This is a genomic window from Trebonia kvetii, assembly GCF_007827045.1.
Taxonomy (GTDB): domain Bacteria; phylum Actinomycetota; class Actinomycetes; order Streptosporangiales; family Streptosporangiaceae; genus Trebonia; species Trebonia kvetii.
In genome coordinates this window covers 22261-137603 of the sequence record NZ_RPFW01000010.1, presented here as the reverse complement: position 1 = coordinate 137603, position 115343 = coordinate 22261, and the positions used below count along the sequence as shown (strand labels likewise).

General features: G+C 67.3%; 86 protein-coding genes, 2 tRNA genes and 2 pseudogenes (1 of these 90 running past the window's edge). 44 read left to right on the top strand and 46 right to left on the bottom strand.

The features are described 5' to 3' along the window. Window positions 1-745, bottom strand: partial view of an AIM24 family protein gene (locus EAS64_RS39050; protein ID WP_187366501.1) — the 5' portion only. 86 nt of this gene lie to the left of the window's left edge; only the first 745 of its 831 coding nucleotides appear in the window; it begins with the start codon at window positions 743-745; the stop codon falls past the left edge of the window. A 57-nt stretch (window positions 746-802) separates the two neighbouring features. After that, on the bottom strand, window positions 803-1543 hold the full coding sequence (locus tag EAS64_RS39045) for an AIM24 family protein (protein ID WP_145861621.1): 741 nt from the start codon (window positions 1541-1543) through the stop codon (window positions 803-805). 127 nt (window positions 1544-1670) lie between these two features. Between EAS64_RS39045 and EAS64_RS39040 the strand changes: the two genes are divergently transcribed. Together EAS64_RS39040 and EAS64_RS39035 are read left to right on the top strand one after the other, a co-directional pair. Next, entirely contained in the window at window positions 1671-2753 is a 1083-nt protein-coding gene (locus tag EAS64_RS39040) for an SPFH domain-containing protein (RefSeq protein WP_145861620.1), read from the top strand. A 143-nt stretch (window positions 2754-2896) separates the two neighbouring features. Next, window positions 2897-3724: a hypothetical protein gene (locus EAS64_RS39035; RefSeq protein ID WP_145861618.1), complete on the top strand. Its 828-nt coding sequence runs from the start codon at window positions 2897-2899 to the stop codon at window positions 3722-3724. Between the two features lie 10 nt (window positions 3725-3734). Here EAS64_RS39035 and EAS64_RS39030 read toward each other — a convergent pair whose 3' ends face one another. Next, the gene (locus tag EAS64_RS39030; RefSeq protein ID WP_145861616.1) at window positions 3735-5804 is read right to left on the bottom strand and encodes a hypothetical protein; all 2070 of its coding nucleotides are present in this window, start codon (window positions 5802-5804) and stop codon (window positions 3735-3737) included. Between the two features lie 328 nt (window positions 5805-6132). Continuing rightward, a complete protein-coding gene (locus EAS64_RS39025) occupies window positions 6133-6573 on the bottom strand; it encodes a DUF6918 family protein (protein ID WP_145861614.1) in 441 nt (146 codons plus the stop codon). 199 nt (window positions 6574-6772) lie between these two features. On the opposite strand from EAS64_RS39025, the gene EAS64_RS39020 reads away from it, so the two are divergent. From EAS64_RS39020 to EAS64_RS39005, 4 genes are all read left to right on the top strand, one after another. Further along, on the top strand, window positions 6773-7528 hold the full coding sequence (locus EAS64_RS39020; RefSeq protein WP_145861613.1) for a metal-dependent hydrolase: 756 nt from the start codon (window positions 6773-6775) through the stop codon (window positions 7526-7528). Window positions 7529-7748: 220 nt separating this feature from the next. After that, entirely contained in the window at window positions 7749-8921 is a 1173-nt protein-coding gene (mftD, locus tag EAS64_RS39015; RefSeq protein WP_145861611.1) for a pre-mycofactocin synthase MftD, read from the top strand. Between the two features lie 35 nt (window positions 8922-8956). Next, the gene (locus EAS64_RS39010; RefSeq protein WP_145861609.1) at window positions 8957-9646 is read left to right on the top strand and encodes a hypothetical protein; all 690 of its coding nucleotides are present in this window, start codon (window positions 8957-8959) and stop codon (window positions 9644-9646) included. Between the two features lie 419 nt (window positions 9647-10065). Next, on the top strand, window positions 10066-10974 hold the full coding sequence (locus EAS64_RS39005) for a glycoside hydrolase family 16 protein (protein ID WP_145861607.1): 909 nt from the start codon (window positions 10066-10068) through the stop codon (window positions 10972-10974). Between the two features lie 98 nt (window positions 10975-11072). On the opposite strand, the gene EAS64_RS39000 is transcribed toward EAS64_RS39005, so the two are convergent. The 3 genes from EAS64_RS39000 to EAS64_RS38990 all read right to left on the bottom strand — a co-directional run bounded on the left by EAS64_RS39000 (window position 11073) and on the right by EAS64_RS38990 (window position 16370). Next, entirely contained in the window at window positions 11073-12380 is a 1308-nt protein-coding gene (locus EAS64_RS39000) for a ricin-type beta-trefoil lectin domain protein (RefSeq protein ID WP_145861605.1), read from the bottom strand. Between the two features lie 65 nt (window positions 12381-12445). Then, window positions 12446-14977 (bottom strand): putative glycosyltransferase family protein, encoded by a 2532-nt coding sequence (locus tag EAS64_RS38995; protein WP_145861603.1) that lies wholly within the window; start codon window positions 14975-14977, stop codon window positions 12446-12448. 235 nt (window positions 14978-15212) lie between these two features. Beyond that, entirely contained in the window at window positions 15213-16370 is a 1158-nt protein-coding gene (locus EAS64_RS38990) for a hypothetical protein (RefSeq protein ID WP_145861601.1), read from the bottom strand. A 363-nt stretch (window positions 16371-16733) separates the two neighbouring features. On the opposite strand from EAS64_RS38990, the gene EAS64_RS38985 reads away from it, so the two are divergent. From EAS64_RS38985 to EAS64_RS38970, 4 genes are all read left to right on the top strand, one after another. Further along, window positions 16734-18401, top strand: a complete 1668-nt coding sequence (locus EAS64_RS38985) for a lipopolysaccharide biosynthesis protein (RefSeq protein WP_187366499.1) — start codon at window positions 16734-16736, stop codon at window positions 18399-18401. Between the two features lie 265 nt (window positions 18402-18666). Further along, a complete protein-coding gene (locus EAS64_RS38980; protein WP_187366498.1) occupies window positions 18667-19317 on the top strand; it encodes a serine O-acetyltransferase in 651 nt (216 codons plus the stop codon). A 27-nt stretch (window positions 19318-19344) separates the two neighbouring features. Continuing rightward, window positions 19345-20616, top strand: coding sequence for a glycosyltransferase family 4 protein (locus EAS64_RS38975; RefSeq protein WP_145861596.1), 1272 nt, complete (start codon window positions 19345-19347; stop codon window positions 20614-20616). Next, the gene (locus EAS64_RS38970; RefSeq protein ID WP_145861594.1) at window positions 20606-21721 is read left to right on the top strand and encodes a glycosyltransferase family 4 protein; all 1116 of its coding nucleotides are present in this window, start codon (window positions 20606-20608) and stop codon (window positions 21719-21721) included. Before EAS64_RS38975 ends, EAS64_RS38970 begins: the two co-directional genes overlap by 11 nt. A 79-nt stretch (window positions 21722-21800) precedes the next feature. Here the strand turns inward: EAS64_RS38970 and EAS64_RS38965 are convergent, their stop codons facing one another. Both EAS64_RS38965 and EAS64_RS38960 read right to left on the bottom strand, forming a co-directional pair. Then, on the bottom strand, window positions 21801-22655 hold the full coding sequence (locus tag EAS64_RS38965; RefSeq protein WP_145861592.1) for a glycosyltransferase family 2 protein: 855 nt from the start codon (window positions 22653-22655) through the stop codon (window positions 21801-21803). Window positions 22656-23284: 629 nt separating this feature from the next. Further along, window positions 23285-24211, bottom strand: a complete 927-nt coding sequence (locus EAS64_RS38960) for a hypothetical protein (protein WP_145861590.1) — start codon at window positions 24209-24211, stop codon at window positions 23285-23287. Window positions 24212-24338: 127 nt separating this feature from the next. On the opposite strand from EAS64_RS38960, the gene EAS64_RS38955 reads away from it, so the two are divergent. From EAS64_RS38955 to EAS64_RS38930, 6 genes are all read left to right on the top strand, one after another. Further along, on the top strand, window positions 24339-25352 hold the full coding sequence (locus EAS64_RS38955; protein ID WP_145861588.1) for an AraC family transcriptional regulator: 1014 nt from the start codon (window positions 24339-24341) through the stop codon (window positions 25350-25352). Between the two features lie 61 nt (window positions 25353-25413). Beyond that, window positions 25414-27222, top strand: a complete 1809-nt coding sequence (locus EAS64_RS38950) for an FAD-dependent oxidoreductase (RefSeq protein ID WP_145861586.1) — start codon at window positions 25414-25416, stop codon at window positions 27220-27222. A 25-nt stretch (window positions 27223-27247) separates the two neighbouring features. Beyond that, complete coding sequence (locus EAS64_RS38945) at window positions 27248-28315, top strand: maleylacetate reductase (RefSeq protein ID WP_145861584.1); 1068 nt, start codon at window positions 27248-27250, stop codon at window positions 28313-28315. 201 nt (window positions 28316-28516) lie between these two features. After that, a complete protein-coding gene (locus EAS64_RS38940) occupies window positions 28517-30469 on the top strand; it encodes a hypothetical protein (RefSeq protein ID WP_145861582.1) in 1953 nt (650 codons plus the stop codon). A gap of 172 nt (window positions 30470-30641) precedes the next feature. Further along, window positions 30642-31388, top strand: a complete 747-nt coding sequence (locus EAS64_RS38935; RefSeq protein WP_145861580.1) for a hypothetical protein — start codon at window positions 30642-30644, stop codon at window positions 31386-31388. A 125-nt stretch (window positions 31389-31513) separates the two neighbouring features. Next, complete coding sequence (locus EAS64_RS38930) at window positions 31514-31819, top strand: GNAT family protein (RefSeq protein WP_145861578.1); 306 nt, start codon at window positions 31514-31516, stop codon at window positions 31817-31819. Window positions 31820-31876: 57 nt separating this feature from the next. On the opposite strand, the gene EAS64_RS38925 is transcribed toward EAS64_RS38930, so the two are convergent. From EAS64_RS38925 to EAS64_RS38895, 7 genes are all read right to left on the bottom strand, one after another. Beyond that, window positions 31877-32185, bottom strand: a complete 309-nt coding sequence (locus EAS64_RS38925) for a hypothetical protein (protein WP_222849940.1) — start codon at window positions 32183-32185, stop codon at window positions 31877-31879. Window positions 32186-32215: 30 nt separating this feature from the next. Continuing rightward, on the bottom strand, window positions 32216-32941 hold the full coding sequence (locus tag EAS64_RS38920) for an alpha/beta fold hydrolase (protein ID WP_222849939.1): 726 nt from the start codon (window positions 32939-32941) through the stop codon (window positions 32216-32218). A gap of 367 nt (window positions 32942-33308) precedes the next feature. Further along, window positions 33309-33686 carry a VOC family protein gene (locus EAS64_RS38915; protein ID WP_145861576.1) on the bottom strand — a complete coding sequence of 126 codons (378 nt, stop codon included), beginning with the start codon at window positions 33684-33686 and terminating at the stop codon, window positions 33309-33311. Window positions 33687-33734: 48 nt separating this feature from the next. Next, the gene (locus EAS64_RS38910; protein ID WP_145861574.1) at window positions 33735-34865 is read right to left on the bottom strand and encodes a hypothetical protein; all 1131 of its coding nucleotides are present in this window, start codon (window positions 34863-34865) and stop codon (window positions 33735-33737) included. Between the two features lie 9 nt (window positions 34866-34874). Beyond that, on the bottom strand, window positions 34875-35591 hold the full coding sequence (locus tag EAS64_RS38905; protein ID WP_145861573.1) for a cytochrome b N-terminal domain-containing protein: 717 nt from the start codon (window positions 35589-35591) through the stop codon (window positions 34875-34877). After that, the gene (locus EAS64_RS38900; protein ID WP_145861571.1) at window positions 35588-35779 is read right to left on the bottom strand and encodes a hypothetical protein; all 192 of its coding nucleotides are present in this window, start codon (window positions 35777-35779) and stop codon (window positions 35588-35590) included. The genes EAS64_RS38905 and EAS64_RS38900 overlap by 4 nt, the downstream gene beginning before the upstream one ends. A gap of 304 nt (window positions 35780-36083) precedes the next feature. Further along, window positions 36084-36157 (bottom strand) — tRNA-Thr (locus EAS64_RS38895). Window positions 36158-36249: 92 nt separating this feature from the next. On the opposite strand from EAS64_RS38895, the gene EAS64_RS38890 reads away from it, so the two are divergent. Next, on the top strand, window positions 36250-36666 hold the full coding sequence (locus EAS64_RS38890; protein WP_187366497.1) for a TIGR03668 family PPOX class F420-dependent oxidoreductase: 417 nt from the start codon (window positions 36250-36252) through the stop codon (window positions 36664-36666). Between the two features lie 10 nt (window positions 36667-36676). On the opposite strand, the gene EAS64_RS38885 is transcribed toward EAS64_RS38890, so the two are convergent. The 7 genes from EAS64_RS38885 to EAS64_RS38855 all read right to left on the bottom strand — a co-directional run bounded on the left by EAS64_RS38885 (window position 36677) and on the right by EAS64_RS38855 (window position 43603). Then, the gene (locus tag EAS64_RS38885; protein WP_145861569.1) at window positions 36677-36958 is read right to left on the bottom strand and encodes an anti-sigma factor family protein; all 282 of its coding nucleotides are present in this window, start codon (window positions 36956-36958) and stop codon (window positions 36677-36679) included. After that, entirely contained in the window at window positions 36955-37551 is a 597-nt protein-coding gene (locus EAS64_RS38880; protein WP_145861567.1) for an RNA polymerase sigma factor, read from the bottom strand. The genes EAS64_RS38885 and EAS64_RS38880 overlap by 4 nt, the downstream gene beginning before the upstream one ends. A 110-nt stretch (window positions 37552-37661) precedes the next feature. Continuing rightward, window positions 37662-38831, bottom strand: coding sequence for a lactonase family protein (locus EAS64_RS38875; RefSeq protein ID WP_222849938.1), 1170 nt, complete (start codon window positions 38829-38831; stop codon window positions 37662-37664). 77 nt (window positions 38832-38908) lie between these two features. Next, window positions 38909-39739, bottom strand: coding sequence for a PSP1 domain-containing protein (locus tag EAS64_RS38870; RefSeq protein ID WP_145861565.1), 831 nt, complete (start codon window positions 39737-39739; stop codon window positions 38909-38911). Between the two features lie 49 nt (window positions 39740-39788). After that, window positions 39789-40928 carry a DNA polymerase III subunit delta' gene (locus EAS64_RS38865; protein ID WP_145861563.1) on the bottom strand — a complete coding sequence of 380 codons (1140 nt, stop codon included), beginning with the start codon at window positions 40926-40928 and terminating at the stop codon, window positions 39789-39791. After that, window positions 40925-43111, bottom strand: coding sequence for a dTMP kinase (gene tmk, locus EAS64_RS38860; protein WP_246116084.1), 2187 nt, complete (start codon window positions 43109-43111; stop codon window positions 40925-40927). Before tmk ends, EAS64_RS38865 begins: the two co-directional genes overlap by 4 nt. 156 nt (window positions 43112-43267) lie before the next feature. Continuing rightward, the gene (locus tag EAS64_RS38855; protein ID WP_145861561.1) at window positions 43268-43603 is read right to left on the bottom strand and encodes a hypothetical protein; all 336 of its coding nucleotides are present in this window, start codon (window positions 43601-43603) and stop codon (window positions 43268-43270) included. On the opposite strand from EAS64_RS38855, the gene EAS64_RS38850 reads away from it, so the two are divergent. Next, window positions 43593-43787, top strand: coding sequence for a hypothetical protein (locus tag EAS64_RS38850; protein WP_145861559.1), 195 nt, complete (start codon window positions 43593-43595; stop codon window positions 43785-43787). The two genes, EAS64_RS38855 and EAS64_RS38850, sit on opposite strands and share 11 nt — an antisense overlap. Window positions 43788-43994: 207 nt before the next feature. Here EAS64_RS38850 and topA read toward each other — a convergent pair whose 3' ends face one another. Beyond that, window positions 43995-46736: a type I DNA topoisomerase gene (gene topA / locus EAS64_RS38845; RefSeq protein WP_246116100.1), complete on the bottom strand. Its 2742-nt coding sequence runs from the start codon at window positions 46734-46736 to the stop codon at window positions 43995-43997. A 377-nt stretch (window positions 46737-47113) separates the two neighbouring features. Here topA and EAS64_RS38840 point away from each other — a divergent pair, with 377 nt between their 5' ends. Further along, on the top strand, window positions 47114-47299 hold the full coding sequence (locus EAS64_RS38840; protein WP_145861554.1) for a DUF5703 family protein: 186 nt from the start codon (window positions 47114-47116) through the stop codon (window positions 47297-47299). A gap of 8 nt (window positions 47300-47307) precedes the next feature. Here EAS64_RS38840 and EAS64_RS38835 read toward each other — a convergent pair whose 3' ends face one another. Further along, window positions 47308-48630 (bottom strand): M20/M25/M40 family metallo-hydrolase, encoded by a 1323-nt coding sequence (locus tag EAS64_RS38835; RefSeq protein WP_145861552.1) that lies wholly within the window; start codon window positions 48628-48630, stop codon window positions 47308-47310. Between the two features lie 212 nt (window positions 48631-48842). Here EAS64_RS38835 and EAS64_RS38830 point away from each other — a divergent pair. The 7 genes from EAS64_RS38830 to EAS64_RS38800 all read left to right on the top strand — a co-directional run bounded on the left by EAS64_RS38830 (window position 48843) and on the right by EAS64_RS38800 (window position 56181). Next, window positions 48843-48928 (top strand) — tRNA-Leu (locus EAS64_RS38830). A 206-nt stretch (window positions 48929-49134) separates the two neighbouring features. Continuing rightward, a complete protein-coding gene (locus EAS64_RS38825) occupies window positions 49135-49608 on the top strand; it encodes a hypothetical protein (protein ID WP_145861551.1) in 474 nt (157 codons plus the stop codon). Then, window positions 49605-50663: a tyrosine-type recombinase/integrase gene (locus EAS64_RS38820; protein WP_145861549.1), complete on the top strand. Its 1059-nt coding sequence runs from the start codon at window positions 49605-49607 to the stop codon at window positions 50661-50663. The genes EAS64_RS38825 and EAS64_RS38820 overlap by 4 nt, the downstream gene beginning before the upstream one ends. After that, the gene (locus EAS64_RS38815) at window positions 50660-51439 is read left to right on the top strand and encodes a hypothetical protein (RefSeq protein WP_145861547.1); all 780 of its coding nucleotides are present in this window, start codon (window positions 50660-50662) and stop codon (window positions 51437-51439) included. The genes EAS64_RS38820 and EAS64_RS38815 overlap by 4 nt, the downstream gene beginning before the upstream one ends. 63 nt (window positions 51440-51502) lie before the next feature. Then, window positions 51503-52665 (top strand): IS3 family transposase gene (locus EAS64_RS38810; protein WP_439333592.1). Its coding sequence is split into 2 segments (ribosomal slippage): window positions 51503-51791 and window positions 51791-52665, totalling 1164 coding nucleotides; the frame shifts between segments, so codons are not numbered across the junction. Window positions 52666-53566: 901 nt separating this feature from the next. Continuing rightward, window positions 53567-55023, top strand: a protein-coding gene (locus EAS64_RS38805; RefSeq protein WP_439333595.1) for an IS3 family transposase whose coding sequence is annotated in 2 segments (ribosomal slippage) — window positions 53567-53933 and window positions 53933-55023 — 1458 coding nt in all. Because the reading frame shifts where the segments join, the coding sequence is not laid out codon by codon here. 36 nt (window positions 55024-55059) lie between these two features. Next, a complete protein-coding gene (locus EAS64_RS38800) occupies window positions 55060-56181 on the top strand; it encodes an IS110 family RNA-guided transposase (RefSeq protein WP_145861544.1) in 1122 nt (373 codons plus the stop codon). 102 nt (window positions 56182-56283) lie between these two features. Here the strand turns inward: EAS64_RS38800 and EAS64_RS48020 are convergent. The 3 genes from EAS64_RS48020 to EAS64_RS38780 all read right to left on the bottom strand — a co-directional run bounded on the left by EAS64_RS48020 (window position 56284) and on the right by EAS64_RS38780 (window position 59734). Beyond that, window positions 56284-57353 (bottom strand): IS630 family transposase gene (locus EAS64_RS48020; protein ID WP_439333581.1). Its coding sequence is split into 2 segments (ribosomal slippage): window positions 56284-56876 and window positions 56876-57353, totalling 1071 coding nucleotides; the frame shifts between segments, so codons are not numbered across the junction. A 232-nt stretch (window positions 57354-57585) separates the two neighbouring features. Further along, complete coding sequence (locus EAS64_RS38785) at window positions 57586-58539, bottom strand: hypothetical protein (RefSeq protein ID WP_145861542.1); 954 nt, start codon at window positions 58537-58539, stop codon at window positions 57586-57588. Window positions 58540-58789: 250 nt separating this feature from the next. After that, window positions 58790-59734, bottom strand: coding sequence for an SEC-C domain-containing protein (locus EAS64_RS38780; protein WP_246116099.1), 945 nt, complete (start codon window positions 59732-59734; stop codon window positions 58790-58792). A gap of 347 nt (window positions 59735-60081) precedes the next feature. Between EAS64_RS38780 and EAS64_RS38775 the strand changes: the two genes are divergently transcribed. Continuing rightward, on the top strand, window positions 60082-60819 hold the full coding sequence (locus EAS64_RS38775; RefSeq protein ID WP_145861538.1) for a helix-turn-helix domain-containing protein: 738 nt from the start codon (window positions 60082-60084) through the stop codon (window positions 60817-60819). A gap of 509 nt (window positions 60820-61328) precedes the next feature. Here the strand turns inward: EAS64_RS38775 and EAS64_RS38770 are convergent. From EAS64_RS38770 to EAS64_RS38760, 3 genes are all read right to left on the bottom strand, one after another. Beyond that, window positions 61329-61802 (bottom strand): hypothetical protein, encoded by a 474-nt coding sequence (locus EAS64_RS38770; protein WP_145861537.1) that lies wholly within the window; start codon window positions 61800-61802, stop codon window positions 61329-61331. An 857-nt stretch (window positions 61803-62659) separates the two neighbouring features. After that, a complete protein-coding gene (locus EAS64_RS38765) occupies window positions 62660-64093 on the bottom strand; it encodes an IS1380 family transposase (protein WP_145861536.1) in 1434 nt (477 codons plus the stop codon). 236 nt (window positions 64094-64329) lie between these two features. Then, window positions 64330-64785 (bottom strand): hypothetical protein, encoded by a 456-nt coding sequence (locus EAS64_RS38760; protein WP_145861533.1) that lies wholly within the window; start codon window positions 64783-64785, stop codon window positions 64330-64332. A gap of 596 nt (window positions 64786-65381) precedes the next feature. Here EAS64_RS38760 and EAS64_RS38755 point away from each other — a divergent pair. Further along, entirely contained in the window at window positions 65382-66419 is a 1038-nt protein-coding gene (locus tag EAS64_RS38755) for an IS110 family RNA-guided transposase (RefSeq protein ID WP_145861531.1), read from the top strand. 316 nt (window positions 66420-66735) lie between these two features. On the opposite strand, the gene EAS64_RS45295 is transcribed toward EAS64_RS38755, so the two are convergent. The 5 genes and pseudogenes from EAS64_RS45295 to EAS64_RS38725 form a co-directional block, all read right to left on the bottom strand. Further along, complete coding sequence (locus tag EAS64_RS45295; RefSeq protein ID WP_222849937.1) at window positions 66736-66873, bottom strand: hypothetical protein; 138 nt, start codon at window positions 66871-66873, stop codon at window positions 66736-66738. A 227-nt stretch (window positions 66874-67100) separates the two neighbouring features. Continuing rightward, on the bottom strand, window positions 67101-68939 hold the full coding sequence (locus EAS64_RS47005) for an ATP-binding protein (RefSeq protein ID WP_222849936.1): 1839 nt from the start codon (window positions 68937-68939) through the stop codon (window positions 67101-67103). Between the two features lie 149 nt (window positions 68940-69088). Next, window positions 69089-69649: pseudogene (locus EAS64_RS38735) on the bottom strand (helix-turn-helix domain-containing protein); the annotation flags it as partial. A gap of 99 nt (window positions 69650-69748) precedes the next feature. Continuing rightward, window positions 69749-70911 (bottom strand): IS3 family transposase gene (locus tag EAS64_RS38730; RefSeq protein WP_439333592.1). Its coding sequence is split into 2 segments (ribosomal slippage): window positions 69749-70623 and window positions 70623-70911, totalling 1164 coding nucleotides; the frame shifts between segments, so codons are not numbered across the junction. A 587-nt stretch (window positions 70912-71498) separates the two neighbouring features. After that, complete coding sequence (locus EAS64_RS38725) at window positions 71499-71804, bottom strand: IPT/TIG domain-containing protein (RefSeq protein WP_222849935.1); 306 nt, start codon at window positions 71802-71804, stop codon at window positions 71499-71501. 177 nt (window positions 71805-71981) lie between these two features. On the opposite strand from EAS64_RS38725, the gene EAS64_RS38720 reads away from it, so the two are divergent. Continuing rightward, window positions 71982-73088, top strand: a complete 1107-nt coding sequence (locus EAS64_RS38720; protein ID WP_222849934.1) for an ISAs1 family transposase — start codon at window positions 71982-71984, stop codon at window positions 73086-73088. Window positions 73089-74142: 1054 nt separating this feature from the next. Here EAS64_RS38720 and EAS64_RS38715 read toward each other — a convergent pair. From EAS64_RS38715 to EAS64_RS38705, 3 genes are all read right to left on the bottom strand, one after another. Further along, window positions 74143-74784 carry a TIR domain-containing protein gene (locus tag EAS64_RS38715; protein WP_145861525.1) on the bottom strand — a complete coding sequence of 214 codons (642 nt, stop codon included), beginning with the start codon at window positions 74782-74784 and terminating at the stop codon, window positions 74143-74145. Window positions 74785-75698: 914 nt separating this feature from the next. Next, window positions 75699-76805 (bottom strand): ISAs1 family transposase, encoded by a 1107-nt coding sequence (locus EAS64_RS38710; RefSeq protein WP_222849933.1) that lies wholly within the window; start codon window positions 76803-76805, stop codon window positions 75699-75701. A 131-nt stretch (window positions 76806-76936) separates the two neighbouring features. Further along, a complete protein-coding gene (locus EAS64_RS38705) occupies window positions 76937-79042 on the bottom strand; it encodes a serine/threonine-protein kinase (RefSeq protein ID WP_145861523.1) in 2106 nt (701 codons plus the stop codon). A gap of 266 nt (window positions 79043-79308) precedes the next feature. Here EAS64_RS38705 and EAS64_RS44225 point away from each other — a divergent pair, with 266 nt between their 5' ends. The 10 genes from EAS64_RS44225 to EAS64_RS38655 all read left to right on the top strand — a co-directional run bounded on the left by EAS64_RS44225 (window position 79309) and on the right by EAS64_RS38655 (window position 101060). Next, window positions 79309-79473: a hypothetical protein gene (locus EAS64_RS44225; protein WP_187366495.1), complete on the top strand. Its 165-nt coding sequence runs from the start codon at window positions 79309-79311 to the stop codon at window positions 79471-79473. A 230-nt stretch (window positions 79474-79703) separates the two neighbouring features. Continuing rightward, a complete protein-coding gene (drmD, locus tag EAS64_RS38700) occupies window positions 79704-82931 on the top strand; it encodes a DISARM system SNF2-like helicase DrmD (protein WP_145861521.1) in 3228 nt (1075 codons plus the stop codon). Further along, window positions 82928-86983 (top strand): Eco57I restriction-modification methylase domain-containing protein, encoded by a 4056-nt coding sequence (locus tag EAS64_RS38695; RefSeq protein ID WP_145861519.1) that lies wholly within the window; start codon window positions 82928-82930, stop codon window positions 86981-86983. Before drmD ends, EAS64_RS38695 begins: the two co-directional genes overlap by 4 nt. Beyond that, window positions 86980-90537, top strand: coding sequence for a DISARM system helicase DrmA (drmA, locus tag EAS64_RS38685; RefSeq protein WP_187366494.1), 3558 nt, complete (start codon window positions 86980-86982; stop codon window positions 90535-90537). Before EAS64_RS38695 ends, drmA begins: the two co-directional genes overlap by 4 nt. Beyond that, on the top strand, window positions 90534-92420 hold the full coding sequence (drmB, locus tag EAS64_RS38680) for a DUF1998 domain-containing protein (RefSeq protein WP_145861515.1): 1887 nt from the start codon (window positions 90534-90536) through the stop codon (window positions 92418-92420). The genes drmA and drmB overlap by 4 nt, the downstream gene beginning before the upstream one ends. Continuing rightward, complete coding sequence (gene drmC / locus EAS64_RS38675; protein ID WP_187366493.1) at window positions 92417-93187, top strand: DISARM system phospholipase D-like protein DrmC; 771 nt, start codon at window positions 92417-92419, stop codon at window positions 93185-93187. The genes drmB and drmC overlap by 4 nt, the downstream gene beginning before the upstream one ends. 129 nt (window positions 93188-93316) lie before the next feature. Further along, window positions 93317-93673, top strand: a complete 357-nt coding sequence (locus tag EAS64_RS38670) for a hypothetical protein (protein WP_145861512.1) — start codon at window positions 93317-93319, stop codon at window positions 93671-93673. A gap of 268 nt (window positions 93674-93941) precedes the next feature. Further along, window positions 93942-98000, top strand: coding sequence for a PDDEXK-like endonuclease domain-containing protein (locus EAS64_RS38665; RefSeq protein ID WP_187366492.1), 4059 nt, complete (start codon window positions 93942-93944; stop codon window positions 97998-98000). A gap of 1488 nt (window positions 98001-99488) precedes the next feature. After that, the gene (locus tag EAS64_RS38660) at window positions 99489-99821 is read left to right on the top strand and encodes a GIY-YIG nuclease family protein (RefSeq protein WP_145861508.1); all 333 of its coding nucleotides are present in this window, start codon (window positions 99489-99491) and stop codon (window positions 99819-99821) included. Window positions 99822-100265: 444 nt separating this feature from the next. Further along, window positions 100266-101060 (top strand): hypothetical protein, encoded by a 795-nt coding sequence (locus tag EAS64_RS38655; RefSeq protein ID WP_145861506.1) that lies wholly within the window; start codon window positions 100266-100268, stop codon window positions 101058-101060. A gap of 114 nt (window positions 101061-101174) precedes the next feature. Here the strand turns inward: EAS64_RS38655 and EAS64_RS38650 are convergent, their stop codons facing one another. Then, a complete protein-coding gene (locus tag EAS64_RS38650) occupies window positions 101175-101450 on the bottom strand; it encodes a hypothetical protein (RefSeq protein ID WP_145861504.1) in 276 nt (91 codons plus the stop codon). A gap of 513 nt (window positions 101451-101963) precedes the next feature. Between EAS64_RS38650 and mobF the strand changes: the two genes are divergently transcribed. Beyond that, a complete protein-coding gene (mobF, locus tag EAS64_RS38645; protein ID WP_246116098.1) occupies window positions 101964-106187 on the top strand; it encodes a MobF family relaxase in 4224 nt (1407 codons plus the stop codon). 30 nt (window positions 106188-106217) lie between these two features. Here mobF and EAS64_RS48095 read toward each other — a convergent pair. The 3 genes and pseudogenes from EAS64_RS48095 to EAS64_RS38635 all read right to left on the bottom strand — a co-directional run. Continuing rightward, window positions 106218-106496 (bottom strand): annotated as a pseudogene (locus EAS64_RS48095) (hypothetical protein); the annotation flags it as partial. A 48-nt stretch (window positions 106497-106544) separates the two neighbouring features. After that, window positions 106545-107426, bottom strand: a complete 882-nt coding sequence (locus tag EAS64_RS38640) for an IS5 family transposase (RefSeq protein ID WP_222849932.1) — start codon at window positions 107424-107426, stop codon at window positions 106545-106547. A 140-nt stretch (window positions 107427-107566) separates the two neighbouring features. Continuing rightward, complete coding sequence (locus EAS64_RS38635) at window positions 107567-108151, bottom strand: AAA family ATPase (RefSeq protein WP_222849931.1); 585 nt, start codon at window positions 108149-108151, stop codon at window positions 107567-107569. A gap of 411 nt (window positions 108152-108562) precedes the next feature. Here EAS64_RS38635 and EAS64_RS38630 point away from each other — a divergent pair, with 411 nt between their 5' ends. After that, window positions 108563-108988: a hypothetical protein gene (locus EAS64_RS38630; protein WP_145861498.1), complete on the top strand. Its 426-nt coding sequence runs from the start codon at window positions 108563-108565 to the stop codon at window positions 108986-108988. A gap of 95 nt (window positions 108989-109083) precedes the next feature. On the opposite strand, the gene EAS64_RS38625 is transcribed toward EAS64_RS38630, so the two are convergent. From EAS64_RS38625 to EAS64_RS38615, 3 genes are all read right to left on the bottom strand, one after another. Beyond that, on the bottom strand, window positions 109084-109524 hold the full coding sequence (locus EAS64_RS38625; RefSeq protein WP_145861496.1) for a hypothetical protein: 441 nt from the start codon (window positions 109522-109524) through the stop codon (window positions 109084-109086). 17 nt (window positions 109525-109541) lie between these two features. Further along, window positions 109542-110003, bottom strand: coding sequence for a MerR family transcriptional regulator (locus EAS64_RS38620; protein ID WP_145861494.1), 462 nt, complete (start codon window positions 110001-110003; stop codon window positions 109542-109544). A 216-nt stretch (window positions 110004-110219) separates the two neighbouring features. Further along, window positions 110220-112883 carry a pentapeptide repeat-containing protein gene (locus EAS64_RS38615; protein WP_222849930.1) on the bottom strand — a complete coding sequence of 888 codons (2664 nt, stop codon included), beginning with the start codon at window positions 112881-112883 and terminating at the stop codon, window positions 110220-110222. 518 nt (window positions 112884-113401) lie between these two features. Between EAS64_RS38615 and EAS64_RS38610 the strand changes: the two genes are divergently transcribed. From EAS64_RS38610 to EAS64_RS38600, 3 genes are all read left to right on the top strand, one after another. Next, window positions 113402-113614 carry a hypothetical protein gene (locus tag EAS64_RS38610; protein ID WP_145861490.1) on the top strand — a complete coding sequence of 71 codons (213 nt, stop codon included), beginning with the start codon at window positions 113402-113404 and terminating at the stop codon, window positions 113612-113614. Between the two features lie 182 nt (window positions 113615-113796). Next, window positions 113797-114915 (top strand): hypothetical protein, encoded by a 1119-nt coding sequence (locus EAS64_RS38605; protein WP_145861488.1) that lies wholly within the window; start codon window positions 113797-113799, stop codon window positions 114913-114915. Beyond that, the gene (locus tag EAS64_RS38600; RefSeq protein ID WP_145861486.1) at window positions 114915-115277 is read left to right on the top strand and encodes a hypothetical protein; all 363 of its coding nucleotides are present in this window, start codon (window positions 114915-114917) and stop codon (window positions 115275-115277) included. The genes EAS64_RS38605 and EAS64_RS38600 overlap by 1 nt, the downstream gene beginning before the upstream one ends. Window positions 115278-115343 lie beyond the last annotated feature (66 nt).

Below are 115343 nucleotides of genomic sequence, written 5' to 3'. Positions count from 1 at the left end.
GGCCAGGACCGGTCAGCCGGACCATGATGTTGCGGTAGTCCCAGTTGTTCCGCCAGAAGGAGAAACCCATGTTCCTCGGGTACTCCAGGTGCAGGTGAACCCGGACTGATGTGTCCCGGTACACCAGCGAACTCGGCTGGATGGTCAGCGACTCGCCCTGCCCGAGGTCACGGATGAAGACGTTGCCCTTCGCGTGCAGCAGCAGCAGGCCCGGCCGGTCGGCGGCGGTGAAGATGTCGCCGTACTGACCCATGGGGTAGTGCCACTCCTGCTCGTCTGAGTCGCCCGTGATGTACCAGACGTCGTTGTCGCCCCAGTCGTAGCGGACGTTGCCCGTCGCGGTGAGGAACCGGTGCTCCTTGACCCAGATCTGCTGACCGTGCTGCAGCGGCAGCCCGATGACCTCGCCCGCGTGATTGTCCGACAGCGCGATGTGCCCAGGGCCGTGCGCCTCGAGCATGATCAGCGGCAGCCCCGCCATCATGCGCTTCCAGCCGCCGCGCAGCGACATGTTCTGCATCCGGGTGGCCGGGTCCGCCCACAGCAGCACATGATGCGAGAAATAGATCATCTCGTTCTGCGTGAGGTTGAACTCGGCGACCGGGACCGTCGTGCCCGCGATCTGGCAGTGCGACTGCCCGAACTGGAGCTTGGCCATGTCCCTGATCGGCGGCTGCTTCACCCAGCCCGAGTCGGTGACCATCTCCCTGATGTCGACAGGGGCGCCGCACAGCGGGCAGGTCATCGCACTTGGATCGCTCGGCTGCCTGCAGTATCGGCACACGTAGGTGTTCATCGCCGGCTACTCGCCAGAGCCGTGGTGATGGTACATCGACTGGATGCCGACACGTCCAGGGCCGACCATCTCGGCGAGGTACAGGCTGTGCCGTCCGAACATCCCGGTCTTCAGCGGCATCTGCACCGTGTTCATGGTGACCGAGGAGTCCTTGTAGAGGAAGCCGCCTGGCTCGACCATAATCTTCTCGCCGGGGCGGAGCGTCCGCTCGAGGACGTTGCCGTTGCCGTGCAGCAGCAGCAGTCCGGGGTACTGGGCCGTGACGAACCGGTCCATGAACATGCCGTTGCCGCCGTGCAGCATGTTGGCCAGGCCCTTGATCCGGATAAAGGAGTACTGGATGGAGTGCGAGGCAAGCAGGAATGCGTGCTCGCGGACGTCGATTTCCATGGTGGGGTGCAGCGGCAGGACCACGAGCTCGCCCGGCGCGTCCCTGGAGAACGCGATCCGGCCGGGGCCGTTGGCGACCGTCACGATGTGCGGCATGCCCCCGAGGGTGCGCCGCGGGCCATTCGTTTGCATGGACGAGAGCGGGACCGACTCGTCCTTCCACAACAGGATGTGGTGCTCGAAGTACACGCCGTCCTGGGGAGCAAGAGCGATCTCGGCGACAGGAACCAGTTCGCCTTCCACCTGGCACGTGCTCGCCGAGAAACGGAACTCGGTCATGTCGCGCAGCCGGGGCGCCTCGCGCCAGCCGGAGTCGCTTACTTTGTCTCGAACGTCAAGCGGCGCACCGCATGTCATACATGTGGTGGTTCCTGGCTGATTCTGTGCCTGACACCACCCGCACTGGATTGCTTCCACGGCACGAAAACATAGCAGTTCGGCGCCGGTAAGGCTTTACTTTGTCCTTAGCTGTATCGTTTCGTCTATGGCACTGTTCTCGCGGGAATTCATCGCGGTACCTGATGACAAGAAGGGCCAGATCGTCTTCAAGTGGCCCGATGTCACGATCCGTCGCTTCACGCATGCGATCGTCAACGCCGACGAAGTGGCGATGTTCGTCAATACCGGCCAGGTCGTGCAGACCATGGGGCCTGGGCGCCACCCGATCGACGCCGACGAGCTGCCGGGCCTCGGCGCGATCGTCGACTTCGCCACCGGCGGTAATGCCTACCGCGCCGAGTTGTACTTCGTCGGCACCCGCGAGTACACCGGCTATCGCTTCGGCGGGCGCGTCGACGATGTCCAGGACCCCCGCACTGGGCTTGTGGTGACGCTGCGCGTGTTCGGCGAGTACGCGCTGCGCGTCATCGACCCGGCGCGGCTGATCACCAACTTGACCGCCACGGTCGACGTGACCGACAACGACCGGATCGCCGGCTGGGTAAGCGAGCAGCTGCTCAAGGTGCTGCGCACCAATGTCACGACGCAGGTTGTCGCCAACGGCTGGCCGATCCTCGGCCTGTCGGTGCACTCACCCGAGATCGAGCAGGCCGCGATCACGTCGGCGAACGGGCAGCTCGAGGCGTACGGGATCGCGCTGACCCGGATGGGCAACTTTGACATCAACCTGGCAGAAGAGGACGCCAAGCAGCTCAAGCAGCTCGCCAAGGACACCTCGTACTCGCAGCTGGCCGGCGGCTTCCAGCAGTACGCGGCCGGCGAGATGGCGCTCGGCGCCGGCCAGGGCATGGCCCAGGGCGGCGGGGCGACCGACGGTGCGTTCCTCGCGGCCGGCTTCGCGCTGCCGGGAATGATGGCCGGGGCCATGCAGCAGCAACAGCAGCAGCGTCCGGCGCCGCAGGCGCCGCCTCCCGCACCGACTCCGGCTCCGGCGGCCGCCGGCGGTGCCGCGTGCGCCTCGTGCTCGACGCCGAACCCGGCGGGCGCCAAATTCTGCATGAGCTGCGGCACCGCGATGGCCCCCGCGGTCAAGCATTGCACGGAATGCGGAACGGAACTGCCCGGCGCGGCGCGGTTCTGCGCCAATTGCGGCCACGCGGCCAGCTGACATTCGGTTCACCCGGCGCGGGCCGCGGGCCGCCTATCGGCGGGCGGCGGCCCGCGCCGTTTCATTAGCCGCATTCGTCACGCTTTACCCCGTGATGATCAAAGTGGCGCGCCGCATCCCGCCGGAAGGGTTACCTTCTTGGGGTGGCTGGGATAACTATGTTCGACACCGCGCAGAACGACCAGTTTCCTGCCGGTGCCGCCGCCTATGCGGCATATGTCGATGGCGGCCTGGGCGATCAGCCCAATTACGCCTACATCGTGAGCACGTTCCCCAAGGCGCAGCACCTGTCGATCGCGCTGTTCGCAGCAAACAACGCCGATTGTCTCGACGTCGAGCCGGGGGCTGCAGTCCCGTCCGACATACCCGGCTGGCATGCGCGGCAGGTCGCCGGGGGCATCAAGCGGCCGGTGATCTACGCCAGCGCGTCCACCATGAACGACGAGATCCTGCCTGTTCTCAGCCAGGCAGGCATCGCCCGCGCGAAGACGCGGCTGTGGAGCGCGCACTACGGTCTCGGCGAGCACATCTGCGGCCCGCGCAGCTGCGGTCAGCTCAGCATCGACGCGGACGGCACGCAATGGACCTCAACCGCCATGGGCCTCAACCTTGATCAGTCGCTGCTGCTCGACACCTTCTTCACGACCACCGCCAAGGACCCGACCGTCACGGAGGCTGAATTGCAGTCAGGCCAGCTCAACACCGGTCATGGGGTTTTCACCGTGATCGCCGTGCCGCCGGGAACGGCTCATCAGGTCGCGTTCGCGATCGACAATCACGCCCAGAACGTGCCGGTCGCCCGGCTCCGCGTGGCCTTCTATGACACGCAGTGGCATGTCCACCCGGATGTGATACTCGACGGCTCGAAGGGACTCGCGGTCCTCGCCTTCCCCAACCCGGCCAAGACCGGTGTCGTCTCGGTGCGCCGCAATGACGCCGGCAAGGCCGCGGTCGGGTACGTCGTCTACTAAGAGGTGCCTGCTATGCCTTCACGGCCGCGGCCGCGCTCCCCGCGGTGTACCAGGTGTCACCCGCGAAGGTCACCGTGAAGGTGGTGTTCGCCTTGACGGTGAAGACGACAGAGAGCTGTCCCTTGGCGTTGACCGTCGCGCGCTTGATGACCTTCTTAGCGCCGCCCTTGACCTGCGCGTAGATGACAAGCGTCTTGTTGACGTGCGGGGCACCCAGACTCGCGGTCACCGTCACCTTCGTGCCCGGCTTCACCGACTTGGCCGACGCTGCCAGCTTCAGCGCCGGCTTGGCGGCGGTCACCGTCACGGCGTGGTTCGCCGTGGCGGGCAGGTAGGTGTTGCTCACGTAACTGGCGGCGTAGGTATAGCTGCCGGTGGCCGGTGGGATGTCGGTCACCGTGAAGCCGCCGCCGGCCGCCGTCTTCACGGTCAGCGTCGCCTGGGTCCGGCCGCCGACCTGGCGGTTGACCTTCACAGAAACCCCAGCCGGCGCGGCTGCGCCGTTCAGGGTGAGGTTGCCAGTGAGCGTCACCTTGGTCCCGGCCTTCACCGTGGCACTGGTCGCGGTCAGCGACATGCCGCTCGGCTTGGGGGTGCGCTGGGTCAGCACGACAATCGACTCGGCCGGGAGCGTGATCCCGCTGGCAATCGCAGCGGCCGTGGTCGCGGTCGTCGCGATCTTGGTGTTCGTCGAGTTCTGGTTGCCTGCGCTGTAGGTCTGCACCGTCAGATACGGGCTCAACGACGAGCCGGCCGTGGCCGTCTTGGCACTCCCTGTGTTGGTGTTGATGAGGGCCACGGCGACCTTGCCGCCGGGCAGCACCGACTGGAACCTGAGCACGTCGCCCTGCTGTGAAAGCTCCGAGAGCTGCGCACCGGGCTTGGCCAGTGCGGAGGCGAGGAGGTAACCGACGTACGGCGTGAGCGGCCGCGGGCTGGCGGTGGCCGGATTGCGCGGGTTGGTGAACATAGCCTCGTCTTGCTGGCAGTTGCTCGTCCCCGTGTAGTCCAGGTTGGTGTTCGTGTCCAGCGGCCACCAGTTGACGCTCTGGGCGCCCGCCGCCAGCCAGGACAGCACGTCGCCCGCCGCGAACAGCGCGCCCGCGGGAAGGCAGGGTACGCCCGTCTCCAGGAAGCTGACGCCTGTCTCGCCAATGATGACCTGCGCGCCCGGGTCGTAGGTGTTGAGCGTGCCCCGGATCTTGGCGTACTCGGATGGAATCTGCATCACCGACTGGATCACCTGCTGGTCCGACGGGTTCTTCTTCCCCGCGGGATCAGTGTTGCCGCCGAAGCTGAACGGGTACCAGTGCGCGTCCACGAAACTGATGTCCGCCCCGTCCGCCTGAAGAATGGTGTCGTTCCATGTGGTGTTGTTTGCCACGGCCGCTCCCCCGACCCCGTTGTCGAACGCCCAGGGCACCCCGATCTGCGCGTTCGGGTCTGCGGCCTTCATGGCGGTCATGTAGTCGCCGGCGTGCACTGCGTAGGAGTTCGCCATCACCGCAGTTGTCGGGCAGGGCCCGTTCGGCACGTAGTCAGCGATATTCGCCGGAGGATCGGCAAGCCACTCGTCTTCCATCCAGCACCCGTAGCTCTCGTTGCCGATCTCCCAGTCGGAGACCTGCTGGCCAGGGGTTGCCGCCGCCTGCGCCACCCACGCCGCGGCCAGATCGGGCGTTCCCGTGCCGTAGTTGACGGTCGCGAACGTCTGCGCACCGAGGTCACGCGCATGCTGGGAGAGCAGGGAGAAGTCGAGCGCGTCACTGGTCACGCAGGCCGCGCTGAAGTCGGCAAACGTTTGGCCGGCGGGGCAATTGCTGAGGTCGGTGTCGGTCTGCCAGTCGTACTGGTCTGCGGTCACCCCGCCGCTGTAGTGGATCTCGTTGAAGCCGGCCGCCTTGAGCAGCGGCTGGACCGCGTTAAAGTTGGCGGTAGTGGAATAGACGGGATCCCAGGGCGCGATATCCACGCCAAGCGGCGACGCCGAGAGAGTGACCGGCGTGCTGTCGCTCGGTGCGCTCGTGGCCGCACCGGCCGCGCCAGGCAACGCCGCTGCCGCCAAGACTGCGAGCGTCACGCCGGCTCCCGCGCATAGTGCCTGCTTGCGCCCACGCTGGGACAATCTTCGAATGCTCATAGTCCCCCACCCCATAGTCCCCGAAATCACTACACCCTAGATCGGTTTCATACTTATGCACTTAGATGACGCGCCATTGTGACCGAGAGTTTACGGCGAGCGGGAAATGCGGCTCGGAAAATTCGCCGCAAGGTAGCCGGCCGCTGGCTGCCGACGGTGCCCTGATCACATCTTCAGAAAATCGATTTGACTGCTGGCGTCCCCGGCAAGCACGACGCCCGCGAAAACCGTCATGTTACGGCTTTCCGCGGGCGCGGCTTGCAGAACGTCAGGCGTACTTCTGCACCATGGCACCCAGGGCGGGAAGCGCGGCGTCGATGTTCTTGCCCGCGCCACCGCGCACCATCTGGTACGCCTTGACGACCGCCGCGCGCCCGGAGAGTTGCGCCATGTTGTCGGTCACGGATAGCAGCGATTCAGACACCTCTTCGCCGCGCTTGGCCAGGTAGTCGCCAAAGTCCGCGCTGCCGGACGCGCCGAAGTCCGCCCAGTAGGGCTGGAGCTGCGCGATCATCTCGGGGAGCATGCTGCTAAGCGTCTCCTGGTAGTAGCCGGGCGCGAAGGCGGTAACCGCCTTGTACGCGGCCTTGACCGCGGTCCCTGAGATGCCGCCCTTGCTGGCGAGCTCGCTGTCGACGAGCGCCTGGGCGTCGGCGACAAGGCGCGGGAAGTTCTCGTCGTTAAGGAACAGCTCCTGCAGCGTGGGCATGAGGGAACTCCTGTTAGTAAGTGGAGAAATAGGGCTTTCCGGACGCTACGGTACTGGCCGGGCGGGCCCGGGAGTCGCAATTTCACAAGACGGTAACCGAACTGGAAGGCTGCCGCGCGCCTCCACCATCACCGTGACGCCCCCGTGAGAGGCTTATCCGGACAATCATCCGCATCCGTCAGCTGGGAGTCCGTCGCCGATGCTGGGCAGGGATCACGCGCTGAGCGGCGCGGTCGTCTTCGCGGCCCTCGCGCCATCGCTGCACGTCACGGAGGCGCACCTGGCAGCCGGGGTAGTCCTCGCCGCGGGCGCGGGCGTACTGCCGGATATCGATCACCCCGACTCGACGATCTCCCGGTCGTTCGGGTTCCTGACGGAATGGTTCGCCTGGCTGGTTGACCGGCTCTCCGGCGGGCACCGGCACGGCACGCACAGCCTGCTTGGCATTGCCGCGTTCACCGCCGGAGCATTCGGCGCGGGGCTCTACCAGCTTTCCGAGCCGAAGTCGGCACTCAACGGCCACCTAGTGTTCTCCTGGCATCTCGTGCCCGCCGCCCTGATACTCGCACTGCTGTACTCGTCGGCGCTGCGCGCACTGCACATCGGCGGTCATCACGGCGACCTGCTCGGCATCGCCGCCGCGGTGATCACCTGCTACACGGGCGCCGACCTGGCTCAGCTGTCCGTGGGGTCCTGGCATGTGCCGCTGCTCGCCACAGTCACCGCACTCGGCTGCGCGGCGCACATCGCTGGTGACGAACTGACCCACGGCGGGTGCCCGCTCTTCTGGCCGGCCAGCATGCACGAGTTCCACCTGCTGCCGCGTCCGCTCCAGATCACGACGGCGAAGCTCTGCGAGACCTGGATCGTCTTCCCGGTGCTCGCCGCCGGACTGGCAGTCGCCGTCTGGCACGCGACCGGGCACCCAGTGGCCATTCCCCAGCCGTCCAAGTAGCCAGCCACCTGCGGATCTTCGCCGTTGCACTGAACTGTGACGATGGGTAGCATCGACTATTAAGTCACCGAGTGCCATAATCCCTAGATGAGCCGGCGCCCCCGGATTCCGGCTCGTGACTGGCGGGTAGTGCTGCTGTCGGGCGCGAGGTCCCTTACTCCGCACCCGGCCCGGCGGGCGGCCGAGGGCGCGCTCTGATAAGGAAGGCAGTGAGACCACCATGGCCAACAAGTGGTTCGAGACCGTCGCGGTGGCACAGCGGCGAGCCAAGAGGCGCCTGCCCGCGCCCGTATACGGCGCGCTGATCGCCGGCGCCGAGGCGGGGACGACCATCCGGGACAATGTCGACGCGTTCGCGGAGCTTGGGTTCGCTCCGCACGTGGCGGGCCTGCCCGCGACCCGGGAGATGTCCACCACGGTCATGGGCCAGCAGATCTCGCTTCCCGTGCTGATCTCGCCGACCGGGGTGCAGGCCGTGCACCCGGATGGCGAGGTCGCGGTGGCCCGCGCCGCCGCCGCGCGCGGCACGGCCATGGGGCTGTCCTCGTTCGCGTCCAAGCCGATCGAGGAAGTGACCGCCGCCAACCCGAAGACGTTCTTCCAGATGTACTGGGTGGGCTCACGCGACGACATGGCCGCCCGCATGGAGCGGGCGCGTGCCGCGGGGGCCGTCGGCGTCATCGTGACGCTTGACTGGTCCTTCTCGTTCGGCCGGGACTGGGGCTCGCCGCGGATCCCGGAGAAGATGACGCTACAAGAAATGGTCCGGCAGGTGCCGGCGGCGCTGTCCCGTCCCGCCTGGCTGTACGGCTGGCTGCGGTCCGGCGCGATCCCCGCGCTGACCGTGCCGAACCTGCCGGTTGGCGGGGCGCCCGCGCCGACGTTCTTCGGCGCCTACGGACAGTGGATGCAGACGCCGCCGCCCTCCTGGGACGACGTCGCATGGCTGCGCGCGCAGTGGGACGGCCCCTTCATGCTCAAGGGCGTCACCAGGATCGACGACGCCAAGCGGGCCGTGGATGCCGGAGTATCCGCGATCTCGGTCTCCAACCACGGCGGGAACAACCTCGACGGAACACCGGCAACCATCCGGATTCTGCCCGACATCGCGCGCGCCGTTGGCGACCAGGTGGAGGTGCTGCTCGACGGCGGCGTCCGCCGCGGCGGTGACGTGGTGAAGGCCCTCGCCCTTGGCGCCAAGGCCGTGATGATCGGACGGGCATACCTGTGGGGCCTGGCCGCGAACGGCCAGGCAGGGGTGGAGAACGTGCTCGACGTGATGCGCTCAGGCATCGACGCGTGCCTGCTCGGGCTCGGGCATTCCTCGATCGGCGAGCTTTCGCCAGAGGACCTGGTGATCCCGCCGGGCTTCACACGGCGGCTGGGGGGATAGCATGCCCCACGCGCCCCTGCGGCTATGCTCGGCGCGTGGCGGCGGGTACAGGGATTAATGCGGGCGCGGCATCAAGAGTCCTGAATCGCGCGTACCGGCAGATTGGCGGACTTGCCGGGAAGCGCCTGGCCGGCGTCGTCCTTGCCTGCTACGCTTTCGCGACCGACCTGGTGAGCGGGTGGCATGGCATGAACTTCGCCATGCGCGGCCTGCTCGACGAGCCGGCTCATGTGGCTACCGCACTCGTCATCCTGGGCGCCCTCATCAGGTGGCGCGGCACGCTGCCCGACCCGCGGTTCGGCCTGATGATGCTGACCTGCTCATGGGCCGTCGACGTGGATCACCTGCCGGCCGAGTTCGGCAGCTACGTCCTGACGGACGGCACGCCAAGGCCGTATACCCATGCGCTGTGGGTGGTAATCGTGCTCACCGTTGCCTGGGCGGCCGCCCGGTTCCGCGCGGTCCGCTCGGGACGTCTCCGGCCCGCGACCGCAGAACTCATCCTGAGCGGCACCGCATGGGGTGTCGCGGCGCACTTCGTGCGGGATATCGCGACAGCACCCATGGCCTTCTGGTGGCCGGTGACCGGCATGTCCGCTGAGGTGCCGTACTGGTGCTACGTGGCAGCCTTGTCGTGCTGCATCGCTATACCCCCGCACAGGCTCCGGCTATTGCGTCCTCACAAGCCCGTTCAGGTGCCAGAGATCGCCGCCGCGCAGCAGTAGCCGAGGCGGTCGCCGGCGGGCGCACCGTCACGGTTGGGTGCACATTTGCCGCCATAAGCCGGCTACATCTGTGCTTGTTGGTCTAAGCTGGCGACCTGTTACCGGGGGCGCAAAGTGGGGCTACAAGGAGAAGACGATGCTGTCACGGCGTTACGCCCGGTTGGGCGCGAGCGTCGGCTGTGCATCCGTGGTCGTTGCCGCAGGGCCGGAACGGCGGCCGCCGCGTGCACCATCCCGTCGGCTTAGTCCACCACCATTCCGCGATCAAACCGGACAGATTTGCCTATCGCCGCAGGTCAGGACGGGGAACGTAACCGATCAAGCTGGCCAGGCCGGATATGCTAGCATCCTGCCTCACATAGGCGACATACTTCCCCGCTGGCGTCTAGTGCTTGGAAGACCTCTTGCAGCTCGATGACATGACAAGTCGGCATAGCTTCACCCAGAGGCGTCAGCGCAGTCGGACACGGACCGTGCTGATAGCGCTGACTGCCGCCCTTGCCGCTGCGGTCCTCGTCGTTACTGGCCTCGTCGCTAAGGGATTCGCATCGAGCGACGGCAGACCGCAGGCGGCCTCCCTGGCTCCATCGCCTCAGTTCACGATGCCTAAGAACTGGAAACTGACGTTTTCCTCAAATTTCACCGGCAGTGTGGTCAACACCAAGGTGTGGGCGACCTGCTACTGGTGGGTGAAGCCCGGACAGGGCTGTACTAACTACGGCACCGGCTCCGAACTGGAGTGGTACCAGCCCTCGCAGATCGAGGTCAAGGACGGCATCCTGCACTTGCTTGCGGAGCGGACAAAGACCGCGGGACTGGACTCCAAGGGCAACCCGAAGACCTACGCGTGCCGTTCGGGCATGGTTACCACCGCGCCGAGCTTCAACTTCAAGTACGGCCTTGTGCAGATCACGGCGCGAATTCCCTATAACAAGGAACTTTGGCCCGCGCTCTGGCTCGTGGCGTCCAATCACAAGTGGCCGCCGGAGGTAGACATCCTTGAGCACTGGAACACGGACCTGAACGCGAAGATCTACCTGCACCCGAAGACGGGGGCTCGTCAGGGCGGCCCCATCTACACGCCGGGCAACCTTTCCAAGGGCTGGCACACGTTCCGGCTTTACTGGACCAAAACCCAGCTCACCTGGTTCATCGACGGGGTCCAGGTCTTCACCACCAAGACCGGCATTCCGCAGCAGGACATGTACCTCATCATGAACATCGCGGACACCGCGGCGGGAACGTCCGCTGGCCTGGGCACGGGCCCGGGCATCTGCACCGGCAACATGGCGATCAAGTCGGTGAAGGTCTGGCAGCCGCCGGCCTGACGCGTTCCGCCGGGTAGGGTTCCACACAGTCAGGCGCCCGGGTGCCGCTCGCAGAGCGGCACCCGGGCGCCTTGGTTTTGCCTGGCTAGCTACTTAATCTAGATGGCCCAGCGTTGGGTCGCGTCGTCGTTGCAGGTCTCGATGACGATCCGGGCAGACGTGTTGCCAAGCGGATCGGCGAGGCACAGCCCGGTCCTCGGGTTAACGAACTCGCCGTTGGACTTGTGGGTCCAAACCTGATCGCCGGTGCCATTACAGGGATACCAGTCCAGCCAGGCGCCGCTCGACGTGGTGCCCTTGACGTCGTCGAGGCAACCACCCTGGACACGTAGGGTCCCGTCGGAGTAGAAGGACCACTGCTCGCCGGCGAGACTGGCGCAGGAACGCAGGGCGATCGGGTTGCCCGCGACGTTCAGCGAATTCTGGTTGGCGAGACACATGCCCTCGTAGCCAGTCATGTGGCCGGCAGCGGTCGCCTTGGCGGTGGGGGTGGAGTTCCCGCCCTTCTCGTAGACGGCGACATACCCGAGGCTCATCGAACCGCCCGAGGTGGTAGCGCTTGTCGGGGTGGTGCAGTTGCACTCCCCATCGGGGTACGACCCGCCGAGCGTCAGGTCGAGTACGAAGTAGAACCCGTGGTCGATGGCCTTCTGCCAGGCAGCCACCCCCACCTTTGCCTCGGTGATCGTCTGGATCACCTTGCCGTCGATGAGGAACTGCAGGTACTCGGCACTCGTCTTGGTCCTGTTCACGATCGCCGAGAAGGTGTGATAGCCCGACCGGCAGTCGCCCGCGCAGGAGACCAGGTAGTGCCCAGTGCTGCCCGCGGCGTCGTGCAGCGCCTGCGAGGCGCCAGGCCAGCCGTTGATGGCTTCCATCATGTCGATCTCGCCCGTGGACGGCCAGCTGCCGCCGGTCCGGTTCGGCGCGCCAAGTGCCGCGAACGCCGGCCAGTACCCGAGGGCGTTCGCAGCGGAGGGCAGCCTGATCGAGGCCGTCATCTTGAGTTCGCCGCCTGCTGGCGCCTTGAAATCGTCGCGCGTGCTCTCCAGCCGGGCCGACTGCCACGTTCCGTTGCTGGTACGGAACGCCTTCAGGACAAGATGCCCGCTTCCGTCCAGGTAGGCGTTCTTAGTCGAATTCGTGGCTTGCTGTACCGCGCCGTCGCCGAACCCGGTGCCAAGGTCATGAAACCAGTTGGCCGAGGACGGCGCTTTGCCCGCAGTGCCCGGGAAGTCATCGGCGAAAACCCTCGTCCAGCCAGCCGGCGCCGCGGGTGCCGTTCCCGCCGGGGCTTTCACCTCGGTCAGCGCCATCGGCTGGATCGCGGCCGCGGCACGGCTGGCACAGCCGGCGAGAAACAGCACAGCAAGGAGGGATAGCAGTGATTTCTTGGGTCTAGCCATGAGAGCAAACCTAAAGGGCAGCCCACTCCCGCGACCGCCGATTGTGGGATCTTGATTGCTCTTAGCTAGCCGGAAACGTTCTTGAGCAACTCATTCACTTGCGTGATGTCCATATTCCAGGCCACGTTCACGGCCAGCAGGATCCCGCCGAGCGCGAGCACCACCCCGATCAGGCTCATCGGCTCGATTTGCCTGAAGCTGAAAAACCTTGGCAGCCGAACCGGGGATGCGGTGAACCGGCTGATCACGACGCCGGCAGCCACGGCGCAGACGGCGCCCACGGTGAAGGCCGGCCCCGGCATGAGGCCGAGCTCGAAGAGCCCCGAAGACAGCAGGATCGTTACCGCCATCAAGGTCACGGAAACTCCGACACCACCCGCGTCCCTGGCGGCGGCGCCGATCCAGCGGAGCCGCGAGCGCAGTGCGAAGATGAGCCCGGCAAGGATCAGGCCAAGGACGAAGTCGCCGATGGTGCCGAAACCGATCGAACGATTGCCCGTGTAGCCGTCGCGGATCGCGGGCACGCCAAGCCCCGCTGTGCTGTAGATCGAGATCGGACCCTGGTGATAAGCGGCCTTGAGACCGGGCACGTGAGCGAACTTGCTCAGGTCTAGGCCGTTAAGGCGCTGCTCTGGCGAGATCTCGCCTGCATAGAAATACATTCCCTGCACGGGAAGGCCATCCGCGAGCCGCGCGTCAACGTAGATGTAGCGGATGTCGTAATTCTTCACGACCTCGGCCTGGTAAGTGTCCCAGGTTTCCGAGAAGTACAGGTACGCGGGCGCAAGTCCGCCGGAGGGCGAAATGATCGGCCACAGCCGGGCCTGGCTCGACAGCAGGTTCGCGGCGTTGAGGTCGGCCACGACACGGCTTCCCGGCGGAATGTGCTCGGAGGCCCACTTCACCGCCGTGAGCGTCTGCGCGTCCTGACTGCGCGCGCCCGCCTCGATACCATACGGACCAGGCAGGATCAGAGCCGCGAGCCCTGATCCCAGGATGATGCCGCCAAAATAGGCCAGCGACACGATCGTGGTCAGCGTGATGACGAACCGCCGCGATAGCGTACCCGACCGCGACTGCCGCGACGACCTGCCGTTCCTTATCGCGTAGGCAACGCACAATGCGAGCCAGAAGAACAGGAAGGTCGAGGCACGGTCACCGATGTCCGAGGCCGCGGGCACGAAATGCGCGGCCAGCGTCCCCGGATAGGCCATGGCCATGACGCCGAGCACAGCAAGCGGCAGGCGCCGTTCGCGGATTCCGCGCAGCAGCACCCGCCCGCCATACCAGAGTGCCGCGATCGTACACACGATCGCGTAGAGGAATAGCAGCATCTTCTGCCACTCCGGCGTCACGTAGCCGCCTGAACTGCTGAACACCCTGCCCTGGCTGGTTCCGCCCAGGGTCCCGGCCACTTCGTGCAGCGCAGCGCTGAACACCGGCCCCAGGTAGCCGGAGAGCTTGCTGGAGATGGCCGCCGTCCAGATGGCGATGGCGAGGCCGGTCACCGCGGCAACCTGGGCGACGACCTTGCGCCGTCCTCGCGGTGACACCACCGCCCAGATGACAAGGAAGCCGAAGAAGAGCCAGCTGGTCAGGTGGTGCGAAATGACGGTGGCAAGGAAAACGATGGTCGCAAGCGCCATGAGCCTGGGTGCCGCCGGCGCCCGCTTGAACTGTGCCCGGCGCAGGAGCACCACCCCGCCCATGCCAAGGGTGAGCGCGATCGTCTGATACGAGAACTTAGAATTGAAGTTGAAGAACTGCGGGGACGTCGCGTAGAAGACGACGACAAGCGATGCAGCTCGGTCCGAGCGCAAAAAGGTAATGGCAAGGAAGTAGACCGAGAGGACAAGCAGCAGCCGGCACAGGATCGGCACCAGGTTCATGGCGACGATGGGCGGCATTCCCGTCAGACGCACCAGCGCGCCGGTGAAGAGTTCAAGGCCCGGGTAGTACGGTCCGACAGGAAGCATCGGATTAGGAGCGAAGAGGCCGCTGCCGTGCAGCAGGTCGGATAGCGCGCGCTCGTGAAGGTGCTCGTCGTAATTGCCAAGGACAAGTGGGCTGGTGAGCCGGTAGAGCAGGGCCGGATAGACCCCGACGAGACAGACGATGACCTGCCTGAGCCGCGGGGACGGATGGGCTGCGAGCAGCAGGGCCGCCTGCACGACAAACGGGACGATAATAGAGACCCAAAAGAGGCCCTCGCCTAGCGCTGCGTTACCTCGTGATGACTCGGCGATGGCGGCGGCGTTGAGGCAGAAACCTATACCGGTGAGAAGCCAGACCACACTGGCAAGACCGAAGGAAACACGGGAGCCGGTGTCACTCCAGCCCTCGCCCGCGGGCGTGCGGCCATGACCCGGTGCCCCACGCTCAGGCGCTTCAGGGTGACGCACCGCGCGGTCCCGCGTCCAGTCCCGTTCCGCCGACGGGCCACGCTCCTGCGGCCGGACGTGCTCCTGCGGCCGGCCGCCAATGCCAGGATCCGGGCGGGGCCCGTACCGACGGTCGTCTTCTTGAGGTCGCCATGGAGGTGCCGGGGCATTTTGCCCATATGCGGGCTCAGCCTCCCTGTGCCAGCCATCCTTCACCAGGTCACCTCAAGTGCACTCAAAGTCCTCAGCCTCAAGACCTTACCAAGCCTGAACACCCAAGGTTGTCTGTCTCGCGGAGGTCAACGCGCCGCCAAGCGTGAGCCGAAGGCCAAGACAGCCGCGCGGCCCTGCGTTCCCTGCTAAAAAATCCCCGTGCAGAGAACTTTCTGCGAACCCGCAGCTAGATCCCTGCGCGGAGGGGCGCTTCAGCCGCAGGCAGCCTGAGTTCGCATCAGCCGGGAATTGACTCCTGAGCACGTCTCTTCCAGCGCTGCTCTGCCTTGAGAGCAGTTTTATAAGCTAGTTCGCTGGCCGCCAAGAACGGGGCATCCAAGGGGGCGTGGCGCAAACCCATCAGCCGTCGCCACATGCTCATTTCTGACGATTCGAGCGTGTACTTCGGGAATACGCGGTGGGTGATGTCAGGAATAGAGCGGGTTGGCGGACCGACGTCACTGCCGCGTATCAATCGGTCAATGCCCCCGTAGAGATCCACCTTTGCTGAGCTTAGGGCGCCAGCCGCGCCCCATAGGCGGGGGTTAAAGTCAACAAACCGAAATTTGTGGTCCTTGTCAAGCACGAAGTCGAACGACGCCAGTCCAGTCCATTCCAGGTTCTTGCAGACGGTTTCTGCGTCCTGCTTCAAGATGGACAGATATGGCTCTGCGGCGGACTGAATCTGATAGGAGTACCCAATCAGCGGCGGCCATACTCCCGTCTTCTCGCCTGCATAGAAATGAGCCGCCTCGCCATGCACGAACAATGCGCCGGCCAGGTACGTCGGACCAAAGTAATAACGTTGCGCAGTGACAGAAATGGCTCGGCAGGAGAACTTGTCGAATGCCCGGATGACCTCGTCGGCGGTACCGCACAAGGCTACGCCTTCGGAGGCGACGGACTGCCCCGACTTGACAATAAGCGGCAGCCCTGTCGCTATTGCCGTGAGGCAGTCATCATGACTATTGAGGGGAATCGCGTCGGGAGTCGCCACCCCCCAGCCGGCCGCCTTCTCTAGTAGCAGTGCGCGGTCGAGGAGTAGGGGCCTATGCTCAGGCGACACATTGGGAAGGCATCGTTCTTGGATCTGTGCTGGCTGGTTCCACAGCCAGTACAGAGCTGCTTCAGTTACCGGGATGATGCATGCAGGGTTGACCCTTTCTACCAGGGCCGCCAATTCCTCTGATGGCTGGTTCCCGAGTGGCCCTCTCAGCAGCGACTTATAAGGATAAGCAGGCTGCAGAACGGGCGGCGGCCACCGGCGGCTTGGCGTAAACAAATGCACACGTACGCCCCGACTCGCCAATTGACGGGCCAGGTAATCGGTCGTCAGGCACATCCTGTCGACCAGGATGACATCGGGGCCGTCTCTCCCCGTATTCCTGAAACTCATCTGCTTGCTCTAACCTTCCCAGGGTTCAGGTGGCTCGAGAGGAGAAGGCACCTCTTTGTCAGCGGGCGGCCGGCTTACCACAGCAGGCTCTGGGACCGCTCTGACGACCTGCGGCAGCGTATCAGCATCTGCCTGATGCGCAGGGCATAACGGACATATGAGCGCGCCTCTAGCTCTGACTTTTCACGGGGACCGATGTCTGCCGTCGACTGTCACCTAGTGGTCCTTGGCGCGGCTTTCGTTGGGTGGGGACGGCCCAGTTGGTGTGCCGGAGGCACAGCGGGTCTCACCGTGCGCAGTACCAGCGCCCCCGCCGTTCGTCGTCCGGATCCGCGGTCAGCGGCGAGCGGATACTCTGGTCGTATGCCAGTTTCCCCCCGTACCGGCCTATTGGGGGCCGTACGGGGCGCGTTGCAGAGAAATCAGGACCTGTTGCGCAACGCGAGCGGCCTGGCGGCAACCACAGGCCTCAACTCTCTTTTCGGCTTCGTCTACTGGTTCGTCGCCGCGAGGGTGTACACCAAGGAGGAGGTCGGGTACGGGGCTGCGGCAGTATCGGCAATGCTGCTGCTCGGCACGGTAGGCGAGTTCGGCCTGGGCACGATGCTGATCGGCGAGCTGCCGAAGCGCCGCAGCAGAGGTGGCCTGACCATCGCCTGCATCATCGTTTCCGGGCTCGGCTCGCTGGTCCTCGGCCTTGGCTTCCCCGTGGTCGCCGACGCGTTCGGCGCCAGCTTCCCGCAGATTGGCGGTACGCCAGGCCGGGTCGCGCTGTTCGCCGTAGGCGTCGCGCTCGTCGGGATGACGGTGGTATTCGACGACGCCACCCTCGGCCTGCTGCGCAGCGGCGTGCAATTGACACGCAACCTAGCGATGTCAGCGGTCAAGCTTGCGCTGCTGCCGGTCGCGGTGGTCATCCTGCATGACGCGTTCGGCGTGGGGCTCATCTTCGCCTGGGTAGCAGGGATGCTGCTGTCGCTGGTGCCGGCCCTCGTGCTGCTAAGGCGCGGCGGCTCCAGAATCCTGCACCGACCCGACTGGGCACTGCTGCGCAGGCTCGGCGGGCTCGCGATGACGCACAACTGGCTGAACCTCGCGATCATGACAACGCCCAAGCTCATGCCCGTCCTGGTGACCATCGTAGTGTCGCCGTCGGCGAATGCGTCGTTCTACGTCGCCTGGATGCTCGTCAACTTCCTGTTCATGGTGCCAGCAAGCCTTTCTGTCATCCTGTTCGCGATAGCTTCCGCCTCTCCCGACGTCGTCGCGCAGAAGCTCCGCTTCACACTGCGGCTGTCCCTCATGATCGGGCTACCGGCGATGGCCGTGCTCGCCGTCTGCAGCCGGCTGCTGCTTGAAATCTTCGGCCAGAGCTACGTGCAGCAGGCATCGATCCCCCTACTGCTGCTGATCCTCACCTATCTGCCTACGCTTCCAAAGATCCAGTACATCGCGGTTTGCCGGGCGTCGCACCGGGTGAGACAGGCCGCCATTGTCTTGTCCATAGCCGCCCTCTGCGATGCCGCGGCGGCCGTGGTTGGCGGCAAGCTGGACGGCCTGAATGGCGTCGCCGCCGGCTACCTCATCATGCAGGTAATCGAGGGAGTCGCAACCGCGCCCACGGTGCTGCGCGCCGCAGCCGTCAAGACGCGCGCAGCGACCGGTGAGTTCCCCGCGCTCGCGTCCACCACCGCCCAGCCGATTCTGGAGCACAACTACATCGACCGCCAGCGCATTTCACTTTCCGCACTCATCGCCCTCGCCTCACTGGCCATCTCGGAGAGTGGGAGCACACTTGACGTGGCCACCGAGGTGTGGCGGACCGGCTCCTTCCCTGCCGTCACGGGTTCCATCCGCATCGCGACCGGCTCCTTCCCCAAGTTGCCCGGTGAGGACGAGGAGGGCTACGGTATCCGCCAGCGCGCGGGCGTAGACGCGCTCCTCTCCATAGCCACGCCGCTGGAGGAGAACGGCACGGACGGTGACCGCCCCACTGCAAGCGCCAAGCAACGTAACCATAGGCGGCAATGAAGATGCTTCATCGCCGCGCGCCCGCGTTGGCCGACAGTTCCTGACTTACCTGTTTGCCCGGTTGCTCCCAGTGCAGGCTGATCAGGCGGGTACTATGTGGCCAGTTCCCGCTTCAAGGCTCGGATTGAAATTGGAGGCGGCTGAGCGACAAGTCGGTCGGGTACAAATGGACGACGGCTCGCCTCGCGGCCCGGCAGGAAGGACAAGCGTGACGACGAGTCCGGTCATGGCAAAGTGTTCATGTCAGGGGAGCCTCCGCACCGCCATGCGGCGCGACACGACCCGCTATTTCTTTGCCTTGTACGGTGACGCGCGCACCAGCGTCGCGATGCGACTGCGCACCATTCTCCTGTTCCCGGGCCTGCTCGCCATCTTGATTTACCGGGTATGTCATCATCTTCTGTACGGCGCCGAGCCGAACATCGCGACAAAGTTGAGCTATGGCGCACTCTGGCTGGCATCCCGCTGGTATGCGATCGCCGTCGGCATAGAAATTGACTCGCACGCGCATATCGGCCCGGGCCTGTTCATCAATCACTTCGGCGCGATAATCGTGGGACCCGCCTATATCGGCGAGAACTGCAACATCGCGCAGAGCGTGACCATCGGGAAGTCCAGCATGGTCACGGACTGGGAGCTTGAGACGGTGGATGTCTTGGACGTCCCCACCATTGGCGACCGTGTTTGGATAGGGCCAGGAGCCGTGATAGCCGGCCCGGTTAGCGTTGGCAATGACGCGTCGGTCTCGGCAAATACCCTGGTAATACGAGACGTCCAGCCACGCGGGGTCGCGATGGGTGTGCCGGCGCAGATAGTGTCGGTGAAGGGGAGCTTCCGGCAGGTTCGCTACCGCGGCATGGAGGACGACGCGGAGCGCACGGCCGCGATCCTTGAGACACGCAGGGCTAGCCTGTGACGCTCCCGAGGACATGAGGAACTTACGATGCGGATCTTGTTGGTTGCCCAGTTCTTCCCGCCGGACATCGGCGGCGAGGAGCGGCACGTCTTCAATCTCGGAAACATCCTTGCCGCCAGGGGGCACGCGGTCACCGTCGCCACGCAGCGCATCCCGGGGAGCCCGGACCACGAGGTGCTCCCCTCGAGTGTCCACGTGCGCAGGTTCCCGACCATGGCGATGAGCCTGCCTGGCGTCTACTCAACAAGCCGCCCGCATCACCCGCCCGTTCCGGACCCGCTTGGTGTTCGCGCATTGCGGCAGATTGTCAGGGAAGTCCGGCCGGATGTAGTGCATGCCCACAACTGGGCCGTCAACAGCATGCTGCCGGTGCGTGGATGGCCGGCGAAGCACAAGTCGTTCGGATTTGTTCTGACGCTCCATGACTACAGCCAGGTGTGCGCAACCAAGCGCCTTATGCGCGACGGTGCGCTCTGCGAGGGCCCATCAGCGCGCTGCTTGCCTTGCGCCGCCGGGCACTACGGGCGCATCGTCGGACCGCCCACCGTCCTCGCGACCGCGGCGATCCGCCCGTGGAAGACCCACTCGATTGACCACATCGTCAGCGTGAGCAGGGCTGTCGCGTCGGCTAACCACATCGCCGACGGCCCTCGGGGCTCGGTTGTTCCCAACTTCATTCCGGACGCACTGGTGCAGGCACCTGATGCGTCCGCGGCGGCTAGCACTGCTAGTCACGCGCATCTCGACCTTCCCGACGAGAAGTTCTTGCTCTTCGTAGGAGACATCTCCAAGGACAAGGGAACCCATACGCTGCTGCGCGCTTATGAACGGCTCGGTGCGGACCGTCCGCCGCTCGTCCTCATCGGACGCCGCACGCCTGACACGCCCGAGAATCTTCCCGCTGGTGCCTCGGTGCGCGAGGAATGGCCGCATCCTCACGTGCTGGAGGCTTTCCGGCGCTCCGCAGCGGCAGTACTGCCCTCCGTCTGGCCGGATCCGTGTCCGACCACGGTTCTCGAGAGCATGGCGAGCGGCGCCCCGGTGATCACCACCTCTATCGGCGGCATGGTGGACATGGTGGTCAACGAGGAGAGCGGACTGCTCGTTTCTCCAGGGAACGAAATCGAGCTTGCGACTGCCATGGAAAGTGTCCTCAAGGACGAGGACCTGCGGTCTCGCATCACCAGGGGCGCGCGGGACAAGGTGCGTAATTTCACCGCGTCCGCCGTCGTCGAGCGGCTGGAAGCGATTTACGCGCAGGTGGCGCCCAGCACCGGAGGCGATAGCGATGTCAGCTAGCCCGCTGCGCGTCCTCATGGCGACGGCACGCTACCTGCCCGACATGGGCGGCATTGAGATGCACGTCGACGAGGTGAGCAGGCACCTCGCGAAGTCCGGCGAATTCGAGATCACGGTGCTCGCCACCGACCGGAGCCGCAGCCGTCCCCGCCGTGAGGTCATCGACGGCGTGACCGTGCTGCGCGTCCCGGCCTGGCCGCGCCACCGCGACTACTACCTCGCGCCAGGCATCGCCAGGGTCGCCGGCCAGCGCGACCGCTGGGACCTTGTGCACTGCCAGGGGATTCACACCCCGGTGCCCGTCCTGGCAATGCTTGCCGCACGGCGCGCGCGTACGCCGTACATGGTGACATTCCACACCGGAGGTCACTCGCTGCGTCATCGCAACGCCCTGCGCACCGTCCAGTGGCGAGCTGTAGGGCCGCTGCTGCGCGGGGCGGCAGCGCTTGTGGCCGTCAGCCATTTCGAGGCGGACACCCTTGCTGCCCGGGCGTACCTGGGCAGCAAGCCGATCACGGTCATCCGAAACGGCGGGACGCTCCCGCCCCCTCCCACGGGAACCAATGTCATACCCGGACGCATCGTCTCCGTCGGCCGGCTTGAGCACTACAAGGGGCATCACCGGGTCATTGAGGCGCTGCCCGACGTCATCACCGGCAACCCCGAGGCTCACCTCGTGATCATCGGACGCGGGCCGTACGAGGACGAACTGCGCGTCTCCGCGCGGCGCCACGGCGTGGCCGACCGGGTCACGATCACGCAGCTGCCGCCCGCCGACCGTCAGGCGATGGCCGAGGCAATGGCAGAGGCGAGCGTGATCGCGGCGATGTCGGACTACGAGGCCCACCCGGTCGCGGTCATGGAAGCGCTCAGCGTCGGCCGGCCGGTCGTTGGGTACGACGTGGCGGGAATCGGCGAGCTGGTGGCTGAGGGCCTAGTTGAGGGAGTGACTCCGGGCACGCCCGCCTCTGTTGTGGCGAAGCAGCTTCTCGAGGCCATGGCAAGACCCGCGCCCGCGACCCTTCCGGAGTTGCCCACCTGGAACACCTCGGCAGAAGAGCTTGGCCAGGTATACCTAGAAACAGCGCGGAACCGGCGGAACTAGAGCAACCGGCGAAGCAGAGAAGCCTGAGGGCCGCAGACGTAAGTCTGCGGCCCTCAGGCTTTCACGTTAAAGTGTGAACTCAGGGGACTTCCACATCGGCAGTCTTGGCAGCGACCAAAGATGCCTCCAGCCGGGCCTGGTGTTCCTGGCGCCGCGCCGTCGCGCTGCTTCCCGAGTTCCAGTGGGCTTGCCCGCTGCCGGAAAGCCACTCGTGGACGATGAACTTGCCGATGCGAATGCCGTCCCGCAGGACGTTGAGGTTACTCATTCCGTGCAGGCGGTTGTACTCGTGGCTGGGGATCTCCTGGATCGACAGGCCCACCTTCGCGGCCCGGACATTCATCACGGTCTCGATCTCGAACCCGGTAAACTCCGCGAGGTCCATCTTGGCCAGGTGCTTCGCCCAGAACGCGTTGTAGCCGTAGCAAAGGTCGGTGTAGCGGGTCCCGAACAGGATGTTCACCATGGTGCTGAGAATGCGGTTGCCCAGATGACGGTTAAAGGTGATGTCGTCACTGCCGCCGCCGCTTGCGAACCGTGAACCCTTGGCGAAGTCAGCCCCTGTGGTAAGGGCGGCGACGAAGCGCGGGATCTCGGCGCCATCGGTCGATCCGTCGGCGTCCATCATCACGATGATGTCGCCCTTGGCCGCCTCGAACCCGGCAATGAGGGCGTCACCCTTGCCCTTGCCCTGCTGGTGGACGATCTTTACTGAGGGGAGCAGTCGCTGGGCCTCCGCAACCGTGTCATCGGTCGAATGCCCGTCAACGAGTACGACCTCGTCAACCCATTCCGGAATAGTGCTGAAAACGTGCGCAAGATTACGGGATTCATTCTTAGCAGGCACGACGACACTTACACTTGGCACGATTGCGACGCCACCGCCTATAGCACGATATGCAGCGAGCGCGTTCTGCCCGGAAACTTCACCCATTCAACCTCCCCAATGTCCGATCAGTCACGTTACAAACAAACTCATAACAGGCCCGTGACTGTTTCGACGGTCCCCAGTCGGCCGTCCCGGGAAACGGCAACACAGCGCATCGTTACCATCGACAACGCGTTACAAGTCAATGCCCCCAGTAGTTACCAGATGCCCCGTTGTCCTCACCATCGAACGGACAACCCAAGCGTGAGTGTAGCAGTCACCATCATCCTTCGTAGGCTTCTCAACCATAGATATGGGTGACATATTGTATTCTCTTGCACACGGAGAGTGAGAGTGGGCAATAACTTCCCTCACCCGAGGGATCTCCGCATTACAAGCCCATTGCTGACGCCATCACACCTACACCCGGCATCGCCACCTAGCGGTGGCCAGCAGCCGATCACGCCGCCGCAGTCGACACCGGCGCCCCCGGCCGCCCTGCACCCCGGCAGCGGCCTAGCTCCGGGAGGCCGGAGCTCCATTGGTATTCCGCGCAATATCGGTATGGTTCCTAAGAGGAAAGAAGCGCCAGGAGATAGGGGTTACCAACATACCCGACAAGAATATGCCGACCCAAGAAACATCGCCTTCCAGGTCCTCCTGACATGAAAAGGCGCAGCAACGCGACCGGCGATTCAGGCCGGCGGAACCAGTTGCCTGTCAATAATGACGTACGGTCCCACGTTGTGCCTCAATGCCCATTCGCAGACCCGCCGCAGCGTGATCGTGCGGAGCTCCACCAGCCGGTGAAAGGCGGCCAGGTGGTTGGCCAGGGTCCGGCCCGGACCGCCGAGTCTCGGGTACCAGTCCGCGTCCGTGAACAGGCCATCCCTCCCCGCCAGCACGTCGAACCGGTTCCGCGCCCAGCGCTCCGGTGTGGGCTCCTTCGGCAGCCGCGCCTGGTAGGCGATCTGCTCAACCTCCGCCTGCTGGCGGACGTGCGGTGCGGGCAGCGGCGGCCAGGAGAGGTGATCGCCGAAGTACGCGATTAGCGCCTCCTGCTTGGCGTCCGACAGGTACCGGCGCGGCGCGGTGATCAGCCTGGTCTGCCCGGGGGCTTCCGGCCGCTCCGTCCCGGAGAGTATGAGCAGCCGGAAGCTCTCGCTGTTGGCCTGCCTGGCCGCATGCGGCACCACGGGAATCCAGACGGCCACGTCCCGGCCCGCCATGGGCATCACGGCCTGCGGACGGAGCGGCACGGCGGACAGGCCGTACTGCTGAACCCGCAGCGTGTTCGTGCGGCCGCTGTTCTGGATCATCCAGAAGCCGGTGCCCTTGTCCATGTAGACCGTCACCGGGTCGGCGGACATCCCTTCGGCGCGCGGTACCCGGAGATACTTCCTCGTCGTGGTGCTCTGCCCGCCCTCGACCGAGACGTAGACGGCTCCAGCCGCATCCACGGTCGCCATCGGCCGCCCGGAGGTCGGCCACAGCGGTTGGCTGGTCCCGTCCGGCATGACCTCGTACAGCCAGGCGTTCAACTCGCCCCTGCTGAAATCGCCACCGGACCGGCCGACCTGCGCACCAGACCCGTCCGGGGGTGTTACGGACGCGGCGGCCATGCTGTCTCCTCGCGAACGGCGGCGGTACCAGGCGCCATTATTTACCGCCAGGCGATGAACCGTCATTAATCCCGCTTTAGCGGCGAGCCGTTGACGTGCCACGCGGGCCGGCCACAGTATCGGACACATGCCGGTTACCGCCGCCGGGGCGACGGCACAAGCCGATCTGGTGCCCCGGGTCTTCTCGACCGCGGGCCTTCCCGCCGCGCGCCGGGTCGAGCTGTGGGAAACGCACAACGCGAGCGCCCTGATCGGCCTTGACGTACGCGCGGCGAGCCCGCTCGAGGCGGTCGAGGTCAACGTGCAGCTTCCGCACGCCAGGCTGGCACGGGTGCGCGGCTCCGCCCATGAAGTGGCGCGGACCCACGCGGTGATCAGCCGCTCCCCGGCCGGCTCCGTCGCGGTGTACCTGACCCTGCGCGGCGAGGCCTGGTTCACCAGCGCGGATGGGACACGCCAGTTGCGCCCGGGCGACGCCCTCGTCTGCGCCACCGACCGGCCATTCGCCCGCGGGTTCGCCCACGGGCTCGACGAGCTGGTCGTGACGGTGCCATGGGACGCCGTAAGCACCCGCGCGGACGTGTCGCTTCCCGAGGGCCAGGTCGTCACCTCCTTCGCGACGGAAGCCGACCAGCACGCGCGCGCACTGGCGCGGCTGACCGGCCGCGCGACGCGCGCGGACCAGCCGGTGCCGCCCGACGACCGGACGGTGCTCGACCTGGTGGCCGTCCTGGCGGCGGGCCGGGACGCGGCGCGCGCGACCGCCCACCGCGCCGCCGCGCACCTCTATATAGAGGAGCACCTGACGGACCCCGGCCTCGGCGCGGACCGGATCGCAGCCGCGATCGGGATCAGCGAGCGCCAGCTGTCGCGTGTGTTCGCCGCCGACTGCACATCCGTCCCCCGGCACATCCTGGAGCGCCGCCTGCTGCTTGCCCGCTCGGTCCTGTCCGCGACCGGGGCCGCCGCCAGGGCCGCCACCGGCGCGACCGGGGCCGCAGCCGGGCAACCCATGACCGTGGCCGAGGCCGCCGCCAGGTGCGGCTTCACCTCGGCCGCCTACTTCTCGCACGCGTTCCGCCAGCACTTCGGCCTCAGTGCGAGCGACGTCCGCCGGTCCGCGGCGGGCGGCAGCTTCTGATTTCCGCCATTCCGGTCCGCCGGCCTTGGCAGAGGAAGCACCGGCAGCAACAATCGCGCACATGCCTGCCTTCGATGACGGACTCGCCGAGACCGAGCTGCCGACGTCGGCGACCGCGGAGACCGACGTGCTCATCGTCGGCTCCGGTCCCGCCGGCGGCGCCGCCGCGCTGTCCCTGTCCACGCTCGGTGTCCGCAACATCATGATCACCAAGTACCGGTGGACGGCCAACACGCCCCGGGCGCACATCACCAACCAGCGCGCGATGGAGATCTTCCGCGACCTCGGCATCGAGGACCAGGTCCTCGCCGACGCCACCCCGCATCCGCTGGTCGGCGACACGGTCTTCTGCACCAGCATCGCGGGCGAGGAGATTGGCCGCATCCGCACCTGGGGCACGCACCCGGCACGCGAGGCCGACTACCAGCTCGCGTCGCCGTGCCTAATCTGCGACATACCGCAGACCTACCTGGAGCCGATCCTGGTGAAGAACGCCACGGCCCGTGGCACGCAGTCGCGGTTCTCCACCGAGTACGTCAGCCACACCCAGGACGAGGGCGGCGTCACCACGACCGTCCTGGACCGGCTCACCGGCACCAGCTACCAGATCCGGTCGAAGTACCTCATCGGCGCGGACGGCGCGCGATCGCAGGTAGCCGAGGACATCGGCCTGCCCTACGAGGGACAGATGGACATCGCAGGCTCGATGAACATCACCTTCAAGGCCGACATCTCCGCGCACGTCGCGCCTAGGCCGAGCGTGCTGTACTGGGTCATCCAGCCCGGGTCCAACGTCGGCGGCATCGGCGCCGGCCTGGTGCGGATGGTCCGGCCGTGGAACGAGTGGCTGATCGTCTGGGGCTACGACATCAGCCAGCCCGCACCGGTCGTCGACGAGGAAAAGGCCACGCAGATCGTCAGGAACCTGCTCGGCATGCCGGACCTCGAGGTGGAGATCACCGGCACCAGCCTGTGGGGCAACAACGAGATGTACGCCACGCACCTGCAGAAGCAGCGGGTGTTCGCGGCGGGCGACGCGGTACACAGGCACCCGCCGTCGAACGGCCTCGGCTCCAACACGAGCATCCAGGACTCATACAACCTCGGATGGAAGCTCGCGGCAGTACTGAAAGGCCAGGCGGGCCAGGAACTGCTCGAGACCTACTCGCGGGAACGCGCACCGGTCGCGAAGCAGATCGTCACCAGGGCCAACAAGTCCAGCCGCGAGTTCGTCCAGTTCTTCGAGGTGCTCGGCCTCATGGACGCCGAGACGGAAGAGGAGATGCGGGCCCAGATCGAGGAGCGCAAGGCCAACACCCCGCGCGGCAAAGAAAAGCGCCACGCCCTGGTCGAGGCGATGGAGCTGAAGGACTACGAGTTCAACGCGCACGGCGTCGACCTCGGCCAGTTCTACGAGTCCACCGCGATCCAGAACTCCGACGGCGCCACGCGGCCCGCGCCGGCCAGGGACCCCGAGCTGTACTACCAGGCCTCCACCGTCCCCGGCTCGCACCTGCCGCACGCCTGGGTCGGTGACGCCATCCACAAGGTATCCACGCTCGATCTCGCGCCCTATGACACGTTCACGCTGATCACCGGCATCGCGGGCGAGGCGTGGCAGGCGGCGGCGGCGAAGGTCGGCGCCGATCTCGGTGTCCCGCTCAAGACAGTCATCATCGGTCCCGGCCGCGAGGTCACCGACATCTACTACGACTGGGCGCGGCTGCGCGAGGTCGACGAGGACGGCGTGCTGCTCGTCCGCCCGGACAAGTTCATCGGCTGGCGCGCCATGACGCTGCCCGCGGACCCGGAGGCGGCGCTGCGCTCCGCCCTAGAGAACCTGCTCAGCCGGCCGCAGGCCGGCAGCTAGTTCAAGAGGGCGCAAGATGGTAGGCATGCGCTTCGTCCACGACACCCTCCCACAGCGCGTCTGCTTCGGCTCAGGCGAGGCGGCAGTGCACCTGGCCGCCCAGGCCGCCGAACTCGGCGCCACCCGGATCATGCTGATCGCGGCCAAGCCCGAGACGCAGCTCGCCGACACGATCGCCGGGGTCCTGCCGGTGGCGCTGCGCCACGACGACGTGGTGATGCACGTCCCCGTCGAGGTGGCCGAGCGCGCCCGCGAGGCGGCGGTGGCCAACCGCATCGACGCCCTGGTGAGCGTCGGCGGCGGCTCGACCACCGGCCTGGCCAAGGCGGTCGCGATGACCACGGGCCTGCCGATCATCGCCGTGCCCACCACGTACGCGGGCTCCGAGGCGACACCTGTCTGGGGCCTGACCGAGGGCGCGAAGAAGACGACCGGCGTCGACGTGATGGTGCTGCCCAGGGTCATCGTCTACGACGCCACGCTGACCATGTCGCTCCCCGTCGACATGTCAGTCGCGTCCGGCCTGAACGCGCTCGCGCACTGCGTCGACTCGCTGTGGGGACCGAACGCCGACCCCATCAACGCCGCGTTCGCCGCCGAGGGCATCCGCTCGCTGAGCGAGGGCCTGCCCCGGGTGGTCGCCGACCCGATGGACCTCGGCGGCCGCGAGCACGCGCTTTACGCCGCGTACCTGTCGGCGGCCGCCTTCGCCTCGGCGGGCTCCGGCCTGCACCACAAGATCTGCCACGTACTCGGCGGCAAGTACAATCTGCCGCACGCGCAGACGCACGCCACCGTGCTGCCCTACGTGCTGGCATTCAACGCCCCCGCCGCCCCCGACGCCGAGCGCAGGATCGCCGCCGCGTTCGGCTCGGCCAGCGCCATCGACGGCCTGGTGGAGCTGAAGCAAGAGCTGAACGCCCCGCACGCGCTTGCCGATTACGGCTTCACCGAGGACTCGATCGCCGAGGCCGCCGCGGCGATCCTCCCGTCCGTCCCCGCCTCCAACCCGCGCCCTGTCACGGCCGCCGACCTGGAGAGGCTGCTCCGCGCCGCCCAGGCAGGCACCGACCCGCGCACCGCGTTCAAGTAAAGCCACCACGATCAAAACAGGAATGATCCCGAACGGGTTCGGCCGACTCCGTTCCGCACCATTACTCCGGTAGCCCGGCGGGCCGGCGGTATCAGTAGCTCCTGAATCCGGTAAATTTTTGGATTCAGTGGTTTTCTGTCGACTTTAATGTCAACCGATATGCCATAGTTCTCCATGGTCCCGCACTGCCACAGGAGAACCATGCGCCGCACAGCAATCCTGGCCGCGTTCGCCCTCGCCGCGGCCGCCCTCTCTGCCGTCGTGCCGGTGAGCGCCGCCCGGTCCGACACCACGGTCCTTATCCCGCTGATCAGCCACTACTACAAGATGGTGGTGGACAGCACGCATGACCACGTGTTCATCAGCGCAACCAACGCCGGCATCCTGGTGACCGACTTCTCCGGCCAGACGGTCACGGTGATCGGCGCCGACGGGCGGGGAATGACGCTGTCGCCCGACGGGTCCACCCTGTACGCCACGAATGGCTGGGATGTGGACGCCTTCAGCACGGCGACGCTTGAGCAGACCGCCACCGCCGAGGCGGTCGCGGTGCAGAGCGGCACGCTCTGGGTCAGCTACGAGGGCAATGCGGCCAGCCAGGCGATCGGCGACTTCGACCTGTCCGCGGCGGATCCGGCGTTCGAGACCCAGCCTTCGATGGGGAGCTGGACCGGTGCGCCGCTGATCGCCGCGGACCCTTCGGACACCGGCAACGTGCTCGTCGTCGTGGCGAATGACGCCGATCCCACCTCAGTCGTGAGCTTCGACACATCGCAGGATCCGCCAACCGTCCGGGTCAAGACCGCGAAGCTGCTCACCGGCGCCGGCGCCGACTGCGCCGTTGTGCAGGATCTCGCCGTCCTTCCCGGCGGCGCGCGGTTCATCCCGGTGTGCGGCGACACCGCCCCGCCGGTGCCGACACCGACCGCCGAATGGGCCTACAGCACGGCCGACCTGAGCGTGCAGGGGACATACGGGCCCGTCCCGTATCCCGATTCCGTCGCGATCGCCTCGGGCACCGGCCTCGTCGCCGCCGGCGGCGAGGGCAGGCCCCAGGGTCCGTACATCTTCACGCCGGGCACCGCCACCGCGGTAAACCTTCTCGGCGACGACGGGATGCCCGGCGGCCTCGCCCTTTCCGCCGGCGGCTCGAAGCTCTTCTCCGTCACGACCGGCAGCTACGCCACCCCCGAACTGCTCATCTACGACAACCCAGCGGTCTCCAGGTCCGCGCTCACCCTGACGTCTACCTCGGTGAGCGCGGCCTACGGCAGTCCGGTCAAGCTCGGCGGGTCCCTGATGTTCGGCGATACCGCCCCCGCCGCGGGCACCGTGATCTCCGTGTCGCGAAGCGGGCCTGATGGCACCAAGACGCTGACGGCGGCTACCAATGGCGACGGGTCGTTCACGCTGACCGACACGCCACCAGCCACGGGCAGTTACTCGTATGCCTTCTCCTATGCGGGGAACTCGAGCGCGACCACGGCGCAGGCAGGCGCGGACGTGACCGTGACGAAGGCGGCGCCGGTGCTCACGTTGTCCGTCTCGCCAAAGACCGCAACCTATCGGCCGGTACTGCACATCTCCGTTCACCTCGGCACCGCGAACGGCGACCGGACCGTATCGGTCTACGCCAAGCCCTCGGGCGCTGCGCGGACACTGGTGGCGAGGGGCGCGGTGAACAGCGCGGGAAACCTGATCCTCAGCTACCCCGCGGCTCACACCACGACTTTCTCCGCCGCCTTCGCCGGCGACGCGGAGTACCCGGCGAAAACGGTCACCGTTACGGCCTGGGTCAACGCGCGCGTCACGGAGAAGGTCAGCGGGTACTACGCGAGCAAGCGAATCGGGTCGGTCGTCTACCGCCTCTACCATCACACCGCGCGCGTGAATGTGGCGGTCTCCGTGGCGCCGAACAAGCAAGGCGAGTGCGTCAAGCTCGAGGTGCAAGAGTTCTCGAAGGGCCAGTGGCGCGCCAGCCATGTCACCGGATGCGCGAAGCTCGGCACGAAGAGCACGGCTGGTGTCAGCGTCGCGCTGAGCCATGACGCCCTCGGCGTTCACTACCGGATCCGCGGCGACTACCTGCACGGCAGCGACATCACCAACCTCAGCGCCGAGAGCGGATGGCAGTACTTCGTTGTGGCGAAGTAGCGGGTTCAAGCGGCCGGAATGCGTGGCCATCGCCGTCCGGCGTTTCGGCTAAGCCCGGTAGCGGCGCCGGAAAAGCTTCAGTGCGTCACGGCGCGGCTACCAGAGTTGCCGGTACTCGTTCGGAATACTCGATTTGGATCTATTCCGAAAGGAACCTCATCGGGGAGGCGCCGTGCGATCGAGGTTTATCGCAGTTGGCTGCGCGCTGATCGGGGCGGCCGGGCTGCTGGGAATTCCGCAGGGCATCGCGCGGGCGGCGAGCCCCGCCGCGGCCAGGACACAGCTGAGTGTCTCAACGGTCAGGGGCAGTTACGGCTACGGGGACAAGGTTGTTGTCACCGTCACCCTCGACCGGGGCATCCCCGGCGGCAAGGTGACGCTCTACGCCCAGCCGGCCGGGCTGGCGACCAGGCGGATCGCGGTCGGCAAGGTCAACGCCAAGCACAAGCTGTTCGCTGGCTACAGCGTCACAAGGTCAACCAAGTTCACCGCCGTGTTCGCCGGCAGCACGGGTCACGCCGCGGCGAAGGCGGCCCGCACCGTGGGCACGCGGGCCCGGGTCGAGTCCCGGGTGACCAATTACTTCAAGACGGTTAAGTACAACGGCCACGTCTATTTCTACTTCCACGCGAGCAAGCCGCTCACCCTGCACTCGACGGTGACGCCGAACAAGCATGGCGAGTGCCTCGAACCCGAGACACAGCAGTGGGACAAGGGCGCCAAGGGGCCCGTCTGGGACGCCGACACCAAGTACGGCTGCGACACCCTGGACAAGCAGAGCCACGACAGCTCCGTTTTCGACCTGAGCGGCGCGGCCGGCGACAAGTACCGGATCCGCGGCAACTACATCCGCGGCAAGACCGACACGGTGAACCTCAGCGCGAACAGCCCCTGGGTGTACTTCGTCGTCGTCAAGTAGGCGTCGTCCTCCCGGCCCGCCACGGTCCTGCCGGATAATTGGGGCATGAACTGGCCTGTTCCCCTCCCGGCGGAGATGCGAGCGGACACGGTCTCGGTGCGCCGCTACGAGGCGGCGGATGCCACATGACCTCGGTCATCTTCGACCCGGCAGAGCCGGGGGGCGTGGAGGTCGGCGGCACGCAGTTCGACCCGGCCGTGTGGGGAACTGGCGTCAACGCCGCGGTCAAGCGCCTGCTGTTCGACGCGATCTTCGACTATGGCGCCGAATGGATCGGGTTGCGCACCGACGAGCGGAACGGCCGGTCGGCCGCCGCCATCCGCAAGCTCGGCGCGACCGACCTCGGCATCCAGCCGGACCATCGCATCCGCAGGGACGGCACCCGCAGGCAGAGCCTGATGTTCCGCCTCGACCGCGCCTCGTGGCAGTAGCCGGCTAAGCAGCCTCGGGCGCGATGGCCAGGGACAACGCGCTGCTCCCGCCGGGTGTCAGCGGCGCGGTGAGGAAGAGGGCGTCTGGGCCATGAACCTCGGCTCGCCGCCCCGGTGTTCGTCGGCGGCGTGCACGGTCCGCGGCCGCGTCGCGCTGCGAGCCGACCCTGATGCGGGTCGGCGGGTCATCAGGCCCGACATCCGATAGCAGGGTGAGCAGTCCTTCCACCCCGCCGGATCCTGCGGCGAGAGTCCGGCCTGCTGCCATAGCAGCGCCCTGGCGGCGTCCGCGACCGCACGCGGGACAACTCCCGGCAGCTTGACGAATCCGTCTGACACAAAGCGCGCTACGTCGACGGTGCCCATGTTCGAACCATAACTTCGGTGTCCACCGAATTACCCGGTGCGCGGCGGCGCGCTCCGCGTCCCGCTAAGGAAGCCCGAGACGACTTCGGTGAACTGGGCCGGCCTGGCGACGTGCACCAGGTGCCCGGCCTGGATGGTGACCAAGTCGCAGTCCGGGATCAGCGTGGCCATGTCCGCGAGCCGGCTCTGGTCGAGGTGGCTGTCCGGTCCCCCCGCGACGATGAGCGCGGGGGCCCGGATCTGCCGGAGCGAGTCGCGCCAGGCACTGGCCCGCGGATCGGTGAACTCGTTGCTCAGCTCCGTCACGTCCCAGTCGAACGGCAGCGGTTCATCCGGCCGGGTGAGGACTCGCCGTGCCCGCGGCCACGGCGGCGCCGGTTCCTCAAGGACGAGGCAGGCGACGCGCCCCGGGTGGCCTGCCGCGTACAGATACGCGGGCGCCGCGCCTATCGAATGCCCGCAGAGGGCGACCCGGTCCAGGCCAAGCGCGTCAATGAACGCCGCCAGGTCAGCGGTGAGCCACTCGATCGTGTAGGAGCCCGGCCAGTCACTCGCCCCGTGCCCGCGCAGGTCCGGCGCGTACACGCGCCACGCGGGCGCCAGCGCCGCCGCGACGAGCGCCCAGTCCAACGATGCCTCACCGAGAGCGTGCACCAGCACAAGCGGTGGGGCCTGCGCGGGTCCCCACGTCCGGTACGCGAGCCGCACCCTGCCGGCCAGCACCCGTCGCACGCTTCCAGGCTCGGTCTCGGTCACGTGTCTGACCGTACGTTCGCGGCTCCGCCAGAAGCCAGCGGATCTGCTCTGGGCAGCTAGCCGGGCTGGCACAGCGCCGGAGTCGCGCCGCCACAGGCGCCGAGGGCGCCCTCGGAAAGGTACCAGCGATCTCCACTCGCCCCTTCGGGCGCATGTACCTCACCCGTCGGCGAAGATCTTGGAAACTTTTCTCCTGATGGAAACAAAAACCCCGATCCGGGGGAAAAGTCTCCAGCAAAAGAAAAGTTTCCAAGATCATGTTCGATTGAATCCTTGATTCCGCCGCCTGCGCCTCTCCTATCCCCCACAGCCCAGATTTGACCGTGGCTGGATGGTCAGCCGCCAGCACGGCCGCCGTTGGGGACGATCATTCGCCTGCGGGGATGGGCGGGGCCCAGTGCGGGCGCGGGATGAGGCAGAAGGGGTGGCCGGCCGGGTCGGCGTAGACGTTCTCGCCGTCGAGCTTGGTTGCTCCGAGCGCCAGCGCGCGCGGCCCGTCGGCTGCCACGTCTTCGACCATGACGTCCAGGTGGATCTGCTGCGGCACGGCGGGATCTGGCCAGGTCGGCGGGCGGTGGTCCCGGGCGAGCTGGAACGCCAGGCCCGACGACCGGTCGCTGGCGGCGACGACGACGAAATCGTCGCTCCGGTAGGTGACCGGCAGCCCGAGCAGCCCGGAGTAGAACGCCGCGAGTGCGGCCGGGTCGCGGCAGTCGATTACCACGTGATGGAGTCGTCCGAGCATTACGCAAGCATGACAGACCGGCCCGAACCCCCGAGCGAGTCGTCTACATCATCCGCGCGGCGATGCCCCGTCCAATGGGCCCGGCGACGGGACGGGCTCGCCCGGTCCCCTCGCGGGCGGCTGTCCGCCCGTCGTGGTCGCGTAGTACCGGCGGTAGATGATCTTGTATAGCGGGATCCACCGCGGAATGCGGTTGATGACCGGGATCCACGGCGCGAACATCGGCAGCAGGAACCCGAACACGATCATGAGCAGGCCGACGTCTAGGTCCAAGTTGTCGTTGTTCGAGGCCAGCGCGGGGATCTGGTACATCCCTGCGTACAGCCACAGCCAGACCTGGCCGGGGAAGTTCCACAGCTCGTTCATCACGCCCCACTGGTCGCCGCCCACGCCCTGGGCTTCGGCGATGTTGCCCCACAGCGTGCTGTCGCTGAAGAACATCGTCCCCATGGTGGTGTTCGTGCTCAGCTGCTGCTCACTGCCCTGGAGGTACCCGTCCAGGCTCCCGTTGTTCGCGATGGCCAGCTCGGCCGCGATGATGACCGGGACCGGCCCGTAGTTGCCTGCCTTGACCGCGATCAAGGTGGGCGTGACCTTCGCGCTGCTGCCCGACAGCGCCGTGGCGTAGTTGTCCAGCCACGTCAGCTGGCGGGGCGAGGCGACCTGATCGCCCGGGGTGCCAGGCGCGAGGTCGCCGCCAGCCGCCTTGTACGCGCGGATCGCGATCGCGACCGCCGGGTTGAACGGCGCGACCAGCTGGGCGACTGGGGCCAGCACGAAGTCGTTGGCGGTGTTGACTGGCAAGGTCAAGCCGAAGATCCACTTGGCGATCTCGGCCGGCTTGATCCCGATGATCTGCTGCGCCGCGCCGGCGGTCGTGTTGAACGGCGGGCCGTACCCGGCGGTCGTGCTTCCGCCGGCCAGCTCCTGCACCGCCGTCGCGGCCAGGTCTGCCGGGTCGTTGACATCCCAGTACTTGGCGCTGAACGCCTGCCCGGCCGGTGATTTCGGCGCGCCAGGGTACGTCAGGCCACCGTTGGGGGACGCCCACAGGCTCGCGGCCAGGATCACCAGCAGGGCCACAATGATGACCGCGATCGTGCCCTCGGCCACCAGGTCATACTGGCGCTCGGGACCCCGCCAAGTGCGCAGCGGATGGCGCTTGGTTTGCGATGTCATCGTCGCCTCCTACCGCGATTCCGGCTTGGGGACTGGCTGATCGGCTACGACCTCGAGGTCCTCCGCGCCAGGCGGCGGAGTTACGCCACGGCGCCGGATCAGTGCGATGTGCACGGACACGACGAACAGCAGCAACGCCGTGGTGGAGACCACGTGCATGGTGAACTGCTGGCCCGCGTTCATCACGTTCCAGATCGCGCCGATACCCAGCGCGTTGAACGCATCCTTGGCCTGCTGGCCGACCCACTGGCTGTCCCAGTTGGTCATCATCAGGAAACCGGTGAACGAGGTCAGGATGGACAGGATGAACGCGAGCACCCCGGTGATCCAGGTCCAGCCGCGCCCGCCGCGCCAGCCCATGGTGAAGAAGTTGGTGATGAAATGGACGGCCATGAACAAGAACATGAACTGCACGCTCCAGAAATGGATGCTGTTCATGAAGGCGCCGAAGCTGTTCGTGTGCCAGAACGAGACCCCGCCCAGCGCGATTATCACGCCGCTGATGACCGCGCAGATCAGTGCCGCGAGCGTCAGCACGCCCATTGTGTACAGCACCGAGGAGACGTACGCGGGCTCGCGATCGGGGAGCAGCTTGCGCAGCGGGTAGTTGCGGACCAGATAGCCGCGCAGCCAGGGGCTGGGCTTGGTCCACGAGAACGGCTCGGCCCCTGTGGCGTTAGTCACCGGATCCGGTTCCGGCGCCCGGGCCTCGTCCCCCGCACTCATCGCCTGTGCTCCCTCGTGTCCACTTTCCCGCCTGGCAGGTTCACGAACATCCCGACCACGAAGATCAGCACGACCAAGATGATCTCGATGACATTGCTGATCTTGAGGAAAAACCAGCTGAAGGTAATGGCGTGATAACCGCCGTTACCGACCAAGTCCCATACCGGGCCCCACAACTGAATGAGCATTCCGACCGCCCTTCCGGGTGAGCGACCCCCGAGCCGCCCCGCACCGCTCGGCGTGCGGTGACGGCTCTGATGCTCCGTCCAGATGACGCTCGCCCCATCACCCCTTCAGGGTGATTCCGCTGAAACGAAACCCACCTGTCTCAGATAGGACGCAGGGCCCGGTTGCGCGCCCTCACTCGACCTGACCCGAGATTCTGTACGGAATGCGGCGGTTGCGGGGTTGCGGGGTAGTGGGGAGCGGATAGCTCATGCAAAAGCCCCGTTCGCGATCGAACAGTCGTTCGGAAAGGGGCTTTAGCGTGGGAGCCGCCTTGGGGAATCGAACCCCAGACCTACGCATTACGAGTGCGTCGCTCTGTCCGACTGAGCTAAGGCGGCGGGCTGTCCTTGCGGACCGCGCCCCGCTAGTCTACAGGTTCTCTGGGCTGGCTTGGATCACGCAGCAAGCAACACAGTGGACAATTGGACAGGTGAGGTTGACCGAGGAAGAGGCACGTACACGACTCGCCGGGGCCCGAGTGGCCCGGCTCGCAACCGCTGGGGGTGATGGGCAGCCGCACCTGGTCCCCGTGACCTTCGCGATGGACGGGGACCTGATCTACACAGCGGTGGACTACAAGCCGAAGAAGTCGGCCAACCTGCGGCGGCTGCGCAACATCAGGGAGAACCCCCGGGTGGCGCTGCTCGCCGACCACTACGACGAAGACTGGGACCTGCTCTGGTGGGTTCGCATCGACGGCTGGGCGAGCGTGGTCGACGATGAGCAGGCACTCCAGGACCCGCTCGACGTGCTCGCCGAGCGTTACGAGCAGTACCGTGACAACCGGCCGCACGGCCCGGTGATCGTCATCCAGGTCGACCACTGGAAGGCCTGGTCGAGCACCTGACGACGGGCTACTACTGCTCGGCGCGCCAGCGGCGGTACAGGTCGGTGAAGTCCGCGCGCATCCCGGACGTCAGGTCATCGGGGGTGAGCCGGCCGGTCAGCCGGATCGTCTCGCGCATCTGGGCCAGGTACTCGGTGCAGTGCGGGCAGCCTGCCAGGTGGCGCTCGAACCCGCGACGCTCAGCGGCGGACAGCGCGCCCTCCAGGTAGTCGGTCACCAGCTCGACGACTTCCTGGCAGGCCAGGTCGCGCGGACGGGGGCGAAGGCGCAGCACGCCGGAGAGGAAGCTCATCGCCGTCCACCTCCAAGCTCCGATTCGAGCACCTGCCTGAGCCTGCTACGACCGCGATGCAGCAAGACCCGCTGGTTGACCTCGCTGATCGCGAGCACCTGGCACACTTCCGCACCGCTCAGCCCTTCCACATCCCGTAGCAGGACCACCTCGCGCTGCCGCACGGGCAGCACGTCAAGACCGGCCCGCAGCAGTTCGGTCAGCTTAGCGGCATCGATCCGGTCTTCCGCCTCTTCGATCCAGTGCTCGGGCGGCTCGGCCCAGGCGCCTGACGGGCCGAACCTGGCGGCGTCGACGGCGGGTCCGGCGTCCGCGACCGGCACCGAGCGGCTCTCTCGCTCGCCGGTGGTGCGCGCCCGGTTCACCAGGATGGTGAACAGCCAGGTGCGCAGCGACGACCGCTCCTCGAATCTGGCAAGTCCGCGCAGCACCGCCAGCCAGGTGTCCTGCACGACCTCCTCGGCGACCGCCGGGCTCGGCACGTACGCCAGGGCGACCCTGAGCATGGTCGAGTGGTAACGCTCAACGAGCGCCACGAACGCGTGTTCGTCGCCGTCCCGCAGGCGCCGCAGCAACAACGCGTCCGCATCCATCGCTGGCAGCGTACCGCCGCCGCCGGCTGGAGGAGGGGAAAGTCCGAGGGCCGGCCGTGCCGTCACCGAGACAACCCGGCCGGCCCTGCGGATGGGAAGCAGTGGCAACCTCAGCTCGCCGCGATCCCTTCGCCGCCGGCCCCGCCAGGCACGGTGACCGACCCGACCTGCGCCAGCGAACCGCCGGAGCCCACCGCGAACTCGTCGACGATGCCCGCCTTGCCCGTCTGCACGTACAGGAACCGTCCGTGCGCCGCAGCGGCCGCGTCAACGGTCCCGGCGTCGGTCGCGGTGTTCCCAAGCGCGGTCAGGCCGCCAGAGTGCGCGACATCGTAGCCGGATACCGATCCGCTCCCCGCGTTCGACGCGTAGAAGTGCTGGCCCGCCCGGACGATCCAGCAGGTGGCCGCCTGCCCAGTGCTGGCGATGCCGAGCTGAGTGAGCTGGCCGCCGTGCGACAGCGTGAAGGTCGCGACCGCGTTCGGCCCCGCCTCGGCGATCACCACGTGCCCGTCCCTGCCGAAGGCCGCGGCGAACGGCACGGCACCGGTCAGGGTGTTGACCACCGGGCTCGCCGACAGCCGCCCGTCAGGGCCGACGGCGAACACGTCCACGTCGTTGCCCGTCGCTTTCGTCGTCACGAGCAACTGCGTGCCGTCTGGCGTCAACGCCACCTGCCCGGGCGTCGCCGTGAACGCCGACGCGGCCGTGGTCCCCAGCCCGAGCGCGCGCAAAGAACCGGAAATCGCCGTCAGGTGCCGTCCGTCGAGCCGGTATCCGTAGAGCGACCCGCCGCCGAGGGCATTCAGAACGTATGCGTGGTTCCCGCGCACGGTCACGCTGACAGGGAAGTCGCCGCCTGACGACAGGACCTGGCTGAGCGTCAGATGGTCGCCGTCGACCAGGAACACGGAGATGGTGTCGCTGCCCGGGTTGACCGCGATGAGCAGCCCGCGGTGCCTGTCGAGGGCGAGCGCGCCCTGCGACGCCGTGTGGTCCACCACGGAGCCGCTGAGAATGCCGCCCAGACCCCCGGTGGCGTAGGTGCCCGCGGCGGTGAGCGTGCCGTCCCCCGCACGGTGGTAGGCGGCCACGGCGTTGCCCGCGGTGTTATCGGTCAGCGCGAAAACGGCGCCGCCGGCGCCATCGAAGGTGTGCTGCCGGGGCGCCGACGGTTTGACCGCGGCCGACGCGGCGGGCGCGGCGAACGCCGCGACGGCGATGGCCGCCACACTGCCGGCCAGCACGCGCGCCGGGACGAAACGGATGAGTGCCTTCACAAGGTTTCCCCTTCCCTGGGGATCGGACCTGACTGGAACGCAGCTGCGACCATTCAGTCCCGGGGAAGGGAGAAGCGTTACGCGCTGTTGCCGTGCGTGGACTCGTAGGCGAGGCGTGAGCCGCACACGCTCGCCACCGAGCAGGCGCAGGTGCGGCCGTCCGCGGTCAGCTTCACCACGACGCTGTCCGAGGGGACGTTGTGCCCGACGACGGTGCCTGGACCCTCTTCGGTCTCCACGCGGGAGCCGGCGCGCGGCGCCGACTTCTTGAAGTCCTGGTACAGCGGGTGCTCGTACTTCAGGCAGCACATCAGCCGCCCGCACGCCCCGGCGATGCGCATCGGGTTGACCGGCAGGTCCTGGTCCTTGGCCATCCGCACCGAGACAGGCTCGAAGTCCTTGAGGAAGGTCGCGCAGCACAGGTCCCTGCCGCACGGCCCGATACCGCCCTGCAGCCGCGCCTCGTCGCGCGGTCCGATCTGCTGCAGTTCAACCCGGGACCGCAGCCGGGCCGCGAGGTCGCGGACGAGCGCGCGGAAGTCCACCCGGTGCGGCGCGCTGAAGTACACGACGAACACGTTGGTCGCCGATACGAAGTCCACCGCGATCAGCTTCATCGGCAGGCCGTGCTCGCGGATGAGCCGCCGCGCGGCCAGCTTGCCCTCCGCCCGCCTGCGCCGGTTGTGCTCGTCGCGGATCAGGTCGTCCGGGCCGGCCAGGCCGGCGCACACCGGCAGGCCGCCGACGTCTTCCGTCATCCACTGCGGCGCCCACACGCATTCCGCGACCTCGGGGCCGCTGTTGGTGGGCACGAGCACCTTGTCGCCGATCCTCGGTTCGTGGCCGCCTGGGTCGAGGTAGTAGAGCCGCCCGTACCGCTCGAAGCTGACTGCCATCATCATGCCCATCGGGCTAGCCTAAGGCGCGCGGCACCTTAAGCAACAGACCGGTAACGGCTCAACCCCGGACAAGCGAGATCGTCAGCTCCTCGACGGCGAGCAGCGGCGCGACGTTGAGCGTCACCCGTTCCCTGCACAGCATGACCGCCTCGATGCGGCGCAGCGTCGCCTCCGGCGTCGAGCCGGCGGCGATCCGCCGCAGGTCATCGAGCCGGTCGGCGTTGGCGAGCTCGACCTCGGCGCCGACCTGGAGCATGAGCACGTCGCGGTAGAAGGCGGCGAGCTCGAGCAGGGCGCTGTCCAGGGTGTCGCGCTTGACCCGGGTCGCCCGGGACTTCTGCCTGTCCTCCAGGTCCTTCATGGCCCCGGCCATGCCGCGCATCGCCTTGGCCACGCCCTTGCCAGTCGATCCCTCGCCGAACGCCTGGCGCAGCGCCTCCCGCTCCGGCTCGTCGAGCTGCTCGGTGACCGCCTTGGCCTCGTCCTCCGCGGTCTTGACCAAAGCCGCGGCCGCGGCCAGCGCCGGGCCGAGGGACACCGACTGCACCGGGACCTTGAGCACCGTCTCCCGGCGGGCGGCGGCAGCCGGGTCGAGCGCGAGCCGCCTGGCGCGGCCGATGTGCCCCTGCGCGGCGCGCGCCGCGGCGAGCGCGCGGTCGTAGTCAATCCCGTCCCGCTCGGCGAGCACCGTCGCTACCGCCGCCGACGGCGGCACCCGCAGCGTCATCACCCGGCAGCGCGACCTGATCGTCGTCACCAGGTCCTCAGCCGACGGTGAGCACAGCAGCCACACGGTCCGCGGCGCGGGCTCCTCGATCGCCTTGAGCAGCGCGTTGGCGGCGGCCTCGGTGCACCGGTCGGCGTCCTCGAAGAGCACGACGCGCCAGCGGCCTCCTGACGGCGCGCCCGCGGCGCGCAGCACCAGGTCGCGGGTCTGCTTCACGCCGTAGGAGAGACCGTCCGGGCGGACGAGGAGCAGGTCTGCGTGCGTGCCTGCGCGCACCTGATGGCACGAGGCGCACTCGCCGCAGCCGCCGTAGGGGCAGAGCAGCGCCGCCGCGAAGGCGCGGGCCGCCACCGACCGGCCGGAACCAGGCGGCCCGGTGAACAGCCAGGCGTGCGTCATCGCGCCCGCGACGGCATTGCGCAGCTGGGCGACGACCGCCTCCTGCCCGGCGAGCTCGTCCCACACGCTCACCAGGGGTCCGCCACCTCATCAGGGACATGGTCGGGGATGGCGGGGAACGAGCCGGTCGCGGCCTCGGAGACGTGCGGCACCGGGTCGGGCAGTATCTCCCTGATCCGGTCCTTGATCTGCTGGCCGATCTCCGCGAACGGAGCGGTCGCGTCGAGCACCAGGTAGCGCTCCGGCTCGGCGCGGGCGAGCCCGAGGAAACCGACCCGCACCCGCCGGTGGAAGTCGAGTGGCTCCGCCTCGAGCCGGTCGGCGGACCTGGCGCGGCGGCTCAGGCCGGCCTCGGGAGCCAGGTCGAGCAGGACGGTCAGGTCGGGCAGCCGTCCGTGGGTCGCCCAGCCGTTGAGCATCTCGATTTCGGCGGTCGGCAGGCCACGGCCCGCGCCCTGGTAGGCGAGCGAGGAGTCGATGTACCGGTCGGTGATGACCACCGCGCCGCGCTCGAGCGCCGGGTCGATGATCTTGGCCACGTGCTCCGCGCGGTCCGCCGCGTAGAGCAGCGCCTCGCAGTGCGCGGACATGCCGGAGTGCGCAGTGTCGAGCAGCAGTGCGCGCAGCCGCATGCCGATCTTGGTCGCGCCCGGCTCATGCGTGGTCACCACGTCGTATCCCTGCTCGCGCAGCCAGATCGCGATCAGCCGAGCCTGCGTGGTCTTGCCGGCGCCCTCGCCACCCTCGAAGGCGAGGAACAGGCCGGCGTGCCCGTGCGGCTGCTGGCCGTCGGCGGCCGGGGCGGCGGGCACCCGCTTGAGCGGCTCGTCGCGGATCGCCGTGATCAGGTCCTCGAGCAGCGGGACGCCCTTGCGGTCGTCGAGTTGCCGGTAGGACTGGATGCCGACGAACGCGACGAGCACCGCCGACAGCAGCAGCAGCAGGTTGTCGCCCGGCGCGCCGTAGGTGATGTGCGCGATCTTGACCTCGCCGTTGCTTGATCCGGTCACCGCGCCGATCGCCGCGGAGAAGCCGGTGGCGATGAACCCAGCGACCGCGATCACCGCGAGCAGGATGGCCTGGATCGTCGACTGGAAGAACGCGAACACCCGGCCGCGGGTGTCGTCGTCCACTTCGAGGCCGACAATGGTGAACCCGGTCGGGTAGGCGATCCCCGATACCACGCCCATCAGGAAGACGAACAGCGCGACCACGCCCAGGTTCGGCACCAGGGCGATCACGGTGAGCGGCACCGCGGATGCGGTCAGCGTGACGCCGAACAGCCGCCGCCTGGAGAAGTCGCCGAAGGGCCGACTGCCGAATCCCATGCCGATCGCCAGGCCGATGAGGATCAACGCGAAAACCAGGCTGAAGCCCGCCGACCCGCCGTCCAGGGTGGACTGGATATAGGACGGCGCCAGGCCGATCACCACGCCGGCCGCGCAGAAAGCGCCGAGCATCCCGATCACCAGCCCGCGCACGACCGGCGTGTGCCTGATGAACCGCCAGCCCTCCCAGATCGCCTTGGCGGTCGAGGGCACCGAGATGCGCCCGCTGTGCTCCCGCTTGCCGATCTGCCGCAGGGTGTAGACGGCGATCGCGGAGACGAAGTAGGACGCCCCGTTGAAGTACAGCGCCAGGTCCACCTTGTTGGCATGGAAGAACGGGATGCCGTGCCCGAGCGCGGTCGAGAGCCAGCCGAGCAGGGCGAACAGGCCGGCCGCGAGCGGCGCGGTGCCGTAGGTCATCAGCTGGCTGAGCTGGTTGGCCCGCTCGAGCTTGTCCTTGGGCACCAGGTTCGGCACCGAAGCCGCGCACGCGGGATTCCAGAACTGCGAGGCGATCCCGGCGAGGAACTTCGCCACGAAGATCCAGGTCAGGTTCGGGAACAGCGGGATCGAGATGAACAGCAGGCCGCGGATGACGTCGCCGACGACCATCGTCACCCGGCGGTCGAGCCGGTCGGCGAGCGCGCCCGCGATCGGCCCGAGCAGCAGCGCGGGCAGCAGGGTGACCACCCAGACGCCGCTGATCGACGAGGTCTTCGCCAGGTTGCTGCCGTGGGTCACCGACGGGGCGAGCGCGACGAGCGCGAGGATCGAGAGCCAGTCACCCAGGCTGGACAGCGACAGCGCTACCCACAGCCTGCGGAACGGCTTGATGGACAGCACTCCCTCCCCGTGGCGCGCGCGTCTGGCCCGGCGGGCCGGCGGCACCTCCGGGCGTGCGCTGCGGGGGGCGGAGCGAGAGTTCACGGCGCTAGGCTATCGAGAACGGCAGCGTGCCTGGTGGCTACTGCTTGATCGTGATTTTACTTTCCTTAGTAATGTCCGTATTGATGCTTTTCATACGGTTGACACGCATGCCGGACCCTACGGGGAACGCCGTGCGGCTCCCGCCGATTCCGCCGGTCAGCCCGCGTAGCTGACCGGGTCCACCGCCGTCGACGTGACCAGCGCGTAGCTCATGATCTCGCAGCCGGTGAAGTTCAGGTCCTGGCCCTCGATGCCGACAGCGTCCACCTCGCCCTCCGCCGACATGCCCGGGCCTATGTCGGGCAGGGTTCCCGCGTAGTTCGATCCGGCGATGCCGCCGCCCGCGGTGAACCCGACGTAGAGCTTCGCCGAGCCGGTGACCGCGCTCGAGGTGTTGGCGTACCGGTAGATCAGGCCGCCGGCGGCGGTCGTACCGAACTGGGACTGCTGCGCCGGCGAAAGCGGCCCGCAGTAGACCGCCGTGATCTTCATCGGCCCCTTTTGCATCGTCCCGGCCGGGGCGATCGTGATGTTGCTCGCGACGGGTGTCGGCGTACCGGTTGGCGTCGGTGAGCCGATCGCGACCGCAGTGCCGCCCGACGACGCAGCGGAAGCCTGCGATGTCGAGCCGCCTGACGACCCCGCCCCTGCGGATCCCTTGGCACCCGGCGAGTGACCGGAGCCCGCCGGCGACGCGACCGCCCCCGGTGACAGCCGGGCAGCGGACGATGACTGGCCTGCTGAGCAGCCCGCCGCGGCGAAGGCGGCGAGAACGGCACACGCGGTGGCTTTTCTCACTATGTCAAGACGCTCCGAGTCCGCTTTCGGTGCACGCGGTTACCAACCTGTTGCCCACACGGCCTGCCGCCGCGGCCGGCGTCGCCTACTCCGCCGACTTCTTAGCGGCCGGCTTCTTCGCCGTCGTGGCCTTCTTGGTCGTGGCCGCCTTCTTCGTGGTGGTCGCCTTCGTCGTCGCCGCCTTGGGCTTGGCGGCCGTCGTGCGCTTGGCGCGCGGCGCAGGCGCGGCGGCGCGCCGGTCGGCGAGCAGTTCCGCGGCGCGTTCCACCGTGATGGTCGCCACCTCGTCGCCCTTGCGCAGCGAGGCGTTGGTTTCGCCGTCGGTCACGTACGGGCCGAACCGGCCGTCCTTGATCACCATCGGCTTGCCCGACGCCGGGTCGTTGCCCAGCTCGCGCAGCGGCGGCGCCGCGGCCGCGCGGCCGCGGCCGCGGGGCTTGGGCTCCGCGAGCAGCGCCTTCGCCTGGTCGAACGAGATGGTGAACATGTCTTCCTCGGTGGCCAGCGAGCGGCTCTCCGCGCCCCGCTTCACGTACGGGCCGTACCGGCCGTTCTGCACGGTGACGGGCTCGCCGTCGACCTCGCCGAGTGTGCGCGGCAGCGACAGCAGCTTGAGCGCGTCATCGAGCGTCACGGTGTCCAGGGTCATGGACTTCAGCAGCGACGCGGTGCGCGGCTTGTCCTTGGCGCCCTCAGGCAGCACCTCGGTCACGTACGGACCGAACCGCCCGGCCTTGGCCACGAGCTGGTGACCGGACTCCGGGTCGGAGCCAAGCGGCTTGTCGCCACTCGGCTCGCTCAGCAGCTCTTCGGCCTTCTCCGGCGTCAGCTCGTCGGGTGCCAGGTCCTCAGGCACGTTCGCCCGCTCCCCGTCCCGCTCCAGGTACGGCCCGTACCTGCCGACCCGCACCACGATGTCGGTGCCGGCCAGCGGGAAGGAGCTGACGTCCCTGGCGTCGATGTCCGTGATGTCGGACACCAGTGCCTTAAGACCAAGTCCCTCATCGGAACGGGGTCGGGTATGTGTGGTCGGCACAGCATTTTCCTGGGCGTCGTCGCCGAAGTAAAAGCGGCGCAGCCACGGGACACGCTCCGCCTCGCCGCGCGCGATCTCGTCGAGCGCGTCCTCCATCTGCGCGGTGAACTCGTAGTCGACGAGCTGGCCGAAGTGCCGCTCGAGCAGCGTGATCACCGCGAACGCGAGGAACGAGGGCACCAGCGCGGTGCCCTTCTTGAAGACGTACCCGCGGTCGAGGATCGTGCCGATGATGCTCGCATAGGTCGAGGGCCGGCCGATCTCCCGGTCTTCAAGCTCCTTCACCAGGGACGCCTCGGTGTAGCGGGCCGGCGGCCTGGTGGCGTGCTCGGCCGGGTCGAGGCGCAGCGCGGTCAGCGGGTCGTTCTCCGCGAGCACCGGCAGGCGGCGCTCCTGGTCGTCCCGGTCCGCGGCGGTGTCGTCGGTGGATTCGACGTAGGCCTTGAGGAACCCGTAGAAGGTGATGATCTTGCCGGAGGCGCCGAACTCGGCCCGCTCGCCCGCCGTGGAGTTGCCGGCGACCTTGACCGAGACCGACTCGCCGGTCGCGTCCTTCATCTGGCAGGCGACGGTGCGCTTCCAGATCAGGTCGTAAAGCCGCAGGTGGTCGCCCCTGAGGCCGGCCTTTGCGGCCTGCGCGGGTGTGCGGAACCTGTCGCCCGCCGGGCGGATCGCCTCGTGCGCCTCCTGGGCATTCTTCACCTTGCTCGCGTAGGTCCGCGGCGCGTCGGGCACGTAGTCCGCCCCGTACAGCTCCCGAGCCTGGCTGCGGGCGGCGTCGATCGCGGTCTGCGACAGCGTGATCGAGTCGGTCCGCATATAGGTGATGAAACCTTCCTCGTACAGCCGCTGCGCCACCGACATCGCGTACTTCGCGGTGAAGCCGAGCTTGCGGCTCGCCTCCTGCTGCAGCGTCGTGGTGCGGAACGGCGCGTACGGCGAACGCCGGTACGGCTTGCGCTCGACGCTCGACACGCTGAAGCTCGCGTCCCGCAGCCGCCCCGCCAGGGCGCCGGCGGACTCGCCGTCGAGGTGCAGCACCTGTGCCGCGTCCCGCAACTGGCCAGTTGACGTGAAGTCGCGGCCCTGAGCGACCCGCTTGCCGTCCACGCTCTGCAGAGTCGCGGTGAACATGGTGGGATCGTCAGGCAACCGTTCGGTGCCGTGCTTTGCAGTCGCGAAGTCGGCCTCAAGGTCCCAGTAGCTCGCCGAGCGGAATGCGATCCGCTCGCGTTCCCTGTCGACGACAAGACGCGTGGCGACCGACTGGACGCGGCCGGCCGACAGCCGCGGCATGACCTTCTTCCACAGCACGGGGGAAACCTCGTAGCCGTAGAGGCGGTCAAGGACGCGCCTGGTCTGGTAGGCGTCGACCTTGCCGTCGTTGAGCTCGGTCGGGTTGGCGATGGCGCGGGCGATCGCCTCCGGGGTGATCTCGTGGAAGACCATCCGCTTGGTGGGCACCTTGGGCTTGAGCTCTTCTCTCAGGTGCCAGGCGATGGCCTCGCCCTCGCGGTCCTCGTCAGTGGCGAGGTAGAGCTCGTCGGCGTCCTTGAGCAGCGACTTTAGCTTGGAGACCTGCTGCTTCTTGTCGCTCGGCACGACGTACAGGGCCTGGAAGTCGTTGTCCACGTCGACACCGAGCCGCGCCCAGGGCTGAGCCCGGTACTTCTCGGGTATTTCCGCGGCCTTGTCGGGCATGTCACGAATGTGGCCAATGCTCGACTCGACGACATAGCCCTTGCCCAGGTAACCCGCGATGGTCCTGGCCTTCGCAGGGGACTCAACAATGACGAGCCTGGTGCCGCGGCCGTTACCGTTAACGGCCGCGCCGTTGTTGCCGGTCGCTGCCCCGTTGTCCCCGTTCTCGGAGGCCGCCGCTGTCTTCCCCGCGGCCCTGCTTCTTGCTGGCACGCTCTTTCCAACCTCACATCAACGCCATGGCCCGTCCACGTCTGAGCAGGCTCCCGGTCGCGCTTCCAACGCAACGCCCGCCGCAAGTACCATACGCGGCGCAACGACGAATTGCCCGTCCCTGCCGTTATCCCTGCAACCCGGTTAGCCGTCCAGACTGTTCCCGAGTGCTTTATCACACAACACCCGCCGCAGTCCCGGAACTTCGCGCGCATGGCTTGCGCAGCGGGCTCACCGGAGCAGAATAAGAGGCAATGGCCGACTACGACTACCTCGTCTTGTACTTGCCGCGCGGCACGACACGCGACGCCGCGCGACGCATACTCACGGAGCATGCGGAGTACGGATCGTGGGAGCTGGCCAGGCTCCGTCTCTATGCCGACGGCAGCAGGAAGGCTACCCTCCGCCGTCGAATAATACGCGCCGTAAAGACGTTCTGACGCTTCTCTCAGCAGATGTCCAGGAGCCGGTCCACCACCCGCACGCCAAACCGCAGGCTGTCTAGCGGTACCCGCTCGTCGACGCCGTGGAACATGCCGGGGAAGTCGAGTTCGGCGGGCAGCCGCAACGGGCTGAACCCGAAGCACCGGATGCCGATCTTGCTGAACCACTTGGCGTCCGTCCCCGCGGACAGGCAGTAGGGCGTCACGATCCCCTCCGGGTCTTCCGCGTTGAGTGAGCTTTTCATCGCATTCCACAGGTCACCGTCGGCAGTCGTCTCAACCGCGACGTCGTGGTGGATGAACTCTCTGCTGACCGCCGTGCCGAGCAGCCGGTCGAGCTCGGCGAAGAACTCCTCCTCCCGGCCGGGCAGGAACCGCCCGTCGAGCTCGGCGGTCGCGGTCTGCGGGATCACGTTGACCTTGTAGCCGGCCTTGAAGCCCGTCGGGTTGGCCGTGTGTTGCGTGGTCGCGCCGATCATCTTGCTCATGCCGCCGAGCTTGCCGATGACGCTCGCGGGGTCCTGGGGGTCGAACTCGACGCCGAGCGCTTGTGCTGCTCTAGTCAGAAATTGGCTTGTGGCGTCTGGGAGCTGGGTCGGCCACTGGTGCCGCCCGACCCGAGCGAGTGCCTCGCTGAGCTTGGTGACGGCGTTGTCGTTGTGGATCATCGACCCGTGACCGGCGGTGCCCGTCGCCTTCAGCCGCATCCAGGCGATGCCCTTCTCCGCGGTCTGCACGGCGTAAAGGCGCTGGTCACCGACGGACACGCTGAACCCGCCGACCTCGCCGATCGCCTCGGTGACCCCCTCGAACAGGTCAGGGTGCTGCTCCACAAGGAACTGGGCGCCCCAGGTGCCGCCCGCCTCTTCGTCCGCTGTGAAGGCGAGCACGACGTCCCTTTTGGGTTTCCGGCCCTCCCTGAGCCGTTGCCTGGCGACCGCGAGCATGATCGCGTCCATGTCCTTCATGTCGACCGCGCCGCGCCCCCAGACGCAGCCATCGGCGATCTCCCCGCTGAACGGATGCTGCCGCCAGTCTTTGGCGTCGGCAGGCACGACGTCCAGGTGGCCGTGGATGAGCAACCCGGGGCGTGTCCTGTCTTCGCCTTCGATGCGCGCGACCAGGCTGGTCCGCTTCGGGTGCGACTCCAGAACCTCAGGCGCCAGTCCGACCTCGCTCAGGAGCCCGGCGACGTACTCCGCCGCGCGGCGCTCACCGGGCCCCGAATGGTTGCCCGGGTTCGTCGTGTCGATCCTGATCAGGTCGCGGCAGATCGCCGCGACCTCCTCTTCCGCTGAGCTCACCTGGTTCACCTGGTTCTCCGTCACTTGTCCATCGTGCCACCGGCCTTCTTGCGGCCGGCCCTGGGGCCTTTGGGCGCCCAGCGGCTTGGGCGACCTGGGCGGCTGCCGCTCTGCGGCGGGCCGTCTGAGCTGGGGCTTCGGTCAGGCTGACTGCGCTTGCTTGGGCAGACTCGATGGGTTCGCGAAGTCTCCGAAGGTTTGCTAACCTTAGCCAGCCGACGCGATCGGCACACCTGGTCCGGGTGGCGGAATAGGCAGACGCGCTAGCTTGAGGTGCTAGTGGCCGGTGACGGCTGTGGGGGTTCAAGTCCCCCCTCGGACACCCATATCGGTGGAATCTCCCCAAATCGGACAGCGCTTGAACACGCTTATGCAGCGTGTTCAAGCGTCGGCTCGGACACGCGAACTGACGGGGAATCTCTCACACGCATCCCGCTTTAGCAGGCCTTTCGCCTCCTTGAACACGCCTACATGCGCCGCTGCCGTGCGCACTGCGGCGGTTCCCGCTCTCCCTGTCGGGAGGCGGCCATGACCGCGCGACCTCTGGCTCCTGTCATCCCCTCATCGGCCGTCCTGTCCGGCCGGCAGTCCGCCAGGGCCGCCGGGGGCCGGCCGCTGCCGCTGGCCGCCCCGGTCTCCGTCCCGGCCCCTCCCGAGGGCGTGGTCTATGGAATCGGCCGCATCGACGCCTCCGGCCGGATCGCCGACCGGGCCCTCACCACCGCCCTGGGCTGGTGTGGCGGAGACCGGCTGACTCTCACCGCCGACGCGGGCGTGATAACCGCCCGCCGCGACCCCGGCGGAATGATCACCCTGCCCGGCCGCGCCTGCATAGCGATCCCCGCCGTGCTACGCCGCCGCTGCGGCCTGCGCCCCGGCGACCGGGTGCTGCTGGCTGCAGTCCCCGGCGAAGACACCCTTACTGCCTACTCCCTCGCCGTGGTGGACCAGGCCATCCGCGCCCACGGCTCGTTCCCGCACGCGCAAGGAGAAAAGTCATGACGACCGTCCCGAGCTCCCCGCCTGTGTCCCAGCAGGCCGCAGTCGACGCGGCGCTGCTGGTCCTGAAGTCGATGGGCTTGTCCCTGGAGGACCTGACCTCCGCCCCCGGCCAGCGGCCGCCCGTGCCGACGTTCGCCGACTACATCCCGATCGTGTCGGCCGCGGTCACCGACGGCACCCGCCGGGCATACGGAACCTACTGGGGCCGCATCACCCAGCAGTGGGGCACCCGCCACCTGGACGAGCCCACGCCATCAGAAGTCCGGCAACTCATGAAGCTCATCAAGGCCAATGCGGTGCAGCGGCGCAACGGGCGGGGCGGCCGCAGCGCCGAGGAGCACCTGGTCGCCGCACTGCGCTGCCTGTACCGGCACGCCGAAGACGACGGGCTGATCAGCGAGAAGGACAACCCCGCCCGCAAGGTCGACAAGCCCCGCCGACTGCCCTCCACCCGCCGTGCCGTCGCCGACACCCGGCTTGCCGAGATCAACGAGGTCGCCGCCACCACCGGCGACGACCCCGAACTCGACACACTGATTTTGCGGCTGCACGCCGAGACCGCCTGCCGCCGCGGCGGCGCGCTCGCCCTGCGGCCGGCCGACCTTGACCGGGAACAGTGCCTAATCATGCTGCGGGAAAAGGGCGAGACGGTCCGCTGGCAGCCAGTCTCCCCCACCCTGATGGCCGCGCTCATCCATCACGCAGAGGAGCGCCACGCCCCGCCGGACGGGCGACTGCTGCGCTACACCGACGGGCGGCCGGTCACCTACCGGCGCTACGACGGGCTGTGGGTCCGCATCGGCAGGCACCTGCCCTGGGTCCGCACCCAGCAGATCAGCACCCACTGGCTGCGGCACACCACCCTGACTTGGGTTGAGCGCAACTTCGGGTTCGCCGTCGCCCACGCCTACGCCGGTCACACCGACGGCACCGGCGACACCGGCTCCGCCACCTCGACGTACGTGCGCGCCACGCTCACCGAGGTCGCCACCGCCCTCGCCGCGCTGACCGGCGAACCCCACCCCCTTGCCGAGCCCGGAACGGTGACTCCATGACAGCGCTCGCCAGCGTCCCTGCGGTCCGGCCGGACCAGCTGGACCAGCGTGCCGGCGGACCAGGGGACGCGGACATTGGCCCGGCCGTGGTCCGCGGACCGGGCTCTGCCGAGGACCGGTCCGGGCCAGCCCGGGACCAGGCCAGGACCGTCCGGTCCTGGCCCCTGTTCCTGCTGGCCGTCCCGGCCGCCGCCGAGGTGTGGTCCGGCTGGGTCGGCATCGCGCGCATGACCGGGTTCGGCCTGGTCTCCCCGCTGCCGGGCATCTGGCCCTCGCTGCGCCTGGACACCAGCATCACGCTCCCGGTCGGCGTGGAAGCCTACGCCGCCTACGCGCTCCGGGCCTGGCTGGCAGCCGAGCCCTGGATCAGTCCCCGCACCCGCCGGTTCGCCAGGCGGTCCGCGATCAGCTCCTTCGCACTCGGCATGGCCGGCCAGGTCGCCTACCACCTGCTCGCCCAGGCTGGGGAGTCCCGCGCGCCGTGGGCCATCACCACCGTAGTGTCCTGCCTGCCGGTCCTCGTCCTGGCCATGGGCACCACCCTGGCCCACCTGCTGCGCGGCGACGCCGCGGCTTCGGCAGGCAGCGCACCTGCGGGACCAGCCGGCGGGCAGTTCCCGGCGCAGTCCGCCCAAGACCAGCCAGCAGACCACAGCGGTCCGGGATGGACCAGGACCCGAAACCGGACCAGGACCACTCGACGGACCAAGACCACGGCGCGGACCGGCCCGCCTCAGCTGCCACTCAGGCCGACAGGACCGCCCGACCCCGCCTGAGCTTGCCCCCGTTTCCCGGACACCTGACCTGAGATGGCCTCGGCCATCAGGAAGGATGTCCCCATGCCCGCACCGCACCCTCCGGAGTTCCGCCAGCGCGCCGTCGAGCTCGCCCGCCAGGGCACCGCACCGATCGCCAAGACCGCGAAAGACCTCGGCATCAGCGAATCGTGCCTGCGGAACTGGCTCGCCCAGGCCGACGCCGACGAAAGCAGCAGCCCGCTAAAGCCAACCAGCGCGGAAAAGAAAGAGATCGCAGAGCTGCGCCGGAAAAACCGGCAGCTTGAGATGGAAAACGACATCCTCAAGCGCGCCGCCGCTTACTTTGCCAGGGAAAGCGTCCTCCCAAAGTAACCTTCCGGCTGGTCCGAGAGCTGGCCGATACCGGAATCCCGGTCGCGGCGGCCTGCCGGGTACTGAACGTGTCCACGTCCGGCTATTACGAATGGCTCGGAAAGCCGGAATCGCCGAGAAACGCGAGGAACAGGGAGCTTGCGAAGATGATCGCGGCGGTTCACGAGGAATCGCGCGGCACTTACGGGTGGCCGCGGGTGCACGCCGAGCTGGTCCTGGGCCTGGGCGAGACGGTGAACCGCAAGCGGGTCGCCCGGCTGATGCGCGAAGCCGGCCTGCAGGGCGTCCACCGGCGCAAAGGCCGGAAGAACCTGGTCAACGCCGCGACCGAGGAAGACCTGGTGCACCGGCAGTTCGCGGTCGTCGAGCTCGACCAGCTCTGGCTGACCGACATCACCGAGCACCCGACAGCCGAGGGAAAGGTGTACTGCGCGGCGGTCATGGACGCCTGCTCGCGACGGATCATCGGCTGGTCAATTGACGTCAGCCAGAAATCGGAGCTGGTCATCGACGCGATCGGCATGGCTATCCTCCGGCGCCGCCCGGAGTCAAGCAAAACGATCCTGCATTCCGACCACGGAACGCAGTACACGTCCTGGGCTTTCGGGAAAAGGCTCCGCGACGCGGGGCTGCTCGGCTCGATGGGAACGGTCGGGGACTGCTACGACAACTCGATGATGGAATCGTTCTGGGGCACCATGCAGATAGAACTTCTTGACCGGAAGGCATGGAAATCCAGGAAAGAGCTAGCGAACGCGATATTCGAATGGATAGAATGCTGGTATAACCCCGCGCGAAGGCATTCCAGCCTCGGGATGCTCAGCCCAGCCGACTTCGAGACACGACTCAGGCCGCCAGACCACGGCGCCTGACCCCACACCCGAAGTGTCCGGCGAACGGGGGCAAGGTCAGCCAGGGCCTGCTGCGACCAGGAAGCCGTCCGCATCGCCCGCGAACTTGCCGCCGAAGGCAGACCCGTGTCCCGGCGTACGCTGCGCGGCGGCGGGGTGCAGGGATCCAACGAAAAACTGAACGCGCTCGCCCGCTTGCTCAACGCCGAACTCACGGCCGGGCAGCCGGTGCTTTCCTAGTCAGTCAGGGCCGGGCAGCCTAGCCGCCGCGGCTGCCCGGCCCCGGCAACGCCCGCGCAAGCTCGACGAAGAAGACACATTCACACCCTGGACCATCCCGGCTCGGTGTAGAGAGAAGAGCGTCTCGGGCGTGATGACGGCCAGCCGAACCTGCCCAACGGTCGCCTTGCCGAGCTGCCTGACGAGAGACAGCGACCACACGCGACCGCTGAGCACGGTAAGGCGCTCACGTAGCCGCCGTTATGGTCGGCGGTCAATTGTCATCGCGCAGGCGTCAACTGTGTCCTGAACCGCCTTATTGAAGAATCGGTACTGACGCTACGGCTGGGTCCAGTTGTAGCGTTTAGGGGTTCGATGGGTTTGGCTCTGCGAACCGCTGCCGACCAGCGTGCTGGCCTGGCTTCCGAACGACGTGCCGGCCTGTCGGACCCTGCCGCGGCGTGGCTCATAAGAGGTGCGACGCTGACTATCTGGAATAAGGCATGCCCGCCGCGGACCCCTCAATGGCGAGGATGGGAGGCAGGTCATGACAGGCGTGATGATCGGCGTGGACCCGCATAAGGCCTCGCACACCCCTCTCTGCCAAGCTGTCGTGAGGCACCCGCCCCTCAGTAACCACTGACACTCCCCGAGGGCGGGGACGGAGACGCTTTCCTAGATGACAATGACCTCGCTCGACCGCATGCCGCTGGCCGGCGATGCTGGACGGGTGACCGGCGAGCAGGAGCGCCCGGATCCGGAGGTGCCCGAGAAGGCCCGCCGGCGGACGTTCACCGCGCAGTACAAGCAGGAAGTCCTGGCCGCTTACGAGGCGGCGGCGCCTGGTGAGAAGGGCGCGATCCTGCGCCGGGAGGGCCTGTACTCCAGTCTCATCACCGAGTGGCGGCGGGCCCGCGATGCCGGCGCCCCGGCGAGCCCGGCGCGGGCGTCCGGACGCCCGGCGGCCGACCCGCGAGACGCGCAGATCGCCCGGCTGCAGAAAGAGAAAGCCAAGCTGGAGCAGGAGCTGGCCAAGGCCCGCTTCGTGGCCGATGTGCAGTCAAAACTGCAGGCGCTCTTGGAGACGATCTCCGAGGGCGCGGACTCCGAGCACGGGTCGAGTTCGTGACCGACGAGGCGATCGCCCTGCTCGCGCCTCAGATCGGCACCAGGGCGGCCTGCCGCGCGGCCGGCGTGGCGCAGGCTACCTGGTACCGGCGGCACCGGATCAGCCCGCCAGCGCCCAGGCCGGCCTCGGTCCCGCATAAGGAGCGGGCCCAGCCGCGGGCGCTGGCCCCCGCCGAGCGGAAGGCAATCCTGGACGCGCTGCACAGCAGCCGGTTCGCTGACCTGGCCCCGGACGAGGTATGGGCGACCTTGCTGGATGAAGGAACTTACCTCGGATCGGTGTCCACCTACTACCGGGTGCTGCGCGAGGCCGGGGAAAGCCGCGAGCGGCGGCGTCAGGCGACGCACCCCGCCGCGGTCAAGCCCGAACTCGTCGCCACCGGGCCGAACCAGGTCTACTCCTGGGACATCACCAAGATCCACGGCCCGGTCAAATGGACCTACTACCACCTCTACGTCATCCTCGACATCTACAGCCGGTACGCCGTCGGCTGGATGGTCGCGACCCGGGAGTCCGCCGTGCTGGCGGAGAAGCTCATCGCGGAGACCTGCGCCAAGCAGGGGATCACCCGCGGCCAGCTCAGCCTCCACGCCGACCGCGGCTCCTCCATGACCTCCAAGCCCGTCGCGCTGCTGCTCGCCGACCTCGGCGTCACCCAGTCCCACTCCCGCCCCCACGTCAGCAACGACAACCCGTACTCCGAAGCGCAGTTCAAGACCCTCAAATACCGGCCGGCGTTCCCCGCCCGGTTCGCCACCATCGAGGCAGCCCGCGCCCACTGCCAGGAATTCTTCGGCTGGTACAACAACGACCACCATCACGGCGGACTCGGCCTGCACACCGCCGCCGACATCCACCACGGCCACGCCCCCGCCGTCCGGGCCGCCCGCGCCCAGGTCCTGGACGCCGCCTACCTCGCCCACCCCGAGCGCTTCGTCAGCAAGCCACCCGCCCCGCCGAAACTGCCAGGCACATCCTGGATCAACCCGCCCCAGGAAGAAGGAGACCAGCACTCAGTAATGCTCGCGTGACGGTGCCTCGTTCAGGTTGACAGATTCCGCACCGCGGTGGCGGTCAGTGCCGGTGAGCAGCCGCTCGGCCAGCTGCGGATCCGGGCCTCGGCGGCGCAGGCGCGGCGGCTGCTGGAATGGGCGGCGCCGTGGCCGGAGCGGTCCTGGGCCGTGGAGGGCGCCGGGGGCCTGGGCCACCTGCTGGCCCAGCAGCTGGTCGCAGCCGGGGAGCGGGTGCTGGACGTGCAGCCCAAGCTGGCCGCCCGGGTGCGGCTGCTGGCCGATGAGGCGGTGAACAAGAATGACCCGAACGACGCCCGCGCGATCGCGGTCACCGCGCTAAGGTCCCGGACCGTCCGCGAGGTCACACCGGATGATCACTGCGCGGTGCTGAAGATGTGGTCCAGACGGCAGCATGACCTGGGACGGAACCGGACCCGGATCGCCTGCCGGCTGCACGCGGCGCTGTGCGAGCTGGTCCCCGGCGGCATCGGCAAGGAGATCACCATCGCGCACGCCGCCCGCGTCCTGGCGCAGGTTACCCCGTCCGGCGCGGTGCAGCTGGCCCGCGCGGAGCTGGCCGCCGACCTGCTGGATGATCTGCGCCGGGCCGACGAGCAGGTGCGGGAGACGAAGAAGAAGCTGGCAGCCGCGGTGCGGGCCACGGGCACCAGCCTGACGGAGATCTTCGGGGTCGGCCCGGTGATCGCCGCCACGGTGATCGGCGAGACGGGCGACGTCTCCCGGTTCGCGAGCCGGGACGCGTTCGCCGCTTACAACGGCACCGCCCCGGTCGAGGTCTCCTCGGGCAGGCGGACGGTGTTCCGCCTGTCGCGGCGCGGGAACCGGCGGCTCAACCACGCCGCGCACATGACCGCGGTCACCCAGATCCGCTACCCCGGCAGCGAGGGCCGCGCCTACTTCGACAAGAAGACCGCCGAGGGCAAGACCGCCAAGGAAGCGCTGCGCGCCCTGAAACGGCAGGTCAGCGACGCCTTCTACAAGCACCTCAAGGCCGACGCCGTCCGCGCCGCACGCGGGAGCAGCAGTCCGGGAGGGCACGCGGGGAACGACTCTGACGCCAGCGCGGCCGGCTCACACCCCAGGACGCCGGCTCTTCGGCCAAGCCACTCCCGGACCAAGAACCACCGTACCCCTATGACGTTGGCAAGGAAATAACCGCACCTCAGAGGCTCATAGGAAGACCAGCGGTCCCACTTGACACAAAGAGGAATCGTTCTGCGCGGTTGCGCCACCACTAACGATCTTCAATTGCGGAGGTTACGCAAGGGACGTGAGATCAAGCCTGGTTCCGGTGAGGAACCCGTTGATCAGGCCGGGCTGGTACTGCATGCGGCGGAGCCGGGACTTGGCCAGGGCGGTGAGCTGGGCGAGGTCATGCTTGACCAGGTTGGCCAGGGATCTTTTCAGGTGCGACCACACCGACTCGACCGGGTTGAGCTCGGAGGCATAGGCCGGCAGCTGGTAGACGGTGAGCCAGTCCCGGGCCGCGATCAGCTCGCGCATCGCCCGGCTGACGTGCGTATTGAGATTGTCCCAGATCAGGACGAGCGGCCCGCCGAGCTGCTGGTGGGCGGCGTCCAGCAGCCGGGCGTAGTCCGTCTCGGTGAACCCCTTGCGCTTGTCACCGCGCCGGGGGCCGGAATGGACGCGGTAGATCAGCCGCGGCCGCTGCCCGGCCTTGACGGCGATCACCGCGGCCAGCGACACCCGCTTGTTGCTGCCGCCGGTCACCTTGACGACCGGGGTCGCGCCGCGCCGCCCCCAGGTGCGGCCCTTCGGCGGCCTTAAACCCTGCCCGGACTCGTCCTCGAAGACCAGCCAGGCGCCCTGCTGCTCAGCCGCCCTTTTATGACCGGCCACGTCTCCTGCTTCCACGCGGCGACCGCGGCCTCATCCCGCTCGGCCGCCCGCCGCGCCGGGACCTGCACGCTCCACCCCATCCGGTGCAGCAGCACATGCACCCCGCCCAGCGTGTACTCCACCCTGAACCGCCGCCACACCTGATCGGCGATCCGGGCCAGGGTCCAGCACTGATCCTCATAACCGCACGCCGCGGGCCCCGCGTCCAGCACCGCTTCCAGCTCGGCGACCTGGGCCTCCGTCAGCTTGCACTTCGCCCCGCCGGCCCCCTTGGAGGCCAGCGCCTCCCGGCCGCCGGCCGCCAGCGCCCGCCGCCACCGGTTCGCCGACATCCGGCTCACCCGCAACCGCCGCGCGACCTCACCATCGCTCGCCCCGGCCTCGATCATCTCCGCCGCCGCCAGCCGCACCTGCTCCCGGCGGGCACGATCCGCAGCAGTCAGCCCGCCGCCATCGGGATACCTCATGACACCGGCATAACCCACCACCGCGACACACGCCAGACCCGTAACCCAGGCAATTGAAGATCGTTAGCAGCGGCGGTTTAGCCATCCATAACGAGCTGATCTGCTTCGCCGCATGCTTGCCAACGCGTATGCCCGGTAGCACCTGAACGGCTAAGAAAGAGGCTGCCTTCAAGAATAGTTATTAAGGTCCTATTCGATAGTCTCCAGGCACAGGCACAGGCACAGGCACAGGTCAGCCATGCCATAGCCCCAGGAGGGTAGCGGCGAGTACGTTGCTGGCAGTCCCTTCGAGGATGGTCCGCAAGCTCTGCCCAAGGACTCTCAGTTTGTGCTGGTCCGGTCGTAGCTTTGATGCCGCCTGGACGATCTCGCCCGTCAGGATCCTGGCATCCTCTTGTTCCCGAGGTGCGAGCCCAAGGGCGGGCAGTGCCAATGCCACCGCATCGGCGAATCGCGCAAGCGCGGCGACATCAAGCTGGGTTGTTTGCACGGCATCGCCCGCACGTTGGGTGACGCCATGCGATCCCACAACCACTCCGCTAGCAGGCCCGTGGATTGTCACAGCGTTCGAGGCCGTCGACCGTTGCGCCGCGACGTACTGCACGGTGTCCGAGCAAAACTCCTCGGCGCACAAGACGCCTGCGTCAGTAAGGTAAAGCCGGACCGGCCCCTCACATTCATCGACCGTCACTCCGTCGACTAGGCCTTGTCTGCGCAACCAGGCGGCGGCGGCGTCAAGATCTGCCTCTGAGAACGGCTCTGCCAGCCAGGTGCCGTAGCGCGGGTCAGCAAGCATCAGGTCGCGAGAAGGCTGCCTCAGCGAAGTCGATGCGTCCTGCGAGGACAGCCAGTCGACCATCGCGTCCCGGCAGGCTGCCCTGCGCTGCCGCATGTCAGCACGACCGGCCTGAACATCTTCTGCCAGGAGGCGGCCCTTGGCGGTGGCCAGGGCATCGAATCCCTCGATGCCGCCCAGCCCGGCCGCCAGATGGATGAGTGACTGCTGCTCCAGTTCCCGCAGCTCATCGTGCACGACCTGGGTGGTGAGCGCGTCTGCATCGGGCTGGGCGTCGTAGAACGGCTTGATGGGTACGTATGTGGCGGATGATGACTGCGGTACCAGCCACTCGATGAACCGAACCCGCCGGATCTTCGAGGGGGTCCAACCCCAACCGCGCTCTCCCATGATCCCAGCGTAGACGGATCAGTCGGGTGTGACGGCCTCCCGGAAATGCGGAATCAGGTCAGATCCTCGCCCAGCCTTACCTCAGCGCATACCGGGTTTCCGCAACCCACGTGTACGCCGGCCAATCGACTCTGCGGGAAGGTGAGATAGGCTTTGTGTCGCAAGAGGCAGCGGGACAGCGTGAGAAAGACGGGCGATAGCTTCGACAGCGCCGGAATCTATTGGGTAGTGCGCGGCCGCGCTTTGCCGGCTATGCCGGACGCGATCCCGGCCGAGACTTGATCTTCATAACTCGCCCGTGGCAGTACTTATATTTGCGTCCGCTACCGCAGGGACACGGCCGATTGCGAGGAACCTCGGGTACCACGGTCGGTATGGTTTCGTCAACTGCTCCGAATGAAGCATCCATCACTGCCAATACCGGATGCGGCCCTCCCCTCGCGTCGATAATTCCAGGCATGTATGCGGTGGCTTTCACTTCGGATGTATGATACCTAGACGTCGGCTGGACAGTTGGGTCACTTGAGATAACAACACTCATACATTGGCGCCCCACAGACCCTTGCGTTTTCCGGTCATCCGCTGTCAGGCGGATAAGTTTTACCGTACGTGACACAATTGCCTGCGGCGGTTTGTCAGCCCGGACCAATTCCTTCGTTTCGCCCCAAACGCTCTGCGCTTGCGGCGGAAGCGTGAAGAAACCAGAGATGTTGCCCAACATCGCTGATGGCTCGCCCTCCTCGGCCCACCAGGTCCACTCCTGAAACTGATGCGCGGCACGGTCGGCCACCAATGGCTGCATATCAGGCGACTCAAAATTACTCAGCCGAAAAAACGCTAGCCGAGGCTGGCCGTTAGTATATATGTATCCCACGCCAGTAATACTCAATCTCTTGTCTGTAACGCGAAGTGGTGAAATTTCCCGGTTGGCCTTCGCTTTCAACCGGGACAACATTTCTACGATTGTATGACTCGGAGGCGCGACCTCAGCTAGCGCCTGCGCCAGCCAAAATCGCGTCTTGAACCTAAGAGTAGCGGCCTCGGCAAGTCCCGCAAATCCGATGGCCATCCTAGCGTCTCGGGTAGTCAGCACAAATGCTTTATTGGACTCATCATCGTGACCGCCCCCCGGTAGGGTGAGGCGGCGATCGCTGACAAGCAGAGCGTTGCGCGCATTGCCGAGAGTGATGATCATGGTCACGATTGAATTATTGCATAACAGCCTGGTCACCTTGAAATATGACATGATGCGGTCGCTCAACAAAATTTTGGGGAGAGGCCTGCCTGCCCCCTGGGTAGCGCCCCCCAGAGCCTCCCCAGGTCAGGAGGAACCGGCCGGGAGCTGAAATGGATGATCTGCACTTGCCTCAACCACCTGGCTGGCCGTGGGGGGCAGCGAAAATAATCGGCGATCTCGCGCCTCTGGTCGGATCCCAGTGCCAGATCTCGGGTTCGCCATGGGAGTGCACAGACTGACTGGGTCGTGCAGGGCAAGTCGGTCTATTACGGGCGTCCGGCCTGGTGCCGGAGCATAATTCAGGCATGTCTGCCGACAGTCATCGCGACCTCATCGTGGCGGCGATCCGGGTCAGCTCGCAGCCTCTCGATGATGACCAGCTCGCCGCGCGCACGGGCATCTCGCCGCGGCAGCGGGTGAACCAGGTCTGCCGGGCCCTGGAGCGCGCCGGGATGGTGCGGCGCGAGCCCGGTCCTCACGGCAAGATCGTCAACGAGTGGCTCGGGGAACCGAGCCGGGAACCGACAAGCACCCCAAGCCTGGCGGGCACGGCTGCTGCCGGGGTAGGCGCGCCCGCCGGTCCCGCTGTCACCTCGGCCGGGGCTGTGCCAGCCGGCGATTCCGCTGAGCAGCGCGGCGCGGAACGGGTGATGCTGGACCTCCTCGGCGCGCAACTGGGCCGCGAACTCAATCCTGACACCATCACCGTTCCGTCCGGGGAGCGGGTCGAAGTCGACGGCGCCGACGCCGGCCGCACGGTCCTGGCCGAGTGCTGGGCGCACCAGGGGCCGCCCAAGAGCGCGCAAAAGCACAAGGTCCTGGCCGATGCCTTCAAGCTGGCCTGGATCGGCACCACCGTCTACCCGCGGCCGCAGCTTATCTTGTGCTTGAGCGACCCGCTGGCCGCAGCGCGGTTCCTGCCCGGCGCGAGGTCGTGGGCCTCTCGCGCCCTCCAGGACAACCGCATCGAGGTCCGCGTCGTCAGCCTTCCAGACGACCTGCGCCATCGTCTTCTTCAAGCACAGCACCGCCAGTACCGCTGACACCCGACCGGGTCTTGAAGGGGAGTTCAGCCGGTGGCCGAGACGCTTACGGTCTAACGCCGGAACCGCCGCTATGCGTAGGCGCGACGTCCCCGGCGGACCTCAGTTGAGCCAGGCGAGAACAAACAATATGCGCTTGAGCTTGCCGGTTAGATTGGCCCTTCCGGGTGGGAGCTGGAGATTCGCTCCTGGTTAAGGCCACCACATCGCCTCCCCCCGCTTCGACGGAATTGCCATCAATGTCATCCGGCCCGGCAGTGACAATGCCAGTACAGTCAGCCGGTCACTAGCGGGGATGAAGGCCATTAAGCTAGTCGACGCTAGGCGGCACCTGACCGAACTCGGCGTATGCAAACCGAGCATGGGCCTGCCTGACACGAGCAACCTACCGCCCGTATATATGCCTTGACCTGCACCGCTGCCGCCAATGTGCGCTAGCAGTTTGAGATGCATTTAACAGCGGGACCGGTTCGGCATAAGCCTTTTGGCTCGTCGGCGTCGGTCTGCCGCTAACGGTTTTTCCTGGGCAGCTCCCGACAATATGGCCGCGTTCCCTCAATCCCGATCTTGAACTGGATTTCACCGAATTCAGGCGGATCACTCCTGGTAACCCGCACGGTAATCAGGAAGTATTGATGCTCCAGTTGCAACCACTCGCGAACCGCTGAGTACCCGACCGTGACGGAGTGCGGCAGCGACGGAAAGAGCCAGTAATCGCCGTCGGCCCCGTTCCCTCCCTCCAGATCCTTCTTAAGGCCCGCGAGGTCGAAGTGGGCGAAGTCGAGCAATCGAGTTTCGCCCCTCGGTATCTCTTGAGCGCCCACCGAACCGCCGTCTGTCCAGGGGATGGGCCAGGACAAGAGGCCAACGCAATTGCCGTCTTGGTCGTGCGCATCAACTACCTCAGCACGGAAGGAGCCCGAACCGCCCTGGTTTAGCACGCCCAAGAACAAGCGGTTGGTGACGAGGTCCAGGTCGGGCATCAGTCTGACGCGGACCGGTCGCGGAGGCAGACTCGCCGACACGGCGCTAGTAGCGGAACCCTCAGCCGTAGCGCTTGCTGGAACCTTTACCCTGGCGGTGCGCTGCTCACTGCCTCCGGGTGCCGACTCGATGCCATCAGCAATCGACCCGCCAACCGCTGGACTGGTCGGCCACCACCTCCACACGGTGGCGAAGCATAGATACAAGCCAAGGACAGTCAGAACACCGAGCACATACGTCGGCCAGAGAGGAAAGCCTGAGTGGGGCGTGGTGGCCAACTGCGAAACGTAGATGGCACCTCCACAGCAGACTGCCGTCGCGACGCCCCAAGCCCCCGAACGTCCGGCACGGCCATCCTCATCTGCCACGTGTATTAGCCTATCGGTGCTCAAACTCCACGTCGGCCAGCCACGTGCACAGCGCCTCCGGGAGTCGCTTGCCGCAGTGGCTGAAGGCTCCGTAGAGGGCTGCCGTCGGTGCAAGTGGGCGTATAGGGATCGAGCGATTATTTAGGAACTTAGATCGCGTATCAAGATTGGCCGTGCAAGCACAGTGCCCTGTGCGCCAGTGTGCTGTGAGGAATTGCTTATATCGTGGGTGATCGCGACTACTCGCGCGCGGCTCAGCGGCGGCCTTCGTTCCCAGTGCGTGACGAACCCTTCATCCCGGACTAGCCTCAATCGTTCAGGCGGTTTGAGGTCTGGTTACTGATCGTGCTGGAGCCTGTTTTTCGACTTCATGTCTGTTTGTCCTGGGGGCGGGCGGTACGTGGTGCGCCCGGTGTGCCCGGGTGCGCACCGGCTCCGACCGCGCCGGGGGTGGTCCTCCTTCCTGTCGCTGGGGTTGCTCGTGCTGGTCAGGCGGGTGCTGGCAGGGCGCAGAGCCGCTGCCAGCAGGCGAGGAATGCGTCTTTCCATGGCCAGTCGGTGCTGATGGCGAGGGTGCGCTGCCGGGCGTGGCGGGCCAGGCGGGCTGGCAGGTGCCAGATCCGGTAGCGGAGGGTGTCCGGGGTCGCGTCGCGGAGCTCGCTGTCGTGCAGTCCGAGGAGGCGGGCCCATGCCGTGAGGTCGGCGGCGATGTTCGCGGCCAGGACCCAGCCGGCGTTGACCTGCCAGGTCTTGGAGGGCAGGTTCCGCAGTCCCATGGCCTTGGCGGTGCGGACGCCGCTGGTTTCGACGACGGCGTGCTCGCGGTGCAGGACGTCGATGTACTGGGCGTGGTGGCTGCCGGGGACGCCGCTGATGCCGTCGTCGGGGATGTTCGTGCAGGTGATGGAGTACTTCCAGCCGGTCTTTCTCTCGTAGTCGGTGAGGTTGCGCAGGTGACGGCGGGAGGGCTTCACCCTCCGGGCGATCCAGCGGAGCCCGTCTGGCCAGTTCCCGGCGCGGGCCGTCAGGCCGGTGATCTCCGCGACGTCCTTGTCCTGCTCTGCCTCGCCGTCCTGCGTGATCCCCGGCTTCCACGCGGCGGCGGGGAGCTGCCGAATAGCGTCCTCGTCGGCGGGCATGATGGTCCAGCCGCAGGTGAACAGCACCTTCCTCCTCGGAGAGGAGAGGGACAGCAGGTGGCCGATGAGATCGTGGCTGGCGCCGGCCCCGTCGACGCGGACCAGGGTCCTGCGCCTGAACCGGGCCGGTACGCCTCTCAGGGCCGCCGCCAGCACCTCCTTGTGGTCGGTGAACGTGTTTGACCCCGCGTTGCCGGGCCGCAGCAGCATGCTCAGGCACTCGCGGGTGTTCGCGCACCAGGCCGCGAGCGGGTGGAAGCCGTATCCCATCTTCCACGTGGGCGCTGCTCCTTCCTTGTCGGAGCTGGCGGTGACGAGGGTCGCGTCCATGTCGATGACCAGCCAGCCCGTGAGCGCCTTGCCGGCGACGGCGAGCCAGGGGAACCCGGCCGGCGTCTCCTCGATCAGCTTCCAGGCATGCTCCCTGGCCTTCGCCCTCGCCCGGGCGACCCGGTCCAGCATCCGCGGGGACCCGGCCAGGTCGAGGGCACGGCGGACCGTCGGCCCGCTCGGGGCGGCCCCCAAGACCGGGGACAGGTGCGCGAGCAGGGCGATGTCGCTCATGGACGTGGCGCCCAGCGCGATCGCGACGGCCAGCGACGCGAGCACCGTCCCCCGGTCCAGCAGCGGCGACGTGCCCTTCTTCAGCAGGGCTGCGGACAGTCCGGCGGTAAGGCCGAGCTGGTCGGCAGCCTTGCGGAGCAGGATCGCGCCGGCGTGGCCGACGAGCCCCTTCCCGTCCGCGGTGACCTTCAGGGCATGGTCCCACCCGTTAAGCTGCATGGCGAAGAGCGCTCCAGGCTTGACGATTGCATGGTTGTGGTGACCCGTAATCTCCCAGGCACAGGGCGCTCTTCGCTTGTAAAGCCAGGAAGGGACGGCCGCTTCGCGGCCGTCCCTTCTCTCTCTCGTGACACCGGATCGCCCCGCACCCATAAGGTGCGCCATCCGTAGACCCTCCGCTTGTTAAAACTCAAGCTCACGCCTACCGGAATACCGTCAAACCCGCCAGCTCGCCTTCAGCGCTGAATGCCGGAGGCTAGAGCCTTCCGAGCTCGCGCAGTCTGCGCAGAGGCGAATCTGGCGTAGCAGCCGGGTTCGAGTGCTTCAAACCTGTCCACGCTCTCGATGTGGTTCTGCACCGACACATCTTCCAACTGCAATTCCGTGCGCACCAGCCTCGATAGCACCGAGGGGTCAGACGGATAATCGTGGCCGATCTTGAGCACGGCTTCGTCTTCGCCGTTCCATGGCCCATCTGTAAGCCTGTTGAGCGAGCCGAGGAGTATGAGTTCTCTTGACGAGCTGGCGGCGTGACTTCGGCGCGCAGGTACCAGCGTCTGCGCCCAGAATGCGCGCACTAGCCCTCTGCGGCCGCGAGGGCCCTCGCCGTAGCAGCCGAAGTAGGCGAACGGCATGACTCCGACGTGCAGGTCGTTGACCTCGATGTCAAACACGCTCATGGGGCCGTTCACGTCGTCTAGCCTGTGCCAGGTTCTGCGGCCAGCTCTCCGTGCAAGTTTGAGGGCGGAATCGACTTTGCCGGATGCCCCCGGCTCATGCAGCACGCTGGTTTGGCGGCTGAACGCCACGAACTTTGCCGTAATGCTAACGGAGGTACCAGCGTTCGTCGTGGAACGCGCGTCCTCAACTCAGGTTCGGAGAAGTACACCGCCGCCTCCTGGCTGTACGCGAGTGGCGAACCCTTCGCTTCATTATCCGCAGAGAACCGGGCGATCTGTGTCCGCAAGAGGACACCAGTCGCGGCAAGGCTTCATGGCACCTAATCGGCAGGGAGACTGTGGATAGTGCTTCCGGCTCCGGCTCTGCTTCCGTGGTTTTGCGGTGGTTCGGGCGTAGGGTCGGGAGCCTGGGTCCGGCCTGACCCGCTAATCGGCTGACGCCCTTTTGGGCTGTCCTGCTAACGATTCGTCGGCCGGGCCCAGGTTCTTGTGGCACCCACCGGCACTGCCGGTCTGATCTGCCCGTCCTTCGCGAGAGGCCGGGGTTCACAGGGTCCGACGGCCGGCAGGTGCGTGCCACCCCTTTCAACCAGAGAAACAGGGATGGCATGACCATCGTAGAAGACCGCCGCGCCATTACCGGCGGCGTGGACACCCACGCCGACACGCACGTGGCCGCCGCGCTCGACCCGATCGGCGGGCTGCTCGGCGTGCAGGAGTTCCCGGCCACGACGGGCGGGTACGCCCGCCTGCTGAGCTGGCTGGGCGGGTTCGGGACCGTCGCCCTGGTCGGGATCGAGGGCACCGGCAGCTACGGCGCCGGCCTGGCCCGCCACGTCACCGCGGCCGGGATCCGGGTCGTCGAGGTAGACCGCTCCGACCGCCAGGACCGGCGCAGGCAGGGCAAGTCCGACCCGCTGGACGCGGTCAGCGCCGCCCGCGCGGCCCAGTCCGGCAGGGCCCGCGGCGCGCCCAAGGGCCGCGACGGCGCAGTGGAGGCGATCCGTGCCCTGATGGTCGCCAAGCGCAGCGCCCGCAATGAGCGGACCCAGACCATCAACCAGGCCAGGGCACTCGTCCTGACCGGCCCCGATGACCTGCGGGCCCGGTTCACCGGGCACACGCCAGCCGCCCTGGTCGCCGGGCTGGCATCACTGCGTCCCCGGCCCGGCAGCACCGTCGGCTACGCCACCCGCATCGCGCTGCGGGAACTGGGCCGCCGCGCGGAGTTCCTCGACGGGCAGACCGGGCGGCTCGACGAGCTCATCGTCCCCCTCGTCACCGCCCGCGCCCCCGGCCTGCTCGCCGTCTACGGCATCGGCCCCGACACCGCCGCGCTGCTGCTGATCGCCGCCGGTGACCACCCGGAGCGGCTGCGCTCGGAGGCCGCCTGGGCGCACCTGTGCGCGGTCGCCCCGATCCCGGCATCGTCGGGAAAGGTCACCCGCCGCCGGCTCAACCCCGGCGGCAACCGCGAGGCCAACCACGCCCTGTGGCGGATCGTGATCACCCGGATGGGCCGCCACCCCGCCACCCGCGCCTACGTCGAGCGGCGGACCGCCGAAGGCCTGTCGAAGAAGGAGATCATCCGCTGCCTCAAGCGCTACGTCGCCCGCGAGGTCTACCGCCACCTCCGCGCCGCCTAGCCCCCAGACCCCGGGGACGGCCTGACCCGCTAATCGGCTGCCGCACCCGTGCTGGCCTTCGAACGATCCGTCGGCCGTCCCCGGACCCCGCCCCCGGCCTGCTGGCCGCGTGACCTCATAAGAGCCTGCCCTCCGCCTCGGAGCGGCCCCTCCCTGTCTTGTCCGCACCCAGCAGACCGGTCGCTCACCAGATGAAATGTTCAGCCACGTGAACCCTTGACAGACATAGGAGCATCGATCAGGCGCGGCGGGTATGGCAAAACTGAAAGGGCTGGGCGGAGTTAACCTCGTCAGCTTCGGTCTTCCGCAGGATGAGTCACTCGGCCCCGAAGGCCTTCGTGACTTCGTCTGGTGAGGGCGGCTCAGGCAGGTCCCACAGACGGGCGAAAGCATCGGCGAGAGACGGCCAGATAAGCCGCTGACCGTCCTCGACGGAGTGGATCTCGTCTGCCATGGGTGGCAGGACGACAAAGTCATGAGGGATCATGCGCCCCGCTGCGTCCCGGCGTCCTTGGGGGTCAGGGAATCGCAGAGCGACAGGGCCTCCGACGCGTCGGCATGTCGTCGATTCGCCATCGGTTCCCCCGAAGGCGCGCTCGTAGATCGGGAGCGGGTCGGAGTATCCCCCGTCGAGCAGGAAGCGGAAGCCCCACGTGCGTCCGCGTGTAGCCCAGACCAGGTTCACCAGAGACTCTTGACGAAAAGGTGGTCCTCCACGCCCTGGTCAAGGTCGAGCCTGAACTGCGTCACGACCGCAGTCAGGAAGTCTCGGTCTGCCAGCGCTTGGGCGTGGACCTCCTCCAGTTTCGACTTGCCGAGCTTGACCGCCTCTGCCAGCCCAGGGATAGCGATGGGGGCGAGGACCGGGACAACCTTCGGAATCTTGGCCAGGAACTTTGCGGCGGCATCCGCGCCGGCACCGGTAAGTAGCCCCGCTAGCGCGTCGGCGTGGTCCACCAGCCCGCCCAGGACCTTGAGCGGGATGGCGAACCTGCCGGCCCACTGGGCGAGCCTCTCGAAAGGGAGCATGGTGGCCACCGGCAGGATGAGGTCGAGACCGACACGTTCGGTGACCTCGATCTTGCCGGGCTCGAACCTGGCCGACGACAGCAGCATGAAATCCTCGCCCAAGGACAGCGCCTCGGGCACCTGAACAAACGTCTTAAGTGCGTCGTGCAGCGCAGAGACATCGCCAGCGGCCTTCTCGACGATGAGGTCCTGGAACCCTTTCGCGTTCAGGCCCGGGTGCAAGTCTGCCTTCGACAGCGCGAGAATCCAGATGCGGGGAAACTCCCTCAGCGGTTCGCCGTCCGTGAGGATGTCGTCCCTGAGCTTTTCGAGGCCGCCGCGAAGGCCCCATAGCAGCGACTTGAGGTACTTCTCCTCCTCACCCGCGTAGTCGAGCAGTTTCTGTCCGTCGACAAGGACCAGGGCCACATCGGACTTCAGGAGTCTGGTGAAGGTCGCCACCCGGCGCGTTGCCTCCTCGGTACTGCTGGGCTCTTCCGTGAACCACTCACCCGGATAGTCGTGCCAGATGAGACGCAGCGCGTTGAAGGGCTTTGCCTTGGCCGCCTTACCGCCGCCGGGCTCCTTCACCTTCAGCGTGAAGGAATAGGGCGTCGCGGCGAAGCGATTGGCCTCGGGGGCTTTAGCCTGGTTGCGCATCCGCAGATAGTTCTGGCGCAAGCGCGTGCCCTGGCCGGTGTCGTCAGCGAGCACCTTGTAGAGACTTTCCGCGAGGAACGACGGTTCCTGTGACGCACCGTAGAACGACGAGAGCAAGACGGTCTTGCCGCTGCCGCTCTCTCCGAACACGGCGAGGTTCTGTTCCTTTACCTTCGCTGCCATGTCGGTGAAAGTACCACCGTCAACCCGCGGGACGTGGCCGGAGCCTGAAGCCGCCCGGGCTTCCAGGAAGGACCAGGCGATGTAGCGGGTGAGGTTGCCCAAGATAAGGCAGAGCCGCGCAGCTGCTCGAGGCGGCCGTTGATCAATTCGATCGCGACTATGGGCACATACGACCCGCGGCGACAGCTTCCCCGCTGCGTGGGCGGCGGCGAGCCGGTCGACCCACTGCGACGCGGTGGCGAACTGGACGCGGTGCCCGGCCTGGCAGGCCCGGATCGCGATGCCGGTCGCCAGGTGGGTCTTGCCCGTTCCGGGCGGCCCGAGGAACACGACGTTGCCCTTCTCGGCGATGAAGTCCAGGGTGCCCAGGTGGGCGACGGTGTCGCGCTTGAGGCCGCGGGCGTGGTCGAAGTCGAACTCCTCCAGGCTCTTGCGGGCGGGGAACCGGGCGGCGCGGATGCGGCCCTCGCCGCCGTGGGCGTCGCGGGCCGCCACTTCGCGCTGCAGGCAGGCGATGAGGAACTCCTCATGGGTCCAGGACTCCTCCCGGGCGCGGGCGGCCAGGCGCTCGGCGGAATCCCTTAGCGCGGGCGCCTTCAGCGCCCGGGCCAGGAACGCGATCTCGGCATCGAGGTCACGCGTCTTCTTCTTCGCGGTCTGGCCGGTCATCAGGCTGCTCCTTCGCCGTCGCCGCCGGCCAGCGCGTCGTAGACGCTCAAGAGCCGCTGCTCGACCTCCGGCTCGGCCCCGACGGGGCGCAGCATCCCGACCCGCTGCCGGCGCAGCGCGGCCGCGGCGGCCTTGTGCTCCGGGTCGGTGATCACCTGGTGCACCCCGCCGAGCCGGGAGATCAGCTGCCACCAGCCCGCGAACAGGTCTTCCGCATGCCGCGAGGGAACCAGGACCGCCGACAGCCACCGCGAGTAGCCGCTGACCATCGTCAGCACCGGCAGCCGCGTCGCACCGCGCTCCTGCCCGAACCCGGCCGGCACCGTCACCGGCGGGAACCAGAAATCGTTCTGCGCCAGCTCGCCGGGATCATAGGCCGTACGGCTGGCCGGGTCCGGCGGCAGGTAAGCCGGCCGCAGCTCCCGCACCCGGTCCTTCAGCACCGTCAGGCCCCGCTCCCACCCGACCCGCTCCGCGATCACCGTCGCCGGCATCGTGGGATAGGCCCGCAAAAGCTCCCGGATCCGCGGCTCGAACGCATCGACCGCCGACCCCGCCGGAGCCCGCTGGTACCTAGGCGGCCCGTCGCTCGCAACCGCCGACCGCACCGTATTCCTCGAGATCCCCAGCGTCCGGGCGATCGCCTTAACCGGCATCCCCTCCGCCCGGTGCAGCCTGCGAATCTCAGCCCAGTCCTCCACTGTGAGCACCCTCTCTCCCCCCGGCTCACCACCGAGCCAGGAGATCCCCAGAGGGGGTTAACTTTCAACTGACCTTGCCCCCGTTCGCCGGACACTTCGGGTGTGGGGTCAGGCGCCGTGGTCTGGCGGCCTGAGTCGTGTCTCGAAGTCGGCTGGGCTGAGCATCCCGAGGCTGGAATGCCTTCGCGCGGGGTTATACCAGCATTCTATCCATTCGAATATCGCGTTCGCTAGCTCTTTCCTGGATTTCCATGCCTTCCGGTCAAGAAGTTCTATCTGCATGGTGCCCCAGAACGATTCCATCATCGAGTTGTCGTAGCAGTCCCCGACCGTTCCCATCGAGCCGAGCAGCCCCGCGTCGCGGAGCCTTTTCCCGAAAGCCCAGGACGTGTACTGCGTTCCGTGGTCGGAATGCAGGATCGTTTTGCTTGACTCCGGGCGGCGCCGGAGGATAGCCATGCCGATCGCGTCGATGACCAGCTCCGATTTCTGGCTGACGTCAATTGACCAGCCGATGATCCGTCGCGAGCAGGCGTCCATGACCGCCGCGCAGTACACCTTTCCCTCGGCTGTCGGGTGCTCGGTGATGTCGGTCAGCCAGAGCTGGTCGAGCTCGACGACCGCGAACTGCCGGTGCACCAGGTCTTCCTCGGTCGCGGCGTTGACCAGGTTCTTCCGGCCTTTGCGCCGGTGGACGCCCTGCAGGCCGGCTTCGCGCATCAGCCGGGCGACCCGCTTGCGGTTCACCGTCTCGCCCAGGCCCAGGACCAGCTCGGCGTGCACCCGCGGCCACCCGTAAGTGCCGCGCGATTCCTCGTGAACCGCCGCGATCATCTTCGCAAGCTCCCTGTTCCTCGCGTTTCTCGGCGATTCCGGCTTTCCGAGCCATTCGTAATAGCCGGACGTGGACACGTTCAGTACCCGGCAGGCCGCCGCGACCGGGATTCCGGTATCGGCCAGCTCTCGGACCAGCCGGAAGGTTACTTTGGGAGGACGCTTTCCCTGGCAAAGTAAGCGGCGGCGCGCTTGAGGATGTCGTTTTCCATCTCAAGCTGCCGGTTTTTCCGGCGCAGCTCTGCGATCTCTTTCTTTTCCGCGCTGGTTGGCTTTAGCGGGCTGCTGCTTTCGTCGGCGTCGGCCTGGGCGAGCCAGTTCCGCAGGCACGATTCGCTGATGCCGAGGTCTTTCGCGGTCTTGGCGATCGGTGCGGTGCCCTGGCGGGCGAGCTCGACGGCGCGCTGGCGGAACTCCGGAGGGTGCGGTGCGGGCATGGGGACATCCTTCCTGATGGCCGAGGCCATCTCAGGTCAGGTGTCCGGGAAACGGGGGCAAGCTCACAACCGTCGCTACAGGGTCAGTATTGGACCGTCGCCGACACACCGCCAACACTTCCGCATCTCTCACCGGGAGACATCGGTCAGCTGACCGACGGTCAGCGCTACCACGGCAGACCGGCGCCGTGAGCGATATCCCCTTTCCGATCGGCAGGTAAAGCTCCTGGCAGTCGTCGCCGGGGGGGCGGGAACTGGTACGCCAGGCATATCGACCTGACCGTTAGTTCCAGGCACGGCCCAGGCAATGGAACCTTCCTGCAGGAACTTGAGGCCCTCCAGCAACAGGGGCTGGTTGTCCGCGATGACAGCCGATCGGGTGTCGGCGGAAGATGGACGATGACCGCCGCCGCCTGGCCGCACCTCCGCCAGCCATAGTCGCCGTGCCGCCTGCCGGGAAGCCCAAAATCATCATCCCGAACGGGTTCGTGGTGACTCGCCCGCTCAAACTGCCCCCGTCCGACGCGAACACGCCCTCTAGAGCTGTGTTGTGTCGTAGCCCAGAGAGTTCGCGCCTGAGCTGATGGTCACGGCTGGTAGGTGAACTTGTCAGCCGGGTCAGCGGCGCTGCCTCCCCAGGGGGTATACACCTGAACGTCTTGTGTCCCGCTGCCTGGCGGCGTGACCACGGTGATGGATGTGGCTGAGTTGACGGTGAACGAATAGGTCGAGTCTGCGGGGCCGAACGTCACATCCGTCGAATGCGTGAACCCGGTGCCGGCAATCGTCACTTTCGTGCCGCCCGCGGCCAGCCCGGCGGCGGGACTGATGCCGGTGACGACCGGGGGCACGTAGTCGTAGGTGACCCAGATGCCGTCGATACCGCATGACACTTCGCCGCTACTGGTGGGGCAGGGACACGGCAAAGTCGTGATGTGGGGCTGTGACGTGCGATGTCGTGATTGGGGCTGATGTGCCCGGCGTGTCTGCGGGAGGCGGGCGGGGCCCGGGCGGAACGATGGAAGTTCCTACGCTCGCCATCGACTGCCCCGAGGGACTCCCGCCCGCTCATGACATCTTCCCCGATAAAGGGTGCTGCCCGCACCCGGTACCTGCTCGATCTGCTGTCCCAGGTCCCTGACCCGCGTAAACGGCGAGGCCGGCGGCATCAGCTGGCCGGGCTGCTGGCCGTCGGGGCCGCGGCGGTGATCGCGGGCTCGAGGTCGTTCGCCGCGATCGGGCAGTGGGCCGCGGACGCCGGCCCGGACGTGCTGGCCGCGCTCGGCGCGGACCGCGGCCCGGCGGACGAGTCCACCTACCGGCGTGCGTTCGCCCTGGTCAGCGCGGACGTCCTGGACCAGGTTCTCGGTGCCTGGCTGTTCACCAGGGCCGTGCGGGCCGCCGGGCGGCTGGTGATCGCGGTCGACGGCAAGGCCGTGCGGGGCGCGAAAGGCAAGGACGGGAAGGCCCCGCACCTGGTCGCAGCCCTCGCGCACGGCATCGGCGCGGTCCTCGGCCAGGTCGCCGTGAACGCGAAGAGCAACGAGATCCCCGCGGTCCGGGACCTGCTGGCCGCGTTCGCCGACCTGGCCGGGGCGGTCATCACCCTGGACGCGCTGCACACGCAGCACGACACCGCCCAGCTCATCCTCGCCCGGCACGCGGACTACGCGATGACCGTCAAGGGCAACATGCCCACCCTGTTCCGGCAGCTCAAGAAGCTGCCCTGGCCCAAGGTCCCCTCCGTTTCCACCGTGACGAAGGACCACGGCCGACGCGCCCGCCGCACCGTCAAGGTCATCCTGGCGCCCGCCTGGATCGAGTTCGAGGGAGCCGCCCAGGTCGCGCAGCTGCGCCGCACCGTCACGAAAAAGGGCAAGAAGACCGTCGAGGTCGTCTACCTCATCACCAGCGACCGCAGGGCCGATCCCGCCACCCTGGCCGCCTGGGTCAAAGGCCACTGGGAAATCGAGAACAAGCTCCACTGGGTCCGCGACGTCACCTACCAGGAGGACAAGTCCCTGGTCAGGACCGGGAACGCGCCCCGCGTCATGGCGTCCCTGCGCAGCCTGGCCGTCAGCCTCCTGCGGCTGGGCGGGCACGACAACATCGCCGCCGCCAACCGCCACCACGCCCGCGGTCCCCAGCGGACGCTCAAGCTACTTCAAGCTGCGTGAATGCGACTTTGCCGTGTCCCTGACTGGTGGGGGGAGCGAAGAAAGTGGACGGGAAAGCCAGCGAAGTGTCAAAGGATGCGTATCCGCTAGCGTCCGTCACTCCTATCTCGCGTGCCACAGGGAGCGGACAGCAGCGGTCGCGAGATGGCTTGAAGCATTGCGGACGGGCATGACCACCAAGACGATAACCAGGTGGGTTTCCGCAGGTAAAGCAGCGTTTCTGCTGCTGTCAGAGATGTGGTCAGGGGCGGGGTCGAACCGCCGACCTTCCGCTTTTCAGGAGGCTTTGCAGGTCCACGCCAGTCCATAACCGGCTGCTTCAGCAGGCTATGTGCAGTGCTCGACACTCAAGGTGTCCAAGGGCGTCCTTCTGCGTCCAAGGCCGTGGTTAGCACGGCGTTAGCGAGGCCAGCGCCGTTGCGCGCTTGAACCTTGATAACTCAACAGTTGAGCGTATGGTCACCGCAAGACGGAGGACCCGACGCTGACATTCTGCTCTAATGCCGGAGCACTGGCCTAGTCGCCATGGCGCCGGCCAGAGTGCTTGCGGCTATCACGACCCGCCGTACAAGGCCATTAAGGGAACGCTTGCCTGTAGTAGCATGGTTGACAAGCATGGATGCGGCTTTGACTCGGGTTGTTGCAAGGGAGAGCCGATGGCCCGGAGCGTGGTAGGACTGCTTGCCGCAGTCGGCGCTGCCTTCGCCGCGCTCGTCGGACTCTCTCACGGCGAAGTTGTCTGGGTGATACTCGCCGCCGCCGCCGTTGCCACAGGTCTAGCCGCCTACCTGGCTCTACCGGCCTCCAAAAAATCTGGCTCTACCGCCGCCCCTCTCCAAAAAAAATACTCTCAAGTTGAGCTATTTGAGCTCAACTTACGCTCTGCTGGGCAGTGATGCACTGGGAGTCACTAGGTCCGCCTTTGCGCGCCTACCCATGTATCACTCGCTTGGAGTGCGGTAGCGAACGGCCTTGAGCTAGGAGGCCGAGACAGATGACCTCGACCTGTCAGAGCCTTAGTCGCCAGTTTGATGTATTAGCACGTCAATCCAGATCAGCGTCGCTCGCGCGATGCGGAAGGCATCCGAGCGCTCATCATGAGCTTGCTGCCCAGGTTGCTAAGTGTCGCTTCTTCATTCCTGCCGCTGACAAGCGTGAGATCCGTCACGGGATACGATTCAAGATCCGACACATCCAACTCGTGCGTTTCTGCCATCCGCATGACATAGATGAATTCAGTGGCAACACCTGCCACCTGCAATCGATGCTTGCGTTTCATTGCCAGATCCAGCTCTTCACGGCAAAGGGGCGAAGAGAAGTAGCGCGGAGAAAACAATGCGACAAACGCCTGCACGCTATTGATCTCATCCGGCTCCGCAGAAGAAAATCCTTCGCGTTCAGATTCCTGCCTTCGTCCAACTTGGAAGCCACGCCCACTCAGCCAAGTCGCGACCTCTTCCCCATTTCGATCTACATCAGCATAGCTCAAAAATACTCTGGGACCATCTGGCGCCAGCAGATCGGAAGCTCTAAGGCCGAAGACTCTGGATATTCCTTCAACCTCTCCCGCCTTTATCATCCGACGGCCGTTCTCAATCTTAGCGATCGCGGTGCGCTCGATCCGTGGCCCAACCCCTATCTTCTCGTATTCAAGTGAGAGTCCGAGGGCGGTCCAACCTCGGGCGATGCGAAGCATACGTATCCGTCTAGCGGCGAGTACCTCAAGCTCACTCAAGGCTGCTACACCCCCATCGGGAAGACGAACTCCTCTAACATGTTCCTCTCGTCTACCAGGAATGACAACGTTAGCGGCTAACTCATCAGCAAAGCTTCGATGCCATGCCCGACGTGTCGGAGGGACTCAGAACCCTCGCAGATCCGTAGCACAACACACATGACCTGAGCCAAGTTGGCCTGCAACTTGTCAAGTTAGACACCGCGTTTGCGGAGATCTCCTCAATGTCACGCATATCGTCGTCGGCCGCTCCGGCCTTGTTGGACGCCTTGGTTTTCGCGGGGGATGCAAGGACCGGAGTCCGCGTCGTGGGCATGGCACGGGTGAGCGCCGTCCCCCGGATCCGGTTCGGTCAGGCTTCCCCGCCTCGGCCCGCTCTCCGCACTCTTCCTGGAACGAGAGCGAGCGCCTAGAGGTCACCGTGTACGGAGTTCTCTGACCAACAGAGGGAGGACGAAGAAATCGCGAACAGCCAATAGTCGTGCACCCTACGTGCCACAGCGAACGGCCCAGAGAGGGCAACGAGGGTCCCGAATGGTCATCAAAGGGCAGCAGTAGGACGAGCGCCTGGTTTAGGCTGCCGGACCCTCCGCTCCTGCGGCAGGGAGCCCGTGCCGTCCTTACGGTTCTCCTGGGCTAGCTCGCGTTCATGCGTGGGCTTCTGCGGCTGAGCACGCCGTCGCGCCGCGCCTGAGACTCCCGGAGGCCAACCAATGCACGCTGCACCCCGCCGAGCTGCAGGAACGTGCAGGGGCGATGGTCTTCGAGCTGCGGGCGCAGTCTGGGGATCAGCGCGGCTCGATTGCCCGTGTCGGCGAGCGGCTGGGCATTAATCCCGAGACGCTCCGGAACTCAGGGACACGGCAAAGTCGCATTCACGCAGCTTGAAGTAGCTTGAGCGTCCGCTGGGGATCGCGGGCGTGGTGGCGGTTGGCGGCGGCGATGTTGTCGTGCCCGCCCAGTCGCAGGAGGCTGACGGCCAGGCTGCGCAGGGACGCCATGACGCGGGGCGCGTTCCCGGTCCTGACCAGGGACTTGTCCTCCTGGTAGGTGACGTCGCGGACCCAGTGGAGCTTGTTCTCGATTTCCCAGTGGCCTTTGACCCAGGCGGCCAGGGTGGCGGGATCGGCCCTGCGGTCGCTGGTGATGAGGTAGACGACCTCGACGGTCTTCTTGCCCTTTTTCGTGACGGTGCGGCGCAGCTGCGCGACCTGGGCGGCTCCCTCGAACTCGATCCAGGCGGGCGCCAGGATGACCTTGACGGTGCGGCGGGCGCGTCGGCCGTGGTCCTTCGTCACGGTGGAAACGGAGGGGACCTTGGGCCAGGGCAGCTTCTTGAGCTGCCGGAACAGGGTGGGCATGTTGCCCTTGACGGTCATCGCGTAGTCCGCGTGCCGGCTGAGGATGAGCTGCGCGGTGTCGTGCTGGGTGTGCAGCGCGTCCAGGGTGATGACTGCCCCGGCCAGGTCGGCGAACGCGGCCAGCAGGTCCCGGACCGCGGGGATCTCGTTGCTCTTCGCGTTCACGGCGACCTGGCCGAGGACCGCGCCGATGCCGTGCGCGAGGGCTGCGACCAGGTGCGGGGCCTTCCCGTCCTTGCCTTTCGCGCCCCGTACGGCCTTGCCGTCGACCGCGATCACCAGCCGCCCGGCGGCCCGCACGGCCCTGGTGAACAGCCAGGCACCGAGAACCTGGTCCAGGACGTCCGCGCTGACCAGGGCGAACGCGCGCCGGTAGGTGGACTCGTCCGCCGGGCCGCGGTCCGCGCCGAGCGCGGCCAGCACGTCCGGGCCGGCGTCCGCGGCCCACTGCCCGATCGCGGCGAACGACCTCGAGCCCGCGATCACCGCCGCGGCCCCGACGGCCAGCAGCCCGGCCAGCTGGTGCCGCCGGCCTCGCCGTTTACGCGGGTCAGGGACCTGGGACAGCAGATCGAGCAGGTACCGGGTGCGGGCAGCACCCTTTATCGGGGAAGATGTCATGAGCGGGCGGGAGTCCCTCGGGGCAGTCGATGGCGAGCGTAGGAACTTCCATCGTTCCGCCCGGGCCCCGCCCGCCTCCCGCAGACACGCCGGGCACATCAGCCCCAATCACGACACCGCAGGCCACAGCCCTACATCACGACTTTGCCGTGTCCCTGCTCCGGAACTGGGTCGAGAGGGCGGAAATTGGCCAGACCAGCGGATGATAAGTTGCCCCCGAAGCCAATGTTGCCGTAGTTGATGCCGTAGTTAACATTATAGGTTTCCGTGTTACTATTGATGTTGCCGTAGTTGTTGCCGCCGGTGTTGATGCCCAGATCCTCGATGGCTTCAAGGTTTTCATAGGCGCTCGAGTCGCTCGGGTTGATCCTGATCGCCTCCCTGAACGCGGCTTTAGCCTCCGCGTACCGCTCTAGCTCAACAAGGACGAGTCCAAGGCCGTTGTAAACTTCGCCGTCCACTGGATCGAGACGTATCACCTCTCGTAGTGCGACTTCGGCCCGGACATAGCTTCCCGTCTCGTAGAGGAGAAACCCAAGGTTTCGCTGTGGCAGTGGGACTCCCGGCATAAGGCGAGAGGCTTCACGGTATGCGGCCTCTGCCTCCGCGTACTGTTCCTCCTGGGAGAATATGAATCCGAGATTGTGGTATGGTCCGCCGTTATCAGGGTCGAGTCGGATCGCCTTGCGGTATTCGGCCTTGGCTTCTGTGTACTGCTCCAAGCCGAGGAGGATGTCTCCGAGGGCGGCGTGTGAATCCGCGTTGTCAGGGTTGAGCCGGATCGCTTTACGGAGAGTATTCTCAGCCTCCGCGACCTGTCCCGCCTCCTGAAGAACGATCCCAAGTTCGTGCCGATAAACAGCATTTTCCGGGTTGTGGCGGACCGCATCGCGATGGGCGACTAGGGACTCCGGAATGCGCCCCAGGGCCATGAGGACGCGTCCAAGTTCGCCGTGCGCAGAGGCTTCGTCCGGCGCGAGGCGAATTGCTTCACGTTGTACGGTCTCCGCCTCCGGGAGTTCTCCTACAAGGCGCAGGATGATTCCGAGGTTGACTCGCGCCCTAGTGTCGCCTGGGTTGAGACGAATCGCCTCCCGGTATGCTGCCTCCGCCTCCGCATACCGACCCCGACCCATCCTGTCCAAGGTGACCCCAAGGCTGTTGTGCGCCTCGGAATCGCCTGGGTTGAGGCGGATCGCCTCCCGGAGCATGGCCTCTGCCTCCGCATACCGACCCATGCTGACGAGAACGTTGCCAAGGCCGACGTACGCATCGGAGTGGCCTGGGTCGAGTCGGATGGCCTCGCGGAGGATTGCCTCCGCCTCCGCGCAGCGGCCCTGCTTGTACAGGCTGTACGCCTCCTTGACCAAGGTTTCGGTCTTTACGCTAGGACGCGGGGTTTGGCTTGAGGCAACGCCGGGATCCCGGAGGGCGTCAGTGAGCGCCTCCATTACAGCCTGACTGTCGGGTCGGCTCGCCGGGTCCTTGGACAGGAGCGCTTCAATCAGATCGCGCAACGGGCCGGCGTGCCGTGTCGGGGCTGGCGGTCGGGCGACGATGGCCATCATGAGGGCGGGCAGCGTGTCTCCACCAAACGGCCGGGAGCCTTCGACGGCCTCATACAGGGTGACGCCAAGCGCCCACAAGTCCGCAGGGGGACCAGCCTTGCCCTCCCACTGCTCAGGTGCCATGTAGAGGTACGTACCGGGACCCGGCCCGCTACCGGTGGACCTCGTGCTGGCATCCAGGACCCGCGCGAGACCAAAATCGGCGACAATGGCCCGTTGGCCGGACAGCAGGATGTTGCCTGGCTTGAGGTCACGGTGCACGATTCCGGCACTATGCGCGTGCCCTAGGGCTTCTGCTACCTGCGTCCCGATGCCAGCCACGCGCTTCCACGCCAGGCGACCGTGGGCACCGATCTCGGCAGACAAAGACGGGCCGTCGATGAACTCCATCACGATCCAGGGAGACCCGTCATGCTCAACCACGTCGTGGACCGTGATCACGCCAGGGTGGTGCAGCCTCGCCGCGGCCCGTGCCTCCCGCATAGCCAGGGCGACCATGCTCGCATGCTCGGCCGCAGACACACCCCCCGGCAGCAGTATCTCCTTGACTGCCACGTCCCTGTCTAGGAGCTGGTCGTGCGCCCGCCACACCCGTCCCAGACCGCCTTCTCCGGCAAATTCACCCAAAATATACCGACTACCAACCAAGCGGACTATCTCACCAGACATACGCCAATACTAGAAAGAAGTCCGCATGTCCCGCTGCATGCGGGACTAAGGGATGACCCCTCCGAGACGACGGCTCCCGGGACCGAAGCAGGCTCAGCGTCAAAGTCGGCGTAACTCTTGAACCGGTGAAACACCTCGCGGGCGAGGATCTCCTTTCCGGTCTTGGCCATCAGCCACTGGTTCAGGAATATCGATGACCGATGGTGGCGCCAGCGGCCCGCCCGGATCTCCGTCTCCCAGAACCCGGACTCGAACTCCTTCCAGGAGTGTTCGTAGGCTTCCTCGACCTGAACGCCCGTTTCGGTGAGCCTCTGGAAGATGAAGTTCTTGATCAGGTCACCGGCGGTCAGCTGCGCGCCGCGGGTGTTGAGAGTCTCGAATATCTACTGGGCGTTCTCATCGGCGGCCAGGTCGATGACGACGATGCGTGAGCCGACAGGTCCAAGGCGAAGGCATTCAGGACCGCATGCTCGTTCGTTACCGTCCGGCGTACCCAATCCCGTCAGCTGAGGGATCTTCCTGGGAAACATTGGAGAAGAATGTGCTGCTTCAGTACGCTTCGCGTAGCAGTGTAACCGTTTCGACACTGTACGTGATGTCGCGCTAGCCTTGCGTCACAAAGGCGCACAGTGCGCGAAGACGAGGACTCGGAAGGTGGTCCATGACGGCTGTCTCGGCCGAGGCCTCTGACACGCGGGGTCCGGCCCCGCGGAACCCGGACGTACCAGAGGCGGGCCAGCTAGTCAGGGTCCGCGGCCAGCAGTGGGTAGTAAGCAGCGTCAACAGCAGCCGCCAGCCCCAGGACGAGCTCGCCGCCACCCGGATCCCCGGCCGCACCCTCGTCACCCTCACCAGTGTCAGCGACGACGACCTCGGCGACGAGCTGACCGTCGCCTGGGAGGTCGAGCCCGGCCGCGAGATTGTCCCCGCCACCCAGCTGCCGGCGGTGACAGAAGAAAACTGGGACGACCCGCAGCAGCTCGGCGCCTTCCTCGACGCCGTCCGCTGGGGCACCGTCGCGAGCGCCGACACCCGCACGCTCCAGGCCCCGTTCCGCTCGGGCATCACCATCGAGGAGTACCAGCTCGAACCGGTGGCGAGAGCGCTCGCCATGCCGCGGGTCAACCTGCTCATCGCCGACGACGTGGGCCTCGGCAAGACGATCGAGGCCGGCCTGGTCGTGCAGGAGATGCTGCTGCGCCACCGGGCACGGCGCGTCATCGTGGTCTGCCCGGCGTCGCTCACGCTCAAGTGGCACGAGGAGATGGAGTCCAAGTTCGGACTGCAATTCCAGATCCTGGACACCGCCCAGCTCAGGGAGCTCCGCCGCTCCCACGGCCTGGAAGCCAACCCCTTCGCCGTCTACCCGAGAACGATCATCAGCCTCCAATGGCTGAGAACGCCAAGAGTCCAGCGCATGCTGGATGAGGTCCTGACGAACGAGAGCAGGTTCCCCGGCTTCTTCGACCTGCTGATCGTCGACGAGGTGCACCACTGTGCGCTCGCCGAGCCGCCGAAGCCCACCGGCTACCCGGTCGAGAGCAAGCAGACGCAGGCGGTCAGGAGGCTCACCGAGCAGAGCCAGCATCACCTTTTCCTGTCCGCGACCCCGCACAACGGCTACTCGTGGTCGTGGCAGGCGCTGCTTGAGATGCTCGACCCGCAGCGTTTCTTCAAGGGCCAGGAACCGGACAAGGCCGTCCTCGACCAGGTCATGATCCGCCGCCTCAAGACCGACATCAAGAACCCCGACGGCACCGAGCGCTTCCCCGCCCGCACGATCAGCGCGGTCGACATCGCCTACACCGACGCCGAGCGCGAGGCCTACGACCTGCTCCAGCTCTACACCGCGGCGCGCCGCACCAAGCCCGGCGCGGCCCAGGCCCGCGCCGGCGACCTGGTGACGCTCATCCTCAAGAAGCGCCTCTTCTCTTCCCCCGCGGCCTTCGCCCTGACGCTAGAGGCCCATCTCGAAAGCGAAGAGCAGAATCATCGTCCCGAACGGGCGGTGGTTACCCCGGGCACCGCCGATGACCTGGACTGGATGGACGACGTCCTCGGCTGGGACACCGAGCCGGCCGACGACGATCCCGGCAGCGACGACGAGCGTGAGGTATTCGGCCGTGTCGCCAGCCTGCCCAGCCTCCTCGATGACGTGCGGGACCCCGGCGGCTCCGTCATGGAGGCCGCCTACCGGCGCCAGCTCGCCGAGTGGGCGCAGCGCCACGCCGAGCCCGCCGACACCAAGGCCAAGGCGCTCGTCGCCGAGCTCAACCGCATCTGCCGCCCCCACGGCGACTGGGACCAGGGCGAGCGCGTCATCGTCTTCACCGAGTACAAGGCCACCCAGCAGTGGCTGGCCGGCATCCTGACCGCCCGGGGCCTGGGCGGGGACCGGCTCGGCCTGCTGTTCGGCGGCATGGACGAGAACAAGCGCGAGCACCTCAAGGCCGCGTTCCAGGCCGGCCTGGACCGCGACCCGGTCCGCATCCTGCTCGCGACCGACGCCGCGAGCGAGGGCATCGACCTGCAGCGGCACTGCCACCGGGTCATCCACTACGACATCCCGTTCAACCCCAACCGGCTCGAGCAGCGGATCGGCCGCGTGGACCGGCACGGCCAGACGCACGAAGTAGAGGTGTCCCACTTCGTCGGCGCCGGCTGGGACAAAGAACCCGAGGGCTCCTACGCCGGAGACCTGGAGTACCTGTCCCGGGTAGCGCAGAAGGTCGCGACCGAACGCCAGGACCTCGGCAGCGTCAACCCCGTCCTCGCGCACGCGGTCGAGGCCCGGATGCTCGGCCGACCGCGGCTCATCGACCCGCTCCAGGTCACGCCGAAGGCGTCCACCAGCCTGCTGCGCGCCGAACGCGACCTGCGCGACCAGGTCCGCAAGCTGCACGACCAGCTCGACGCGAGCATCAGGGAACTGCACGTCGCCCCCGCCAACGTCCGCCGCGTCGTGGACACCGCCCTGGCCCTCGCCGACCAGCCGCCGCTGGCCGACGAACCGGACGGCCTGATCGCCCCGCCCGCACTGCGCGCCGGGTGGGAGCGGACCGTGACCGGGCTCCCCGATCCGCTCGACGGGCACCTGCGGCCCCTCACGTTCAACGCGAAGGCCGCCGAGGGCCGCGACGATGTCGTCCTCGCCCACCTGGAGTATCCGCTTGTCGCCCAGGCGACGCGGCTGCTCCGCTCGGCGATCTGGGGCGGGCGCGTGGCCCTCAACCGGGTCGCCGCGCTCAAGTTCACGCCGCCCGCGGACGCGGGCGTCAACGGCCCGCTCGTCGCCGTGTTCGCCCGTCTCGTCCTAGTCGGGGCCGACGGGCGGCGGCTGCACGAGGAGATCATGCTGTCAGCCCGGATCGTCCCGCCGACCGGACGCTCCCGGCGGGTGGAGCTAGAAGAACGCCGGCACGAGGCGCTGCACGCCGCCGTCGAGGCCGCCCTCGAACCGGACGCCTGCCGCCTCGCCACCGAAGCAGCGCGGCTCGACTTCGCGGGCCGGTGGGGCGAGCTTGAGCCGCTGCTCGCGGGCGACGTGGAGCTACGCAAGAAGGAACGCAAGGAGCGCCTGCAACGGACCTTGGACCAGCGCGAGGCCACCGAGCAGCGCAACGTCGATACGGTGTTCACTCAGCTCAAGGCGAACCTGGACACCGCATTGGATGGGCCGGGAGCAGTCCAGCTCACCTTTGACCAGCTTGATGAGCTGGAGAAGCATCAGTACGACCGGGATCGCCAGGCGTGGGCCGCGCGCCGCGACGGCCTCGACGAAGAGAAGCAGCGCGAGCTTGACGCGATCGGGCGGCGCTACGAGAACGTCCGCGAACTGGTCTTCCCGTTCGCCGTCGCCCTGTGCGTCCCGGATGAGGTGGCCGAATGAGAGCACAGGGCGTCAGCGAGGAGATCCGCAAGCGGCACGCGTGGCTGGAGCTGCTGCAAGTCTCCGGGCCGTTCCTCACCCTGCCCGTCGTGCACCGGGTCTTCCCGAACGGGCTGCCGGAGGTGCCCGTCCAGCGGCGCGCGGCCATCCGCGGGCTCATCGCCCAGATGATGGACGACCGCGGCGCCAGCAGGCACGCGGTCATCGCGGGCGTGCTGCGCGACGTCTTCGACTGGCAGCAGCACCTCGTCATCGACGACGCCATGCCGCAGACCCTCACAGAGATCGTGGCCGACCACGGAGTCACCCTCCGCCCCGACTTCGGCTACTTCGACGAGGCCGAAGACGACGCGGCTGAGGACGCCGACGACGACTCCGACCTGGCGGACGCCTCCGAAGATGACGAGCCGGAGGACGACGAAGACGCCGAAGGCGACGACGCCGAGACGAGCGGCGGCGGTGGCACGAGCGGCGGGCCGTGGAAGCTGCTCGGGATGGTCACCGCCTGGGGGACGCATCCGCTGACCCGGACCACGACCGGCACCTGGACGGCGAACGCCGTCGAGCGACTGGCAGTGCTGCTCCGTGCCAGGGACGTGCCGGCCGGGATCGTCACCGACGGGCGCTGGTGGGCGCTGGTCACCGCGCCGCGCGGCGGTGCGACCGGTGCCGCCGTGTGGGACGCGTCCCTGTTCAGCGAGGAGCCGAAGTCCCTGGAGGGGCTCGTCGCCCTGCTCACCCGGGCCCGCTTCCAGGCGGCGCAGCCGAAGGACAAGCTTCCGGCCCTGTTCGCCGAGTCGCTCGAACGCCAGGAAGAGGTCACCGAGCAACTCGGCCGCCAGGTCCGCGAGGCCGTCGAGCTCCTCGTCACGACGCTCGACCAGCTCGACCGCGAATCGAACGCCACGCTCCTGGCCGGTGTCAGCGACGACGACTTCTACGCCGGCGTCGTCACGATGATGATGCGCGTCGTGTTCCTGCTGTTCGCCGAGGAACGCCGCCTGCTGCCAAGCGACGACGACCTGTACGTCACCGCCTACAGCGTCGGCCACCTCGTCGAGCAGCTAGAACAGGCCGACAGCCTCGGCGCGGTCCTCGGCCAGCGCACCGCCGCCTGGCACCGGCTGCTCGCCGTCACCCGTGCCGTACATTCGGGTGTCGCGCACGAGGACCTGCGGCTGCCCGCATACGGCGGCGGCCTCTTCGACCCCGACCGCTACCCGTGGCTCGAAGGCCGTCCGGACGCCGGCACGCCCGCCGCCGCGGCGCGGCCGCCCGCTGTGGACGACCGAACGGTGCTGCGGATGCTGCGCGCCGTGCAGTACGTGGTCATCGGCGGCGAACGCCGCCGCCTTACCTTCCGCGCCCTGGACGTGGAGCAGATCGGCTACGTCTACGAAGGACTCCTCGAACTGGAGGTCCGCACCGCCACCGAGACCGTGCTTGGCCTGGCCCGCCCGTCGAAGTGGCCGCAGAAGATCAAGGAAGACGCGGAGATCACGCTCGCCAGCGCCGCCGCCCTAAAGGTCAAGGACTTCACCGACCGCACCGGCTGGTCGGCGAAGCGGGTGCAGGCCGCACTCGAGAACCCCGCCGCCGACGCCGAGCGGGTCAGCGGGCTCCAGCGGGCCGTCGCCGACCCCGAGCTGGCCGATCAGATCAGGCCGTTCCTTGGGCTGCTCAGCTTCGACGAGCTTGGGCTGCCGGCGCTCTTCCCGGCGGGTAGCCGGTACGTGACCCGGTCGCACCGCCGCGCCGCGACCGGCACCCACTACACGCCCCGGTCCCTCGCCGAAGAGGTCGCCGAAGGTGCCCTCCAGCCCCTCGTCTACCGCCCCGGTCCCCTGGAGACGTCGGACACGACGCAGTGGCGGATCCGCCCGTCCAAGCAGATCCTCGAGCTCAAGGTCGCGGACATCGCGATGGGCTCCGGCGCGTTCCTCGTCGCTGCCTGCCGCTATCTCGCCGACCGCCTGGTCGAGGCGTGGCTGGACGAAGGTGACGCCGAAGCCCTCGCCATGGACCTGCACCGCACCGCCGGCCGCGTCGGCGCGGACGCCGAAGCGGACCAACTCCTGCTCAAGGCCCGCCGTGAGATCACCGAGCACTGCCTGTACGGCGTGGACATCAACCCGCTCGCCGTCGAGATGGCGAAGCTGTCGCTGTGGCTGATCACGATGGACACCGAACGGCCCTTCGGCTTCCTCGACGACCGCCTCGCGGCCGGGGACTCGCTGCTGGGACTGGTCAGCCTGGAGCAACTGGAGTCGCTGCATGTAGACGCGAAGGAGGGCCGCCGCCTGCACCACGGCACCCTCGACTTCGCCTCAGAGTGGCGCGACAAGCTCGCCCAGGCCGCCGACCTCCGCCGTAAGATCACCGCGACCGGCGGCGTCACGATCCGGGATATTGAACACAAGGCGAGGCTCCTCGCCCAGGCGGAGAAGCTGTCCGGCGAGATCACTACGGTGGCCGACGCGATTACGGCGGCCGGCCTCGCAAACGCGAAATTGAAGGGCAGGAGTCTTGACCAGGCATTCCTGCCCCTGTACTTCAAGGTGGCCAATGAAGAGGACCTGACCGAATACGTCAAGAGGAATCTCCAAGATCCGCATCCTGCGGGAACGGTCGATCGTGAACCTTTCCACTGGCCACTGGCCTTCCCGGAGATCTTCGCCGACACGACCAACCCCGGTTTCGACGCCATCATCGGAAATCCACCGTTCCGGGGCGGCAAGAAAATCTCTGGAACGCTGGGTGATGACTACTTGGCGTGGCTCCAACGTTGGGACGGCCGCGGCGCCAAGGGCAACGCAGACCTAGCCGCCAGGTTTCTGCTCCGCGACGAGCGCCTACTGTCTAATAGAGGCCAACTCGGTCTCGTCACGACCAGTGCCCTCATCGAAGGTGACACCCTTGAAGTCGGCATGGGGCGAGCGGCTCTTACCGTTCGCGCAGGCCGCTCCCAACACGCATGGCCAACAAGAAGCGCCAGTCTGTTGATAATCGAGGTCTGGGCGAGCCGCGTCAAACCCGCAAGAGGGGCCGTCTACTGGCTAGACGGCGAGGAAGTACCCTCCATCGGCCCTGACCTTGAGCCGTATGGGCGAGTAAACGGTAGGCCACAGAGGCTCCGCGAAAACGACCGTATATGCTTCCAAGGATCAGTGGTGGTGGGCCTAGGTTTCACACTTGCCACCGATGAGAAGGACGAGCTTATCGCGCGCGATCGCCGAAATTCCGATGTGCTTCAATCATACGTAATCGGTAGAGATCTAAATCAGCGACCAGATTGCTCGGCCAGCCGTTGGATTATAAATTTCCACGATTGGCCACTAGAGCACGCCGAGGAATATCCGAACTGTATCGATATAGTCCGCCGCACGGTTAAGCCTGAACGTGATCGTAAGCGGCGAGATTCCCATCGTAATCGATGGTGGATATATGGAGACAACCGGCCCGGGTTGTATAGATCGATTGAAGGGCTGGATCACGTGCTTGCAATCTCGCTAGTGGGCAGCGTGATCATGCCGGTTCGCGTCCGAACCGGCCAAGTTTTCTCGCACATGACTGCGGTCTTCGCCCTCGACGACTTTACAAATCTTGCAGTCCTCTCATCGAGCATGCATTCGACTTGGGTGATCCGTTACACCTCAATGCTCGGTTCAAGCATCAGGTATGCGCCGTCGGACGTGTTCCTCACACTGCCACGCCCGAAGCCGACTCCGGAACTTGAAGCGCTAGGGCATCAGCTCGACACGACTCGCCGGGACCTTATGACTTCCCGGGCCTGGGGTCTGACCTCCACCTACAACCGGATCCACGACCCTGATAACCATGAGCCGGCGATCCAAGAACTTCGCGACATTCACTTCGCGATCGACGAAGCCGTGATGCGCGCCTACGGTTGGGACGACCTCGACCTAAAAATCGGTCATCATCCGACGAAGATCGGGATCCGTTGGACGGTGAGCAAGGAGACCCGGTTCGAGTTGCTTGACCGACTGCTCGAAGAGAACCACCGGCGCTACAAGCTGGAGAACCCGTCGTGACCACGCCAGACGCCACGTCGTTCCAGGTCCGGGCCGAGCTGGAGGACCTCCTCGAACGGGATCTGCTCGGACCGTGGGACGGCCCAGAAGAAGAGCTTCCGCCAGGAACCTCCCCAGCCGAGCGGTACATGCTCGGGCGACTGGTGCCGCGGCAGCCGCCGGAAGAGCCTGCCGACGACGACCTGGAGCCGGAGCTTATCGACCGGGAGGTGGCCTCCCCGGCTTCCGGCGACGATAGCGAGGAAGAGGGGCCTGAGGCAGACGCCACGGTCCGTTCGGGATCAATGTCTGCCTCAGCCATCGGACTAGCGTTCAGCGTGCCGACGACTGTTGACGTGATCACAGTGGTTGCCAAGTGGGGGCGGTACGAGCGGTCCCCGTCTGAGACGCACGAGACGCCGACGGGTCGGGCCGCGACCACCTGGCACCGCGTGCCGGCCGGCGGGTCCGTCGAGGTGCGGACGGATGCCGAGGGGTCGGACTCGCTCGTGCCGGACGATGAGCAGCCGGGCGTGGTTGTCCGGTACACGGTGCGGCACCGGGGGGCGCGGCGCGTTGTCGAGCTGGCGCTGGTCAACGGGCAGCGGACGCCGGCGCAGTCGCAGGACACGGCGCGGCTGTACCAGACGGGGCTGACCGTGACCGCGCTGGACGGCAATGAGGCGATCTTCCTCGGGCACAACGACCCGGACATCGCGGAGCCGCCGCACGGGTCTGACGACGAGAAGCTGCGGCTGGAGCTGCTGCACCGGGCGACGCGCAGGTACGCGAACGGGCGGCAGTGCGCGGTCGACGCCTGCGTGCGTGATGGCGAGCTGCGGGCGTGGCAGCTGTCCACGACGTGCTTCCCGGCGGCGGAGGTGCGGCTCGTGGTGCCGGGGAAGGTGCCGGGCCTGGTGCTTGACATGGCGCGGCTCGGGTCGCTGGAGCTTGGGCGCGATGACCTGGTGCGGGCGCTGCGGCCGCTGGTGACCGGGTACCGGAAGTGGCTGACCGAGCAGGGTTCCCGGGTGGAGTCGGATCCGGAGATCGCCCGGTACGGGGACGCGGGCGAGCGCGCCGTGGCGGAAGCACGCGACGTGGCCGACCGCCTGGAGCGGGCGATCGAGCTGCTGCGCACCGACGGGATCGCGCGGGAGGCGTTCCGGTTCGCGAATCAGGCGATGGCGCTGCAGCGCGTGCGGTCGGAGGTGGTGCGGGCGCGGATGTCAGCGCCAGGAGCGGACGTGTCCGGGCTGCTGCGCCGCCTGGACGTGCCGGACAACCGGTCCTGGCGGCCGTTCCAGCTCGCGTTCGTATTGCTGTGCCTGCCGGGGCTGACCAACCCAGCGCATGCCGACGCGCACCGGGGGCTCGGTGACCCAGGGAACGCCGAAGTCCAGCTCCTGTTCTTCCCGACCGGCGGCGGCAAGACCGAGGCGTATCTGGGGCTGGCGGCGTACACGTTCGCGATCCGGCGGCTGCAGGGCGTGGTCGGGTCTGGTCCTGACGCCTATGACGGGACGCGCGGGATCGCGGTGCTGATGCGGTACACGCTGCGGCTGCTGACCGCGCAGCAGTTCCAGCGGGCCTCGGCACTGGTGTGCGCGTGCGAAATGCTGCGCCGGGAGCGGGTCGAGGCCGGGGACTCACGGTGGGGCACGACACCGTTCCGGATCGGATTGTGGGTCGGCTCGTCGGTGTCGCCGAACTCCTTCGAGGAGGCCGAACGGCAGATCACCGAGTCACGCGGCTCGGAAAAGGTGCTGGGCGGCGTGCTCCAGTTGCCGGTGTGCCCGTGGTGCGGGTCGCGGCTGTCGTCGGCGAACGTGCAGACTAATCGGCTGCGGCGGCGGGTGCTGGTGTACTGCTCAGACCCCGAGGGAGACTGCGCGTTCTCGCCGCGGAACTCGCCCGACGAGGGACTGCCGGTGCTCACCGTGGACGAGGAGATCTATCGGCTGACGCCCGGCCTGGTGATCGCCACGGTGGACAAGCTGGCCCAGCTGCCGTGGAAGGCGGCCACCGCAACCCTGTTCGGGCTGGTGGACACCGAATGCACGCGGCACGGCTGGCAGAACCCGGACTTTCGGTCTTTCTGCGGGCCTGGCGGGCATCCGGCACGGGCCGACCTGCCGCGCGTCGTGATCCAGCCGGCCATGCGGCTGCGCCCGCCGGACCTGATTATCCAGGACGAGCTGCACCTGATCAGCGACGCTCTCGGCTCGATGGTGGGCCTGTACGAGACCGCGATCGACCGGCTGTCTTCTCGTGGCCCCATCCGTCCGGTGCTCGTCGCCTCCACCGCGACCGTGCGGCGGGCGCGCGATCAGGTGGAGCAAGTGTTCGCGCGCGGCCTGACTGTGTTCCCGCCGCCGGTGCTCGACGCGGGCGAGACGTACTTCTCCGCGACCGTGCCGCCGTCGCCTTCCACGCCGGGCCGGCGGTACCGGGGCATCCTCGCGCCCGGCGAGCGGCTCAAGTCGGTGGAGATCCGGGTTGCGTCGGCGCTGATGGAGCTCGCGCAGTTCCTCTTCGACCGGTACGGCGCCGCCGCTGATCCTTACATGACGTTGGTGGACTATTTCACCGCGACCAGGGAGCTGGCCGGGATGCGGCGCCTGGTCGAGGACGACATCACCGACCGGCTGCGCAGCCAGCAGGTCCGTACCCGGCGGCGGGCACCGATCGTGCAGGAGCTGACCGGGCGGATGCCGTCAAGCCGGATCGCCGAGAGCCTCGCCGACCTGGAGCACCGCTTCGACCCGGAGCTTGACTCGACCGCGGCCCTCGACGAGCTGAGGCGCGACCCCGATGGGGCCCGCGCCCGCTCCGAGGCACGCGGCTCACGCCCGATCGACATACTGCTCGCCACCTCCATGCTCCAGGTGGGCGTCGACGTGCAGCGGCTCGGCCTGATGGCCGTCACCGGCCAGCCGAAGAACGCCGCCGAGTACATCCAGGCCACCTCCCGGGTCGGCCGCTCGCCGGCACGGCCGGGACTGGTCGTGACCATTTACCAATGGTCGCGGCCCCGCGACCTGGCCCACTATGAATCGTTCGGGTACGACCACGCGACGTTCGGGCTCCGGGTTGAGGGACTGACCACGACACCGTTCAGCGACCGGGCACTGGACCGAGGCCTGACCGGGGTGCTGGTGACCCTGCTGCGGCATTCCGGAGTGTCGTCACTGCCGAACGTCGCGGCCCACTCCGTCCCCCTGTCCGGGCCGTTCGCCGCCGCGCTGCTCGACGCGATCGCAACGCGGGCCGAAGCTGTCACTCACGAAGCGCAGCGGGCGGCCGCTGTCCGCGCCGAGCTGCAGCACCGCCTGGACCGCTGGTACGCGCGGCGGCAGGCCGTGCAGACCGGCCGCCTCGGCTACAAGGAGGCACCGGACGTCAACGGGCTGCTGCGCGAGCCAGACGAAGGAGCGTGGGACCTGTGGTCGGCGCCGATGTCCATGCGCGAGGTGGAGGCGGAGATCCTGCTGCAACTGGACCGAGACGACCGCAGCGTCGGTGACGCGCCCGCCTGGAGCTACGAGCGTTCGACCTCTGGAGGTCCTGCATGACCATTCCGGCGGCTGCCGCGTCCGGTCTTTCTGGCGTTCCCGGCGCTGCACAGCGCGGTGCCCCGACCAGGATCGGGCAGGCACGGCCGAGCCACCTCATCACGACCGCCGGGGTCGGTGCGACCGTAGACCTCCCGTCGATGAGCGTGATCGTGCGCGGCCTGGACGCGTGGAACCCCGAGCACCAGGACCCGGTCGACGAGCCACGCCTTCTCGAGGCCGTGCAGCGAGTACTCGGAGCGCAGGTCCGGGCGCTGCGGCACGCACCGTGGGATCCGAATGCCAACGACGACCCTCTCACCCGGACCGGCGTTCCGGTAACACCGTTCCCCCGCTGGGTGCGCTGCCCCCGCTGTCACCGGCTAGGGCCGCTCGACCCGCCGGGCCAGTTCGAGCTGGTTCATCGGTGGGGGCGACGCCCAGATCTCGCCAAGTACGTCCACGCCCACTGCCAGCGGCAGGCCGCGCTCCGCGTGCCAAGCAGGCGCGCGTGCGTGCCCGCGCGGTTCCTCGTCGTCTGCGAGGACGGCCACCTGGACGACTTCCCGTACGTCGAGTTCGTGCACGCCACACGGTCCGAGGGCGTCTGCGACGGCCCGCAGCTCACCATGTCCGACGCGGCGTCCACCCTGGGACCACGGGTGACGGTCCGGTGCACGTGCGGCCAGAGCCGGTCCCTCCAGGAGGCGGCGGGCAGCGGCGGCGGGGACAAGCTGCCGGCCTGCCGGGGCCGTCATCCGCACCTTCAGCGGTTCTACCAGTGCGGCAAGCGGCTGAAGCTGATCGTGCTCGGCGCGAGCAACCTGTGGTTTGCGGTGTCGGCGAGCGCCTTGCACCTGCCGCAGGGGCAGACGGTGGAGGACCTGGTGGTGGCGAACTGGACCATCCTGGGTTCGCAGCAGGAGCCCGCAACCGCCCAGGCCATCATCGACGCCGTGCCCGCGATGCGCGCACTGCGCGTCTACCCATTCCACGAGGTGTGGGGATGCATCGAGAAACTGCGCGGGCAGGGCGGCCCCACTCCGCCGGAATCGCCCGACAACCTGCTCGACGCCGAATGGCAGATGCTGTCGCGCCCGACGACCGAGCGGCAGGACGCGGACTTCCGCGCAGTGCCGACCGATTCGCCGCGCGGCTACGACACTCTCATCGACCAGGTCGTCCTGGTCTCGCGGCTACGCGAGGTCCGTGCCCTGCTCGGCTTCACCCGCGTGGACGCACCCGAGCGCGACGACCTGCGGCCAGCCAAGCGGATCCCCCTGGCACGCGTCCAAGAGGAGTGGGTACCCGCTGTCGAGCAGCGGGGCGAGGGCATCTTCCTCGAACTGCGCGAACAGCATGTCGCGCGCTGGGCATCATCCGTCGCCGAGCACGAGCACATCACCGCCCTGGAGCGCGCCTACCGCCAGTGGGCGCGCGACCGGGACCAGACGCCGACGACGGGGTTCCCGATCGCCCGCTTCCTGCTGATCCACACGCTGAGCCACATGCTGATGCGGCAGGTCGCGCTGGAATGCGGATACTCGTCGGCGTCGCTGCGGGAGCGGATCTACCTCGGCACCCCGTCGTCACCCGCGGCCGGCGTGCTGATCTCCACGGCGGCCAGCGACAGCGAGGGCACGCTCGGCGGGCTCGTCGCGCTAGGCGAACGGCGCTACCTGGAACGGATCCTGCGCCAGGCGCTTGACGACGCTTCCCAGTGCTCCTCGGACCCGCTGTGCGCGGAGCACGTCCCCGAGTTCCCGTCGGCGGTGCTGCACAACGCGGCGTGCCACGCCTGCCTGTTCGCTTCGGAGACGAGCTGCGAGGCCGGCAACCGGTGGCTGGACCGGGCGGTGCTCGCCGACCTCACCGGCGACGGCTTCACCTTCCCGCTCCGTTGAACGGACCCGGCGGCGGCTCCGTCACCGACCCGCATGACGGCCTGGCGGACTGGGCCTGCCGCACAGCCGAGCGGCTGCCAGCCGGCGACGTCCGCCGCCTGGCCGAAGCCGCAGCCGCAGGCGCACCGGGCGTCCGGCAGTTGCGGGCCACCGCCGGCTCCGCGATCCTGCGGGACGCGTGCGACCAGTTGCTGCGCCGGCTTGGCTCCGCCGAGCCGGGCTACCTGGCAGGCCTGCTCACGGGCACCGCTCGGGCCGTCGAGCGAGCCCGGCGGCACCAGTCGGTGTCGGTCGTCTGGACCGGCCCGGAATCCGGTGTGTCGTTGTCGAGGCTGACCGCGGCGGCCGTGATTGAGCTGATCAATGCGGCGCGGTCAGAGATCCTGCTAGTCAGCTATGCCACGCACACCGAGCCTTCGATCAGCACGGCATTGTCGGCAGCTGTCACGCGGGGCGTAGCAGTCACGCTGCTGGCCGAACGCCACGAGGACAACCCGTCATATACGGCGCTGGGCACGCCCTTCCCGGGCCTCAGCGCGCTCCGCCTGAGCTGGCCTGCTAGGTCGCGTCCGCCCGGCGCGGCTCTGCACGCGAAGATCATCGTGGTAGACGATCAGGTCGCGCTGGTGGGCAGCGCGAACCTCACCAGCCGCGCCATGGAGTCCAACCTCGAATGCGGCATCCTCATCCGCGGTGGCTCGCAACCCCGAGCCGTCCGCGACCACATCACCGGCCTCTACGCAGCCGGTCTTTTGCTCCGATGTTGAGGTCTTCCACAACCTGCGAGTAACACCGTCACCGCTGCCCAGTACATCACGCACGTTCTGACACTGAGAGAAGGCAAGGCAATGACAGAATCGCCCGCCCCTGAACCGCTTCGCGTCGGAGGGACCAGCATGCCCTTCAAGGCGGCGCACGGAATCGTCAAGAGCACCGGCCTCGGGTTCGAGCACGCCTACACGCTCGCCAGGCTGGTCGAGGGCGGCGGGCCTGTCTCCTGCAGGGGCAAGAACTCCTTCATCACGAAGCCCGCGGAGACCGCGCTGATGCGGCTGGGGCTCATCGCAGTGGACGCTTCATCTGAGTTCACCCAGCGCTATTACATCGACCTGAATGTCGGCGGACCACTCGGCGAGCTTCTTGACGCCAAGTTCGCCAGGCCGAAGCTCACGGCCCGTGAAGCGACGGAACGCGCCAGGTGGTCCGCAGTCGCAACCCAAGACGCCTTCGACCTGGTGGCCACTTCACTTTGATCTTCGCCCGTTCCCCAGACGTTTCCGGTGAATACCGGACAAGTCGGCGGTGGCGCAGGAGACTCGGATGCCGCGTTATGGTGGGCGTCGTCCGTATTGCTATAACGGATGTTGAGTTATCGGCGGCAGTGTCGCGATTGAGGCGGGTACCAGGCGGCCATGCTCACGCCGGGTTTTCATCTGATGTTCGAGTCCGCATGGGGGAAGATCCATGGCTGATGTCAGCCGATCTGCATCTGACGTGCCGCCAGGGGGTGCCGGATGGCAGATGAGCCGTCGTGCGGGGCTGGTTCAGAAGGCGGCCTCGGACTGGAAGCACGCGCTTGTGGATCTGGGCGGCCGCAACAACCTGCTGCATTACCGTGACCTGAAGGTCGGGACGCTTGACCTGACGGGGGCCGACCCTGAGATGGTCCGCGGGCTGCTGCTGGGCAAGGCGACCCGGGTCACGGCGCTGTTCAGGGATCGCGGGCAGGCTGAGCAGGTGCTGCGACGGGTCCGGACGATCCATAACAAGGCGAAGGAGAACCTGGAAGAACGCGGCCTGGAAACGCTGTCGATCGGGTGCGGCCTGGCGACCTGGGAGAACAAGCGGGCCGCCTGGGAGCCGTGCGCGCCGGTTCTGCTGCAGCGGGCCGGTTTGCATCCCGTCGGCGCAGCTCAGGATGAGTTCGAGCTTTCGGTTACCGGTGAGATGGAGGTTAACCCGACCCTGTTGCATGTCCTGCGGGCCGATTTCGGCTGCAAGGTTGATCAGGCGGCGCTGGAGGCGCGGATCCCGGACGGCGTCATCGATGAGCCGGAGGAGTTGCTGCAGACGTACGAGTGGATCGCCGAGCAGGCCCGGGGGATACCCGGGTTCCGCGTCGACCGGCGGATTGTCTTGGCGAACTTCGCCTATGCCAAGCTTGCGATGGTCAACGATCTTGACGGCGCGCAGGATGAACTGGTCTCGCATGAGCTGATCGCCGCGCTTGCCGGCGATGAGCAGGCACGGGAGGCGATCCGCGGCCAGGGGCCGGGGCCGGGGGCGATCCCCGGCCCGGATCAGGTGCCGCTGGCCGATGAGTTCCTGGTGCTGGATGCCGACTCAAGCCAGAACTACGCGATCAACGCAGTCCTCGCCGGGCAGAGCCTGATCGTCAAGGGACCGCCGGGAACCGGCAAGAGCCAGACGATCGCCAACCTGATCGCGTCGCTCATTGCGCGTGGCCAGAAGGTGCTGTTCGTGGCCGAGAAGCGGGCGGCGATCGATGCGGTCACCAAGCGGCTGAGCCAGCAGAACCTCGGCGACCTGGTGCTCGACCTGCACGACGGGGTGACCTCGAAACGCGCGTTCGCCCAGATGATCGGGCAGGCGCTCACCGCCAGCCGGAACGCGCCGCGCGTTGACAACGGCGCCGAGCTCCACCGTGTGGAACGGCGCCGCGAGCAGCTCAACGCCCATGTGCGTGCCGTCCACAGCCTGCGACAGCCGTGGGGCCTGTCGGTGTATGAGATGCGGGCACAGCTGCTCGGCCTGGAGCCGGCGCGCACCGAGATCCGGTTCCGCGGCGCGGCGATCGCGGCCCTCAGCCAGGCGGTTGCCCGCCAGGCGGCCGATGACGTCGCAGACTACGCCCGGCTGGGCGGGCTGACACTGGTCACGGCAAGCCCGTGGGCCGCCTCCCCGATCGTCAGCGCCGAAGAAGTCCGGCAGGCGGACACGGTACTCGATGAAGTCCGCCGACACACGCTGCCGAAAACGTGCGCCCTGCTCGAAAGCGCCGCCAGTGAGACAGGCTTGCCGGTCCCGCAGGCGCTTTCCGGGTGGGCCGCGCTCACCGGGGCCTGGACAGAGACCGGCGCGATGCTGTCGGTGATGACCCCGGCCATCTACGACCTTGACCTGCAGGAAACCAGCGAGGCGCTCGCGCCAGCCGGCCGCGGCGGCTTCAGCCGCCTGTGGGCCGCGCTGACCTCATCCCGGTACCGGGCAGCACGGGCGCGGCTGCGCTCCGTGGCAGCAGGCGACCGCGAGCTGGGCGACCGTGACCTGTATGCAGCCGTCGTGTCCGCCAAGAGCGGGGCGCGCACGTGGGCCAGTCTCGGCGGCCAGGGAGTCCCGCGGGCGCCGCGGGCTCTGCCCGATTGCCGGGCATCGTATGAGCACCTGCTGAGCCAGCTCGGCCAGCTGCAAACCTGGTCAGGTCAGCCTGGCCTGGCTGACCGCCCGGCCGGGGACTGCGGCCGGACGCTGGACATGCTCGACGCGGACAGGGCAACCCTGGCCAGGCTCCCCGAACTGCACCGGCTCCGAACCGCGCTGGAGGCCGCGGGGCTGGGTGAGTTCATCGCCGCGATGGGCGCCAGACAGGCATCGGAGGACTTCGCCGTCCGGGCGTTCCGGTACGCCTGGCTTGCCTCGATCCTGGACCACCTCGAGCTGACCGACCTGGCTGTCGCGAGCTTCGCAGCCGAGGCACACCAGGCAGCGGTCCGGGATTACGATGACGGCGACCGGCACCACATCGAGACGACATCCGCGCGGGTCCGCCGGGCCTACGCCGAGAACACGATACGAGCACGCGACCAGTTCAAGGACCAGGCCGCCCTCGTCGAGCACCAGGCAGGGCTGAAGCGGCGGCACCTGCCCGTCCGTGACTTCGTCCGCAACGCTGCCGATGTCCTGCTGGCCCTGAAGCCCTGCTGGGCGATGAGCCCGCTGGTGGTCAGCCAGCTGCTGCCGCCGAAACCCTACTTCGATGTCGTCATCTTCGACGAGGCCTCACAGATCACGCCCGCGGACGCGGTCACCTCGATCCTGCGGGGCAGGCAGCTGGTAGTCGCCGGAGACGACAAGCAGCTCCCCCCGTCCGCATGGTTCGTGTCGGACAACGCCGACGATGAGCCAGAGCCCGCAGCGGGAGCAGAGCCGGTCCCCATGCTGGCCGGAACCGGCGGATTCGAGTCGATCCTCAACGCACTCGGCTCGGTCCTGGGGTTCCGCACCCTGCTGTGGCATTACCGCAGCCGCGACGAGCGGCTTATCGCGTTCTCCAACGCGCACTTCTACGACCGGATGCTGACGACGTTCCCGGGAACCGGCGGCACCCATGTCCTGCGGTACGTCCCCGCGCCGTGGCAGCCCGGTGCCGACACCAACAGCCCCGCACCCGAAGTGGACGCTGCCGTTGACCTTATTGTCGAGCATGCCAGGGAAAGGCCGCAGGAGTCGCTGGGCGTGATCACGATGGGCATCCAGCACCGGGACCGGATCGAGGGACAGCTCCGCCAGCGGCTCAGCCAGGACCCGCAGCTGGCCGCGGAACTCGCCGAGTTCTTCGACGAAAGCCGACACGAGCGGTTCTTCGTCAAGAACCTGGAACGCGTACAGGGCGATGAGCGTGACGCGATCATCTTGTCCATCGGCTACGGCAAGAACGCCCGCGGCGACCTGCCCTACAGGTTCGGCCCGCTGCTCACCGAGGGCGGAGAACGACGCCTCAACGTTGCCGTCACCCGGGCGAAGAACAGGCTCACGCTCGTCTCATCGTTCTCCTCCCGCGACATGGATCCCGGGCGCTCGGCCGCGGAGGGCGTCAAGCTGCTGCGCCAGTACCTGCAGTACGTCGAATCAGACGGGACGAACCTCGGCGACCAGATCCTCGACAAGCCCGCCCTGAACCCCTTCGAAGTCGACGTCCGCGACACCCTCCTGCGGCACGGCCTGAAATTGACCCCCCAGTACGGGACCTCCGGCTACTGGATCGACTTCGCTGTCCAGCACCCCGTTCAGCCAGGCCGCTACGTCCTGGCCATCGAATGCGACGGCGCCACCTACCACTCATCACCCAGCGCCCGCGACCGTGACCGGCTCCGCCAGGAACAGCTAGAGCGGCACGGCTGGCGCTTCCACCGAATCTGGTCAACCGAATGGTTCCACGACAAGCAGGCCAGCACCGACAAGGCCATCGCCGCCCACCACGAGGCTGTGCGCGCCGCCGACAACGGCGACCTGGCCCCACGCCCGCAACCAGCGGCCACGAAACCCAGCACCACCGAGCAGCAGCCAGCCGCCAGCCTGAAAACCACGTACGAAGCAGCGTTGTCCAGGCTCACCCCGGCGCCCAGACAACACCAGGGGCCGCGTCCCCCGGTCCTCAGCGGGCAGCCGATCGACGCATACTCAGACGCCGAACTGCTCAGCCTCGCACGCTGGATCACAACCGACGACGCCCTCCGCACCGAAGATGAGCTACTCCAGGAAATGATGCGGGAACTCGGATTCAAAAGGCGCGGCAAAAACGTGGTAGCCCGGCTTACAACCGCCATACGGCTGCGCTGAGGACAAGACTCTCGCTCTCCCCGAAGGAGCCCGTCGGGCGTGGCTTTTTAGGGGCACGGCGGCCGGGTACGCAGGCGACGAACTCGGGGTCACTGTGCCCGGCAAGATCATCGACGTGATCGCTGCGTCGCCGGTGCCGGCCGGCGACACTCCGGCACCGGCCAGCGCCCGTGCGCCGGGGACGACATTTCTCGCTGATCCTGATCTACTTGACCGCGAACATTATAGTGTCCTAGTTTACATGACATGAGCGGCTTGTCCTCCAAGAAGACGTGCAAGAAGGCGTCCTGCCTCAATGTCCCAGCTAAGCCGGGTGCTTCCCTCTGCTTGATGCACATCGATGAAGTATTTGCGAGTAAGAACCTTCGCCGCATAGGTCCCTACATCAAGGCAGCGGAACCGATCGATGCCGTATGTCTCGCATGCGGATGCGAATGCTCGCCGCGACTGGCTGACCTTCAGAATCCAGCGCGTGGCGGCTGCGTACCCTGCGGCATTAAGCGGCGAGCGGAATCTAAAAGTGTGCCAGTATCCCAAGCCGTTAAGGAGTTCCTCGCGGCAGGGCTAAGGATCACCGGCGAGTACGTTAATGTCAATACCCCCGTCGATGTCGAGTGTCTAGTCTGCGGGCATCTGGGCCGCACCCGCCTAAACGTCCTGCGGCGCGGCGACGGAGGGTGCATACCATGCGGCATCGCAAAGGCTAACGAGAAAAAGAGGACACCATCTGAGCGGATTCGACAGGAGTTGCTTGCCGCAGACATGGAAATGACAGGTGAGTACATCAACAAGGAGACACCCGTCACAGCTCGGTGCCTGATCTGTGGCGAGGAATCGCCCATATGGATGTCGACCATCTACAGCGGTGGCCGCTGTAGATCGTGTGCCTACGATCACCTCAGCACCCTCTTCCGTACCGACACAGAGCAGGTTCGTATTGAGTTCCTAGCTGCAGGATTTCAGCTCACCAGTCCATACAGAAATAATGCAGAAGAATTGGAAATCCTGTGCCTTCACTGTGGTACGCGTTCCAAGCGCTCCTGGAAGAGGTTTCGAAATGGCCAGCGTTCATGTCGGACGTGCGAGCCACTACCCCCCAGCCGACCCCGCGTAGCAGACGAGGTGGTACGAGCTGAGTTCATGAATCACGGCCTAAGAGTCACGGGGACCTACGAAGGATCCGGAGTCCCTCTGGATTCAGTCTGTGTGGAATGCGATACTCAGACAAGCCCCACGCTAACAAACCTGCGAAACGGCCAGGGCGGCTGCAAGACCTGTGCTAGCCAGCGGCTCGCCGAGGCGTTCAGGACGCCGCTGGATGTTATCAAGGAGCTTTTCGAGGCTCGCGAGCTCGATTTTGTAGGCCCATATATAAACGCTCACACTCCTACTGAATGCATATGTCGAAGATGCGGTAAGAAACGCAAGCCTAAGCCAAACTCCCTGCTAATAGCAGGAGGATGCAAGCCTTGTGGCTACGCTGTTGATGTGGTCGGTTACCTCTATCTTATTGATTTCAACCACGATGGCGAACGCTTCATCAAGGTCGGAATCGGCCGAAAGAACGGTGGGCGCATCAAGCAGCACCTAGTCACTGGAGGCGTTCTCATTCAAGCACTGGCCGCACCATTCGTGGACTGCTACGAAGCCGAACAAGCGATCATCAATGAATATAAAGAATTTGCTTACCGGCCCCTGTCTCGACGACTTAACGGAGGCCACACCGAATGCTTCCTGCCATCTGCAGAAATTGACCTACGCAGGTGGCTACCTAGCGGAATTTCAGTCGAGGAACCAGTTAACAGCAGCACTTCGTTGTGAGGTATCGTCGGTGATAGGGCCAGCCTCGGACGGTGGCCTCGACATCGCCGTGCCCATCGTGCCGAGCGTCGCAGGATAATAGGTGCAAGCTGCTGCGGAGACATTTTGACGAAGAGCCTGGCGAATTACCTGGCAGGTCAGCGGATCAGCCGGTCGTCGCTCCGGCTGCCATCAGGCTGAGCACGCGGGTCGGCAGTCCGCATGCGCAGTAGACGTGGCTGGAGTCGCTTCTTCGCGTTTGCAGGTCGCGCGAGCCCGGCGGCGGCCTTCGTGGGCTGGCTCGTGCTCACCGATGCATTCAGCCATCGCGCCCTCCCCGCCGAAGACCCACTCTGTCCCGGCCACCTCACTTCATCAACTAGGCCAGACGAGGTGCGCACTAGCATGACAAGCGTCAGGGCCCGTCATCCTTCCCACCTGGCTCGGTAACCTTGCGGAGTCCTCATGTCCGGTACGCACGTAGGCATCATCGGCAACGTTGCTGCCCCCGGTTCCGCGTTGAAGGCTGAGATCCAGCGGGTGCTGGACGAGATCACATCGCGCAGGCCGTTTCCGCCTCTTGTGCTTCACAGTCGTGGGCAAGGGTCCGACAACGTCGCCCGCGACCACGTTTGCTCCCTGAGCAACTGGCAGGTCAAGGACGATGCCGAGCCCAACTCCGAGATAGCCGAAGCCTGCCACATCCTGATCGTCATCGCTCCCGGGAGGGAGAGAGGTCCGCTCCCGAAGCCGGTGGACGTCTGGTCGTTGGTGGAGAAGGCACGGGCCTCCGGCCGGGCGATCATCCATATTCCGATAGTCATGCGGTCGCCGGAAACTGCCGGACAACCCGCGCCCCTCGACCAGGAGACGCCTTTCCGGTCGGCGAAGGATTCACTCGCTTGGGCATTGATCAGGGGACGTGAAGACCGGAAGGCTGGGAAGGCGAGCTCGAAGTACACCCGCTTCCGCGATGTGTATGGCTTGCCGGATTCTCCCGAATCGCTGAAGCTGTGGCAGGAGTACAGGAAAGCGGCGGGTGCGCCACCTCGCTCGAAGAACTCGAAGAAGATGCGAGGAGGCATCGTCCCGCCGGTCATAAACGGTGGTAGCCAGCCTGGGAGAAAGAAGAAGAACACGTTCTGGGAGACTCCCACGTCCCGTTACCGGCCCGATCCGTCAGGCGCGGTGCCCCTCAAAGCTCAAACCGCCGACCTCCTGCGCACGATAAACCCGCCAGACCCAGACGTCTGGCGTTGACAGGTACTCCGAATGCTGGTGTCGGCGGTGGGCGGTGCGGATGAACTTCTCGATGGCCCCACAGATGCCCATTCGTGAGGAGGCGAACGCCGACGGCTGGGACGGCTCGGCCCGCTAGTAGAAGTCGAAGAGCAGGTCTGGCCTGATCCCCGAACCTGGGTACTGAGTGGCTACGGGCAGCGCGTCGGAATTGTGGAGATCGATGTCGTTCAGCTTCAACCTGTTGTGGCGCTCAGCGGCAGCCGTGAGCATCCCCAGCCCGAACGACTCGGAAATGAACCGTTTGATGTGACCTGAACTCGCTTGAAAGTCGGCCTGCCGCAAGGTCAGCGGACTTCCGGGTCGGTCTACGAGGAAGCTCAGCAGCAACCGCAACTCGTGCTGCATCACGCGGTTAGTGAGATCCCGGTCCTGCGGGACCGCGAGCGCTTTTAGCTTGACAACCTCAGCGAGATCGATGTCCCATGTGCCTTCCTCGGCAAAGCAGATGTCGCCGGCCTCAAGATCTCCGCTAGCCCGAAGTATGTCGCGACGGTCAAGCGCCGGACATCAATCACGCCCATACGGGGAACAGTAGTTGCCGCCGAGACGTGTCACAAGTTTGCCCTGGCGTTACCGATCACGCCAGGATCGATGCGTCCTCCGATCCTGAGAGCGACACGTTGATAGCTCTGATTTCCTTGCAACCTTCGGGCTGTCGCCTGTTTCCTTCCTGATCTTGATCGCCCGCTTTGTCACTATTGATGTATGGTCCGTAATCGCGTCACACCCATGCACCATCTGATGATCATGGTCAGTCCCGCCGCCTCCGCGAGCCGGAGGTAGCCCCTGGCTGTTGTCGGCACGCTCAGCAAGGGCTACGACCTGGACTACGTCTGGAAGCAGGTCGACCCGTCCTTGGAAATGAACCCAGCCGCCTACTACATCGAGGCAAGCGAAAAAGGCGGCGAGCCCCCCGGCCACTGGTGGGGCCCCGCCATCCAGGCACTCGGCCTCACCCAAGGCCAGGTGATCGACCGCGAGCCCTACGACCTGCTGTTCGGCGAGCGCAAGGCACCCGACGGTACGCCGCTAGGTCGACTCCCCAGCGGCAGCAAGAAGGGAGCCGACCTCTACGCCACGCTGCTGGCCGCCGAACCGCAGGCCACGCCGGAACGCAAGCGTGAACTCCGCATCCAGGCAGGCCGTCAAACCCGCCAGAGCCCGCTCTTCTTCGACCTGACCCTGTCGCTATCAAAATCACTTTCTATCTTCCATGCCTCCCTGGGAGAGAACGCGCGCCTGGCCCGCGAGGCCAGAGACGCCGACGGCGAGCGGTACTGGTCAAGCCTGGTAGCCGAGGTCGACGACATGATCATGCAAGCGGTCCACGCAGGCTTCGGCTACTTCCAGCGGGAAGCGGGCTACACCCGCACCGGCTCCCACAACAAGCGCGTCAACCGTGCGGAAACCGGCCAGTGGCACGAGGCGGACCTGGCGGTGGCGCACTGGCTGCAGCACACGTCACGCGACGGCGACATGCAGCTGCACGTCCACTCCCAGATCGCCCACATCGCCAGGACCAGTACCGACGGCAAATGGCGCGCCCCCGACTCTCTGGGTTACGCCGAGCACGTCGGCGCCGTAGCGGCGATCACCGCCCAGCACCTGGAGGAGGCGCTGACAGCCAGATTCGGCCTGGAATGGCTGCCGCGGGAGGACGGGAACGGGTTCGAGATCAAGGGCATCTCGCAGGAAATGATGACCCTGTTCTCCTCGCGCCGCCAGGCGATCACCGCGGACGTGCGCGACCGCGCCACCCGGTTCGAGGAGCGGCACGGCCGCGCCCCTTCGCAGCGTGAACTGGCGCAACTGGCGCAGGCGTCGAACTTCGCCACGCGGAAGGGCAAGCAAGGCGCCCTGGATCTGGCGCAGGCGCACGCGGGCTGGGCGGACAAGCTAGCGCGCACGCTCGGCGTGCCGTTGGCGTCGGTAGCCCCGTCGGTCTGGCACGCCGACGCCCACCGCGCGGACGCAGACCCAGACACGGCCGGTGACGCGCAAGACGCGGTCCCCGAAGACATCGAACTGGCCCGCGCGGCGCAGCGGGCACTGGCGCTGGCACAGCAGGAGAAGTCCGCGTGGACCAGGTCGGACCTGGTCAAGCACCTGGGCCGTGTCCTGCCCCGCACCGGCCGGAACCCGGAAGCCGCCGCGAGGCTGCTGGAGGAGACTGTGGACCGGATCCTGCGCTCGGAGTTCGAGAAGGTGCTGTGCCTGGAGGCCCCCGACCCGGTCGACCTACTGGACGACCTAGTCCGCGCGGACGGCCGCAGCGTGTACCGGCGCCACGGCCGCACCCGGTACGCGACGCGCGCGCAGCTGTCGATGGAGGAGCGCATGGTCGCCCTAGCGCAGGCCACGACCGCGCCGCGCCTGACCCGCGACGCCGCCGCGACCGCGCTCCGCGCGAACCTCGCGCGGCTCGAGCGCGCGTTGGCCGGAGACGCGGACGACCCGGAAGCCGACGCGGGCACCGGGTCAGGCCTGCGCGAGGACCAGGCGGCGGCCGCGCTGTCGGTACTGAGCGACGGCCGCCGCGTGTCGGTGATCAACGCGCCGGCCGGCGCGGGCAAGACGCGGGTCATGGCCGAGATCGCCAGGGCGTGGCGGGAGGCAGGCCTCGGCCCGGTCATTGGCATCACCGCGTCCCAGTCCGCCCGCAACACCCTGGCCGCAGGCGGGATCGAGTCCTACAACAGCGCCCGTTTCCTCGGTCACCTGCCCGGCCAGCGCGGCGCAAGAGGCCACCTGCCAGTCGCAGCAGGCACTCTCCTGGCCATCGACGAAGCGTCCATGATGCCGACCCCGGACCTGGCCGACCTGATCACCCTTGCCGAGCAGCGCGGCGGCAAGGTCATCGCCGCGGGCGACACCGAGCAACTCCAGGCCGTGCAGAACGGCGGCGGCATGTCCCTGCTCGCTGCCCGTCTCGGTTATGTGCGGCTGGCGGAACCAGTACGGTTCCGCGCCGCCTGGGAACGCGCGGCCAGCCTGCGGCTGCGCGACGGCGACGCCACCGTCGCCGACGAGTACGAGCGCCACGCCAGGATCACCGGCGGCGACCCGGAACTGATGACGGAAACCGCCGCCGCCGACTACACCGCCCTGGCCGCCAACGGCACCGACGCGCTGCTGATCGCCGCCGACCACGCCCTGCGCCGGGAACTGTCGCGCCGTGTCCGCGAGAACCTCATCCGCCTCGGCCTGGTCGACGACACCCAGACGGCCCCCATCGCAGACGGCCAGCGGGCGGGCCGCGGCGACCTGATCATGTGCACCCGCAACGACCACCGCACCGAAGCCGGAGAGCCCGGCCGCACCCTGGCCAACGGCGACCTGCTCCGCATCGACGCCATCACCAGTGCCGGTCTCATCGTCCGCCGCGCCTTGGACGCCGACCGGCGGACCGGGCTGCGCCGCTGGACGGACCGACAGTTCCTGTACGCCGACTTTGCGGATGCCGAGCTCGGCTACGCGGTCACGGCGCATGTCGCCCAGGGCCGCACGGTCCGCGTCGGTCTGGCCGTGTTCAACGGCAGCGAAGACCGCCAGCACGCGTACGTCACCCTCACCCGCGGCACCGACGAGAACACCGCCTACGTCTTCACCACCCCGGTCAAGCTGTCAGACCCCGCCCCCGGGGCCCGCCCGGCCCCCGAACTCGCCCGCTACGACCGCCTCGCCACCCACGCTGTCGGCGGCGAACCCGGTGACCGAGACGACCCGGAGACGGCCAGCCCGGTAGGCGTGCTCACCGAGATCATCGGCCGCGACGGCGCCGAGCAATCCGCGTCCCAAGCATGGCAGCAGGCCCTGTCGGACGCCGACCACCTGGCCGTCCTGCACGCGATGTGGACCGCCGAGACCGCCCCGGCCCGCGAGCGGCGCTACCGTGCCCTGCTCCAGTCCGCCCTGCCCCCGGGAACCGGCCAGCCTGACAGCCACACGCAACAGTGGCTGCACCGCACGCTGCGCGCCGCCGAACTGGCAGGCCTGGACCCAGCCGAGGTCCTGGCCCAGGCTGTCGCCGAGCGGGACCTGGCCGGCGTCCGTGACATCCGGGCCGTGATCGACGCCCGCATCCGCCGTCGCCACGGCGATCTCGTTCCGCTCCCCGCACCGTCCTGGTCGGCCCAGGTTCCCCAGACCAGTGATGCCGAACGATGGAGGTTCTTCGCCCAGCTCGCCGCAGTCATGGACGACCGCCGGCGCCGCATTGGCGAGCACGCCGCCGCCACCAGCTCCTCGTGGGCGGTCGCCGCCCTCGGGGCAGTCCCAGACGACCCCGCGGCCCGCCTGGCCTGGGAGCAGAAGGCCGCCGCCATCGGCGCCTACCGCGAGTTGTCCGGCCATGACCACCCGGAAGACGCGATCGGCCCCGAGCCAACCGCGAACAGCCCGGACCTGCGCGCTGCCTGGCACGAGGCTCGCGCCGCCCTCGCCCCCGACGAGGCCCGCGACATCCGCACCATGACTGACGGCCAGCTCCTCAACCTCCGCGCAGCCCGCTCCGCCGACAACTATCCGGCACACCTGATAACCGACGATGCGCTCCGCCGGGCCCGCACCGCCGCCCGCGACGCCAGCCTGGCGGTACTCCGCGCTCACGCCGAAGCCGGCGCGGCCCGCCGCCGCGGCGAGCACACCGAGGCGGCCCGGCAGGAGACGCTGGCGGCGAGCTACCAGGCCGTGAGGGACTCCTACCAGGCCCGCGAGGCTTTGCGCGAGACAGAGATACGTGAGCAGCAGGAAAAGGAGCACGAGACGATCGGGCTCCAGCAAGGCAGCAGGCAAGGAAGCGAAGGCCAGCTTGCCGGCGTAGCGATCGACCTGGCGGAGGCATCTCGTCTGGTCGGGGAACTGGCCGCACAGCTCGACTCAGCCGCCCGGCTCGCCCCCGACCGCCAGAGCCCGACCGTGCTCACCGCGATTCCCCGCCTCGGCCAGGCCAGCCCCGCCGTCCCGCTCGGGCCCAATCGTCGCCGGACCGCGATCCTCCAGCCGCCCGTGCTCGAGATCCCGCCGTCACCCTGGATCCGGGAGCGGGCCGCCGAGCGCGATCTAGAGCCGGAAGCCGGCGGCTGACCCGCGAATCACAGGTACGGGCTGCGACGATCATCGTCGCAGCCGACCGCACCGGCGGTCAGCAGCCGCTCGGGATGTCGGCCTCGGTGATCGTGACGAGCGCGGCGAGGTCCCAGTCCGCAGGCGATCCATGCGCGATGCGGTGCGCTGCGCGGCCCTGGCCTCGTTCAGCAGCCGGACCGCCAGCCTGGCATTACCGGACCTGTCCTGGCGCTCGGCCTGGTCGAGGACCGCAGCGGACTTCTGCCTGGTTCCGATGGTCAGCCGCAGCCCAGCCTCGTCGGCCAACTGCCCGAAGACCGCGGAGAGCTGCGCAGGCGTATAGAGGCTGTCCCTAAACCCTGGTGGGGTCTGGGGTTATCCTGTGGCCGTTTTGGCGGCGCGGCGGGTCATCTGGATGATGGCGGCCCACTGGACCATGGCTTCGTGGTGGGCGGGCAGGCGCTCGTAGTCGCGGGCGCAGCGTCTTCTGCGGGTGATCCAGGCGTGGGTGCGCTCGACGACCCAGCGGCGGGACAGGACCCGGAATCCCTGCTGGCCCTCGGCCTGCTGGACGACCTCGACGGTGATGGCAAGTTCCCGGGCCGCCCACTGGCCCCAGTCGCCGTTGTAGGCCTTGTCGGCCCAGATCAGGGCCAGGCGGTGCCGGCCGCGGGAGCGGGCGCGCTTGAGCACGACGGCGGCGCCGGCCCGGTCCTGGGTGCTGGCCGGGGTGACCGCGACAGTGATGAGCAGCCCGAGGGTGTCCACCAGCAGGTGCCGCTTGCGGCCGTTGACCTTCTTGTGCGGGTCGAAGCCGCTGGTCGCGGCCGGGACGACGCCCTCGGCGGACTCGTGCACCGACTGGGCGTCGATGATCGCGGCCGACGGCTCGGGATCGCGGCCGGCGGCCGTGCGGATCTTGCGCCGCAGCAGGTCAGCGATGTCGGCGAGCACTCCGTCCTTCTTCCACCGGGCGCACATCCCCCAGACCGTCTTCCAGGGCGGGAAGTCCGCCGGCATCGCCCGCCACTTGATCCCGTTATCAACCAGGTAGAAGATCGCGTCGATCATCGTGCGGCGGCAGTGCAGCTCCGGCCGGCCGCCCAGCACGGTCCGGCACAGCATGACCGGCAGCAGCGGCTCCAGCTCCGCCCACTGCCCATCGCTCAGGTCGGTCGGGTAGCGCGGCGCGCGGGCGGCACACCCGCACGAACAGCCGCAACTGGCATAAGCAGGCGAGACGCGGTTCAATGACATGGCGGGCCCTCGGTTCGCAGGAGGCGTAGACAACCCCTGCCCTACCGAGAGCCCGCACCCATGTCACGACACCACGCCGCAAACCCCACCGGAACACGCATCTCACCGCGCGCGCGGGTAACCCAACCCCGCCCAACCCTTTAGAGACAGCCTCTATAGCGCGGGAAATCGATAACGGCCAGGAAGCGGGCCGCCAGCTGTGGATGCCCGTGCAGCCACTTGTGCAGGGGATCCGCTTGGCCGGTCACGATCACTGCGACCTGATCGTCTCGCGTTACGCGGTACTCAGTCAGCTGGGCGTACAAGTGGCCTGCGAGGTGCAGTCCGCGGTCACGCAGCTGGTACCAGTCGTCGGCCCCCTTGATCATGAGGACCCCGCCCATTGCATTCCTGAACACCTTGTCCGCCAGCGCGCCCGTCTCGCCCGCGTCAGTCCAGTTAAGGTCCGCGGGAGCAACCTCGAGAAGATGCCCGGAAGACAGAAGGCCGAGCTTCCAATAGGCGCGGGCAACTGCGGCTGCAGCCCAGGACTTGCCGCTGCCAGGGCCACCGGTGAACACAAGGTTCTTCCACGCCCGCCGCCTGACGGTCCTGCCGCCCTGCTCGCGGCCGCGCTCCGCCTCCAGAATCGCAAGCACATCCCGGAACTGGTCCTGCACCGGCTCAAGCCCCCGCAGGTCGGCCAGGCCGTCAGGCAAGACGCGCCCGTGGGAGGCCATAAGCATCCCCGACGTTTCCGGCCCCAAGGCGGAAGCTGGGTCGCTACGCCCTGAGGACGACCTCGGGGCGGCCGGGACGGGCGATACGCCCGACCCGTCGGTACAACCACCGAAACGAGCCCCGGCACGAGGCGGGTTCAATCCAGAGAGGGCTATTTTCCGGCCGCCATCGTGACTAGTCCCTGCCGCGCAGGCAGCACTGAACCGCGAGGAGTGCCATATGACCAGGGCTAAGGCGCGCACAACCACATGCACTCTCATTCGCATGCTACATATTGGCACCAATTGATATAGCTCACACATCCGCCTAGACTGTTGACGACCCCTCGCTTCCTCCCGGAAGCAGGCGGGCCGCGCCGGTGCGCCAACACCAAACGCGGCCCTAGACCATCCATCCGAGCTAACCGGAGGACGATCGTGCTGACAAGCATGCCCTACCACGACGAGCCCGTGCGGGTTCCCGAAGACGACCAGTTCACCGTGCAGCTGCGAGGCCTGAGCCCGCAGCAACTGCAGGACGCGATGACGTTCGTGGCGTTCTGGTCGCCGGGGACGTTTACCGCCGCACTGGACTACTGCGAATCCACCGACTGGGGCTGGTCCGGGTTCGACCCGGACCTGGAACCCGGCTCGGAGAGCGACACCAATCCCGGCGACGACCCCGCCCCGGTCTGCGCTCGGTGCGGCGGCAACCTGGGCATCTTCCTGAAGTTCGGCCTCGACTGGCGGCACTACCGCGGCGAGGGCCTAGACAACCTCGAACTGTACGACCCGGGCCACGCCCCCAAGATCACCTGGCGCCCCGCTCCCACCCTCGCATTCCCGGCCCGTACGGCCCGCTGACGCGGCGGAGCCAGCCTTCCGCCTCGTCGTGCTCGGCCCCCCGCGCACCGTGGGGCCGGGCCTACATGCGCCCGGGCGCCGGGATCGAGGGGCTTCTAGCGGCGACGTGTTCTTCGCTGCCTGGCGGCGCTGATGATGAGGTCGGCCAGGTCGTCGCCGAATCCCGGTGGCGGCTGACCGCTATCGTCGCAGCAGGGCGGCTTGGTGCGGCTTGCTCCATCGGGAGGAACAGTGCCGAGTAGCTCGTAGAGTTCCGCGTACACGTCGAGGCTGGGGTCCGCCGCATCATGCGGTCCGAGGAGGAGGACACATGCTCGCTGCGGAGACTCGAAGGCGACGACGACTCTGAGTGCGGCTCGCAGGTGCTTCACGCATAGCCGGCTCACCGGAACCGGCCCGGTCAGCCGGTAGCCGAGTGCCGCGCAACCGTTGAGTGACAGGTCGTCAAGGAATGCGGTGAAGGCCTGCGCGTGGGTCCGGTCGAGGGCCGCTATCTGCTGTTGTGCGCGCCTCGTCGCGATTACTTCAACTGGCACACATGATACTTTATGTGCTACTTGTCTTCTCTGCCGGCCGACCGGAGAACAACCACGTCTCCGTGCAGTAGCTGGCTGATGCTCTCGCCCAGGTCTTCGCGATCGAGCAGGGCCTGGTCCTCCAGGCGGTGCCACACGTGTTCGAGCAGGTCCCGCTCCATGCCTTCCTGGCGCAGTTCGCGCAGGACGTGGCTGACCCTGTGGACGCTGGGCACATCGAGCAGCAGCCGCGGCGTCCGCTGCCTGGTCGCGAGCAGGCCCGCATCTGCCCATGCGCGGACCGTCTTCTCGCTGAGCCCGAGGATCTTGGCCGCGATCACTGGACGGACCGTGGCTTCCTCTGCGAGGGCGTCGCGGGAGAGCGCAAGGAGCCTTGCCCGGCGATCGTCGCCCTCTGGCAGGGTTACCGCTACCTCTTCGATCGTTTCGACGCGTTCAAACAGGTTCAGTATCCGCTGTTCCTCGGTCGATACCGACATGGCTGGCTCCCTCCTCGTCATCGCTACCGATTATCGGTCATTTTCTCGGAAGAAGCCAGCTGGTTGGTTGTGCAGGCCCCGGCGATTGCGCCCTACGAGCTCGAGGCAGTCCCGGCTCGCTAGCCAGGGTCGAGTATGAGCAGCCGCACCTGGCCGTCAGAGCCGGACGCCCCTAGCTAGTGGCTCAACCTCTACCCAATGGAGCATGAGAATCCGTCATCCGAAGTGGATCGTCGCCGGGTTTGCCGTCTTCCCCGTCACCGGAACAGGGACGAAGGCCGCTCCGAGCCGTTCCAGTGCCGTGATCGCGTAGGGGTGCGACTTGCCGGTCTTGATCCCGGCGGGGACCTTGACCGAGCACAGGAAATACCCGGCCGTCTTCCAGCTGCAGCCGGCGGTGACGCGGGACACGCCAGGACCGGCGAACGCGACCCGCACCTGGCCCGCCTTGGCCAGCGCCGCGGCCCAACTGGCCGCGATGGCCTTCCCGGTTGCGCCAGCCAAAGCGAAGTGGACCGTAATCGTGCGGGTGGACTTGGGCAGGGTGGATCCCGGCTTCGGCGAGCTCATGCCGCCGAAGCGGTAGCCGACCGAGTAGGGCACGGTCACCGGCTTGGCCGCGAGGCCGGCCTTGTTCGTCGCGCCGGCGCAGGTCGCGGTGAAGCTGCCGGTTCCGTGCGTGCTGGTCCCGGTGACCGTGAGCTTGGCGGCGCTCGCGACGCCGGAGAGGCTGTCGGTGGTGGCGCAGGCTGGAACTGGCGCGCTGCCGAGCGGGTACACCTTCCCGTTGGCGATCCCCTTGACCGTGACCTGCGGCGCGGTGGTGTCGATCAGGAGGGGCTGTACTGCCGTTCCGATCGGCCCGAGCCAGTTGGCGCAGCTCGCGCCCAGGTCGAGTCTTCCCTCGCTGGTACTCGTGGTGGAGCTGGTGCAGTCGGCCGTGTTGATCAGGCCGGCGGAGACCGTCCAGTTCCAGGTAACGGTCACCGGCGAGGTGTACCAGCCGCCAGCGCCGAGCCGGCCGGCCACGGCCGGGTGCGCCACTGGCGGCGTGCCGTGCGAGGTGTCCCAGTTGACGTCGCAGGTGCCGCCGTCGTTGTCGGAGTTGGTGCCGTCCGGGCAGATCGTGTTCTGCATCCCGGTCTGCGGCAGGCCGGTCCGGTCGATATTGGCGTCGACGAGATCGGCATTGACGAAAGTAGCGGTGCTCAGGTCCGCCTGCGCAAGGTTGGCGCGCGGTCCGACCAGGTAGCCGTTGAGGAGCTGCCAGGGTGCGGGCAGTTTCGCCGGCGTCCCGGTGATCCGGCCGGAGACTACGCCGTACAGGGTCGCGCCGCTGAGGTTCGCGCCGCCGAGGTTCGCTGCCGTCAGGGTGCTGTCGGTGAAGTTCGCCCCGGTGAGATCGGCGTTGGACAAGACCGTGCCGGGCAGGCTGTTGGAGGAGAAGTCGGTGTTCTCCAGGTCGGCACCGGCCAGGTCGGTATTGACCAGGGACTCGCGCAGCCTGAAGCCGGCCAGGTTCGCCCCTTCGAGGTCGGCGCCCGGGCCGACGATGAAGCCGTTGACGACCGCCGTGCCGCCAGGCAGCAGGGCCTGACCGGGCACCACCGCGCCCGACGTCACCCCGGTCATGTCGGCCAGCGCCATGTCCGCCGTGCCGAGGTTCGCGCCCTTCAGCCTGGCGTCTCCCATGCTGGCCTGGTGCAGGTCGGCGCTGCCGAAGTTCACGCCGGCCAGGTTCGCGCGGTACAGGTCCGCGGTCGGGCCGAACAGGAAGCCCGACACCGCCGACCAGTGTGCCGGCAGTGACGCCGGCTTGCCGGCCAGCGACCCGGACGCCACGTTGCCGAGATCCGCGCCGGCCAGGATCGTGCCGGCCAGGTTCGCGCCTGTCAGCGTGGCGCCGGCCAGGCTGGCGCCGGTCAGGTTGGCGCCGGCCAGATTGGCGCCGGTCATGTCCAGCCCGGCCAGGTTGGCGGCAGGGCCCAGCAGGAACCCGGATGCGGCTGACCAGCCGGCAGGCAGTGAGGCGGGCGTGCCGGTCAGGCCGCTGGCTGCGAGATAAGAGAGCGTCGCCCCGGCCAGCGCCGTGCCTGCCACCTTGTCGCCGGTGAGCGTCGCCCTGGTGAGGTCCGCGTTCACCAGCCGTGCGCCGGTCAGGTTGCTGCCGGTCAGGCCACCGTAGGACAAGTTGGCGCCGGTCAGGTTGGCATTGGTCAGGTCGTCGCCGCTGAACCCTCCGCCGGTGCTCGCGCTGAGGTTGGCGCCTGCCAGGTTCGAGTCCTCGACCAGGGCACCGTTGAAGTTGGCGCCGACGAGGGTGGCCGATGTCAGCGTGTCGCTGGTGAGGGTGGCGGATGTCAGCGTGGCGTTATCGAGATTCGCGCCGGTGAAGTCCACGTTCGGAACAGTCGCATCGGTGAAGTTCGCGCCCGTCAGGTCGGCGCCGGCCAGGTCGATGCCTTTCAGGTCAAACGCGGATTGCAGTTGTGCCCCCGCAAGGTCTGCGCCGGGGCCGGCCAGGTAGCCGCCGACAATCCAGGTCCAGTTCGCTGGAAGCGTGGGTGCCGACTGGAAGGTGACGACGCCTGACCGCAGGCCCGTCAGCGTGGCGCCGGTGAAGTTCGCCGAGTTGATCACCGCCTGGTACAGGTTCGCGCCGCTCAGGTTCGCGCCCGTCAGGTTGGCCCCGGTCAGGTTCGCGCCGGTCAGGTCGCACCCGCTCCAGTTGACGCCCGGCGCGGGTGCTGGCGAGACCGCGCCAGTGCCCGCATCAACGGCCGGGCAGGCAGCCGCGGCTGCGGTAACGGCAGGAAGCACGAGAACCCCGGCGAGGGCGACGACCGCTCCCCCGATGGCCGGCAGGAGGCCACGACGCATGCCGGTCAAACCGTTCACAACTCGCATTCAGCGAAACACTCATCTCTGGGTAACCCGGTCGTGCATCTTCGGGCCAGGGCCCGAAGGCAATGCGAGAAGGCCCGGCTAGCAACCGGGCTCATTTCACACAAATACGCTCACGTAACGGGCAATACTGACATAGGGGTTATATAGGGCGCAAGCCGGGTGCCCGCGTGTTCCGTCTCCACGGGCGGGAGTGCCGCGACCGCAACGGTTCGCCGCTTCCTGACCCCTACCTGCGATGGCGGCCTGTGCCGTTTGGGCAGTCACATACCGGCATCACCGCCGCCGCCGAGGAGTTGTCTGCACCCCTTCCGAGAATTTCTTGGTGCTTCTTCCTGCGGATTCTCCTTTTATCTCACGGTGATATATCACGCTGATATTGGATTCCCCTTGCCGCCGCCATAACGTCGCTTCCACGAGATACCCGGCCAGGGGAAGGAAGTGATCACGTTGACGGTGAATTACGGCAGCGGTGGTCGGGGGAGGGCTGCGTGATGGCTTTCCTGGTGATCACGGCAGTCACTTTCCTGGCCGGCACTGCGTCCGGCGCCTTCCTGGTCATCGTCATCGGCATCCGCCGCGACGACCGCCCGGAGCGCATTACAGATACCCGTTGCTGCACTTCCAGGAGTTCTGCCCAGCGCGTACTGCGCACCGGCAGCTGGCCGGACGTCCCGGTCTACCGCCCCGACCGCATCGATGACTGACCAGCTCCCCGGGATTACCGGGCGGCCCCGATAACCGAAAACAGCACCGGACCCGCGATTCCGCATATCCAGCGGTCCGGATGATCAACACCTCACATCTCTTCCCGGAGTGATTCCCCATGCGTTCAGTCAAGAGATTCCCCGTAATTCTCGTTCCCGCTTATTCGACGGAAGCGCCCTTAATGGCACCGGAAATCCCGCCATCGCTGTCCGGCCTGGCCGGGCCGCAGGACCCGCCAGGCGGGCGCGGCGCGGCAGTCCCGGCCGCGTTCTTTCCCCAGGACGCCCGGCCCGGCACAGGTCGCGGCCAGGTCTGGCTGCTGGTCGCGGCCATCGGGCTGTTCGCCCTGTCCGCCGCGGCCGCGACGGTGAGCTACGGCGCCCAGTACCGGCTGGTCGACGCAGCCCGGCACCTGGGCCTGGCGGCCGCCATGGAAGCGGCGATCCCGGACGCGGCCGCGCTGGTGTTCGCCTGCCTGGGCGTCGCCCTGGCCGTGCGTGGCCGCCGGGCGATCCGGGCCCGGTTGCTGAACCTGGCGTCGGCGGGCGCGTCGGTGTTTATGAACGTGATCGCGGCCGCGCCGGGCTGGCGCAACCTCGCGGTGTGGGCGATGCCCCCCGCCGCTTACGCACTGGCCAGCGACACCCTCATCGCGGTCGTCCGCACCGGCGCGGTCGCCCGCCGGGACGAGCGAGCTCCGGACGCCGGCACCAGCGAGGCCTCGCTGCTGGCCGCGCTGACCGGGCTGGCGCTGTGGCTGCTGCGGCTGTCGTTCGCCCCGAGGTCAACCGTGGCCGGGTTCCGCAACTGGGTCATCGAAGAGTGCCCGGTCGCCCCGGGCCGCCGGGCCGCCCGCCCCGCCCAGGCCGCCCTCTCGCTGCCCGCCCCGGCTCCGCTGCCATCTGGCAGCGCCCGTCCGGCCGGCCCGGGCCGCCCCGGGGACGACCTCCCATCTGACGGAACGGGTTCCCGTGACTCCGGCCGCGACACGTACCCCATCCCTTCGGCCGTGGCCCGGCCGCCAGCGAGAACCGGCGCCGCGTCCCGCTCCCGCCGCACCCCCGCCAACGTCGGGGACAGCGGGACGAAGACCGCCAGGTTCCTGGCGCTGGTCACCGAGGAGCACGGGCCGCTCGCCGGCATCCCCCTCGAATCAGTGGCCCGGATCTGCTCGGTGTCCGCGCCCCTGGCCGACCTGAACACCGGGTCCGCGAGGACGGCACTGCGCCGCGCCGTCCTCGCCGCCAGCAGCACGCAGAACGAGACCGCCAAGCAGGACCAGGCGAAGGGAGAGCAGTAATGACCGAGTACGCGCTAATCCTCATGGGGCTGATCGTCACGATCCCGCTGGCCCGGTGGGCGTTCCTGCCCGCACGCTACCTCCCGGGCAACCGGGCCCGGACGCTGCGGCTCCGTCTCTTCCTCCGACTCCATCCGGGCAAGGGCTTCGCAACAGTCTTCGGCCTGCACTGGCGCTGGGGAAGGCTCGCCGTCCTGCGCCGCTCGCACCGGATCCGCCCGTCCCTCCCGCTGTGGGTACGGGCGCTGTCCCCGAGCGCGCACTCAGTGTTCCTCGGCCGCGCTCACTGGCGGCACGGCCTGTTGAGCGGCACCCTGGGTGCTCACGTAGTTCCGGGTTTCCGGCATTGTGTTTCCCGATGATGTTGGGCTGCGTGTTTCCCTGGCCTGGGTGTTCGTCGGCGGCGGCACCTTGCCGATGGGGGCATG

What these genes read in the sequence shown, in the direction of transcription:
- EAS64_RS38755 (WP_145861531.1), top strand. Translation starts at nt 65,382, where the DNA reads ATGACCATCGTAGAAGACCGCCGCGCCATTACCGGCGGCGTGGACACC.
- EAS64_RS38610 (WP_145861490.1), top strand. Translation starts at nt 113,402, where the DNA reads ATGGCTTTCCTGGTGATCACGGCAGTCACTTTCCTGGCCGGCACTGCG.
- mobF (WP_246116098.1), top strand. Translation starts at nt 101,964, where the DNA reads ATGAACCCAGCCGCCTACTACATCGAGGCAAGCGAAAAAGGCGGCGAG.
- EAS64_RS39045 (WP_145861621.1), bottom strand. Translation starts at nt 1,543, where the DNA reads ATGACATGCGGTGCGCCGCTTGACGTTCGAGACAAAGTAAGCGACTCC.
- mftD (WP_145861611.1), top strand. Translation starts at nt 7,749, where the DNA reads ATGGCCAACAAGTGGTTCGAGACCGTCGCGGTGGCACAGCGGCGAGCC.
- EAS64_RS38655 (WP_145861506.1), top strand. Translation starts at nt 100,266, where the DNA reads ATGTCCGGTACGCACGTAGGCATCATCGGCAACGTTGCTGCCCCCGGT.
- EAS64_RS38905 (WP_145861573.1), bottom strand. Translation starts at nt 35,591, where the DNA reads ATGAGTGCGGGGGACGAGGCCCGGGCGCCGGAACCGGATCCGGTGACT.
- EAS64_RS38975 (WP_145861596.1), top strand. Translation starts at nt 19,345, where the DNA reads ATGCGGATCTTGTTGGTTGCCCAGTTCTTCCCGCCGGACATCGGCGGC.
- EAS64_RS38780 (WP_246116099.1), bottom strand. Translation starts at nt 59,734, where the DNA reads ATGATCATCACTCTCGGCAATGCGCGCAACGCTCTGCTTGTCAGCGAT.
- EAS64_RS39005 (WP_145861607.1), top strand. Translation starts at nt 10,066, where the DNA reads ATGACAAGTCGGCATAGCTTCACCCAGAGGCGTCAGCGCAGTCGGACA.
- EAS64_RS38900 (WP_145861571.1), bottom strand. Translation starts at nt 35,779, where the DNA reads ATGCTCATTCAGTTGTGGGGCCCGGTATGGGACTTGGTCGGTAACGGC.
- EAS64_RS38720 (WP_222849934.1), top strand. Translation starts at nt 71,982, where the DNA reads ATGACATCTTCCCCGATAAAGGGTGCTGCCCGCACCCGGTACCTGCTC.
- EAS64_RS38600 (WP_145861486.1), top strand. Translation starts at nt 114,915, where the DNA reads ATGACCGAGTACGCGCTAATCCTCATGGGGCTGATCGTCACGATCCCG.
- EAS64_RS38820 (WP_145861549.1), top strand. Translation starts at nt 49,605, where the DNA reads ATGACGACCGTCCCGAGCTCCCCGCCTGTGTCCCAGCAGGCCGCAGTC.
- EAS64_RS38965 (WP_145861592.1), bottom strand. Translation starts at nt 22,655, where the DNA reads ATGGGTGAAGTTTCCGGGCAGAACGCGCTCGCTGCATATCGTGCTATA.
- EAS64_RS38715 (WP_145861525.1), bottom strand. Translation starts at nt 74,784, where the DNA reads ATGCTTCGCATCGCCCGAGGTTGGACCGCCCTCGGACTCTCACTTGAA.
- EAS64_RS38665 (WP_187366492.1), top strand. Translation starts at nt 93,942, where the DNA reads ATGAGCCGTCGTGCGGGGCTGGTTCAGAAGGCGGCCTCGGACTGGAAG.
- EAS64_RS38925 (WP_222849940.1), bottom strand. Translation starts at nt 32,185, where the DNA reads ATGGGCACCGTCGACGTAGCGCGCTTTGTGTCAGACGGATTCGTCAAG.
- EAS64_RS38825 (WP_145861551.1), top strand. Translation starts at nt 49,135, where the DNA reads ATGACCGCGCGACCTCTGGCTCCTGTCATCCCCTCATCGGCCGTCCTG.
- EAS64_RS38970 (WP_145861594.1), top strand. Translation starts at nt 20,606, where the DNA reads ATGTCAGCTAGCCCGCTGCGCGTCCTCATGGCGACGGCACGCTACCTG.
- EAS64_RS38695 (WP_145861519.1), top strand. Translation starts at nt 82,928, where the DNA reads ATGAGAGCACAGGGCGTCAGCGAGGAGATCCGCAAGCGGCACGCGTGG.
- EAS64_RS38885 (WP_145861569.1), bottom strand. Translation starts at nt 36,958, where the DNA reads ATGAGCTTCCTCTCCGGCGTGCTGCGCCTTCGCCCCCGTCCGCGCGAC.
- EAS64_RS39020 (WP_145861613.1), top strand. Translation starts at nt 6,773, where the DNA reads ATGCTGGGCAGGGATCACGCGCTGAGCGGCGCGGTCGTCTTCGCGGCC.
- EAS64_RS38880 (WP_145861567.1), bottom strand. Translation starts at nt 37,551, where the DNA reads ATGGATGCGGACGCGTTGTTGCTGCGGCGCCTGCGGGACGGCGACGAA.
- EAS64_RS38605 (WP_145861488.1), top strand. Translation starts at nt 113,797, where the DNA reads ATGGCACCGGAAATCCCGCCATCGCTGTCCGGCCTGGCCGGGCCGCAG.
- EAS64_RS38775 (WP_145861538.1), top strand. Translation starts at nt 60,082, where the DNA reads ATGTCTGCCGACAGTCATCGCGACCTCATCGTGGCGGCGATCCGGGTC.
- EAS64_RS38705 (WP_145861523.1), bottom strand. Translation starts at nt 79,042, where the DNA reads ATGTCTGGTGAGATAGTCCGCTTGGTTGGTAGTCGGTATATTTTGGGT.
- EAS64_RS45295 (WP_222849937.1), bottom strand. Translation starts at nt 66,873, where the DNA reads ATGGCAGACGAGATCCACTCCGTCGAGGACGGTCAGCGGCTTATCTGG.
- EAS64_RS38635 (WP_222849931.1), bottom strand. Translation starts at nt 108,151, where the DNA reads ATGCTTATGGCCTCCCACGGGCGCGTCTTGCCTGACGGCCTGGCCGAC.
- EAS64_RS38940 (WP_145861582.1), top strand. Translation starts at nt 28,517, where the DNA reads ATGCGCCGCACAGCAATCCTGGCCGCGTTCGCCCTCGCCGCGGCCGCC.
- EAS64_RS38670 (WP_145861512.1), top strand. Translation starts at nt 93,317, where the DNA reads ATGCCCTTCAAGGCGGCGCACGGAATCGTCAAGAGCACCGGCCTCGGG.
- drmD (WP_145861521.1), top strand. Translation starts at nt 79,704, where the DNA reads ATGACGGCTGTCTCGGCCGAGGCCTCTGACACGCGGGGTCCGGCCCCG.
- EAS64_RS38950 (WP_145861586.1), top strand. Translation starts at nt 25,414, where the DNA reads ATGCCTGCCTTCGATGACGGACTCGCCGAGACCGAGCTGCCGACGTCG.
- EAS64_RS39040 (WP_145861620.1), top strand. Translation starts at nt 1,671, where the DNA reads ATGGCACTGTTCTCGCGGGAATTCATCGCGGTACCTGATGACAAGAAG.
- EAS64_RS38765 (WP_145861536.1), bottom strand. Translation starts at nt 64,093, where the DNA reads ATGCAGCTTAACGGGTGGGACCATGCCCTGAAGGTCACCGCGGACGGG.
- EAS64_RS38815 (WP_145861547.1), top strand. Translation starts at nt 50,660, where the DNA reads ATGACAGCGCTCGCCAGCGTCCCTGCGGTCCGGCCGGACCAGCTGGAC.
- EAS64_RS38640 (WP_222849932.1), bottom strand. Translation starts at nt 107,426, where the DNA reads ATGTCATTGAACCGCGTCTCGCCTGCTTATGCCAGTTGCGGCTGTTCG.
- EAS64_RS38930 (WP_145861578.1), top strand. Translation starts at nt 31,514, where the DNA reads ATGACCTCGGTCATCTTCGACCCGGCAGAGCCGGGGGGCGTGGAGGTC.
- EAS64_RS39025 (WP_145861614.1), bottom strand. Translation starts at nt 6,573, where the DNA reads ATGCCCACGCTGCAGGAGCTGTTCCTTAACGACGAGAACTTCCCGCGC.
- EAS64_RS38770 (WP_145861537.1), bottom strand. Translation starts at nt 61,802, where the DNA reads ATGCCCGACCTGGACCTCGTCACCAACCGCTTGTTCTTGGGCGTGCTA.
- EAS64_RS47005 (WP_222849936.1), bottom strand. Translation starts at nt 68,939, where the DNA reads ATGACCGGCCAGACCGCGAAGAAGAAGACGCGTGACCTCGATGCCGAG.
- EAS64_RS38955 (WP_145861588.1), top strand. Translation starts at nt 24,339, where the DNA reads ATGCCGGTTACCGCCGCCGGGGCGACGGCACAAGCCGATCTGGTGCCC.
- EAS64_RS39000 (WP_145861605.1), bottom strand. Translation starts at nt 12,380, where the DNA reads ATGGCTAGACCCAAGAAATCACTGCTATCCCTCCTTGCTGTGCTGTTT.
- drmB (WP_145861515.1), top strand. Translation starts at nt 90,534, where the DNA reads ATGACCATTCCGGCGGCTGCCGCGTCCGGTCTTTCTGGCGTTCCCGGC.
- EAS64_RS38710 (WP_222849933.1), bottom strand. Translation starts at nt 76,805, where the DNA reads ATGACATCTTCCCCGATAAAGGGTGCTGCCCGCACCCGGTACCTGCTC.
- EAS64_RS38855 (WP_145861561.1), bottom strand. Translation starts at nt 43,603, where the DNA reads ATGAAGATCACGGCGGTCTACTGCGGGCCGCTTTCGCCGGCGCAGCAG.
- EAS64_RS38945 (WP_145861584.1), top strand. Translation starts at nt 27,248, where the DNA reads ATGCGCTTCGTCCACGACACCCTCCCACAGCGCGTCTGCTTCGGCTCA.
- EAS64_RS38980 (WP_187366498.1), top strand. Translation starts at nt 18,667, where the DNA reads ATGCGGCGCGACACGACCCGCTATTTCTTTGCCTTGTACGGTGACGCG.
- EAS64_RS38990 (WP_145861601.1), bottom strand. Translation starts at nt 16,370, where the DNA reads ATGAGTTTCAGGAATACGGGGAGAGACGGCCCCGATGTCATCCTGGTC.
- EAS64_RS38840 (WP_145861554.1), top strand. Translation starts at nt 47,114, where the DNA reads ATGGCCGACTACGACTACCTCGTCTTGTACTTGCCGCGCGGCACGACA.
- EAS64_RS38785 (WP_145861542.1), bottom strand. Translation starts at nt 58,539, where the DNA reads ATGGGAGAGCGCGGTTGGGGTTGGACCCCCTCGAAGATCCGGCGGGTT.
- EAS64_RS38960 (WP_145861590.1), bottom strand. Translation starts at nt 24,211, where the DNA reads ATGGCCGCCGCGTCCGTAACACCCCCGGACGGGTCTGGTGCGCAGGTC.
- EAS64_RS38910 (WP_145861574.1), bottom strand. Translation starts at nt 34,865, where the DNA reads ATGACATCGCAAACCAAGCGCCATCCGCTGCGCACTTGGCGGGGTCCC.
- EAS64_RS38870 (WP_145861565.1), bottom strand. Translation starts at nt 39,739, where the DNA reads ATGGGCATGATGATGGCAGTCAGCTTCGAGCGGTACGGGCGGCTCTAC.
- EAS64_RS38620 (WP_145861494.1), bottom strand. Translation starts at nt 110,003, where the DNA reads ATGTCGGTATCGACCGAGGAACAGCGGATACTGAACCTGTTTGAACGC.
- EAS64_RS38985 (WP_187366499.1), top strand. Translation starts at nt 16,734, where the DNA reads ATGCCAGTTTCCCCCCGTACCGGCCTATTGGGGGCCGTACGGGGCGCG.
- EAS64_RS38615 (WP_222849930.1), bottom strand. Translation starts at nt 112,883, where the DNA reads ATGCGTCGTGGCCTCCTGCCGGCCATCGGGGGAGCGGTCGTCGCCCTC.
- EAS64_RS38915 (WP_145861576.1), bottom strand. Translation starts at nt 33,686, where the DNA reads ATGCTCGGACGACTCCATCACGTGGTAATCGACTGCCGCGACCCGGCC.